Origin of the sequence: Hoylesella pleuritidis (assembly GCF_963541955.1) — a bacterium.
Classification (GTDB): Bacteria; Bacteroidota; Bacteroidia; order Bacteroidales; family Bacteroidaceae; genus Prevotella; species Prevotella pleuritidis.
In genome coordinates, this window is sequence record NZ_CAUTUT010000010.1 from 1 (window position 1) to 111,657 (window position 111,657).

A 111,657-nucleotide genomic window follows, 5' to 3' on the forward strand; every position below is an offset into this window, starting at 1 on the left:
AAGATCTTCTCTTTCCATTCGCAGATAAATGATAGAGTCGCTTTTCGGTTACTTTCTTATTCCGAACTGGCGTATCATATACACAATTCCTGAAACTGATTCTTGTTTTTGCTTTGATACGTTTACTCAAAAAATATCTCTATTCTACCAATGGAAAGGACGAAAAAAGCGTTGTCAATGTACAAGGACTCGACAACGCTTATAATTTTAATAACCAATGGTATTTTTTCTGCGGAAGGTGAGGGATTCAAACCCCCGATACCCGAAAGGGGTATACCGGATTTCGAGTCCAGCGCATTCGGTCACTCTGCCAACCTTCCTTGCGACTGCAAAAGTAACAAAAAACGACGATTCTACAAAATAAAAAGCCTAAATTATCTCCGAATAAATTCATTCAAAGGATAATTTCTGCAATTTATGACGAAGTTGTTCAGCTTCAGACTGTCTAATAGAAAGTGTTATCGTACACGTATTGTCGAAATTCTGACTGAGAATTTTGGGAGACATTTCTTTCACAATACGCATTACATCGTTCATCATCGGATAGGTAAAAGTATAAGTTATTATCTCTTCAATCTGTTGTCGAATTATTTCTGAATGGGCAATTGCGTCGGCAGCAGCTGTTCGATAAGCCATTATCAAGCCGCCTGTACCTAAATTAATACCCCCGTAATAGCGCACAACGACGATTAGGATGTTTGACAATTCGTTGCTGTTGATTTGTCCTAAGATGGGTTTTCCTGCTGTGCCCGACGGTTCGCCGTCGTCATTGGCACGAAACGATGTGCGATTGGCTCCTAACATATAGGCATAACACACGTGACGGGCATTATAATATTTTTTCCGATAATGGTCTAACAGCGATTTGATTTCTGTTACCGAATCTACATTATGTGCAAAGGCGAGAAATTTACTCCGCTTTTCGGAGTAAAATCCCTCGCCTATCTTACTTGATATGGTCTTAAATTCGTCAATCACGAAATGTGAGACTTCTCGTTGCGTTATGACAATTTATGAATAATTAATCCTGAACGTAATTTCGGTTCAAACCAAGTGGCTTTCGGTGGCATAATTTTTCCACTGTCGGCAATATCCATAATCTGTTTCATTGATACCGGATAGAGAGCTAAAGCCATCTTCATTTCACCGCTGTCAACACGTCGTTTCAGTTCTTCCAAGCCTCGGAGGCCACCTACAAAATCGATTCGCTTATCCGAACGTAGGTCTTTAATACCAAGTAGCTTATCCAAAATGAGACGTGAAGAGATGTCTACATCTAATATACCGATAGGATCGGCATCGTTGTAAGTTCCCTTTTTAGCTATGAGACTATACCATTTACCGTCCAAATACAAGGAGAATTCGTGTAACTGAGCAGGTCTGTATGGTTCTGTTCCTTTACATTCTACTTCAAAATCGTTATGCAAAGCATTCAGGAACTCCTCTGAAGTCATCCCATTCAGATCCTTGACCACACGGTTGTAATCGAGAATCGTCAACTGAGAAGCTTGGAAGCATACAGCCATAAAATAGTTATATTCTTCCTTACCTGTGTGGTGTGGATTCTGTTTTGCTTTCTCTGCACCGACAAGTGCAGCAGCAGCAGAGCGATGATGCCCGTCGGCAATGTACAGACTTGGCATCTTGGCAAACTCTTTTGTGATTGCTTCGATATCTGCTTGATCGCTGATTACCCAGAACTGATGACGGAATCCATCGATAGGAGCAACGAAATCGTATTCGGGATGGGTAGAAGCATAACGCATAATAAGCGTATTCAGCACGTCATTGTCAGGATATGCAAAGAAAACAGGCTCAATATTAGCATTGTTCACACGAACGTGCTTCATACGATCTTCTTCCTTATCACGACGCGTTAACTCGTGCTTTTTGATTACGCCATTGAGATAATCATCCACATAAGCACCTACGACGAGCCCATATTGAGTCTTGCTATTCATTGTCTGTGCATAAATATAATATTGTTCTTTATCGTCTTGCACAAGCCAACCTTTCTCTTGGAAAGCCTTGAAGTTCTCGGCAGCTTTCTCGTAAACACGAGGATCATACTCGGAAGTTCCCTGCTCGAAATCTATTTCAGGTTTAATAATATGATAGAGGCTCATCTCATTGTTACCGGCTTCAACTCGTGCCTCTTCTGATTCCAATACATCATAAGGACGAGATTCTACTTTTTCAACAAGGTTTTTAGGCGGGCGAACCCCTTTAAACGGTTTAATTGTTGCCATAATTTGATTTACTTAATTTACTTGGAACTTTGTACAGCCATCTTTGAAAAAGGCATTAATCTGTTTGGCAGCAGCAATACCAGCATTGTTATTGGCCTCAGCAGTCTGAGCTCCCATCTTCTTTGGGGTGCTGAAATAACGTCCTTCAAACTTGCAGAATTCTGCATCGGCATCGGGCTTGATATCCGTAACGAATTTCAAATCGTCGCGATCAGACAATAATTTGAGCAATTCCGGTTCGTTGATAACTTCTTTCCGTGCTGTGTTGATGAGGATTCCGCCTTTCTTCATCTGGTTAACCAGCGCATAGTTAATGCTGCCTTTGGTTTCAGGAGTTGCAGGAATATGGAGAGAAATCACGTCGCATGTCTTGAACAGTTCGACTTGATCAGCAACGGAATGTACTCCGGCTTCCTCGATCACATTTGCAGGACAGAACGCATCATAAGCATATACGTCCATACCGAAACCTTTTGCCACACGTGCCACATTGCGACCCACGTTACCGAAAGCAAGAATACCTAATTTCTTGCCCATCAATTCCGTACCCGATTTACCGTTGAAGAAATTACGGACAGCATAAACCAACAGGCCGAATACAAGTTCAGCAACAGCGTTGGAGTTCTGTCCCGGCGTGTTTTCTACAACAACGCCCTTGGTCTTTGCATAGGCAGTATCGATCGAGTCGTAACCGGCACCGGCACGAACAACGATTTTCAACTGCTTAGCTGCATCAAGTACGGCAGGCGTAACCTTATCGGACCGCACGATCATTGCATCGGCATCTTTTACGGCATCAAGCAATTGCTGAACGTCCGTATACTTTTCCAGGAGTACTAATTCGTGACCGGCACCCTCAATCTCTTTTCTGATTCCATTGACAGCGGTTGAAGCGAACGGCTTCTCCGTAGCTACTAATACTTTCATAGCAATCTTTTGTTTCTTGGGTTAATAATTTGTGAAAGAGATATGGCTCGGAACAACATCCTCCCCATATCTCATTACTATTTCAATTAGTGTGCAGCTTCAAATTCCTTCATTGCTTTCACCAATTCCCGAACGCCATCAACAGGCTGTGCGTTGTAGCAACTTGCACGGAAACCACCTACTGAACGGTGTCCCTTGATGCCGACCATACCGCGCTCTGTTGCAAATTCAAAGAACGGTTTTTCTAATTCTTTGTACTCATCGTTCATTACGAAACAGATATTCATCCGTGAACGGTCTTCTGCTTTCACTGTTCCACGGAAGAGTTTGTTGCGATCAATCTCTCCGTACAGCAATTCTGCACGTTCATTGGCAAGCTTATCCATTGCCTCAACACCGCCATTTCTCTTGATCCAGCGTAATGTTTCCAGAGCCGAATAGATAGGAACAACAGGTGGCGTATTAAACATCGATCCTTTTTCTACGTGTGTGCGATAATCCAACATCGTAGGAATCTCACGCGGAGCACGCCCTAATTTGTCATCCTTTACAATAATAAAGGTTACGCCGGCCATAGCCAAATTCTTTTGAGCACCACCATAAATACAATCGTATTTAGCCACATCGACTGGCCGACTGAAAATATCCGAAGACATATCGCCGATCAATGGCACACTCACTTCGGGATCTTTGCGCCATTCGGTACCATAGATGGTATTATTGGTCGTGATGTGTAGGTAGTCGACATCTGACGGAACGGTCCATCCTTTGGGGATGTAAGAGAAATTGGCATCAGCAGATGATGCAAGCTCTAATGCCTCACCAATACGCTTTGCCTCTTTCAGCGCCTTGTTAGCCCACGTACCTGTGTTGATGTACGCAGCCTTTTTAATTAAGAAATTACAAGGAACCTGATAGAATTGCAAGGATGCACCACCACCCAGGAAGATAACAGAGTAACCTTCGGGGATAGAAAGTAACTCCTTGAATAGGGCTACTGCCTCATCCAAAACAGGTTGGAAATCTTTTGCTCTGTGGCTGATCTCCATCAAAGAAAGTCCACTGCCGTTGAAGTCTAAAATTTGTTTGGCTGTGTTTTCAATTACTTCGCGCGGAAGAATTGATGGACCTGCATTGAAATTGTACTTTTTCATCTAATTGTTCTTTAAGTTAACGTGTGACAATATGTTTATCAATACTCTGCTGCGAAATTACACTTTAAATTTGATATACGCAAATATTTCAGCAAGATTTTAGCAAAATGATTTCTTATTTCCATAATTTATCTGAATAAAAAGGGAAAGTGATAAGATATTAAGGATTTGAATAAAAAAGGTAGATTAATATAATAAAAACAGATATCATATTTATTCAGAGAATCTACGATACAAAAAGGAATTTTGATTAACGGCTTTTTACTTTGCGTTTAATGGCTAATTTTAATGTGATTAACCGTTAAACGCGCGGTGATTGATTGCTAAATGCGCTCCGATTTATCGCTGGTGACAAGATGTATTTTTAATAAAATAAGTTACCAAACACTTGTGGAATCAAAAAAATAGGTGTAATTTTGCAACGGTAAAAAATTACGTCATAGATTGATTATGAAGAAATCACTTATTCTATTTGTCTCATTTGCATTTCTCTTGTTGATTTGCAGTTGTGCCGGCAGTAAAAAGGTTGCGTATCTCCAAAATGCAGATGTTGCCAGTCTGGCCGATTCCAAAGGTTTGTATGATGCACGGATTATGCCGAAAGATATGCTTACGATTACCGTGAGCACGATTACACCGGAAGCTGCAAAGCCTTTTAATCTTACTGTTGCCAACACATCTGAGTCGGGGGCAGCATCAAGTGGCTCGCAATCTTACCTGGTTGACAATGACGGTAATATCAATTTTCCTGTTGTGGGACATGTCCACGTAGTCGGATTGACGAAGAGTCAGTGTCAGGATTTGATTCGTGACAAGGTGAAACCTTATTTAGCCGAGACAGAAAATCCTGTGGTGACTGTACGAATGTCGAGTTATCGGGTTACGGTTACCGGAGAAGTGAACCGTCCAGGTGTCTTTCCTGTAACGACAGAAAAGATAAGTGTGCTTGAAGCTTTGGCCTCAGCAGGTGATCTGACGATATATGGCAAGCGTGATAATGTGATGTTAATCAGAGAGGATGTAACCGGTGAGAAAAGTATTCATCGGTTGAATCTCAATGATGCAAATCTTATCAATTCTCCTTATTATTATTTACAGCAAAATGATATTGTGTATGTTGAGCCGAATAAAGTGAAAGCCAGTGGATCAAGTATTGGTCCGTCGACAACACTATGGTTCTCGTTTCTGGGGATAGTAACCTCGGTAGCAGCATTAGTTGTCAATATTGTGAGAAAGTAATGATTTAAAAAGAATATGTAAAAATGAAAAAATGAAAGAAAGACCAAGCGGGATCGACATTTCATTTTTTCATTTTTTTATTTATAAACGTTCGTTATACACAGTTTGAAAATATCAGAAACAGGAGAATGATATGGAGCCTTTGAAACACGAATGCGGTGTGGCGATGGTGCGATTGCTGAAACCATTAGAGTTTTATAAGCAGAAATACGGCACGTGGAAGTATGGACTTAACAAGCTCTATCTGATGATGGAGAAGCAGCATAACCGTGGGCAGGAAGGTGCAGGATTAGCTTGTGTGAAGCTAGACGGCGTTCCTGGCAAGGAGTATATGTTTCGCGAGCGTGCCGAAGGAGCCAATGCCATTACCCAAATCTTTGCCAATGTTCATAAGAGTTATGGCGAGTGGCCGGCCGAACAGATTGAGGATGCCGAGTTTGCACGCTATGATCTACCTTTTGCCGGTAATCTCTATATGGGCCATCTGCGTTATTCTACTACGGGAAAGAGCGGCCCCAGCTATGTACATCCGTTTTTGCGTCGTAACAATTGGCGTGCAAAGAACCTGTGTTTGTGCGGCAATTTCAATATGACCAATATCGACGAGATATTCAATAAATTAACGCTGCAAGGCCAATCTCCCCGCAAATACAGTGACAGTTATATTATGCTGGAGTTGATGGGGCATCGATTAGACCGCGAAGTAGAGCGAAATTTCATCGCGGCGAAGACTGCTGGGTTTCAGAATGCAGATATTACGCGTTATATTGAAGATCACGTGGAGATGAGCAATGTGCTCAAAAACACCATGGCTGACTTCGATGGAGGGTATGTGGTGTGTGGAATCACGGGCAGCGGAGAATTTTTCTCAATGCGAGACCCGTGGGGCATTCGACCGGCTTTTTATTATATGAACGACGAAATCGTAGTTCTGGCCAGCGAACGCCCCGTTTTACAGACCACATTCGACCTTGAATGCGATGATATTCGCGAGTTGGAGCCGGGGCAAGCTCTATTTGTTCGGCGTAACGGAGCGTGTCATTTAGAGCAGGTTTTACCGCAACGGGGAGACGCAAAATGCTCTTTTGAGCGTATCTATTTCAGTCGGGGATCGGACCGCGATATCTATAAAGAGCGCAAAAAGTTGGGCGAACAGCTTACGGATGGCATCTTGCGAGCCGTAGATTACGATACAGAACATACCGTGTTTTCGTTTATTCCTAATACGGCCGAGGTGGCTTTCTATGGTATGTTGAATGGTTTCAAACGCTATGTCAATGATCAGAAGATTGCGAAAATAGAACATTTAGGGCATATTCCGACGCACGAGGAGTTGGAAAAAATTATCCACGAGTATGTGCGTAGTGAAAAGGTAGCGTGGAAAGACATTAAGTTGCGTACCTTTATCACCGAAGGTAACTCGCGAAACGACTTGGCTTCGCACGTCTATGACGTTACTTACGAAAGTATCGAACATCATCGAGACAATTTGGTGATTATCGACGACAGTATTGTTCGTGGTACAACGCTTAAAGAAAGCATTCTTCGCATTCTCGACAGGCTACATCCCAAGAAGATTGTCGTGGTGAGCAGTGCGCCGCAAATTCGTTATCCTGACTATTATGGCATAGATATGCCGCGGTTAGAAGAGTTTTGCGTGTTCCGCGCTACCATTGAATTGCTGAAAGACAGAGGAATGCACGACTTGGTAGACACCACTTATCGAAATTGCCAAGACGAACTAATGAAATCCAAAGAACAAATGCGCAACTGCGTGCGAGATATTTATGAGCCTTTCAGTGTTAAAGAAATCAACGAGAAAATTGTTGAAATGTTGCGTCCCGAAGATGTCAAGACGCCGGTAGAACTTGTTTATCAGTCGCTTGAAGGCTTACGGACAGCCCTTCCTCAGCACAAAGGTGACTGGTATTTTACGGGTAAATATCCTACGCCTGGCGGTACAAAGCTGTGCAATCAAGCTTTTATTAATTTTGTTGAGAACGTTTATCAGTATGAACAGAAATTCTAATCAAGAACAATGAAGAACGTAACGTTAGTCTTAGAAGACGGTACTCGCTTCTGCGGTAAATCATTCGGATACGATACCCCGATAGCAGGCGAAGTGGTTTTCAATACTGCAATGACCGGATATCCCGAGAGTTTGACCGATCCTTCGTATGCAGGACAATTGATGGTAATGACTTATCCGTTAGTGGGTAACTACGGCGTACCGCCGTTTTCAATCGAGCAGGACGGTATTCCGATCTTTATGGAGGGTGAAAAGATATATGCTTCTGCGCTAATCGTGTCAGATTACAGCGCGTGTTATTCGCATTGGAATGCCCAAGATTCGTTGGCCGGCTGGTTGAAACGTGAACACGTGCCCGGAATTACGGGTGTCGATACCCGCGAACTAACTAAGGTGCTACGTGAACACGGTGTGATGATGGGGCAAATTATCTTTGATGATGAACCCGATAATATTCCGACAGCCCACTATGAGGGTGTTAATTTTGTCGATCAAGTGAGTTGCAAGGAAGTAATGACATACCATACTGGAGCGGGAAAGAAAGTGGTGCTCGTAGATTGCGGTGTGAAAGCCAATATCATTCGCTGTTTAATCAATCGCGGTGTGGAAGTAATTCGGGTACCTTGGAATTATGATTATACTACGATAGACTTCGATGGACTTTTTCTCGGAAATGGTCCCGGCAATCCCGATATGTGTGAAGAGGCTGTAACGATTCTTCGGAAACAACTCGATAGCAGCCGAAAACCCATCTGCGGAATATGTATGGGCAATCAGTTATTGGCCAAAGCGGGCGGTGCTTCTATCTATAAGTTGAAGTATGGGCATCGTTCTCACAATCAGCCTGTGCGTATGGTGGGTACCGACAACTGCTATATCACCAGTCAAAATCACGGCTATGCCGTAGATGCGACAACCTTAGGACAAGATTGGGAAGAGCTCTTCGTCAATATGAATGACGGTTCTAACGAGGGCATTCGCCACAAAACCAATCCTTGGTTTACATCGCAGTTCCACCCGGAAGCCTGTTCAGGACCGGTGGATACAGAGTTTATGTTCGATAAGTTTATTGAAAGTTTAAAGTAAGATACGATGAAAGACGAGAATATTAAGAAGGTATTGCTGTTAGGATCGGGAGCTTTGAAGATTGGAGAAGCTGGCGAATTTGATTACTCCGGCTCTCAGGCTCTCAAAGCTTTGCGTGAAGAAGGCGTTTATACGGTGCTTATCAATCCGAACATTGCTACGGTTCAGACCTCAGAAGGTGTTGCAGATCAAATCTATTTCCTGCCTGTTCAGCCTTATTTCGTTGAACGAGTGATCGAGAAAGAGCGCCCCGACGGTATCTTGTTGGCCTTTGGCGGACAGACAGCTTTAAATTGTGGTGTAGAGCTTTATCGATCGGGTGTTCTTGAAAAATATAACGTTCGCGTGCTCGGAACACCAGTCCAAGCCATTATGGACACCGAAGACAGAGAACTGTTTGTAGAAAAACTCAATGAGATTGACGTCAAGACGATCAAAAGCGAAGCCTGCGAAACGATCAGTCAAGCTCGTGAAGCCGCCGCACGTTTGGGTTATCCTGTTATCATTCGGGCAGCTTATGCTTTGGGAGGGTTAGGCAGTGGTTTCTGCGATAACGAAGACGAGCTGAATAAATTGGCTGAAAAAGCTTTCTCGTTTTCTCCCCAAGTGCTTGTTGAGAAGAGTTTGAAGGGGTGGAAAGAGATAGAATACGAGGTGGTACGAGACAGGTACGATAATTGCATTACAGTGTGCAATATGGAGAATTTCGACCCATTGGGTATCCATACAGGTGAGAGTATCGTCGTCGCTCCATCCCAAACGCTTACCAACAGCGAGTATCACAAGTTGCGGGCATTGTCTATCAAGATTATTCGTCATATCGGAATCGTGGGCGAATGCAACGTACAGTATGCCTTTGATCCCGCAAGTGAGGATTACAGAGTTATCGAAGTGAATGCCCGTTTGAGTCGTTCGTCGGCCTTGGCATCCAAAGCAACGGGCTATCCATTGGCTTTTGTGGCTGCTAAATTAGGTATGGGATATGGGCTTTTCGAGTTGAAGAACTCGGTAACGAAGACAACAAGCGCTTTCTTCGAGCCAGCTTTAGACTATGTTGTGTGTAAGATTCCGCGCTGGGATTTGAGCAAATTCCGTGGCGTAGACAAAGAGTTGGGGTCTTCGATGAAGTCGGTGGGCGAAGTAATGGCTATCGGTCGCAACTTTGAAGAGGCTTTACAGAAAGGACTTCGTATGATCGGGCAGGGTATGCACGGCTTTGTGGAGAATAAAGAGCTGGAAATCGACGACATCGATGCAGCCCTTCGAGAGCCTACCGACAAACGAGTCTTTATCATATCGAAGGCTATGCATAAGGATTATAGCATCGATCAGATACACGAATTGACGAAAATTGACAAATGGTTTTTGCAGAAACTCAAACATATCATCGATATCGACGAAGCATTGAAGCGTTGTACGAGTATCAATGTGTTAGATAAAGATTTGCTGCAAACTGCAAAATGCTATGGATTTACGGATTTCCAGATTGCCCGTGCGGTGGGGTTAGAGCGCGAATTGCACAATATGCACCGTGCGGCATTGGTAGTTCGTAGTCTGCGAAAGCGTTATGGTATTGTGCCTGTGGTTAAACAGATCGACACTTTGGCTGCGGAATATCCGGCTCAGACCAACTATCTTTATGTCACTTACTCCGGAATAAAGAGCGATGTGGCGTTTGTGCAGGATAAGCGGAGCATTATCGTGCTCGGTTCTGGTGCCTATCGCATCGGCAGTTCGGTTGAGTTCGATTGGTGCGGCGTGCAGGCTTTGAACACGATTCGCAAGCAAGGATACCGCTCGATAATGATTAACTACAATCCGGAGACCGTTTCTACCGACTACGATATGTGTGATCGGCTTTACTTCGACGAGTTAACTTTCGAGCGAGTAATGGATATTATCGATCTTGAAAGCCCTCACGGCGTGATCGTTTCAACCGGAGGACAGATTCCGAACAATCTGGCGATGTGGTTGGATGCTGAAAATGTGCCTATATTAGGTACTTCAGCACGAGACATCGACAATGCAGAAGACCGTGCGAAGTTCTCTGCAATGCTCACCGAACACGGCATTAACCAACCCGAATGGCGTGCACTCACATCGATGAATGACATTAATGAGTTTGTCGATAGGGTAGGATTCCCTGTGCTTGTACGTCCTTCGTATGTCCTTTCGGGTGCAGCGATGAACGTATGTTCCAATAACGAGGAGCTGGAACGCTTTTTGAAGCTGGCCGCCAACGTGAGTGAAGACCATCCGGTCGTGGTGAGTAAGTTTATCGAACACGCCAAAGAGATAGAGATGGACGCCGTAGCGCGTAACGGAGAGATACTTGCTTACGCAATCTCCGAGCACATCGAGTTTGCCGGTGTACACTCGGGCGATGCCACGATACAATTTCCGCCGCAGAAGATTTATGTAGAAACGGTACGACGAATCAAGCGTGTGAGTCGGCAGATTGCCCGGGCACTGCATATCAACGGCCCTTTCAACATTCAGTATATGGCGTGTGAGAACGATATTTTAGTTATTGAATGCAACCTGCGTGCATCGCGTTCGTTCCCGTTTGTGAGCAAAGTTCTGAAGCTGAATCTTATTGATCTGGCTACGAAAGTAATGCTCGGCATTCCGGTTGAAAAGCCCAATAAGAATCTCTTTGATCTCGATTATGTCGGTATTAAGGCCAGCCAGTTCTCTTTCAACCGCTTGCAGAAAGCCGATCCGGTGCTGGGTGTGGATATGGCTTCTACCGGAGAAGTGGGCTGTCTGGGTGATGATACCGATCAGGCACTCATCAAGAGTATGCTTTCTGTGGGGTATCGGGTCCCTAAGAAAACCATTTTGTTGTCGACGGGTGGGGCCAAACAGAAAGCAGAAATGCTCAACGCAGCCCGTACTTTGATGTCTAATGGATACGAACTTTTCGCTACCGGCGGTACATCTCAGTTTCTTTCAGAGAATGATATACCAAATACGCGTGTTTACTGGCCATCGGAAGAAGGTTGCCAACCGCAGGCTTTGGACCTACTTCACGGCCATCAGATTGATATGGTAGTCAATATCCCGAAGAATCTCACTGTCCACGAGTTGACCAATGGATATAAGATTCGTCGTGCGGCGATAGATCTGAACGTTCCGTTGATTACCAATACCCGTTTGGCCTCGGCCTTTATCCACGCCTTTTGCACATTGAGTCTCGACGACGTAGACATCAAGTCGTGGGCGGAATATTGATTCCTGAATCAGGCTTGTCCTCTGTTTTCCTTTAAACGGGAAAAAGGAAGACTTCATTTCATTTGTGGGGAAGATACGATTGGAAATCGAAGCCTATTCTTCTTATATCTTATTGATAGTCAGATAGATATAGGTTTGATTACAACTAACGGTTAAACGCATTGCGTTTAACCGTTAGTTGTAATGTGTTCAGCCGTTAATTGCAGTGCGTTCAGATGTCTTTCGCAAAGCGTCTGAATATTCTCCGTTTATGGTCTGCCATTATTCCTTGTATAAATTACTTGTTTTGGCCTTTCGATGAATGATAAACGGATAGGAGATAAACAAAAAGACCGCCGGACTTAGTCCGACGGTCAATCTCTCATTTTTCAGTTCGAGCTGATTACATAGCAGCAGCAGAGTCAGCAGCAACTGAATCAACAGCCATAGAATCACTTGCCATAGAGTCAACAGCAACAGTGTCAGAGTCTGCGTTTGCAGCAGGAGCTGCTGTTTTGTTACCACAAGATGCGAAAGAGATCGCTGCAATAGCTACGAACATTAAAACTAATTTCTTCATTTCTTCTTTGCTTTTTAAATCTGTAAAACAATCGTTTGTTTATTAAAACACTGCAAAGGTAAGTATTTTTTCGATACGAAACTCATCTTTTAAGCGTTTTTTTTGTATCGCGTTGTAACTTTTTTCTAATTGGTTGATACACAGAACTATATGATAAGTAAATAATAGTTAAATCCTAATGTGCTTCAAAATTCGGAACTATTCGCCGTCGTTTTCCGAACAATTGTCGTACCTTTGCAAAGAGAATGAGTAGGTTTACGGGTGAACAAGTTGACAGATTAACGAGTGAATGGCCTTGTTTACTCGTTTACTGGTTCACTCGTAAACTCTATATATAATAAGGTATAACAGATGATTGATACTTCCGCCTTTCAGGGTAAGGTAGCGGCATACTTCACATTAGGGTGTAAACTCAACTTCTCAGAGACTTCGACGTTCGGTCAAATGCTTCAAGATATGGGCGTGCGAACGGCTCAGAAGGGTGAGCACGCCGATATTTGCCTGATCAATACGTGCTCGGTGACCGAGGTGGCTGACCATAAATGTAGACAAGCCATTCATCGGATGGTGCGCGAGAATCCGCATTCTTTTGTCGTGGTGACGGGTTGTTATGCCCAATTAGAGGCCGAAACGGTGAGTAAAATCGATGGTGTAGATCTCGTTTTAGGCAGTAATGAGAAGGCTAATCTCATTCAATTCCTCTCCGAAGCGTGGAGTAGGGGACGTGAAAAGCAGGCTTTGCACGAGTTTCATTCAGTGCGGACGAAAGATATCCGGGCATTTGCGCCTTCGTGTTCGCGTGGCAATCGTACCCGTTATTTCCTCAAGGTGCAAGACGGATGTAATTATTTCTGCACCTATTGCACCATTCCTTATGCTCGCGGATTCAGTCGAAATCCTTCTATTGCATCATTAGTGGCGCAGGCCGAACAAGCTGCCCGTGAGGGCGGAAAGGAAATTGTACTTACCGGAGTGAATATAGGCGACTTCGGAATTACTACCGGTGAGCGGTTTATCGACCTGGTTCGGGCGCTCGATCAGGTTGAAGGCATCCGGCGTTTTCGCATCAGTAGTCTTGAACCCGACCTTCTCGACGATGCGCTTATCGATTATTGCGCCCATAGCCGAGCGTTTATGCCACATTTCCATATACCTTTGCAGAGCGGCAGCGACGAGGTCTTGCGGTTGATGCACCGTCGGTATGACCGGGCATTGTTCGCTCATAAGATTGCGCTTATTAAGGAACGAATGCCCGATGCCTTTATAGGTGTAGATGTGATGGTGGGCAGTCGCGGCGAAAAGCCTGAATATTTTGAAGACTGTTATTCGTTCTTGGCGAGTTTAGATGTTACCCAATTGCATGTCTTTCCATACAGCGAGCGCCCCGGCACCAGTGCACTCTCTATCCCGTATGTGGTAAATGATAAAGACAAGAAGTTGCGCTCTAAACGCCTTTTGGCTCTGTCGGATGAGAAGATACAGGCTTTTTATGCTACACATATCGGTCAACAGGCCGAAGTTTTGTTTGAAAAGGCCGCCCGAGGAAAGGCGATGCACGGTTTTACTAAGAATTATATTCGTGTCGAATTGCCGCCATCAATGGCCCGGGAAGAGTATGACAATCAGCTGATCGACGTGACCTTAGGTGAGTTTAATCACGATCGGTCGGCTCTAAAAGCGATATTATGAAATTGGCCATCGTCATTTTGAATTGGAACGGGCGTGCAATGTTGGCCCAATATCTACCCACCGTGATGGAGTATTCACGTGGTGAGGCCACCGTTTACATTGCTGACAATGCCTCGACAGACGATTCTATGCAGCTAATTCGCAATAAATTTCCTGCGTGCAAACCCCTTTTGCTGGATCAAAATTATGGTTTTGCCGAGGGTTATAACCGTGCTTTAAAGCAGATAGAGGCTGATTATTACTTGCTGTTGAATAGTGATGTAGAGGTAACTCACCATTGGCTTACACCGCTGTTAGAGTTTATGGATGCGCATCCTGATGCTGCTGCGTGCCAGCCTAAGCTGTTGTCTGAACGGGATAAAGACCGTTTTGAGTATGCGGGAGCGGCTGGCGGCTATTTGGACAAATACGGTTATCCGTTCTGTCGGGGGCGAATCTTCGACACGGTAGAGGCCGACAATGGTCAATATGACTACAATACGGAGATTCTTTGGGCCTCAGGTGCTTGTCTTCTCATACGAAGTAAAGACTATTGGGAAGTCGGTGGTTTAGATGCTCGTTTTTTTGCGCACAACGAAGAGATTGATCTCTGTTGGCGATTAAGACTGATGGGGCGCAAGATTTATTGCGTTCCTGATAGTTATGTTTATCACGTAGGAGGGGGAACGTTGCCCAAAGGCAATCCGATAAAGACTTTTCTCAACTTCCGTAACAATCTGACGATGCTTTATAAGAATCTGCCTGAAAACGAACTGAGGACTGTTATGCGGATGAGATGGTTCTTAGACTATCTCGCTGCATTTCAAACGCTACTCTTAAATGGTAATATCGGCGACTTCAAGGCGATTTTCCGAGCACGCAAGGCGTTTAAGAAATGGCTGCCAGAATTTAAAGACGACCGTGCAGAAATCCAACGTCGGCGTATCATTGGGCGTGTAGTAGAGCGACGTCCGTATAGCATCCTCTGGCAGTATTATGTGCGGGGGCGCCGCCAATTCTGTGAGTTGATTTGACAGATTGTTTGAATCCCATTTCTCATTTGCATCTTTTTATGTTCCGATTAACCGTTAGTTACACGATGATTAACACTTACTTAGAAGATGATTAACGGTTAATTAAGAATTGAGTCTGTATTAATTGAATATCAGTAAGTTACATTAATAAGTGCTCTAAGGCCGGAATATGGATTCGGCCACGATAAAGCGTGAGCAAATTTTCGGCTTGCAGCGCATTCAAAACAATGGAAATATTCAGCCGACTATCATTCAACTCGTGAGCTAATTGTATCATTTTAATCGTGATACGCTTCTCGCCAGCCGGCCTGAGACTGTGCATTTCGAAGAATCGGATAAGCCTTCCGCGGAGATCGGATGGCTGTCGACGCCACGGCCGACGCTCTGCCCGTTGTAAATTCGTGGCTATCCGATTCATCAGATTCAATCGGAAGATGATGAATTGATCGATAAGTTTCGTTGTTTCAGCCTTGTCCAAAGCAATCAGACAGCAATCAGTCTTAGTCGTATAAGTATGTGTAAACCGTTGGGTGAGTCCAAACAAGCGCTCGGGTTGAATCAAATCGGGTGCTGAAAGCGTTTCCTCGAACGTATAACTGCGGTCATCGGCAATGGTTTCGACAGTCAATGCGCCGCTCATCAGGCAGTAAAGTTGATCGCAAATATCGCCATCCTTAACGAGTAAACGGCCTGCTGATAGTTTGTGAAACCCTATTTTGGTGTGCCCGACAACCAAAGTGAGATCATCGTGACTCATTCCTTGAAACAGCGGGAGCTGTAACAGTTTATCATATAGCTGTACATTGCCGTCCATCACGCCGTCTTTTACATTACGGTTTACTCAAAATCTTATCTTTCATAGAGGGTGAAAACCACACGGCATTATGTCCTCGGGCATCCGAATAGATGAAATACGCCATCAGTTCGGGATGTCGTTCCAATATCTTTCGTGCTCCGTCGAGTCCCGACACCATAAAAGACGTGGCATAAGCATCGGCCGTAGCACAGTCTTTGGCTATCACCGTAGCCGACAGAATATTGTGTTGCACAGGGTAACCAGTCTTCGGATCAATGGTGTGTGCATACTTTTTACCGCCCTTATAATAAAAGTTACGATAGTTCCCACTGGTTGCCATCGCTCTGTCTGTTATGTTCAAGACGGTCTGAAGCTCCTGATTTACGCTGAGAGAATCGTCTGTCGGCTTGGTCACTCCGATACGCCAAGGCAACCGTTTGTCGTTAATACCACTCGTAACAACCTCGCCTCCGATCTCAACCATAAAGTTATTGATTCCCCGACTGCGCAAAAAGCGGGCCACAACATCGCTTCCGTAGCCCTTAGCAATGGCACTGAAATCGAGCATAATACGTGGATCGGCTTTGCGAATATGGCCGTTTTGCAGACTTACTTTCTGATAACCCACTAACGACCGAATACTATCGACGACGTGCCGAGTAGGTTTTACGCCACTTTTAAAGCCGAATCCCCACACGTTTACAAGTGGAGCGACGGTAATGTCAAATGCTCCGCTGGTTTCTTTCGACACGTTTTCGGCCAATCGAAACACTTCCTCGAACATTGGGTCGACTGTAATGGCCTCGTTACGATTGATTCTCGAAATTGTCGATTGCTTATTGAACATAGACATCGAAGCGTCTACGCGATTGAGTTCGGCCACGATTTCGGCATTCAGATCTTTGTCATTCTGATAAGTTATGTTGTAAATCGTGCCGAAAATAAATCCCGTGTCGTGTTGGTACGGCATCGAACGCTGCTGCCGGATGATGAGAATGGTGCCGACAATCAGAGCTGCTAAGAAAGGGATTTGCCATAAAAGGCGTTTACGTTGTTTATTAAACATACTTTAAAAGGTGAAAAGTGAAAGAGTGGAAAGGTGAAAAGAATACGCGACTAAGTTATAATTCGACAATGATATTGAATGTTCCGCCTAATCGCGAGTTGCTACCTTTACCGAATCCGGGTACATACCAAGCATTACCGAACTGTCCTTCGCGATGAAATAGACGACGTTTGTAACGCACACTCCAACCCAATCGCACTGGCCCCCACAACTTGGCGTCGATTCCGGCCACTGCTTCTAACCAGTGATAAGAACAACTTACACCGTGCGCTTCAAACTCCACGTGTTCCCGCCAGACAGGATCTGTAATGCCGGGACTGTCTACATCATACTTGAATGACGTAAAGGCGTAACGGAATCCGGTATAAAACCGATAGATATCGTGCTTATTTTTCATCACATTGAAGTCTAAACCGGCACGCGCATAGGGTGCACGCGCTTTGTAAGCGAGCCGTGTTGCCACATCATTTGCATCGGCTTTGCCGTATCCGAGTTCAAAAACGGGGAAGTATTTATCTTTTAAATTCACGCGCAACGCAGCCTCGTACTGACCGTAATCACCAAAAGTGAGTTGTGCAACCCCCACTAAATCGGCCGAGACTGCAATGCCTCGAAACAGCGGAATGGTATCGGGCTGATGCGCAATGATCTTTCGTTGGCGTTGCGCCGACACTGAAACGCAGCACAAAAGCAGCAGACTAAGGACGCTTACCCTTGAAAAATATGAGGAAATGAGTGGTTGTCGCATCATAATTTACCGTTGAGTTGTTGAGCACTATCGAGTCGATCCGATGGCGAGTATATCTTACACCCTTGATAGTATGAAATATAGCAGGGTTACAGTCGACAGCTTCGAAGTGGGGATGGTCTTCTTTTCGTACCCTCACAGTGTCTCGATGAATCACGCGATTGGTATCTTTCATCTCGAAAAAGAACACATCTTCTTCCCTACGATAGCTCATCGGAAGCAAGAAACTGTCTTTTTTCACATCCTTGTTAATCAATATTGAGTCTTTACCCAAAGCTGTTGTCGTGTAAATTGTCAATGTATCAGCCAGTGTTTTGACGTTGCCCGCCAACTTATACTTGGTAAAAACACGACTGTTCAAAGGACAATCTATCGACGAACAGGCAGCCAACAACAGTGCCGAAGCAATGAAAACGATCAGTTTCCGCATCTGATTTCCTCCTCTATTTGATAGTCATTGCGACTCTGTGACGTACGACTGACGAGATCGCCGATGAATCCTGCAAGGAACAATTGCGTGCCGATCATCATCATTGTCAATGAGATGTAGAAATAAGGAGAATCTGTTACCAACCGCTGCGGTATGCCTTGGGACAGCGCCCACAACTTATCGGCACCGATGACAAGCGTTGCCAGCAGGCCGATGAGAAACATAATCGTACCCAAAAAGCCGAAAACATGCATCGGTTTTTTGCCGAAATTGCTGAGAAACCACAGTGTGATGAGATCTAAGTAACCGTTGAAAAAACGATTCAAACCGAACTTCGACTTGCCGTATTTACGTGCCTGATGGTGCACAATCTTCTCACCGATCTTGCAAAAGCCTGCATTCTTGGCCAAGTAAGGAATGTAACGGTGCATCTCGCCATACACTTCGATATTCTTCACCACATCCCGTCGATACGCTTTCAGTCCGCAATTGAAGTCGTGCAGATTGCGAATGCCGCTGATTCGGCGTGCTGTTGCGTTGAAGAGTTTCGTAGGAAGTGTCTTTGAAAGCGGGTCGTAGCGCTTCTCCTTATAACCCGATACGAGGTCGAATCCGTCTTCCTTAATCATCCGATAGAGCTCGGGTATCTCGTCGGGAGAGTCTTGTAGGTCGGCATCCATAGTGATAACGACATCGCCCTGTGCTTCTTTGAATCCGCAATAAAGAGCCGGACTCTTGCCATAATTACGCCGAAACTTAATGCCTTTCACGCAATCTTCCTTACGGCTAAGCGTTTCTATCACTTGCCAAGAGCGATCCGTAGACCCGTCATTGACGAAAATTACCTCGAAACTAAATCCTTTCGCCTGCATCACTCGCTCGATCCAAGCATACAGTTCGGGCAAAGATTCCTCCTCGTTATATAAGGGAATGACAACTGATATATCCATATTCTAATTGCTTTACTTGATTTTCGGGCTCCCGTAATGCGTCTTTCGCATACACACGGCAGCTATCGGCAGACTCAAAACAAGACCAATAAAGATGTTCTGCATCATAAACATAAAGGCGAGTTGTATCGGAGTGAGCGATCCGAACATTGCAATCGCATTCTGAATCTCTGTCTCCTGTAAGCCTTGCGCCTTGTAAATCGGTATCAGAATCTGTGCCGTTTCGTTCATCAGTTGTATCAATACACCGTGATCCAAAAACTTAAAATAAAGATATTGAACTACGGCAAAGAGCACCGCTGCATAGAAAAACGTGTACCAGGAATAAGCAAGCGCCCTGCGAAAAGAGATGATTCCATCAAGGGCATAATTGCGAAACTTGATTAATCGCCATCCGATGATAAAGGGCGTAGCGATGGCCAAGAGACTGCCATAGGGCGTCTGAGAACTCAAAAGGGTTAAAGCAAAACTCGCCGTCCACGTCAGAGCCACAATCGCTCCATCCTGTCGCGCGAAAGCTTTCAGCTGAATCAATGCTTGAGATATAGTCATATTCATTGGCAAAATTACGCAAATTATCTCACATATAACAATTGATAATTGATAATTAACAATTAATTTTTGCCGACAGAATTGCAGATAAAAGCACAAAAAGATAATTCTCAAAACACAATCAAAACTGGTTATATATACATCTGCAACAAACGGCTTTACGATTAACGGTTAAACGCACACCAAAAAGCCGTTAAACGGAACTCGATTAACGGTTAATCGTAAGACATTTAACCGTTAATTGAAAGACCTATCATATATAACTGATTTTCAGATATATACAAAATAACATTCTATTCTCTTTCAAATGAAAGAAAGACAAGAGTAAGACTATTTCCTATCTCAACTGTTTTTCTTATAGCTTTGCACCGCCCACACATTGATTGCGGCAGCAAATGCGATGAGAACGATGAGTTGCGGGATAATACTCGACAGACTGCCGCCCCGCACAAAGACCGTACGGATAGCATCGATGAAATAACGAAGCGGATTGACAAACGTGAGATGACGGGCCCAGTTGGGCATACTCGCAATGGGAGTAAACAATCCGCTGAGGAGCATCAGACACACCATCAAGAACCACATTACTAACATCGCCTGCTGCATAGCATCACTATAATTGGAAACTATCAGTCCTAAACCGCTGAAGACGAATGCCAACAGAATGATCAAAACGTAAACCGAGAAGACGCTTCCATTGGGAGTAATGTCATAAACACCCCAAGACAGAAGCAGACATACTGTTGCAACAAACAGCGCAATGAACCAATAAGGAATGAGTTTGGCTAAAATGAAAGTGCCTTTATGTACCGGGGTCACATTGATTTGCTCGATAGTACCCTTCTCTTTCTCACTAACTATGTTGAGTGCAGGGATAAATCCGCAAAACATGACAGTCAGAAGAGCTAACAAAGCAGGAATCATATAAACCTTATAATCCTTGTTCGGGTTGAAGATCGGCAATGTAGCAACAGGAGAAGGGGCCGTTGTTACAGTAGTCTCGGCCCGTTGTCGATAGACAATATTAGCCAAATAAGCCGATCCGATACTGCCTTTCGTTCCGTTGACAGCATTGGCGGCGATGAGTACTTGCGGCTGTCGACCGCTGACGAGATTGCGTTCATAATGCGGCGGGATAACCATTGCAATGTCAATATCGCTTTTTTCGATTCCGTGTAACGCCTCAGCATAAGTTCCATACACGCCTTTGAACTTGAAATAAGGCGACACCACGATTCGATTTGTCAACTGTGCAGACACCGTAGAATGATCATTATCGACGACACTAATGCCAATATTTTTCACTTCCAGTGTCGTAACCCATGGCACGACACACATAATAACAATGGGAAATATAACGATCAACCGCAGCAGGAACGGATTATGCCGTATTTGAATGAACTCTTTCCAGATGAGATATTTTAGTATCATTGCAGTCGAATTTTAAATTTTGCCAAAGCAACAGTCATTATCACCGCTGCCATTGACAATAAGACGAACAGTTCTTGACGGATAAACTCAAAACCAACACCCATTATCATCAGTTTGCGAATAGCCGAAATGTACCATCGGGCGGGCACAATAGCTGACAGATATTGCAGAATGGCAGGCATACTCTCGATAGGATAAATCATTCCTGACAACATCAGATTGGGCAAAAGCAATACCATTCCCGAGAGCAAGAGTGCTGCCAACTGCGTGTCGGCAATGATACTGATGAGCAATCCCAATGCCAACGCCAGCAATATATATAATAAGGAGAGGCCGAAAAGGGCCCACAGACTGCCTGTAAGAGGCACGGCGAGAACATATTTGGATATGACCAAAATACTGATCAGAATACCGATGGAGAGCAACATATAAGGAATAGCCTTGGCAATAATGATGACTATTGGGCGAACGGGCGATGCCAAGAGAACTTCCATCGTGCCTCGCTCTTTCTCACGAACGATACTTACCGAAGTCATCATTGCACAGATAAGAATCAGAAGCATACCCATTATACCGGGAACAAAATTATAAGCGCTCTTCATTTGCGGATTATAGAGCAGTCTGCTGTTGACAGGCGGCACTGTCTTGACCGCTGCTGGCGATGCGAGTGCCACCGAAATAATCTGCTGTGTATACACATTCTGCATCTCACCCGTGTTAGGATCGGTGTAATCGGTAATGAGTTGAATACCCGCCGTAGCATCATAGCGATGGTTTGCAAAGCCGGGCGTGAAAGCAACAGCCATATCTGCTTTGCGTGCAACGATGAGTCCGTGGGCCTCTTCGGGCGTACCCACACAGTGAGTCACAGTAAAATATTCCGACGCATTAAGTCGGTCGATGATCTGTTGAGTGCGATTGCCCATTGAAGAAGTCACGACCGCAAGGTTCACATTCCGCAAATCGGTGCGTATGGCGAAACCGAACAGCAACATCATTACCACCGGCATACCGAAGAGTATCAGCATTGTGCGCCGGTCGCGAGTGATATGGCGGGTCTCTTTGATGATAAACGAGAGTGTGGGAGACATCTTATGAGTTAGTGAGTTTTGTGAGTTGATGAGTTGGTGAGTTGATAAGTCTGTGAGTTTATAAGTTTTTAAATTGATGAGTGACTCATACGCGGGTTGCTTGTCGCGCTAATTTCGTGAACACTCCATCCATATCCGTACAGCCGTAAGCTTGTTTCAGGGCCGCAGGCGAATCCATTGCGCGGATCTTTCCATCGACCATTATCGAGATTCTATCGCAATATTCGGCCTCGTCCATATAGTGTGTGGTCACAAAAACGGTAATTCCGCGGGCGGCAGCAGCATAAATCAGCTCCCAGAAAGAGATGATACGATCGTCTTGTTTGAGACCTTCGCGCAGATCGTTGATGATTCCGTTGACACTCGCAGACAGTAAATGGGTGTTGAAAAGGAATATTTCGCGGTCATTATCCACCTGCTGTTGCTGTACAGACAACTTGCGCAGATTATTGCGGCGCGTGTAAAATGGCGTGATGTCCCAACTCAATGTGAGTCCCGCCGCAAAGAATTTGTCTTGCACCAAACTCATCATTCGGTTATGATAGGCCGCCAACCCGAAGGCGCTCAACTTCGGGCGGAGTTGCGTGTCGAGCACCTTGCGCTGTGCATCGATCATTCTTTGTCGGGCTACAAAGGCCGCCAACTCTGGCCGTTGTGTCGATATTGCATGCTGTTCTCTTATTTCCGATGGGTGTTTCAAAACAATTGTATCGGCCAACTCGCGACCAATGAATAACCCCAACATTGTGAGATAAGCACGGCGCGACGCTCGCAAACTCGTCGTCTGTTGCTCGGCTCGCACTTGTTCTACTGCTACCGCATCTATATCCGACTGATTGGCAATGCCTCCCCGCAACATTCCGTCCACCGTTTTGCGGCTCAATGCAAGATCGTTTTGCAGCAATTCGCTACGTTGGAGTTGTGCATCAAGCATCAGAATGCCGAAAAACAGCTCATTCACTCGGCTACGGATATCATACATCGTTACGTCTGTCGCTCTACTTTCAGCCTCAGTTTGCCGTCGCACCACACGTTTCGTGGCCGCTACTGTACCACCATCGTAAATTAATTGGTTCACTTGTACGTTGGCCATCAACAGATGATTCTTCATCTCTCTACCTGCAACTGCTTGCAACGCAATAGGCAATCGGAGCAGATCTGTGAACAAACCGGCTGTTGTCCCAACCTTTATTTGTGGCAGATATGCTTTCGATAGGTTGCTCACATCATAATTACGATGTAGCATAATCAGATTATATCGCTTGATGGCAGGATAATTGTCATGTGCCATTTGTTGACAGTCGGCTATTGAAAGTTGTGCAAATACTTTTATGGTCACCATTAACCCGAATACGATCGTTAATTTCCTTTTCATCGTCTTTCCTTTGAATAATCATTGCAAAAATAGCCCTTTTCATACGTACATTCGTTATCCATTCTACACGAATAATGTTCTTTTCGTAGTAAATACTTTCTTTTTTGTATCGAATCTTCTGTTCTCAGGGAACAATAAAATCTCGTTTATGTGTAAATTGAGAGCATAAAAGTGTAACTTTGTACACCAAACCCGTATAGAATAAATAGTACTGACGAACGGAAAGGAGTTGGAACAATGATTGACAAACAACCACAACGTATCTCGTTCTCGCTTTTCAGAGAACTCGTTGAAAAGAATATGCATGATCCTCACTTCACATCTTTCCTCGGACACGACTTCGCTATGGTGAAAAATATGGTTCGAGTATTGAAGAATATCTTTGAAACAGGGATTCCGATGCGGTTTGACGATATGCGTATTGGATATATCAAATCGGGCGAAACAGATGTCATTCTCAATCTTCAACCCTTTCATGTGACACAGGGAATGCTCGTATTTATCGGTAGTGACAGTATTATGCAGGTCGAACGATGCTCAGACGATCTCGATCTCGAAGGCTTTACTATCACAACTGAACTGCTCAACACTATTATGCGAGGGCAGATTCCATCACCGTTACTAATCAGAATGCAGGGCGAAATGTTTATACCGACAGTTGATGAGATAACAATGTATCGAAAAATCTTTTCTTTATTATGGGAAATCGTGCATCAGGCAGAAAGCAACAACGAAACGGTCAAAAACCTTATGGCTGCACTGATCCATTATTTCAGCACGCTATATGAAAAGTATACGGCTACGATAGAGAAACAACAAACACACGAACGCGAGCTGTTCGACAGTTTTATTCGATTGGTCAACCAATCAAATGGCCGTCAACGACATCTCGAATATTATGCCGATCGATTGCATCTCACTCCGCGTTACCTCGGAACACTGATCAAACAAGTGAGTGGAGTTGCTGCAAAAGAATGGATCAACCGTGCTACGGTGATGGAAGTAAAAGTTTTATTGCGCCACAGTACGCTGCAAATCTCGCAGATTGCCGATCTGTTAGATTTCCCGACAGATAGCTTTTTCTGCAAATATTTCAAACGACTCACAGGAATTACGCCCCGAGAATATCGGGAATTGAGAATTGAAAATCGAGAAATGAAAAATGGATAAAAACAAGATGATATATAAAAGCCCCTTTGAGTTCCTTCCTTCGGGGAAGAGGCGCGGAAGAATTTTGTTTATTATTCTGCCCATTCTCATTGCCGTTCTTTTCACACTCAATCTCATTGTGGGACCGATCCGGATTCCGCCGGCTGACGTCTGGACCGTTCTTACAGGCGAAAACGGGGTGAAAGAGAGTTGGCGATACATCATTCTGGAATCTCGGTTGCCGCAAGCCGTTACAGCAATTCTATGTGGGGCTGCCTTATCTGTAAGCGGATTGATGTTGCAAACAGCATTCCGTAATCCGTTAGCAGGCCCTTCTGTCTTCGGAATTACGAGCGGAGCAGGACTCGGTGTGGCAGTGGTAATGCTGCTATTGGGAGGTAATGTAAGTATTGGCGTGCTGAATTTGTCGGGATTTTTGGCTGTATTGGTCGCTGCATTTACAGGTGCGATGTTAGTAACAGGCATCATTTTTTTGTTTTCTTCACTTGTTCATAACGGAATAATGCTGCTGATCATCGGTCTAATGATCGGTTATCTGGCTTCCTCGGCAGTATCGTTGCTCAACTTTTTTGCTACTGAACAGGGTGTCAAGTCTTATATAATGTGGGGAATGGGAGACTTTGGTGGTGTGTCGATGACACAGCTTCCTATCTTTATTACCATCATCATAGTAGGACTTTTGGCTTCATTTACGATGATCAAACCACTTAACGCTTTGCTGCTTGGCGAACAATATGCTGAGAATCTGGGCATAAATACAATTCGTGTACGCAATTATTTGTTAGTAATTACAGGCTTGTTGACAGCCATAAGCACAGCTTTTTGCGGACCGATTGCTTTTATCGGCTTAGCCGTTCCACACATTGCCCGTCTCGTTTTGTCTACCGAGAATCACTATTCGCTATTGCCTGTCACAATACTCATCGGTTCTACTGTGGCATTGTTGTGTAATCTTCTCTGTTGTCTGCCCGCAGACGGAGGAATAATCCCACTGAATGCCGTAACGCCCCTCATCGGTTCTCCTGTTATTATTTATGTTATCGTGAAGCGTTCATAAGAAATATTACCTATATTCTATTGTGTAATAAGAGCAAAAAAATCCCAATTGCTATTGACAATCGGGATTTTTCTTTTCATATCGAAATATTACTAACACTTTATGACTGAATATTAGGCGCTTCAAGACCATAGCCTTTCTTTTTATCCAAAGCTTTAAGCGCAAAGCCAAGGAATAAAGCCATCACACCCAGAGAAGCAAATACGCACATCGGAATGGTGTAATTATACTGTAATGGATCGGTAATGCCAGGATTGGATGCACTCAACACCGAACCGATAATCATCGGAAAAGCATAGAGTCCGATGTTCTGAATCCAAAAGATCAGGGCATAAGCCGAACCAATAAGCTTCTCATCGATGAGCTTGGGCACCGATGGCCAAAGAGCCGCAGGCACAAGCGAGAACGAGATTCCGAGCACAATAACGGCTGTCAACGTGATAACGACACTCTGCGTGGCCGGCACAACGAAAGCAAATACGAGGTGGCAGGCAATCATCAGGATAGCGCCGAGAATGAGCATCGAAGCTCCCTTGCCTTTATGATCGAGATAGTTGCCGAGGAACGGCGTTACAGCGGCAGCACCAAGCGGGAAGACAAAGAACACCAGTCCGGCATCAGCAGCCGAGAAATGCAGGTTGCATTGCAACATATTGATGGCGTATTTCTGGAAAGGGAATATCGCCGAATAATACAATACACATAACAGGGCCACGAGCCAGAATACTTTCAATGAAAGGATTTTACCGATATCGCTTACTTTGAACGGATCATCTTTTTCTTCTTCAACACCTTGTGCATCGAGTTTCTTATCCATAAAACCGTAAACGATGAAGCAAATCAGACCGATACAGAGCAACATCAGCTCGAAAGCAACGGGACGCGACACGCTGATCGGTTTGATAGCGGCAAGCGCCGGAGATGCAACGACGACAACAGCAACACCGACACGGGCAATGGCCATCTCGATTCCCATAGCCAAAGCCATCTCTTTGCCTTTGAACCATTTCACAATACCGCGTGAAACAGTGATGCCTGCCATCTCTGCTCCACATCCGAAGATCATAAATCCGATAGCAGACAACTTGGCTGATGCCGGCATTCCGGCATAGAATGGGGTAACATTCCACCACGTTTGGGGCAAATTCAATGTGTTGGTAAAGAATGTTTCGAGGCTGCTTCCTACGAAGAAGTCGCTCACGGCATAGTAGTTAATTCCCGCACCAACAACCATTACCATTCCGGAAAGAACCGCAGTAAAGCGCACGCCCATCTTATCGAGAATGATTCCGGCGAAAATCAGGAAGAAGACAAACACATTGAGGAAAGGTTCGGAACCTGCATAATGACCGTAAGCAACAGGATCCCACCCACGTTGTGTCTGCAAGAATTCCTGTAACGGAGAAAGAATGTCTACGAAAATGTAGGCAAAGAACATCGCCGAAGCGAGTAAGATTAACGCGGTCCAACGCCATAGCTTTGAGTCGCTGAGTTTTGTTTGAAATGTTTCTACCATTTGAGTTTATTAGTTTTTAAGTTTATAAGTTTTTGAATCGGTTAGTTTTTTAATCTTTGAGCCACTGATCGAGCCAACCAAAGAATGTGCGTTGCCACAAGATTCCATTCTGCGGCTTCAACACCCAGTGGTTTTCATCCGGGAAAAGAAGCAGTTTTGCCGGAATCCCTCGCATCCGTGCAGCATTGAAAGCACCCATACCCTGGTTGGCATTGATGCGATAATCCTTCTCACCATGAATGCAAAGAATGGGTGTATCCCACTTATCCACAAACTTATGAGGGCTATTTTCGTATGTCTTCTTAGCGTTGACACTCATATCTTTATTCCAAAACGCATCATCGTATTCCCAATTGGAGAACCACACCTCTTCTGTATCGGTGTACATCGATTCGAGATTGAAAGCACCATCGTGGGCAATAAACGCCTTGAAACGTTTGTCGTGATGACCTGCCAAATAATAAACAGAGAAGCCACCAAAAGATGCTCCGACACAACCTAACCGTTCTTTATCCACAAACGGCAAATTATTGGTAGCATCATCGATAGCAGAAAGATAATCATTTATACACTGACCGGACCAATCTCCCGATATTTCTTCAAGCCATTCTGCGCCGAACCCCGGTAAACCGCGCCGATTCGGTGCAACGATAACATATCCGTTGGCTGCCATTATCTGGAAATTCCAGCGATAACTCCAAAACTGACTGACGGGACTTTGCGGTCCACCCTCACAAAAAAGCAAGGTAGGATATTTTTTATTGGCATCGAAATGAGGCGGCAAAATGATCCACACCAGTTCTTGTTTACCATCAGTAGTTTTGACCCAACGCTGTTCTACCTTGCCGATAGCTAACTGATCAAAAATATGTTTATTTTCATCTGTGATCTGCATAACGGTCGATTGCTTCTCCTTTTTAGTCGGTGTTACCAGGAAAAGGTCATCGGGATGCGAGATACTGTGTCGAGTCGTGAGCAAACGATTCGTATTTCCTAACATCTGAACACTTCCATAATCGTTCCATCCATCAGTCAACTGCTTTACCTGACCGTTCAAATTGGTTTGATAAACATTAATACAAGCGTGCCAAACACCGATGAAATAAAGCGTTTTAGCATCTGGGGCCCAGCAATAATCATCTACATTCGAGTCAAAACTTTCTGTTACATACTTCTTATTACCGTTGGCCAATGTGTAAATACACAGTCGATTGCGATCAGACTCATACCCATTGCGTGCCATACTTTGCCAAGCCACATACTTACCATCAGCAGAAAACCTGGGATTAACATCATAACCCACATTCATATCACTGCTCTGATGATTCACAGCCTGTGCTTTCATTGTTTTCGTTGCATTGATAGCAGGCTCCTTATAACCATCGGGCTTACAGAGATTCTTCGTCTCGCGCGTACCTATATTATATAGATAGATATCTGCATCGGTCGAGATAGCATATTGCAACCCCTCTTTTTTACGACTGGTATAGGCGATCATCTTCGAGTCCGGACTCCAAGCCAATTGCTCAGCACCGCCAAACGGGGCTACCGGACACTCATAAGGCTCACCGCCCAAGATATCAATTCCCTCACCGATACCATCGGTCGTAACATCGGCCAAATAAGGATGAGCAATAGACTGAACGTAATGGTCCCAGTGACGATAGTTCATATCCGTGATCAACATCCCCGTAGCTAATGGCAAATCATCAGGATTGGCTTTGATTGTTCCGGTATAAGGGATAGACTTTATCAGAATAACGTACTTCCCGTCGGGTGAAAACTTATAACCTTCGATCTCTGTTGCCGACTTAGTCAATTGTCTGCGATCGGTTCCATCGGGATTCATCGACCACAGTTGACCACCTGTCAGGAATGCGATACGCTTCCCGTTCTCCATCCAGGAGGCATCAGTCTCGCTTTTATCAGAAGTTGTCAGCAACTTCTGATTCTTACCGTTGGCATCGATTATATACAAAACCTGATGTCCTTTGTTCTGTTTTACGCTGTAATAACCCACCTGATAAACAATGCGTTTACCGTCGGGCGATGCTGCCGGATTGCTTACACGTCCCATTGCCCATAAGGCTTCAGGCGTCATCAGATCGCTTTTCAGCGTAATGTTGTTCTTACCGATCATTGTCTGTGCCTTCATTTGTGATATGCCCATCATCAATGCAGCTACCACCAGTACGATTGCTCTGTTCATAAGATTTATTTAGTTTTTCCGTTTTCGTTCCAAATCTTGACGCTTCCTCTGCAATTCCATCTGCTGTTCCTGCATTGCTTGAAGCCGTGCAGCCAATCCGCCGAGCTTTTTCGGATTATTTTTATTCTCCTGATAACGTGCTTCGAGAATGCCGAGCAATTTCCGGTCGTCCGTCGTCTTACGTAAAGCCCACATAATAGCTGCCGAGAAGAACAACGAGACAAAATAATAGAAGTTGAGTCCTGAACTGTAATCATTGAACATAAAGAAGAACATCACGGGCATTAAATACATCATCCACTGCATCATCTTCATTTGTTCGGCCTGCTGTCCCATCATCTGATCTCGCTGTTGCCGCATCGTCATCATCGAATAAAGCACGTTAGCCGCACAGAACAAGATACACGTAAGTGACAAGTGATCACCTATCAGCCAGATATTTTTATTCCATTCAATAATGGGATCATAAGTAGAGAGATCACTGATCCACAAAAAACTCTCTCCTCGGAGTTGAATGGCATTGGGTACGAAGTTGAACATTGCGATCCAAATCGGCATCTGGATAAGCATCGGCAGACAACCCGATAACGGACTTACACCGTATTTCGAGTACTCAGCCATCATCGCCTGCTGTTTCTGCATTTGGTCTTCAGGCTTGTTATATTGAGCTGTTGCCGCATCCAATTTAGGTTTCAGCACACGCATCTTGGCCGAACTCATATAGCTTTTTTTCACAAGCGGATAGGTGATTGCTTTGAGAAGCAGAGTAATCAGAATCAAAACAATCCCCATATTGATGTTCAAACCGGTGAGCCAGTCAAAGACATAGAGGGTAAACCAGCGATTAATGATACGGAAAAGCGGCCAACCTAAATAAACGAGTCGCTGCATCTCTAAATCCTTACCGAAGTGAGACTCTTTCTCAACTCGCTGTAACAGCCGGAAGTCATTAGGTCCGTAATAGAAATCAAATTCAGAAGGCCTCTTGCCGGAAGGGTCGAAAAGCGTCTTCATCTTAGCCCTGTATTGTTTCAAGTAACCCGAACCTTTTTCCAGGGGAATACTTGTCATCAGTGCATTCTGGCTGAAATCAGTTCTCGAAATCATTACAGCTGAGAAGAACTGATTTTTAAATGCCACCCAATCGATCTTTTCTTTGACTTCCTCATCTATCTTTTCAGAACTTTCGTTCAGATAATCCGTCCCGCCTTCTGTCTCGTGATAAGTGAGCGAAGCATACCGATTCTCAAACGTAAACCCCTTTTCCTGCTGGCGACATTTGTCTTGCCAATCCACATTTAACGTCGTATTGTCAGGCGAGAAGAGACCGGCCATACCTTGAACGGACATCTTTAAATGCAGCATATAGTCCTTGCCCAAGGTGTAAGCCAATATGATGCCCTTCCTGTCAGCAGTCTGTGCCGTGAAAACCACGGTCGAATCTGTAACGGACGAGGGCTGAAAATACAAGTCTTGGGTCGAGATATTAGCCTCTTTGGCCACGAATGTATAATTCAAACTTTGATCTTTGCTGTCAAAAAGCGTAACGTCTGGATTCCCGTTCTTGTCTTTGAATCCTTTAATAACAGCTTTTTCTACGGTCGCTCCCTTGGTATTCAGCGTCAGTTCGATCTTACTATTTTTCAGAACGACATTCGCTGCCTTGCCTTGCAGCGATGTATAAAACAGGGATGAAGTGTCTTTTGGCAACTGCTGTTCTGTTTTCGCCCGCTTCTCTACGGCTGCCTTCTGTCGTTGTTTTACTGCCTGTGCAATGGAATCCTGCTTGAAAGCTGCCGCTTGCTGTTCTGCCGAAGGTTTAGTCCACCAACTGAAACCGATCAATACCACAGCTATCAATACAAATCCAATGATATTATTCTTATCCATTTTACTTTTTCTTGTTTTCTATTGCTGTTTTAACGAAATCCACAAACAATGGATGGGGCTTCAAAACAGTACTCTGGTATTCCGGGTGAAACTGTGTCCCGACATACCATTTCAATCCGGGAATCTCTACAATCTCCACAAGATTGCTCTCGGGGTTACGACCCACACACTTCATTCCGGCTCTTTCATACTCTTGTTGAAATTCGTTATTGAACTCATAACGGTGACGATGGCGCTCCTGAATAATACTTTCCTTATACATATCGAACACGCGTGAACCTTGCTTCAAAATACACTCATAAGCACCCAAACGCATCGTACCGCCCATATTCGTTATGTTTTTCTGTTCTTCCATAATATCGATGACATTATGTTCGGTCGTCTCATCTATTTCACGACTGTTGGCATCATCATAGCCCAAGACGTTACGTGCAAACTCGACTACCATCATCTGCATACCCAAACAAATGCCGAATGTGGGAATATTGTGCGTACGAGTATAGTGGGCAGCAATGACTTTCCCTTCGATACCGCGCTGCCCGAACCCTGGACAGATCACAACACCGTCTAAACCCTCTAACTTTTCGGCCACATTTTCGCGCGTAATCTTCTCTGAATTGACAAAAACCAGCACCGTTTTATGGTCGTTATAAGTGCCCGCCTGTGAAAGACTCTCTCGGATACTCTTATAGGCATCCTGCAAGTCATATTTCCCCACGAGCCCGATACGCACTTCCTCAGTGGCTTTAGCTCTTCGTTCCAAGAAGTTTTTCCACGGACCGAGGCCTGGTTTTGCGCCAATGGGCTCGCCAATCTTCTTCAATATAGCCACATCAAGCCCTTGATTCTGCATATTGACGGGTACTTCATAGATACTGGGCAGGTCTTCGCTCTGAATAACACAATCGAAATCGACATTACAGAACGCTGCAACTTTCTTCAATATACCATCATTAAGATGCTTCTCCGTGCGCAACACCAAGATGTCCGGCTGTATTCCGATGCTTTGCAGCTCTTTCACACTGTGCTGGGTAGGCTTAGTTTTCAGCTCCTGAGCCGCTTTCAGATAAGGCACATACGTGAGATGCACACAGATAGCATCCTTACCCAGTTCCCATTTCAGCTGTCTGATGGCTTCTAAAAACGGTGTTGACTCAATGTCTCCTACCGTTCCGCCTATCTCGGTGATCACAAAATCATAATGATTCTTCTTTCCTAAGAGCTTAACATTACGTTTAATCTCATCCGTGATATGCGGAACTACCTGAATGGTTTTTCCTAAATAGTCGCCGCGTCGTTCTTTATCGATAACGGCTTTATAGATACGGCCTGTCGTAAGCGAGTTAGCTTTGGTGGTCTGGATGTCGGTAAAGCGCTCGTAATGCCCCAAGTCAAGGTCTGTTTCCATACCGTCAACGGTGACATAACATTCTCCGTGCTCATAAGGATTGAGTGTTCCCGGATCAATATTGATGTAAGGATCGAATTTCTGAATCGTAATGTTGTAGCCTCTTGCTTGCAAGAGTTTACCAATAGACGACGAAATGATTCCCTTTCCGAGTGAGGAGACCACGCCGCCAGTCACGAAAATGTACTTTGTTTCTGCCACGATGTCTATTATGTTATTTTGAGTTTCAATTCGAGCGGCATGCTATATTCCGTTGCATTGCCACTGATGGATTACAAGATGCAAAGATAATGAAATCTGAATGAATGACAAAGAAAACCATTTATTTTCCTAATTATATGACACAGAAAATTTACTAGCTGCACCACTCTTTACGAATCGGTCTGTAATTAACAGTTAATCGGCTTGTATTTAACGGTCAATCAGACAGCGTTTAACCGTTAATTAGCCTGTGTTTAACGGTTAATTGCAAGACGTTTAATGGCTTTTTGCAGCGGTCTTTGTTGTATGATGGCTGATCGTGAACTATAAATCGCTGATTAATAAATTTTTATTCCCAATCTTCTGAATGTTTTTCCTGATACATTTCTCTCTTGATTACGAAAAGATCGAGTTGTCGATATTTTCATATTTCAAATAAATGAAATGTTTAATTATACTTAACGGAATTGCATTAAATATTTAATTTTACGATTTTTATTTATCTTTTTTAGCTTATAGCTTGCCGTTTAAAGATATTTTTAGTATTTTTGCGCCAGCTAATGTATATTCGAGTTCAGTTGAAGAAAGTATATTACATATTGTCGGTAACGATGATTCTCTGTACGGCCTGTGGCTTTAAGCTTAAGCCTAATGAGTGGAACGATCATGATTCGCACATCGAAGTGCGTCGATATGATCGTTTAGAGAGTCGTTATCTCACGACGGGCGACTACTCAGCGTTGCAGGAAATGAATATGGAATACCCCATCGAGACTCGTACATTGATTGAAAAAGTATTGCAGTTAGGTAATGTCGATGATCCCGAAATTAGCGGTCAGTTTCTCAGATATTATCAAGACTCTACTTTGCAAGCGATTGTTGCGGATGTGCAAATGGAGTTTGCCAAGATGGATGATGTGAATGATGAACTGGATCACGCGTTCGGTAGATTGAAAGATTGGCTCCCGAAGATGAAGATTCCTATCTTTTATTCACAGATCGGAGCATTGGATCAGAGTATCATAGTGGGTAATGGAGTGATCGGGATATGCTTAGATAAGTATTTAGGAGCGCATTATCCCATTTACAAACGATATTATTCGCGGGGGCAACGGATGTCTATGGACAGGCGGTTTATTGTGGCCGACTGCTTGCTTTTTTATCTTCTGAGTCTTTATCCGATGCCCCATTATGATGCCCGGGCGCAAATTGAGAAAGATTTGCATATGGCTAAGGTGATGTGGGTGGTCAATAAGACATTGGGAAAACCGTTTTTCGAGACGCATTATGTTGCGATGGTGGATGCGTATATGAACGAACAGAAGAGCTGTGACGTTGAAGCACTGTTGCGATTGGATGATTATTCTGCAATGGCCAAGTAGAATATGGATCTTATAGGTGGTAATTCATTCCTTGAAAAGCACCGATTTTTTTCATCCGATTGACTAATCGGTTGGTAAATTCATAATTTTTCAATCCCCATTTAGGTGCGATCAATAGGTCGGCCGGCGACTGACTGACAAATCGTTCGAGTATTAAATCTTTGCGAAGACGGGCAATATAATCGATGATCAGTTGGATATATTCGTCTACATTATATATATGGAAAGGCTTGCGAGCGTATTCTCGTGCCAGCACTGTGCCCCGAATAATTTGCATTTGATGAATTTTCAGAATGTCGAGAGGTAACGACGAGATAATCGGTGCTTGTCGGATGCTCTCTGCGGCGTCCTCACCGGGAAGGCCTAAGATGATATGTCCGCCGACGAGGATGCCTCTTCGATGTGTCATCTCGATAGCTCTCTGCGTGCATTCAAAGGTGTGTCCGCGATTGATTCGGCGCAAAGTAGTATTGTTAGCAGTCTCGATCCCGTATTCGATGAGTACGAATGTGCGACGACTGAGTGTCTTCAAATAGTCGAGTAAAGCTTCGTTGATGCAGTCCGGACGTGTTCCGATGACGATTCCTACGACATTTTCTGTGCAGAGAGCCTCTTCATACATAGTTGCGAGTGATGAGACCGGAGCATAAGTGTTGGTGTAAGCCTGGAAATAAGCCAAGTATCGCATCTCGGGATACTTGCGTGCGAAAAATGCTTTACCTTCTTCTAACTGTTCGCTCACGGTTTTTCGTCGGTCACAATAGGTGGGATTGAACGTCCGGTTGTCGCAATACGTACAGCCGCCTGTGCCCGTTCGTCCGTCGCGATTAGGACAAGTGAAGCCTGCATCGATAGAGATCTTCTGCACTTTGAATGGAAATCGTGCTCTGATCCACGTCCCAAAATCGTTATAAAACTGATTCATCGTGATGTTTGAAACTGTGAGTCTTAATCTGCGTTAAACAGAATAATCTGCTGTTGATCTGTTTGCAAAAATACGTTTTTTTGTTTAACTTTGCGGCTAAAACTGTAAATAAATCTACGAATGAAGAAATTTATTACGTTATGTGCAGCATTGCTGCTGACCTATTCAAATGCTATGGCAGGAGAAAAACTTAATTTGAAAGCGATAACCGGTGGCCTTTTTTCGGCCGATTATATCAGTGGCATCAATCCGTTGAGCGGCGGCGAGTTGTATGCTCGTATCAGTTCGGACGGTAAACAGATTGTACAATACTCTTTTAAAACGGGTAAGCAGGTGGGCATATTGTTCGATGTGAGCAACACGATGGGTGAGAAAATTGATGCTTTTGAGGGTTATCAGCTGTCGCCCGATGGCAAGCGCATTCTCATTCAGACGCAGACACAATATATATATCGCCGTTCTTACAAGGCTGTTTTTTACATTTACACGATTGCCAGCCGTAAGTTGGAGAGGCTTTCAGACGGCGGACCGCAGCAGATTCCTATCTGGTCGCCCGACGGACGGCAGATAGCTTTCGTGCGCGACAATAATATTTATCTCGTCAAATTGCTTTATGACAATGCCGAAAGCCAAGTGACGAAAGACGGAATGTTTAATAAAGTGATCAACGGAGCGCCTGATTGGGTGTATGAAGAAGAGTTCGGCTTCAATAAGGCACTTACTTTCACGGCCGACGGCGAAATGATTTGCTGGATACGTTATGATGAGTCGAAAGTGAAGACTTATGCTTTGGAGATGTTCAAGGGGTTAAGTCCCGCCCGTAAACAATATTCTACATATCCCGGAGAATATGCCTATAAATACCCGAAAGCCGGTGAAGACAATTCAAAACCTTCGGTTTGGAGTTACGACATCAAGTCACACCAGACCCGACAGCTGCAAATTCCTGTCGATGCCGACGGTTATATAATGCGAATCAAGGCTACGGACGATCCAAAACGCGTGATTGTCTACACGATGAATCGGCATCAAGACGCACTTCATCTTTATGCCGTCAATCCACGAAGTACCGTGGCCCAGCTGTTGATTAAAGAAAGTGTACCTCGGTATGTCAAGGAAGAAGTCATCGAAGGTACTATCATTGGCAAGAATCATATCCTGCTTCCCAGCGACCGCGATGGCTATATGCATCTCTATCTCTATAATATGAACGGCCAAATGCTGCGTAAAATCGGTGGTGGAAATTATGATATCACACATATCTACGGGATGGACGAGAAATCGGGTGATGTCTATTACCAGGCTGCTGCACTTAATCCGCACGATCGGCAGGTGTTTGTGGCTCATAGAAATGGGAAATCGGAACGGCTGACCGACCGCGAGGGTGTGAACAATGCCATCTTTTCTACCGACTATCAGTATTTCATCAACATTTGGAGCGACTACAACACGCCTTATGTTTTTACGCTTTGCAACAACAAAGGGAAGACGCTTGAAACGCTGGTCGATAACCGACAGCTGCGGAATAAGTTGGCTTCGTATGACTTGGGTAAGCGGGAGACCTTCTCATTTACCACCTCCGAGGGCGTGAAATTAGACGGATGGATGGTAAAGCCCGTCGATTTCGATGCTGCGAAGAAATATCCTGTCATTCTTTATCAATACAGCGGTCCCGGCAGTCAGCAGGTAATGAATGCTTGGAATTCCGGTTCGATGGGCGGCGGTGGTAGCTTTGAACATTATTTGGCGCAACAAGGATTCATCGTTGTGTGCGTAGATGGCCGTGGAACAGGCGGTCGTGGTGCTGAATTTGAGAAATGCACGTACCTCAAATTAGGTGCTTTGGAGTCGCGAGATCAAGTTGAAACGGCTTTGTATATAGCCTCACAGCCTTACATCGACAAATCACGCATCGGACTTTGGGGATGGAGTTTCGGCGGTTTCAATACCCTGATGAGCATCAGTGAGGGGCGCGGTGTGTTCAAAGCAGGTGTTGCCGTGGCTCCGCCTACCGACTGGCGGTATTACGACTCCATCTATACCGAACGCTACATGCGTACACCCAAGGAGAATCCCGATGGTTATGGCGATAATCCCATTACGCGAGCTGGCAAGATGAATGCGGCTTTACTCATTTGCCACGGTACTGCCGACGACAATGTACATCCGCAAAACACGTTCGAATATGCTGAGGCATTGGTACAGGCAGATAAGGATTTCAGAGAGCTCTATTATACGAACCGTAATCACGGAATCCGCGGCGGCAATACTCGTAACCATTTGTTGCGGCAGATTGCGAATTTCTTTATTGAGCATTTGAAGTAAGATGAAGAAATGATTGCTCGTCGTTGATATTGAGAATTACGCCTTTCCGTATCCTGCTTTATGGTATCGAAACAATAAGGTTTGATTATTCCCCTTTGTAAAAAGCATCTAATCGCTAAACGATTAGATGCTTTTTGTATTGTGTTTAATGACTTCTCGGAACGCGAAAATCCGTTAATGTTAAATGTGATAGGACTTTTTGCAAAAATGGTATAGGATTTTACAAAAAGCTTAAGAGCTTTCTATGAAAAGCTTAAGGATTTTTCTTAAATAACTTAAGAGCTTTTAATTAAAAGAGATTAGGGTTTCAGTAGAAAATGTATAGGGTTTCAATGAAAAGGGTATAGAGTTTCGTAGCGACAGTTTAATATTGGGTTGTTTATCGGTTAAAGGGGTAGTGATTTCTTGATATAGATTAAGTAATTACAATTTTTACAGAAAATAAAAGTGAGAAATGTACGTAAAATTTGTCTGTTTAATAATAATTCATAACTTTGTATGTCAATAAATGTTTTAATAAGAAGTTTTATGGTTTAATTAAGTAGTATGTTTATGGGAAAAAGACTGACAATGGCGTTGGCTGGTTTGCTCTTATTTACAGGGCAAGTATTGGCTCAAAGCAAAGTGGCGGGCACAGTTCTGTCTGCCGAAGATAATGAACCTGTGGTCGGAGCATCTGTTCTCGTAACGGGAACAACCACCGGAACGGTGACTGATGCAGACGGACGGTTTACAATTACCTTGCCGACAGGAAAGACAAGGGTCACGATTCAGTATGTGGGAATGAAAAGTCAGGTGCTGACGGCAGTCGATGGGATGATAGTTTCGCTTCAAAGTGAGTCGAAAGAGATCGACGAAGTGGTAGTGACGGGCTATGGTGTTCAGCGCAAAGCATCGTTTACGGGGGCCGCTTCGCTGCTCAACGGCGACAAGATCGAGAAGAAGAGCGATGCCAATTTCGTTAAATCGCTCGAAGGCGCGGTGACGGGTGTACAGATGAACAACTCTTCGGGTGCGCCTGGAACGTGGGGCTCGGTCTACGTTCGGGGGCGAGGCTCGCTTAATTCAGGTACGCAGCCGCTTTATGTTATCGACGGGGTGCCAGTCAATTCGGATCAAGATGCGCTGAATAAGAATACGAATAATGCTTTGGATCCAATGGCTTCGATTAATCCGAACGATATTGAGAGCGTTACGGTGTTGAAAGATGCCGCTGCAACGGCTATCTATGGGGCGCGTGCAGGCAACGGTGTGATTGTAATCAAGACCAAGAGTGGCAGTCAGGGTAAGTTTAACGTGAATCTCGATGTCAAACAAGGTTTTGTGACAGTGGCCAATAACAATATGGAGTTTGCTGATGCCGAGCAGACCTTGCAGCTGTATGCCGCAGGTCGGGCTGCCCGCTATAAGGATAAGACTCAGCAGGAATATTATCAAGAATTGCTCAAAGAAAATGGCTTGAAAAGCGTTTCTAACTATAATTGGTTCGATGCCGTGACCCGCAAGGGATACTATCAGGACTATAATCTGAGTGTGAGCGGACAGACTGGTAACACGGGTTATTATGTCAGCGGCGGCTATATGAGCAGTGAAGGAGTCGTTATCGGTTCCGACTTTAAGCGTTATTCGGGGCGCGCCAATCTCAATAGCAAGTTCAAAATATTCACTTTCGGCGCCAATATTTCATACGCTTACGCCATCAAAAATGGGGCTTCTGAGTCCACAAGTGGCTCTTTGAGCAATCCGATTGCCGCAGCAATCACGCTGATGCAGCCATTTTATCCATTCTATGGTAAGAATGGAAACTATGCGAATATAAATAGATACAATCCGCTGGCGATAAACGATAAGGGGCTGGGAGATATTAACAAAATGGAGACTTACACCACAACACTGAGCCCTTTCTTGCAAATGGATTTCGGAAAGGGTATCTATTATAAAACCACTCTTGGTGTCAACGTTTATAATCTGCGGCAATACGAATATTGGAGCGCCGTTTATAATCCGCAAGGTATCGATTATAATGGTTTAGGACAGCAATATACTTCGCAGCGAAGCACCGTTACGTGGAACAATATTTTAGGTTGGAACCGCACGTTTAATCAGCTGCACAATATCAGCCTGATGCTGGGACAGGAGTTACAACGCAAGAGTTATCTCGTGGATTATATTCAGGGCGACAACTTCCCATTTGCCAGTGCGGGTAACAGAGATCTCTCGACGGTGGGCCACTGGGGCGACTCTCAACACCAAAAGGAAGATGCTCGCTTAGTGTCTTACTTCGGAGATGCGCACTACTCATATGCAGACCGTTATTATTTATCGGCTTCTTTCCGGCGCGACGGTAGTTCGGTATTCGGTTCCAAGCATCGTTTCGGCTCTTTTTGGAGTGTAGGAGGCAAGTGGCGTTTTACTGATGAAGACTGGCTGCAACTGAAAGACAATAAGGTGATCAATAACGGAACACTGCGCATTTCGTACGGAACTGTGGGTAATCAAGATATCGATTGGTATGCGTCGCGCGGTCTTTATACGGCCGGTTTCAACTATCACGGTCTGCCAGGAACACGTCCCACGAATCTCGAAAATCCCAACCTGACGTGGGAAGTATCGCGAAAGTTTGACGTAGGCTTTGATCTTGGTCTGTTGAACCGCCTCACACTGAGTTTCGATTACTATGATGAGAAGACTACCGACGCCCTCTTCGAAGTCCCGCTCTCGCGTACTTCGGGTTTGCAAACCACCTACCAGAACCTGGGCTCGATTCGCAACCAGGGCATCGAGACGGCTCTCAACGCCACTGTTATGCGAACGAACGAATTCAATTGGACGGCTTATGCCAACCTCACTTGGAATCGGAATCGCGTACTGAAACTGTCTACCGGCGATCCGATTGTGGGCGATTACACAATTATTAAGCCCGGCTATGCTTATCGAACTTTCTATATGAAAGAATATGCGGGTGTAGATAGAGCCACGGGTAAGCCTACTTGGTATCTTAATGAGTCGGGAGACGAAGTGACGACAGATTATAATGCCGCTGCCCGTCGCTATCTGGGGTCGCCCGATCCGAAGGTTTTCGGAGGTTTCGGAACTGCTGTCAACTGGAAAGGTATCGATGCTTCGATCGCTTTCAATTACCGACTCGGAGCCAAAGTCTTCGATACCGGTGCTCGGTTTACAGGTTGGGGAATGTCAGAATATACACCGCTGAAACGCGTGGCAACAGACTCGTGGACCGCTGATAATCCCAATGCGAAATATCCGCAATATATTACAGGCGATCCCAATAATGCTACCAGCTACTCGTCTCGCTTCTTGATGAACGGCAATTTCTTGCGATTGAGCAATATCTCGGTCGGTTACACGCTGCCGAAAGCGCTTACTCGCAAGGCAATGATGGAGAAAGTGCGCGTTTATCTGTCAGCAGATAACCTTTATACGTGGACGGCCGGCGATTTCGTGGGCTATAATCCGGAGACCTATGCCAGCGGAGTTATTGCCTGGCAATATCCTGCATCAACCACATTCGTAGGCGGTGTGCAGATTAGTTTCTAATCATTTAAACAACGAAAAGATGATACAGATAAAAAGATATTTATTCGCAGGTATTGCGACAGCTATGCTCGCAACGGGATTCAACGGTTGCACAGAGAGTTATTTGGATACAAATTCGCACGCGGGCGTACCTACCGACGACGCTTTATCTACTCCGGGACTGATCAAGTCGGCATTGACCGGAGTCTATAATAACCTGTTCCACTATCGGTTTGCAGGCAATTACGCGATCAGTATCGGTGATATTCCTACCGATGTAAGCTATTGGAACACGAAGACCGGCCATTGGGGTAAACTTTATCGATATTCTATTGACGACACAGAATCTTATTTAGACGATATTTGGGAGTATGGTTATCAGATTGTTGACAACTCAGCGCGCATCATTCAAGCTGCCAATGCACAGCTGCCTAAGGCTGACGAAAAAAATAAAGTGGTGCTGAACCAATATTTGGCCGAGGCTTATGCGTTGCGGGCTTATGCTAACTTGGTAATGGTGAACGTATTTGCGCATCAGGTGAAAGTCAACGGACAGGACTTCTCTGCACAGCTCGGGCTCGTCATCAGCGAGCTGCCCATCCCTGCAAAAACAAAAGTTAGCCGCTCTACGGTAGGGGAAACTTACACGCATATAGTGTCAGACTTAAAGAAAAGTTTGGCTGCTTTCAAGGCTGCCGATGGTGATCGCGAAGATAAATGCTATATCGGCATAGCCGCAACGACGGGGCTTTTGGCCCGCACTTACCTTTATTTGGAAGATTGGAGCAATGCCAGGACTTACGCACAACAGGCACTCGACAAAGCAGGAATTACTGCGCTCACTTATACTAAGGCCGATTATAAGTCGCTCTACAATGGAGGCGCATCGAATACAGAATCGATGTTCTATCTCGATATTAACGAAACGCAGAATTGGTCGTCGAATTCCTCGGGAACACTGTGGACTACTTACAATTTCAGTCCGAGTCCGAAGATTCGTAAGATGTATGCTTCGACCGACGTGCGAACGGCTGTTCAGACCTGGGCTGGCACTTCTACCGATGCCGCTCCTGTCTACGGAGGTGGTAAGTTTGCTGCTTTCAGAACTGGAAATCCTGCCAATGCCACCCATTATCTCGTTAATGCGCCCGAGATGTTCCTGATTCTGGCCGAAGCAAACATTAAACTTAGTAAGTTGAGCGATACTCAATCGGCTCTCTTAACCGTTGCGCGGCGTAACACTGCGATAACTTCTACGGCGCAACTGCCGCAAACGCTTACTGCGCTTTACAGTTTCTTGAAAGACGAGCGGGCACGCGAACTCTTCCAAGAGGGATTCCGTTTGTGGGATCTTCGTCGCTGGGGAGATAAGGCAAGTGTTGAAGCCTATGGTGCACCGGAAGTAAAATTCCGCGCTACGGGTTATGACATCTCCAATCTTGTCTATCCCATTCCGTCGTCAGAAATCAATGCCGGTTTTGGTGTTCAGCAGAATACGGACTGGCACAAGACACTTCCGGTTGTGCGATAAAGAATCGAAATTCTCATCGAAAACGGGGTGCAACGCTGTCAAAGGCTGTTGCACCTCGCTTCATTTTATTGTCGATAATTTTTCTGAGTTCTCTAAATTAGGCGGATGGGGGCTATGGACAGAGATCATTTAGGTTTAAACAAAAGCCTCAATCACATTAAATAAAATAACATTCCTTATCTCTACGGATGAATGTGTAGGGTGGGGCTTTTCTCGAAAAACTTTGAGCGATACTTTTATCTGTATATTGTTGATAATCAGTTATATATAGGTTCTCTTGCAATTAGAGGTTAATCACCTTGTGTTTAACCGTTAATCGCAGTGCGATTAACGGTTAATGGCATAGCGTTTAGATGCTTTTCGTAAATCGCCTGATATCTTATTGTTTATATCCTATTTATTTTCTTTGCGTAGTTCATCTGCAAAGCAAATTATGATTTATATTTATGCAAAAGAGCAGATGCCCCCCATTTTTAGGTATTTTGTCGGAAAAGCGTGCGTCGTCTTTTGTTTTCTCTCGGAAAAATAGTATCTTTGCGTCACTAAATGGCACGAAATCAAATTGCCGGTTGACAGATTATCAGAATATTTTATAGCATAAACAAAATGAGGTTAATTATTGAATCCAATTACGATTTGTTGTCTAAATGGGCCGCAAATTATGTTGTTGAACGTATTAATGCGGCTCAGCCCACGCGCGAGAAGCCGTTTGTGTTGGGGCTTCCGACGGGTTCTTCGCCCGAGGGGATGTATCGCGAGTTAGTGAAGGCTTATCAGGAAGGCCGTGTCTCGTTTGCAAACGTGATGACATTCAATATGGATGAGTATGTGGGGTTGCCCGAGTCGCATCCCGAGAGCTATCATTCGTTTATGGCGCGCAATCTTTTCGACCACATCGATTGTCCCAAAGAGAATATCCATATACTTAACGGAAATGCGCAAGATCTGATCGAAGAGTGTCGGCATTACGAACAGATGATTGACGAGGCAGGTGGAATCGATCTCTTCATTGGCGGTATCGGGCCCGACGGTCACATCGCTTTCAACGAGCCGGGGTCGTCGTTGCGATCGCGTACGCGTGTGAAATCACTTACGACCGACACGCGAATCGCCAACTCCCGCTTCTTTGATAACGATCCGGAGAAAGTTCCCGAGCATGCATTGACCGTCGGTGTAGGCACTGTGATGGATGCACGCGAGGTGCTGATCTTGGTCAATGGGCATCATAAAGCCCGCGCTTTGCAGGCCGCTGTGGAGGGAGGCATCACGCAAATGTGGACCATTAGTGCGCTGCAATTGCACGAACACGGTATCATCGTTTGCGATGAGGCAGCTACAGAAGAGCTAAAAGTGGGCACCTATAAATACTTTAAGGATATCGAGCGTCGGAATCTACTTTGATCTCTGAGCTCGAACAATCCTACAAATGACTAAAAACAAACGCTTATTATTATGAAACTGAATTTGAGTTCACAAATTGTTCTCAACAAGGTTCCGGTGGAGTTTTATCGTCCCCGGACTGCTGTTGAGCGCTCGGAAATTACTCGTTGCGAGAAGATTGCTACCGATATTTTTCCCACAATAGAAGAAGGTGCGAAGGAGATAGCTGATAATATCGAGCTGGAAATTACGTCCAAGCAACGCGAGGGGCGCTACTGTGTGCTGGCTCTGGGTACGGGGCTTTCGCTCACACCGGTCTATGCGGAACTCATCCGCAAGCATCGCGAAGAGAAACTGAGCTTTAAGAATGTTGTGGTTTTCAATGCTTACGAGTATTTTCCGCTGAATCCGGACAGTAAAAACAGCAGTCTCAATCAGCTCAAAGACCGTTTCCTCGCCCACGTAGACATCGATGCACAGAACGTTTTCTCGCCCGATGGCACGATCAGTCAGGATGCCGTGCAGGAGTATTGCAGGCTTTACGAGCAGCGTATCGCCACATTCGGCGGTATCGATGTTTGCTTGCTGGGTATTGGTCGCATCGGAAACATCGCGACGAATGAGCCTGGTTCGGGCATTGCTTCATCTTCCCGATTGATGTTGATCGATGCAACGTCGCGCCAGGAGATGACAATGAGTTTCGGAACACAGGAAATCGTGCCTCCGTGTTCTATCACAATGGGCGTGCAAACGATTCTTTCCGCCCGCAAAATCTTCCTCACTGCGTGGGGCGATGAGAAAGCAGATATCATTCAAAAGGCTGTGGAAGGTCCGCTGACCGATGCTATTCCGGCTTCATTCTTGCAGACACATAACAACGTGCGTGTAGTGATCGATCTTGCGGCGGCATCTAAACTCACTCGTATCATTCATCCGTGGCTCGTAACTTCGTGCGAATGGACGGATAAACTGGTGCGTTCGGCCTTGGTTTGGTTGTGTCAGCTCACTGGTAAACCTATCTTAAAGCTCACTAATAAGGATTATAATGAGAACGGTTTGAGTGAACTCCTGGCCTTGTATGGCTCTGCTTACAATGCCAATATCAAGATTTTCAATGATCTTCAACACACCATCACGGGCTGGCCGGGTGGCAAACCTAAGGCTGATGACACGTACCGACCTGAGCGGTCGAAACCGTTCCCTAAACGTGTGATTGTCTTTTCGCCACATCCCGATGACGATGTCATTTCAATGGGCGGTACATTGCGCCGATTGGTACAGCAAGGTCACGACGTGCACGTGGCTTACGAGACCTCGGGTAATATTGCTGTGGGAGACGAAGAGGTAACGCGTTTTATGCATTTCATCAACGGTTTCAATCAGATTTTCGATGAAAACAAAGACGAAGTGATTAAAAAGAAATATAAGGAAATCAAGAAATACCTTGCTGAAAAGAAAGAGGGCGACATTGATTCGGCCGATATTCGCACGATCAAAGGGCTGATTCGTCGTGGCGAAGCGCGTACGGCGTGCACTTTCAATCAGATTCCGCTCGACCATGTACATTTCCTTGATCTGCCGTTTTATGAATCGGGAAAGATCGAAAAACTTCCGATGACCGAGGCAGATGTCAAAATCGTGCGTGATTTGATTGCCAAAGTGAAACCGCATCAGATTTATGTGGCCGGCGATTTGGCCGATCCTCACGGCACACATCGCAAATGCACGGACGCCGTTTTTGCTGCCATCGATTTAGAAAAAGAAGCCAATGCCGCGTGGCTGAAAGATTGTCGCATTTGGATGTATCGCGGAGCGTGGGCCGAATGGGAAATAGAAAACATCGAAATGTGTGTTCCGATGAGTCCCGAAGAGTTGCGCGCGAAACGCAATTCGATTCTGAAGCATCAGAGCCAAATGGAGAGTGCGCCTTTCTTGGGTAATGATGAGCGTCTCTTCTGGCAGCGTTCCGAGGACCGAAACCGCGGTACTGCCAAGCTTTACGACGATCTCGGACTGGCTTGTTACGAGGCAATGGAGGCTTTCGTAGAATATAAACCGCTTTAAACCGGCGGTTGGTCAAACTTGATTCAGAGAGTTAAGGAGTTGTCGTTTCACCTCTTTCACGCTGCGGCTGTAAGGTATCTGTTGCGTGAAGAGCGATGAACAGCGGGCTGCTTAACTCCCTTTTTGTTTCATTCTTTCATTAATTCAGTAACTATGAGAAAGCGAACGGGATTATTGGTGGCATCGATTTTTTGCACGGTAATGTGTGGAATGGCCCGGCAAAGCGAGTTTACGAGGGGCATAGGAATTTATCCGGGGCGCCCCACAGAGGATTTTTCGCCCGTGATGAAGCCCGATCACACTTATCGAAACATTGCTCTTCATCGGGCCGCTTATGGTTCCTCATCTTACGATTATAATCTCACGGCCCAATGGCTTACCGATGGTGTGACCACCACGGCGGATCCGTCGTTTCTCGAAGTCAGCATACCCGCCGGTCCGTTAGCGCGTCGCGAGCGCGAGTGGGCTATCGATAGGGGCGAATGGACACGTAATATCTTGATGGGAGCCGATACCTATTTGCAATACGATTGGCATAATGCGCAACTCAAGGCTACACAACTCACGCTCACGACTCGTGTAGCTTATGATGAGAAAAAGGCTGACAGTGGTTATGAAATTACGTGCTTAGCTTCGCAAGACGGTGTGCACTGGACGAAGATAGGTGGTGTCAGTGGTCACGACTTGCCCGGAAAAGCTGCACGATATAAGGTTCATTCTGATCCAAATAAGGCTACTGATACCGAACTTCTGCCCTTGCGACTCATCGATTTGCGGTTGCCGCTCAAGCCGATGACATTTTCTCACCTCAAAGTTTGCTTCAAAATGAAAGGTGCCGCACATTGGACCGTGACCGAAGCCAATGCTCATCCGACATTTACGATCGATCCCCGCCAGGATGCTTGGATGAGTGCGGATGCCGGCGAGCAGTGGGTTTATGTGGATTTGGGTGTAAAAGCCGATTTCGATAAAGTGATTTTACACTGGATTCATAAAGCCGCCAAAGGACAGGTGCAGGTGTCCGATGATGCCGTTACGTGGCGAACGATTTCCCAACTCTCGTTAGGTAGCGGACAAAAAGAGATTGTTCGCTGTTCAGGCAGCGGTCGGTTTGTCCGTGTTTTGATGCAAGCGGCTGAGCCGGGGGCTAAGTGTTACGTGCTCAGTGAGTTGGAAGTGATGGGACGTGGCGGTTTGACGGCTGTCCCAAAAGCCGAAGCCGGGGTGTCGGGAGGTAAATATTATCTCAACGGAGGCGACTGGCGGCTACAGCGTTCATCGCAAGTGGCAGCGTCGGGCGAACAGATTTCCTTACTGAATTACGACACGCGCGGTTGGATTCAGGCCACGGTACCAGCTACGGTGCAGACTTCTTACGTGAACATCGGCGCTCTCCCGAATCCTAATTATGCCGATAATCTGCTGCAAATATCCGATGCTTATTTCAATACCGACTTCTGGTATCGCCGCGAATTTCGGTTCCCCGCACTGTCGAAAGGGCGCCGTGTGCTGCTCAACTTCGACGGAATCAACTGGAAAGCCGATGTTTTCCTGAATGGAAAACGTATCGATCGTATTGAAGGAGCATTCATTCGGGGCTGCACAGACATCACAAATGTTTTGCAGCCGGGTATTAACGTACTCGCCGTCAGGATTATTTGCAATGCCCATCCGGGATCGGTCAAGGAGAAAAACGCACTGAATACCGATTTCAACGGCGGTATTCTGGGGGCCGATAATCCAACTTTTCATGCTACGATAGGGTGGGATTGGATCTCAACTATACGTGGACGCGACATCGGAATATGGAATGACGTTTATCTGTCGACGTCGGGCACACTGAAATTAGCCGACCCGCTCGTCACCACTCACCTGTCTTTGCCAGACACCTTGGTCACGATGACGCCCGCGGTGTGCCTCACTAATAGTGAAGATCATGCCGTTTCGGCCACCGTTACGGGCCGGATCGGTCATTTGCATTTTACCAAAGATGTGACTGTTGCACCTTATTCGAGACAGGAAGTGACGTTTTCTCCTGACGAATTTGCACAGTTACGTGGGCAGCGAATGCGTCTTTGGTGGCCCAACGGCTACGGACAGCCTTATCGATATGATGCCGGTTTTGAAGTGAAAACGGCTGATGGTATTTCCGATTCGCTGCATTTCAAAGTCGGACTGCGCGAAGTAGCCTATCGAGATACCGCAACTCAACTCAAAATCTATGTCAACGGCCGTCGTATTGTGCCCTTGGGTGGCAACTGGGGGTTCAGCGAAAGCAATCTCAATTATCGTACTCGGGAGTATGATGCGGCCGTTCACTATCACAAAGAGATGCATTTCAATATGATTCGGAACTGGGTGGGACAGACTGGTGACGATGAATTTTATGATGCTTGCGACCGTTATGGAATCTTGGTTTGGCAAGATTTTTGGCTTGCCAATCCTTCTGACGGTCCCGATCCGGCTGATGAGCGGATGTTTCTTGCCAATGCACGCGATCTGATTCATCGTATTCGTCGCCATCCGAGCATTGTGATCTATTGCGGACGGAATGAGGGTTACCCTCCCGAAAGCCTCGACCAGGCTTTGCGAACCGATGTTGCTGCATTGCATCCTAACCTTCTTTATATATCAAGTTCGGCTGATGAAGGTGTCAGTGGGCACGGTCCTTACAACGCATTGGCGGCAAAAGAGTATTTTGAAAAGCAAACGGGGAAGCTCCACACAGAGCGAGGTATGCCGGCGGTGATGACTTTCGAGGGGCTTGTTCGTACTCTACGCTCCGATCAATTATGGCCACAGAATGCCGTTTGGGGCCAACACGACTACACGATGGGGGGTGCTCAGCGCGGCGAATCATTCAATTCGCTCATTGAGAGAGGGTTCGGTACGCCGAAAAATGCCCGCGATTTCACGACATTGGCACAATGGATTAATTATAATGGGTATCGGGCGATGTTCGAATCGACGAGTAAAGACCGACAGGGATTGCTTATTTGGATGAGCCATCCGTGCTGGCCGACGATGGTTTGGCAAACTTACGACTATTATCTTGAACCTACTGCTGCCTATTTTGGTGCTAAGAAAGCCTGCGAGCCGCTGCATATCCAATGGAATCCGCTTACGCGTCGGGTAGAGATTATCAGTCTTCGGGCTGACAGTTTAGCTGGATTTACAGTTTGTGCAACTATGTTCGACAAGCAGGGTAAGCGTTTGTGGTACGCAGAACGGGCGTTAACAATTGGTGAAAACACCACTGTGACAGATATTGCCATAGCTGATCCCAGCGCGGATACGGGTGTTTATTTCATCGATTTACAGTTGTTGGATGAGCGAAAACAATTGGTTTCAGAAAATTTTTACGTGGAATCTACTGTAACTGACAATTTTCAAGGTCTGAAATTGTTGCCGGTTGTTGGTTTGAACCAAACCATTCATACAATACGCAACGGTAACACGTGGACAGCTACACTGGTGCTTGCTAACAAGACTGCAACACCCGCGCTGATGATTCGCCTCAATCTATTGGGTGAAGACGGCTCACAGATTCTCCCCGTGATATATAGCGACAATTATTTTTCGCTGCTTCCCGGCCGCGAAAAGACGATAACCATTAGTTGGAGGGATGAAGACTCGCGGGGCATCAAGTCTCGTGTGGAGCTCAGTGGGTATAATGTGGAAAGAAATATTGTTTCTAATCTTTCTTTATAAATAATCTAAAAGAAAGAATCTTTACTTTCCCCATCTCTCTTTGGAGAAGATGGGGAGGTTTTATTTATACTAAGTAGATGAGGAATACAAATCTATTTGTTACAATGTGAAAAGGTATTTCGGTAAGGTTTTCAGTGGTTTGGTTCAAAGCAGAAAGAAGATGTAAGGTTTCATTATTGCCTAATGAGAGAGGAGTGGATATTCTTTTGATTTTATTCTCTTATTACATCTCTTTTTCGTATCTTTGCGCCTTGAAATCAGTAACGATATAATCATAATAGAAAGAAAATGGCTAAGAGATTTGCCGAATATAACGGTCTGGATCTGACCGTAGTTAATCGTGAGGTCCTGGACAAGTGGAAGCAGGACGATGTCTTCCATAAGTCGATCGATGAACGGGCGGGATGTCCACAATTCGTATTTTTCGAGGGCCCACCATCGGCTAACGGACATCCGGGAATCCACCACGTACTGGCACGTGCCATCAAAGATGCGTTCAATCGATATAAAACAATGAAAGGATTTCAGGTATATCGTAAAGCAGGTTGGGATACACATGGGCTGCCGGTGGAATTAGGCGTGGAGAAAGAACTCGGTATCACGAAGGCCGATATCGATAACCGTGAGTCGGAGAAGTATATCTCGGTGGCCGATTACAATAAAAAGTGCCGTGAAAACGTGATGATGTTTACAGCAGAGTGGCGTGAAATGACTGAGCGGATGGGCTACTTTGTAGACTTGGATCATCCTTATATCACTTACGATAATAAATATATCGAGACCTTATGGTGGCTGTTGAAACAGCTTTATACGAAAGGTTTATTATATAAAGGCTACACGATTCAGCCTTATTCGCCAGCAGCAGGAACGGGATTGAGTTCGCACGAGTTGAATCTACCCGGTTGTTATCGCGATGTGAAAGATACTACGGTGACGGCTTTGTTTAAGATTATTGATCCGCGGGAAGAGTGGACTCGGTGGGGAACACCGTATTTTATAGCCTGGACTACTACGCCGTGGACTTTGCCTTCGAACACTGCATTGTGCGTAGGACCGAATATCGAATATGTAGCTGTTGAAACGTATAATACTTACAATGATAAGCCAATTACGGTGATTATTGCCGAGAGCCGGCTCAACGCTTATCTAAAACCTGAAGGATGCGAACTGACACTGGACAATTATAAACACGGTGATAAAGTGGTGCCTTATCGCGTCATTGGAACTTATACTGGGGCAGAGCTTGTGGGCTTGAAGTATCAGCAGCTGATGCCTTGGGTAAAGCCTTCGGCTAAATTAGATGCTAACACGCCTGCATTTGTTCACAGCTATGCTGCTGCTCATCCGGAGAAGATTTTTACCGGCGAGAATGGTAAAGATCAATTTGTTGAGATGGCGGAGAAAGCTTTCCGCGTGATTCCTGGTGATTATGTCACCACTGGAGACGGTACGGGCATTGTGCACATTGCCCCTACATTCGGCGCCGATGATGCCAAGGTGGCTAAAGATTCCGAAATCCCGTCTCTGTTTCTGATTAACCGACGGGGTGAAACGCGCCCGATGGTAGATTTGCAGGGGAAATATTACGTGCAGAACGAGTTGGATGCACATTTTGTCGAAGCGTGTGTTGATGTTGAGACTTATGGTCATCACGCCGGCGACTATGTGAAAAACGCTTACGATCCACGATTCAATACCGACGGATATGACGAAGCTGCGGCTAATGAAGCTGAAGATCTTAATGTCGTGATCTGTATGGAGATGAAGCAGGCAGGTATTGCGTTCAGAATCGAGAAGCACGTACATAACTATCCTCATTGTTGGCGCACTGACAAACCTATTCTATATTATCCGCTCGATAGCTGGTTTATCAAGAGTTCGGCCAAGAAAGAGCGGATGGTTGAACTCAATAAAACCATCAACTGGCAACCGGAATCGACCGGTACAGGTCGTTTCGGCAACTGGCTCGAGAATCTAAACGATTGGAATCTCTCTCGTTCGCGTTTTTGGGGTACGCCACTTCCCATTTGGCGTGACGAAGATGGTAAGGAGGTTTGCATCGGTTCGCTCGAAGAGTTGTATGCTGAGATAGAGAAGAGTGTAGCAGCAGGTGTGATGATATCCAATCCGATGAAAGAGAAAGGATTTGTACCGGGTAACTTTGCACAAAAGAATTACGAACAAATAGACTTGCATCGTCCGTATGTAGATAAGATTGTGCTTGTGAGCGAGAGTGGTAAACCGATGTGTCGCGAGACCGATCTTATCGACGTTTGGTTTGACTCGGGAGCAATGCCCTATGCACAGGTGCATTATCCGTTCGAGAATCGCGATGCGATTGCTAGGCGACAGGCTTTTCCTGCCGACTTTATCAACGAAGGTGTTGATCAAACACGCGGCTGGTTTTTTACTCTGCACGCTATCGCCACGATGGTGTTCGACAGTGTGGCATTCAAGAACGTGATCTCTACGGGACTCGTGCTTGACGCGAAAGGAAACAAAATGAGCAAACACATAGGTAATGTGGTCAATCCCTTTGAGATGATTGACCGATACGGAGCCGATCCTGTGCGCTTCTATATGATGACCAATTCGGAGCCATGGGATAACCTCAAGTTTGATCCTAACGGTGTAGACGAGGTGCGTCGTAAGTTCTTTGGTACGCTCTACAATACCTATTCTTTCTTCGCACTCTATGCTAACGTTGATGGATTTGACCCAACCACGCCTCAAATCAAGGTGGAAAACCGCCCCGAGATTGACCGTTGGATTCTCTCCTCGCTTCATACATTAATAAAAGGTGTTGACCGCGAACTTCGGCAATACGATCCTACGCGTGCTGGTCGACTCATCGACGCTTTCGTCAATGACGATCTCAGCAACTGGTATGTACGGCTCAATCGAAAACGGTTCTGGGGGAAAGAGATGGACACCGACAAACTATCGGCTTATCAAACGCTCTACGTCTGCCTGACCACTGTAGCCAAGCTGCTGGCACCGTTCGCACCGTTCTATGCCGACCGACTCTGGGGAGACCTCAGCAATTCCACCTGTTCGGTACATCTAACACGATTTCCTGAGGCCGATGATACTGTCATCGATTCCGAACTTGAAGTACGGATGGAGCTGGCGCAAAAAATCACATCGATGACGCTCGCTTTGCGTCGCAAAGTTAATATCAAAGTTCGCCAGCCCTTGCAGCAGATTATGATTCCCGCCGTGGATGCAACCCAGAAAATGCATATTGAAGCTGTGAAAGAACTCATCAAGAACGAGGTAAACGTTAAGGAGTTACGTTTCGTTGAAGGAAGTAGTGTGCTGGTGAAGAAAGTGAAGTGTAATTTCCGAACGATGGGTAAGAAGTACGGTAGCTTAATGAAAGATATCGCCGCACAGATGAGTGCGCTTACTCAACTCCGTATTGCCGACTTGGAGCGTGACGGGAAAATCGAACTCAACATTGCTGGCCAATTTGTGAGTGTAGATATTACCGACGTAGAGATTATCAATGAAGACATCCCTGGCTGGTTAGTGGCTAATGAGAGCAATCTGACAGTAGCTCTTGAGGTAGAGCTTACCGAAGCGCTTCGCCGTGAGGGTATGGCCCGTGAACTGATCAATCGTATTCAGAATCTGCGTAAAGAGAGTGGTTTAGAAATCACTGACCGCATCCGCGTCACTCTCTCGCCCTATCCGCAGGTTGAGACTGCTGTGGCCGACTACGGCAAATACATCTGCACGCAAGTACTATCTGATACGATCGAATTAGCCGACAACGCAGGTGCAGAGATAGACTTTGATGAGTTTACGATCCGCATTGTAGTTGAGAAGATATGACGCGACAAATGAGCATGTGCCGTAGTAGATACAATTATCGAGATAATAAATAGAGAGTAAAACCATTAAATGACTTAAGAATTATGGTAGAAAAGAAAAGGTATAGTGATGAAGAACTGGAGGAATTCAGCAGCATCATTCACGAGAAACTGAAATTAGCTCGCCGCGATTATGAGTCGATGATGCGCACGTTGATGAACCAAGACAACAACGACGTTGACGATACATCGCCTACGTATAAAGTTTTGGAGGAGGGTAGCACCACGCAGAGTAAGGAAGAGCTGGTACAGTTGGCCAATCGGCAGCAGAAGTTTATCACGGGATTAGAAGCTGCGCTTGTGCGAATCAAGAATAAAACTTACGGTATTGACCGGATAACGGGTGAACTGATTCCGAAAGAGCGTTTACGCGCCGTGCCCCACGCTACACTGAGTGTGGAATCGAAAAATGCGCGCAAACGTTGATGTAGGCGGAAAGAGGAGAGGATGAGAAAGTATCGAGAATTTTTCACCGACGGACGCTTGTCTGTGCTCATTATCATAGCGATTCTGGTGATCGACCAATTGGTTAAGATTGTCGTCAAGACGAATATGTCGTTAGGCGAATCGATTCGCATAACTGATTGGTTTTACATCGATTTTGTTGAGAACAAAGGGATGGCTTTCGGTCTGACGTTTTTCAATAAGCTATTCTTAAGCGTGCTTAGGTTGTGTGCTATTAGTGTTATCGGCTGGTACATCTATCGACAGGTAAAGGCCGGTGCGCGTACCCGCTATGTGGTTCTGCTGTCGATGGTAGTGGCCGGCGCAGTGGGAAATGTGCTTGATTCGATGTTCTACGGACTTGTTTTCAGTGCGTCGTCGCCTTTCTCCGTGTCTCAGTGGGTACCTTTCGGTACGGGCTATGCAGGATTTCTGATGGGTAAGGTGGTGGATATGTTTTATTTTCCACTGATTGTTACCACGTGGCCCGATTGGGTTCCGTATTGGGGCGGTGAGGAGTTTGTATTTTTCAGTCCGGTGTTCAATTTCGCCGACTCGTGCGTAAGCGTGGGCTTTGTGGCTCTACTTATTTTTTGTAGGAAAGAGCTGGGGCAGATTTCGTTTCGCAAACTATGAAAAATCTCTCCGTACATATCGTTACGGCGGTTCTGTTGATCGGCTCATTTGTGCTGACAGTAGGTTGTAAACCTGGCGTTCCTAGCCGATACATTCAGCCAGACGATATGGAAGACATCCTTTACGATTATCATGTCGCCGACGGAATGGCAGCGCTGCAATCGGTCGATCAAGTCGTGTGCCAGCGTGCTTACCGATTGGCCGTGCTGAAAAAACACGGTGTAACGACGGCAGAGTTCGATTCGTCGTTGGTGTATTATATGCGCCATGCTGATCGGATGCACCAGATTTACGAGCATCTGGCTAAGCGAATGAGCGACGAGGCCGTGTCGCTGGGTGCGTCGGCCAGTGGAGCAGATAGTTATAACACGTTTTCGGCCACAGGAGATACAGCTAATATTTGGAAAGGTGAAACCTCGGCTGTTTTTGTTCCGAAGCCGCCGTTCAATCAAATGTCATTTTCCGTCAAAGCCGATTCGGCTTTTCATAGGGGCGATGTCATTCTGCTCCATTTCAGGGCACAGTTTATTTACCAAGATGGAACGCGCGACGGTATCGCCGTATTAGCTGTGAAGTTCGGTAACGACAGTACGGCTTCGCAAGTGTTGCACGTCACAGGCTCATCTTCTTATACATTACAGGTGCGTGACGACCGACATCTTGGCATCAAACAGGTGAGTGGTTTTTTGATGCTGAATAGGAGCTTGTCGCCTGAGCAATCCACAACTACCTTGCAGATAATGGCCATTAGTAGGCTTCGATTGATTCGGATTCACGAGCAAAAAGGTAAGAAAAAGAAGCAAGCTGCTGCCGACTCGACCAAGGTTGATTCTGTTTCTGCAGGCCAGGGAATTCCGACAAAATCGCAATCGGATGGAGAATCACGGTCGGTTCCGCAGATTCCGTCCACAGAATCATCGGGAAATGTGGGCGAAGCTCCACTTCTCCCCAAAGAGATTCATACTTGATGAGCGCAGCATTTCGGCGAGTCGGGGCGCACAGGGTGATCGATAAAGATCGGGTGTTACGACAAGCCGTAGTAGAAATCAGTCACGGGCACGTGGTGAATTATTATCCATTTGTGGATGAGTTGCCCGTAACAGAGTGGTTAGAAGGCACCATCCAGCTTTGTCGTGATACAAGAGGTGCATTGCGAGCTTATTGGTTTGAAGGGCCGATGTCTCTTGACAATAATGGAAAATTATTAGAATAATCGCATAAAGAGCACAATGATGAATATTGATGAACTTGAAAACCGTTTGATAGAACTGGCTTTTGCTGAAGACATCGGCGACGGCGACCATACCACGCTGTGTTGCATTCCCGAAGATGCCACCGGAAGTTCGCACCTTCTGATAAAAGAAGACGGAATCCTGGCAGGTGTAGAGGTGGCCAAGAATGTGTTTGCCGCTTTCGATCCGACGTTGAAAGTCGAGGTACGCATCCCAGACGGATCGCCCGTAAAGGTAGGCGACATCGCAATGGTGGTTACAGGTAAGACGCGTTCTTTGTTACAAACAGAACGTCTGATGCTGAATATTATGCAACGGATGAGCGGTATTGCCACAATGACTCGCCAGTATGTGGAACGGCTCAAAGGTACTCACACCCGCATTCTCGATACCCGTAAAACTACGCCAGGACTTCGGATGCTCGAAAAACAGGCCGTGAAGATTGGTGGTGGAACCAATCATCGTATCGGTCTTTTTGATATGATTCTTCTCAAAGATAATCATATCGACTTCGCGGGTGGCATAGAAAATGCTATCGACCGTTGCCATCGGTATCTGAAAGATAAGAAGCTCGACTTGAAAATAGAAATTGAAGTGCGTGATTTTGGCGAGCTTCAGCGTGTGCTCGACAAAGGAGGAGTCGATCGAGTGATGCTCGACAACTTTTCGGTTCCTGATACAAGAAAAGCCGTCAAACTCATTGCAGGGCGAGTAGAAACGGAGTCTTCGGGCGGTATTACTTTCGATACGATTCGCGATTATGCCGAGCAGGGGGTAGATTTTATTTCTGTCGGTGCACTCACTCATAGTGTCAAGGGTTTGGATATGAGTTTCAAGGCTTGTTAGCATTCGTTTTATCAAATATCAAAACGCAGTCTTTTGAATTGGTTGTTCAGTATATTTCTCGCGGCAAGTGTCGTTTTCGGTTCACCGGTCAACTATGAAATAGCTTTGGCCGGCAATTTCGGCGAACCTCGGCCTAACCATTTCCACGGCGGCACGGATATCAAAACGGGCGGCGTTGAGGGCAAAGCTATTTTCTCAATAGGTGATGGTTATGTCTCACACGTATCTGTGGGTATCGGCGGTTTCGGCAATGCGGTGTATATACATCATCCGGAGGGCTATACGAGTGTGTATTGTCATTTGAAGAAATTTGCTCCGCAAATTACCGCAATGGTGCGAAAGTGGCAGTATGCACATCGTTCTTATGTCGGCGATATGTTATTTGCCCCAACTGATTTGCCCGTAGCTCGGGGACAGTTGATTGCTGTCAGTGGTAATTCGGGTGCATCGCAGGCACCCCATTTACATCTTGAAGTACACGATACGCGTACGTGGGAGATGCGCGATCCACTCGATTTGATTGGCGGATCAGTCAAGGATAGCTTGGCGCCGATGGCTCATGGCTTTATGGCTTATCCCCAAATGGGAGAAGGCGTATTCTGTGGCGGAAGCTCCAAGCAGTCGTTTCCTTTTACGGCTCACAATTTGACGCGTAAGTTTACGGCGTGGGGAAAAGTGGGCTTTGGTATTTGGGCCAACGATTATATGGAAATAACGTATAATCGTTACGGTGTCAGGAAGACCGAACTTTTTGTAGACGGGCATCTTGTTTTCAGTAGCGATGTCGGTCGTGTGCCCGTAGAAGACAATATGATGGTCAATGCTTGGGGGGATTACGAGCATTTTCTGCGTTATAATGTATGGTATATGCGTTCTTTCATTCTGCCTGGTGTCACGCTTCCTTGTCTTTGGGCCGATGCCGGCCGCGGACTGATTGACTTCAATCAGGAACGCGATTATCACCTCACTTATTCTTTGACAGATTTCAAAGGTAATAACAGTCGATATACGTTCACGGTCACTGGTAAACGAGCAGTCATCCAGTCACGGCGCGAAATGCATCCGATGCGCACGCTCAGATGGGACAAAATGAATGTCGTTCAGCTTCCGGGGATGCAACTTGTGCTTCCTTCTACGTGTTTAGCTGACCATTGTGAGACACGACCTAAAATAAGATTCTGTCCAGGACAACTATCCGACACCTATCAACTGATGCCTGCATCGTTCCCACTATTTCATTATACTAAGATCAGTATACGTCTGAAACGGCCAGTAAAAGATCCTTCCAAGCTCTATATCGTCAGCCATTGGGGAACGGATCGGTATATGGGTGGAACCTATCAAAATGGATGGGTGACGGGACGTGCACGAGAGCTCGCTGCAACTTACGGTATTTCGTACGACGATATACCGCCAATCATCACGCCATTAACGGTTAATCGCTGGCCGATTAACCACATCGTGCGAATCGGCTTATGGGACAGGGGAAGCGGGGTGGCTTCTTATGAGGGATATATCGATGGAAAGTTTGTTCTTTTCGAGGAAGTACCCAAGAGTCCGTGGGTGTGTTGCGACCTTACCCAAACACCGATCAAACGTACCGGAGGGATGCATCGCCTGACGTTTATTGCAACAGATAATCGGGCAAACAAACGCATTTTTATGACACAAGTAAAGTATTAACCTAACCAATTAAGATATGAGTAAACGTTCAGTACACAATTCAAGAGTTCTGTTTTTGCTCGTTGCGGCAATGTTTTTATCCGTTAAAGCGAGCGCTTGTACCAATTTTATCGTGGGCAAAAAGGCCTCGAAAGACGGTTCTGTCATTTGCACCTACAATGCTGATGATTACGGAATGTTCATCGGTCTGTGCCATTTTCCTGCGGCTAAACACGCCAAGGGAGAGATGCGTAAGATCATCGATTGGGATACAAAGGTGTATCACGGCGAGATTCCCGAGGTTCCCGAAACGTATAATGTTATCGGAAACATCAACGAGTACCAAGTAACCATTGGTGAAACGACTTATGGCGGGCGCGAGGAAATGGTCGACACAACCGGTATTCTCGATTATGGTTCGCTCATCTATGTGGCTTTGCAACGCTCTAAAACAGCGCGCGAGGCCATTCGTGTGATGACTTCGCTCACAGAGAAATATGGTTATTGTAGTGGAGGCGAAACCTTTACTATCTGTGATCCGAATGAAGCTTGGATTATGGAAATGATGGGAAAAGGGCCTGGTTCGAAAGGAACGGTGTGGGTGGCTATGCGTATTCCCGACGATGCAATTTGCGGGCACGCTAACCAAAGCCGTATCGGCAAGTTTAATATGAAGGACAAAAACAATGTACTTTACTCAAAAGATGTGGTCTCCTATGCCCGTAAGATGGGATGGTTTATGGGGAAAGATGCTGACTTCTCGTGGAAAAATGTCTACGCAAAACCCACATTCAGCGGCCGACGTTTCTGTGATGCGCGTGTGTGGAGTTTCTTCCGACATTTTGATGCCGATTTTGATCGCTATCTTCCGTGGGCTTTAGGAAAAGATCCGAATGCAGAAGATATGCCACTTTGGATTGTTCCAAATCGTAAATTGAGTGTGCAAGATGTAGAAATGTGTATGCGCGATCATTACGAAGGAACTGCCTTAGCTACCGACAGCGCTGATGTCGGGAGCGGAATATGGCAGATGCCTTATCGCCCGACACCATTATCGTTCACGTACGAGGGTAAGAAATATTTTAATGAGCGTCCTACCAGCACGCAGCAGACCGGCTTTTCTTATGTCGCACAGATGCGCGCGTGGCTGCCGAGACAAATCGGAGGTGTGCTTTGGTTTGGAAACGACGATGGCAATATGATTGCTTATACACCTATCTATTGTGGCAACACCGTCCAACCCGAATGTTATAATACGCCGGGTGCAGATGCACTCACTTTCTCTGACAAGAATGCGTACTGGGTTTGCAATTGGGTGAGCAATATGGTTTATCCCCGTTATGTGCAGATGTTTCCCTCGTTGCGCGAGGTGCGTGATAGTCTTGAGCGCTCTTATTTTGCTCATCAACCTGCTGTAGAATCCCAGGCGCGCACGCTCTATGCTACCAACCCGACGTTGGCCGTTGAATATCTCAACGATTATAGCAATACGAAGGCACAAGAGATGCTTGCTCGCTGGAAACAGCTTGCCATCTATCTTATCGTGAAATACAACGATATGATTGTTAAGCCCGATCATAACGGTGTCTTCGAGCGTACTGCCACGGGAATAGGTGCCAAGGTTTCTCGTCCTGGTTATCCCAAAGCATTTGCTAAAAAACTCATCGGGGCGACTGGTGATAAGTTTGCTTGTCCATCAGAATAAGGTATATGTCTTAGAATCTGCACTGACATATAAAATAACCCGAATGTAAATTTAGCTTACATTCGGGTATTTTTTTATTGTTTATTATTTTAATGATATGCTAATTCTTCATCTGACTACGATCAAGGTATTGTTTTCGTCACAAAAATAAGCTTCTTGGGGAGTTTCACCCACTTGCGGTCGACAACGATTTTAATGGTGCTTCCCTCTTGTTGCGTGAATGTATAAGTACCGTCATCATTTTGGGTAAGCGTTGCGGTGAGATCTTCGCTACCGTAATCATTGATGATGGAAAGGTGTGCTGATGTGGGTTTGGTGAGTGAAATGTCTGTGATAAGCCATTTACGCGTATCTCTTTGAGCGCCTAAATAGCCGGGAAGTGAGCCGAAAATCTCTTGCTCGGGTACCTCTATGTCTTTTTCATAGAAGTCCATCTGGATATATACCTGGTATTCGGCATTATAAATTGTTCCTTGAAAAGGTTTATTTGTTTGGGCAGAAGCGAAAAACGGTAAGAAAGCGGACAATATAATGAAAAGAATATTCTTTGTATTCATAACTTATTGATTTATGTGGAGATAGAAAATATACACGATGCGATCGTTATTTGAAATATTACAAAGGTAATTGTTCTTGATAAGAAATCAAACTGTTTTAGGCTTTTATAGCGTTTAAAGTTGTGGATTTAGGATTTTTATATTATCTTTGCCCCATCTTATAAGTATTGTATGAGGAAGGATAAATTATTTCCCGACTATGTTTTTGAGTCGAGTTGGGAAGTATGCAATAAAGTGGGCGGCATCTACACTGTATTGTCTACGCGAGCAAGAACATTGCAACAAGTAATGAAGGATCGGTTGATCTTCGTGGGGCCAAACTGTTGGGGCAACGAGGCTTGTCCTTATTTCACGGAAGAACGCGGCTTATTTGGTTCGTGGCGCGAGGCGGCTTGTAAGGAAGGTCTATATATTAAGGTGGGCCGATGGGAGATTCCTGGCCGGCCGATAGCTATCCTGGTAGATTTTAATAGCTTCTATTCGCACAAAGACGAGATTTATACACAGATGTGGGAATGGTATGGCGTAGATAGTCTTCACGCTTATGGCGATTATGATGAAGCCTCGATGTTCTCTTATGCAGCGGCTCGAGTGGTGGAGAGTTTTTATTTTCATCACCTTAATTCGCGTCAGCAGGTAGTCTATCACGGCAATGAATGGATGACAGGATTAGGCCTGCTTTATATCAATCGTAAGTTACCGCAGATCGCAACAATATTTACAACCCACGCAACCAGCATCGGGCGGAGTATCGCCGGAAACAATAAGCCGCTTTATGAGTATCTTTCGGTTTATAACGGCGACCAAATGGCTGCCGAACTCAATATGCAAAGCAAACACTCGGTTGAGAAACAAACGGCTCACTATGTAGATTGCTTTACCACGGTGAGTGATATTACGGCTACAGAATGCCGCGAGTTGCTTGACAAACCTGTTGATTTTGTTTTGCCGAATGGTTTTGATAACGATTTTGTTCCGAAAGCATCTGCGTTTACCCGCAAGCGAAAGGCAGCCCGTGTACAATTGCTTCGTGTGGCTAATGCACTGATGGGAACCGATTTGCAGGATGATACGCTGATCGTGTCGACCAGTGGGCGTTATGAATATCGCAATAAAGGTCTCGATGTTTTCATCGAAGCGATGAATCGGTTACGTTCAGATGAGCGACTGAATCGGCACGTGTTGGCTTTCATTGAAGTTCCTGGCTGGGTGGGAGAAGCTCGCCACGACTTGAAAGAAAGGCTTCGGTCAGGTAAGGGAACGGTCACACCGTTACCCGATCCGACTCTTACACATTGGCTCCGCGATATGAATAATGACAAGGTAATGGGAGCTTTGAAATACTTCGGTATACATAATGTGCAGGAAGATCGTGTGAAAGTGATTTTCGTTCCGTGTTATCTCACGGGCAATGACGGTATTATCGATCTACCTTATTATGATGTCGTGTTGGGCAACGACTTGTGTATTTATCCCTCGTATTACGAACCTTGGGGGTATACTCCGTTAGAATCGATTGCTTTCAAAGTGCCGTGTATCACGACTGACTTATCCGGGTTCGGTCTTTGGGTTAATGAAGTGAAAGGCGGAAAGAGTATGATTGACGACGGTGTAGCAGTGGTTCATCGGACAGATTATAATTACTCGGAAGTGGCCGACGCAATTAAAGATGTGGTGATAGCCTATGCCGCTGGCGATGAAGCGAGTATCAAACAGGCTCGTTCTAATGCAGACCGATTGTCAAAGAGAGCGCTTTGGAGTGCTTTCATCAAGTATTATAAAGATGCTTACGACTGTGCCTTGCGGAAAGCAGATGCAAGAAAGAAAACAATGATAATAAAATAGTAAATATAGATTTTATGAAGATTAAAGCAGATTATGCGAATGCTCCTCAGTGGAAAGAACTGACCATTAAGTCAAGATTGCCGGAGCAGTTGAAATGTTTAGACGAGTTAGCCCATAATATGTGGTGGGCGTGGAATTATGAAGCCTGCAATTTATGGAAGAGTTTGGACGAAGAGCTTTATGAACAAGTGGGGTACAATCCCGTGATGCTGCTCGAACGACTGAGCTATGAGCGCAAAGAAACCATCGTCAAGAATAAGACGATTATGAAAAAGGTGAAGGACGTCTATGCAATGTTCCGTACTTATATGGACGTGAAGCCTAACTACAAGCGCCCATCTGTGGCTTACTTCTGTATGGAGTACGGGCTCAATCAGGTATTGAAGATTTATTCCGGAGGCTTGGGAATGCTTGCCGGCGACTATTTGAAAGAGGCTTCAGACAGCAATGTGGATATGTGTGCCGTGGGATTTCTTTATAGATATGGCTATTTCAAGCAGTCGTTGAGTATAGACGGACAGCAGATTGCCAACTATGAAGCGCAGAATTTCAATTCGCTTCCCATTGAGCGTCAGCTTGATGAGAATGGAAATCCGATTGTAATTGATGTTCCTTATATGAACTATCAAGTGCACGCGTATGTCTGGCGGGTGAATGTGGGCCGCATTAAACTCTATCTTCTCGATACGGATAACGAAATGAACTCCGAATTCGACAAGCCAATCACCCACTCGCTTTATGGTGGCGACTGGGAGAATCGGCTCAAGCAAGAAATCCTGTTGGGTATCGGTGGTATCCTTATGTTGAAGAAACTCGGCATACAGAAGCAAATTTATCATTGCAACGAAGGTCACGCTGCGCTCTGTAACTTGCAACGGCTCTGCGATTATGTAGACGACGGACTCACCTTCAATCAAGCAATGGAACTTGTACGCGCCTCTTCACTCTACACCGTTCATACGCCGGTGCCTGCCGGTCATGACTATTTCGATGAGGCACTTTTCGGCAAATATATGGGTGGCTATTCCGAGAAGCTCGGCATCTCGTGGGATGAATTCATTGGGATGGGCCGCGAGAATCCCGACGATCATAACGAGAAGTTCTGTCTCTCCACCTTCGCCTGCAACACGTGTCAGGAAGTTAACGGAGTAAGCAAGCTCCACGGATGGGTCAGCCAGAAGATGTTCGCCCCCATCTGGAAAGGATATTATCCCGAAGAAAACCACGTGGGTTATGTTACCAACGGTGTACACCTACCAACCTGGACCGCTACCGAGTGGCGCAAACTCTACGCCCAATACTTCGATACTTCGTTTATGAGCGACCAAAGTAATGAAACGATTTGGCACGCTATTTACAATGTGCCCGACAACGAGATCTGGGATACGCGTATGGCGTTGAAAAAGAAGCTCGTAAACTATATCCGCGAGAAATTCACACAAACGTGGTTGAAGAATCAAGGCGATCCCTCGCGTGTGGTTTCGCTGCTCGAACGCATCAATCCCAATGCGCTGATGATAGGCTTCTGTCGTCGTTTCGCCACTTATAAGCGCGCCCATCTACTTTTTACCGATCTCGAACGTCTTTCGCGCATCGTCAACAACCCCGAGCGTCCTGTATTGTTCTTCTTCTCGGGCAAGGCGCATCCTGCCGATGGAGCCGGTCAAGGACTTATTCAGAAGATATTCGAGATCAGTCAGCGGCCCGAATTCCTCGGTAAGATAATCTTCCTTGAAGATTATGATATGCAGTTGGCACGCCGTCTTGTGTCGGGTGTCGATATTTGGATGAATACCCCCACGCGTCCGCTCGAAGCATCGGGAACATCGGGTGAGAAGGCTGAGATGAATGGTGTTGTCAATCTCTCGGTTCTCGATGGATGGTGGGTAGAAGGCTATCGCAAAGATGCTGGCTGGGCACTTCCGCAAGAGCGAACATACTCTAATCAAGGCTATCAAGACCAGCTTGATGCGGCTACCATTTATGGATTGCTCGAAAACGACATCATCCCGCTCTATTACGGTAAGAATAAGAAAGGTTACAGCGAGGGGTGGATCAAAGTTATCAAGAACTCCATCGCCACCATCGCGCCCCATTACACGATGAAGCGACAACTCGATGACTATTACGACAAGTTCTATATTAAGGAAGCGAAACGTTTTGCCAAGCTCACGGCCGATGATAACCGGCTGGCTAAGGACATTGCTTTGTGGAAAGAAACTGTGGCCGAGCGTTGGGATGCCATCCACGTGGTATCGAAAGAAGACTGCTGCCTGGCCGAAGGCGGCGAAACAGGTGTGACATACACGATTAAATATGTGATAGACGAGCAAGGATTGAATGATGCCATCGGGCTCGAACTCATTGTCCTGAAAAACGATCAGAGTGGTGACGATCACGAGTTGTACACCGCTTGTCCGTTCCGCAAGGTGGCACAAGATGGTAATCTCTATACTTTCGAGGCCGACATTGAACCCGACGATGCCGGTGCATTCAAGTATTGTGTGCGAATGTTCCCGAAAAATGAGGCGTTACCCCATCGTCAAGATTTCTGTTATGTGAAGTGGCTCGACTAATCCTTTTGTATTTTTTATTATAACAAGCGCGTGTGTCTGAATATCAGTTTTGGCACACGCACTTCTGTTTTTTATTTGGATAGGTTAGGAGAGTATTGGTGAAAGGGAATACTATAAATAACGCGAGTTTGGGATAAGCATTTTCTTATACGATACATCGTCCGTCTTACCCCACGAGTGGGGAAAGTTCCGTCTGAGCCTGTCTGTTACGTTTCTTCCTCATTCACAGAATATAAGTTTATTCCGAACTCGTGTCAGAAATATTTAGTTGGGAAGATTAAGGAGAAAGATCAGGGAGTAACAAAAAAATAGAAATCGTTTGATTTTTACAGCCTTTTTCCGTACATTTGCAGCAGTAAAACTAAGAATGAAGATGAAATCATCGCTAAGATACTTATTTGTTATAGTAGCTTTTTTATTGGAATGCGTTACTTTTGCACAGAGCACAAAGTGGCGGGATATATATAAGGTGAAGAAAAAAGATACGATTTTCAGTATAGCTAAGCAGTATGGACTTACAGTTCCTGAACTGATGGATGCAAATCCTGATATGAAAAAAGCTGGCTATGAACTGAAAAAAGATGATTATGTCTTCATTCCCTATGTTGAGGCGAATGTAAAGCCGAAAACGACAGGGAAATCAGTCGTGCGTACAGATATCCGTACACGAGCTATCAGAGTTGGTGTGATGTTACCTCTGCACAATGCGGATGGTGATGGGCGCCGGATGGTGGAATATTATCGTGGTGTATTGATGGCGTGTGATAGTTTGAAACGTAAAGGAATTTCGACGGATGTATATGCTTGGAATGTAGCTGTAGATACGGATATCCGTACGATTTTGATGGATAAGAAAACAAAAGATTGTGATTTAATCTTTGGTCCGCTTTATACTTCTCAAGTGCAGTCTCTGAGTACTTTTTGTAAGACGAATGGAATTAAATTAGTGATCCCTTTTTCTATTTCGGGTGATATCGTGGCGCATAATCCGCAAGTTTTTCAAGTGTACCAGTCAACTGATATGCTCAATACAATGGCGATCAATGCATTTTTATCTCGCTTTTCAAAACATCATCCCGTTTTTATTGACTGTAACGATCCGGAAAGTTCGAAAGGAACTTTTACCTCAGGATTGCGTAATCAATTGGATCGACGAGGTGTGAAATATAGTATTACGAATTTACGATCGAGCGAGGAAAACTTTTCTAAGGCTTTTAGTCGTGTGCAGCCGAATGTTGTAATCTTGAATACGGCTCGTTCGCCTGAATTAAATGTTGCTATTGCCAAGATTAACGGACTTACAGTGAATGTGCCGGGCGTGGTAGTATCGTTATTCGGATATACAGAATGGCTGATGTATACGAAATATAATCTCAATAATTTCTTTAAGTTCGACACCTATATTCCCACAACTTTCTATTATAATCCATTATCGGCAGCTACACGTAATTTGGAAAACAGTTATCGTCGTTGGTTTGGCACGGAGATGTTGTATGCCTTGCCGCATTTCGCTATTATAGGATATGATCAAGCACAGTTCTTTTTGCAGGGACTTCACCGATACGGCACTGCATTTAATGGATTGAAAGGCGAGAACGTATATCGAGCACTTCAATCGCCGATGAATTTCAAGCGAGTGGGAACAGCGGGCGGAATGCAGAATAGCCATTTTATGTTGATTCATTATACATATAATCATACGATCGAGTCAATAACCTATTAAAATGCGTAAATTTATCCTCTTTTTAGGTCTTATCTGTACTTTCAATGCGGTTGCACAAGTTGGGCAACATCGCAATGATTTCTCCATTGGATTTAATGGCGGATATGTGTTGAGCTCGGTATCATTCAGTCCGTCTGTTCCACAAAAAATGCATGGGGGTGTTACAGGTGGTTTATCGCTGCGATATGTATGTGAGAAATATTTCAATACAGTATGCTCCATTTATGCAGAAGTGAATTATGCGTCTCTTGGGTGGAGAGATAAGATCCAGGATGTAAATAATGCTCCTGTAATCAATGAAATTACAGGAGAAGCTGAAGCTTACAGTCGTACGATTAACTATATTCAAGTGCCGATAATGGCCCATTTAGCTTGGGGAAAAGAGTCTCGTGGAGTACAATTCTTTATCAATCTCGGTCCGCAGTTCGGGATTTATCTGAACGAATCTACGAAAATGAATTTCGATTTTGAGAAGCGTAATCGAACAGCTCGTTCGAGTTCGATTGTTGCCCAAGACACGATGACCGTTGAGAAAAAGTTCGATTATGGAATTGCTGCGGGCATCGGATTGGAATACACTGTGCCCCGTATTGGACATTTCTTAGTGGAAGGACGATATTATTATGGGCTTGGAAATATTTATGGGGACAGTAAGCGCGACTATTTCGGCCGTTCTAACTTCGGTAATATTATTTTGAAAATGACTTATCTTTTTGACATAACTAAAACCAAAAAATAATAACTATGTTTGAAAATCAACCTAAGGGCCTGTTTGCATTGGCGTTAGCCAACACAGGCGAGCGTTTCGGGTATTACACAATGATCGCAATCTTCGTCTTATTCTTGAAAGCGAATTTTGGGTTCTCACCTGCTGTTGCCGGTAACATTTATGCCGTATTTCTATCGTTGGTCTATTTTCTTCCGTTTGTCGGCGGTATATTAGCTGATAAATTTGGCTACGGTAAGATGGTTACTGGGGGTATCATTGTGATGTTTGTCGGTTACTTGATGTTAGCTTTACCATTAGGAGCAAATACGGTTGCTATTATTGCAATGGGGGCTGCGCTTCTGATGATCTCAGTGGGAACCGGATTATTTAAAGGCAATCTGCAAGTAATGGTAGGCAACCTTTACGATTCGCCAGAATATGCCGGTAAGCGTGATTCCGCCTTTTCCATTTTCTATATGGCTATTAACATCGGTGCATTATTTGCTCCTAGTACAGCTGTCGGTATAATGAATTATGTCCAGCATCATTTTGGTGTGAGTGTAAATGATTCTTATCATTTTGCATTTGGAATTGCTTGTATCTCGCTGATTGTCTCTATTTTGATTTATTATACTTGTCGTCGTACTTTTAAACACGTCGAAGGTTCTGTGGCTCAAATTGCTAAGGCTGATACGAATGTAGCCGAGCTGAGTCCCAAAGAGACTAAGGAACGTATTACGGCTCTTGTATTGGTCTTTGCCGTAGTCATATTCTTTTGGATGGCATTTCATCAGAATGGGCTCACATTGACGCTCTTTGCAGATGAGTTTGTGGCTAAGAGTGCAACAGGTTTCGATAGTATGTTCTTTGATGTAATCAACCTTGTTTTGACTGTATTTATAGTGTATGGACTTTTCTCGGCATTCCAATCTAAGACTTCGCGTGCTAAGCTGATATCTTCGTTGGTAGTTATCCTGGCTGTTTGCGGATTGATTTACAAATATATGACACTCCCTGAGACAACGGATCTTGCTGCTCCGATTTTCCAACAGTTCAATCCGTTTTTTGTTGTAGCTTTAACACCGGTTTCAATGGCTATTTTCAGTTGGTTGGGTAGGACCGGTAAGGAACCCTCTGCACCACGCAAGATTGCTTACGGAATGATGGTGGCAGCAATGGGATTCGTCATTATGACAATCGGTTCTATCGGATTGCCTTCACCCACGGGACAGGCTGCGGCTACGGCAGTTGGAACAGCGACATTCGTTTCGCCAAACTGGCTTATCTCTACTTACTTAGTACTCACTTTCGGTGAATTATTGCTATCTCCGATGGGTATTAGTTTTGTTAGCAAGGTTGCTCCTCCGAAATATAAAGGAATGATGATGGGAGGGTGGTTTGTTGCTACGGCTATCGGTAATTATCTTACCAGTATTCCAGCGTTGTTATGGGGCGATGCGTCGCTTTATATTGTTTGGGGATTACTTATCGGTCTTTGTTTCCTCGCTGCTATCTTTATGTTCATTATAATGAAGCGTTTAGAAAAAGTTTGCTGATTTGATTTAATCGACACAAAAAGTTGATATACTAATACACCCGAGTGTGAAAAGTAGCACACTCGGGCGTTTTTTATTACTTTCTGATGTAAGGAGAGATGGATATAATACGAGGCAACTAATAAATCTTAATGGGATGAGATTTTCAGCTGTTTTATGGCAATGTTCGTAAAATATTGGCTACTTTTGCGTATTAAGTGATGGCCATTTATAATACTATTCAGATGAATCTGAGGATATTCATCGTGATGACGATGTGTTTTGTTGCGATTTCGGCTTGCACACTTTCCGATAAAGAAAGAGTGGATAAGGTGAATGAGGAGGCGTATGCCTGCCATTATCGTAGTTTGGAGGCGACGGAGAAGAATGCCTTTTTGGCCTTATCATTGGCGACAAATTATGGGGCGGGTAAGGCCGAAGCGTATAACAATTTGGCGTTTGTGAGCATTGTTCGAATGGACTTCCCGAAAGCATACAAACAATTGGACCAAATAGAGTCGGTGACCGACAATCAAGTGGAGCTTCTTATTGCTGATATACAATATATGCGATTGTGTCAACGACAATCTAAGAACAAAGAATTTTATGATTATCGTGAAAGTGCGATACGTCGTATGCGCCGTATCAAGGAAGAAGAAAGTACTTTGACTGAACATCAGCGAACTCGATTGATTTATGCTAGAAGTGAATATCAGATTGTTGTGTCTACGTATTTTTATTATGTAGGACTCAAAGATCTTTCTATTAATGCGATGGAAGTCATTAACCCGAATGGGGAGATGAAAAGGGATACGGCTCAGTTATTGAACTACTGGTATAATATGGGGACAGGTAGTATGTTTCCCAAAGGGACCCAAGAGCAGGTCGACCAGACAGAATATGAATATTTGTTCAAGTGTTATCAGGTAGCCGATCAGAACGATTATCCCTTTTGGAAAGCACAGGCTTTACAGGCCATCAGTGAGCATTTGCAGTTGTCGGAGACACAACAGAGATTAATACGTGATAATCAGGCTAGTATTAATCACATCAATATCGACCATATGCCGGATACGCTGTTGGCCGGAAACTTAGCCCAGAGAGCTGTAAATCTTTTTATGAAATTCGGCGATGTTTACCAAACAGCAGGCGCGTATCGTACACTGGCCGAATGTTATTGGGGTATTAAAGACTATCATTCGGCATTGATTTGTCTGAAAGATGCACTTACCAAAAATCCGAAAATATATCGGGCCCCTGATCTTGTGGCTTCTCTTCGGGAACAACTTTGTTTGGTTTATTCTGCAATCAACCAAAAATCTAACAGTGATTATAACCGAAATCTATATTTGGATTTGCAGGAGCAGACCCGTCAAGACCGCCAATTGGAGGCACGTGCGGGCCAATTGAATCGTTCTTCCGATCAGCTCAATCTGATGATAATGGCTGTATTAGTAATGATTATAGCCGTGTGTGTGTTGTTGGTGGTTTTTGACAGAATGCGGAAGCGCAATGTTCAGAAGAACCCTATTGATGCTCTGCTCGAACCACTGCGCGAATGGAAATATAAGAATGAACTGACGGCTCGGTTGAATAAAGAACGATATGAAGTTATCAACGAAGAAATACGGTTAGGAAAGATACACGTACAAAGCAATAAGAAACGAAACTTGGAACAAAGGGCAAGAGTCTCGCTCGTGACGAGTATCACGCCATTTATCGATCGGATGATCAACGAAGTATATCAACTCTCCGTGAAAGACGAGTCGGAAAGAAGGCGAGCGGAGCGTTACGAATATATTGCTGAACTGACGGATAAGATCAACGATTATAATGATGTGTTGACACAATGGATTCAGATGCGACAGGGAGAGCTCAATCTGCATATCGAGAGTTTTACACTGCAATCTTTATTCGATATTGTGCAGAAAGGACGGATGGGATTTCAGCTGAAAGGTATAGAGCTCGCAGTCGAACCGACGACAGCTGTGGTGAAAGCTGATAAAGTGTTAACGCTTTTTATGATCAATACCATTGCTGACAATGCCCGCAAATTTACTCCCATAGGTGGTACGGTCAGGATCTATGCTAATGAAAGAGAAGATAGTGTAGAAATCTGTATTGAGGATAACGGTCAGGGAATGAGTGACAGACAGCAAGCTAATATCTTCAATCACAAGAGTATCATAGATGAAAAGGGAGCGGCTGACGGTCTCAATGCAAAAGGTACAGACAATCAACCGTCGCATGGGTTCGGACTGATGAACTGTAAAGGAATTATTGACAAATATCACAAGATCAGCAGTATCTTTTCCGTTTGTAAGATATCGGTTGATAGTAAGGTCGGCAAAGGAAGTTGCTTTTCCTTCTGTTTACCGAGAGGAATTATCAGATTTGTGTTGGCGTTGATAATGATTGGATGTTCTATGCCTATGACCTCTTATGCCCGATTCGGTAAAAAGAAAGTCAACGTTGCCGAGAATATGCGCCGCTCGATATCCGATTCCTACGAACTCAAACAGGCTGCACGTTATGCTGACAGTGCTTACTTCTGCAATATCAACGGAACCTATGCCCGGACATTTGTTTTTGCAGACAGCAGTCTATGTTATCTGAATAAGTATTATATCAAGCAGTATCCGAAAGGTAAAGATTTGATGGTGCCCTATTGTTCCAAATCCACTTTGCCCGCAGAGCTGAAATGGTTTCGTGACAGTCTGCATACCCGCTATGATATTATTCTCGACATTCGCAATGAGTGCGCCGTAGCTGCATTGGCTTTGCACAAGTGGGATGTGTATAGATATAATAATAAAGTGTATACACAACTGTTCCGTGAGACGTCGGCTGATAACAATCTTGCCAATTATGTGCGAGTAATGCAACGGTCGGAGAATAGCAAGACCGTGGCCATAATAATCCTTGTGTTGCTTTTGTGTACGATCTTTCCTGCTTATTATTTCCTTTATTACCGGCACCAACTTTATTATCGTTTCTGTGTCGACCGAATTTACAAAATCAATGAGATCCTGCTCAGCGAAGACACACCGCAAGATAAACTGTTAAAGATAGACAAGACGTGGAATGACAAGAATTTATCGGAAACAGTTAAGCAACCTGCTTTAGTGTCTATCGTCAAAGAGATAGAAAAAGCGTTGAAACAGGAGATACAGGTGCAGAAGATACAAGACCAACACATTGAATCGGCCGAAGATGAACTGCACCGTACTGACTTGGAGAACGATAATCTGTACATCTGTAATAACGTGTTGGATAATTGTCTGAGTACTTTAAAGCACGAGACGATGTATTATCCCTCGCGTATCCGTCAGTTGGTAGACAGTCAGGGACAAGATATCCAAACCCTCCGAGAAGTCGTTGAGTATTACAAAGACTTGTATTCCGTTTTAAGTGCGCAGGCCTCGCGCCAGCTTTCATTGGTCAGCCGGCAATGCCAGTCGGTGGAACTTCCTTCGATTTGTGCCTATCCCCTTCTCGGCGATAGAGATATGATAGAATACCTTTTCGATATTTTGAAAAAGCAAAACAAGGGGAAGCCGTTCTCTATTTCCGGTAAGACGAAAGGCGATATCTATGTGGTTATCAGTGTGAATATGACCGAACTCAGACTTACCGATGAGCAATGTAATCGGCTGTTTACGCCGTTGACTGTTAGCATACAATTCTTGCTCTGCCGACAAATTGTGCGCGACATCGGCGAGCAGACCAATGCGCGTGGTTGCGGAATGACGGCTACACGATCTGAGAGCGGGAGCACCGTTATAGATGTCACATTGGCACGAGCACGACAACGTACAAATATATAAAAAACAAGAAAACTCGAAAGAAACTTAAAAGACAAGATATGGATAACTTCAAAGTAATTATCGTAGAAGATGTACCCTTAGAATTGAAGGGGACAGAGGGTATTTTTCGCAACGAAATACCAGAGGCAACTATCATTGGAACCGCCGAAAGCGAGATAACCTATTGGAAACAGATCAAACAACAATTACCCGATCTTGTGCTGTTAGACTTAGGATTGGGAGGTTCTACCACCGTTGGCGTAGAAATCTGCCGTCAAACCAAAGAGACTTATCCCGAGGTAAAAGTCTTGATTTTCACCGGAGAGATTCTCAATGAGAAGTTATGGGTGGATGTTTTAGACGCAGGATGCGACGGAATCATCCTTAAAAGCGGAGAGCTTCTCACGCGTAGTGATGTAGCCAGTGTGATGAGCGGTAAACGGATGGTGTTTAACGAACCGATTCTTAAAAAGATTGTAGAGCGTTTCAAATACAGTGTCTGTAACCGACTGATGCGGCAAGAAGCGCTTATCAATTATGAAATCGACGAATACGATGAACGTTTCTTGCGCCATTTGGCTTTGGGGTACACGAAAGAGCAGATTACGAACCTTCGGAAGATGCCTTTCGGGGTGAAGAGTCTTGAAAAGCGGCAGAATGAGCTGGTACAAAGGCTCTTCCCAGGCGGAAACGGAGGTGTAGGTGTCAATGCTACTCGATTGGCCGTGCGCGCCTTAGAACTTCGCATCCTCGATATAGACAACTTACTCCCCGACGATGATTGATCGCAGATGAACAAAAACAAAATATTCCCGGTATTGGCCCTCATTCTCGGAATTGCGGAGATCGTACTGATTCTGTCATCGTGGCTTGCTACGGCAGCAGAACCCGAGCTCACGATACGTTCACTGTTGAGCAGTGAGGGGGTACGATGGTTCTTTTCACATTTCACGGAAAGTTTGGCTTCGCCCTTTCTGGTATGGCTCTTGCTGTCGAGCATCGCCTACGGTGTCTTGCGGCATAGCGGATTGCTCAAAGCTGTCCGGTCGCCTCACGGACTCGACTATCCTAAACGCTTTGCCTTGCGAATCGTGATATTTGAATTGGTCTTGTTCACCAGTACCATTCTGGCGTTGACAATTGCTCCGCACGCTGTGCTGTTGAGCATTACGGGCGAATTGTTCCCGAGCAGTTTCTCGAATAGCATCGTTCCCCTCATCTGCTTCATCGTGTGCGTGTGTTCTGCCAGTTACGGAGTAATGAGTGGAAGCCTCCGCTCGTTGCAAGCCTTATTTTATAGTCTTACCATTGGCGTAACCTATACGAAGTCTCTGTGGTTTCTTTATATCTTGGCCGTCCAGCTGTACAATTCTGTTATTTTTGTATTCAGGCTTTGAACATCCTCTAAGGGGAGACTGATGAATGATTAGGGATGAACGTTTATTTGTTCATCCCTAATCGTTTACCATTATAGAAACTTCTTGACGTGAGTTCGAGATAAGCATTTTCTTATACGAAACATCATACGTTACCCCAATTCGAGATAAGAAAGTTGTTTTTCTGTCGGCGGAATAAACTTTTCCGTTTTTCGATTCTCAATCTGCGGAAACCGGTCGAAAAATACTTTTTTTCTCTGTTTCCACTTGGAATTGTTCATAAATCTTTGTTTTTCTTCTAATTCCATCGGAAACAGCAAATAAATTTAAATATATTTACACTTTCTAAATGGAAAGAAGAAATTTATTTTTGTTTATTTGCACTTCCCAATGGAAAGAGAGAATATATCTTATTTATTAACGCTTCCTTGTCGTCTTGAGAAGATTTCTTTTTCTTTATTTTCGATGAATTGAGCCGCTTTCTCACAAAAAGCTCTTCTCTTTCCATTTGCAGATAAATGATAGAGTCGCTTTTCGGTTACTTTTTTATCCCGAATTGGCATATGCATTTTACCCCACGAGTGATGTAAAAGTGCTGTCTTACCTGTTTGTTATGTCCTTTCTTCACTCACAGAATACAAGTGTATTTGAAAGGATGAACAAATAAACGTTCATCCCTAATCAGTCATCTCTAATCCCTCATTAATCCAAGCATAGATAGATGAATGATGGTGCCGGGTGACAGGTATACGACCAATGCCCCATACGTATACGACTGTACGGGTACTGGTCGTATACTTGTCAACGATGCTGTGGAACGCAAACTTTTACCAATACAACAACAAATATATGGAGAATTTTAATTAATTTTGCAACCGTAATTCGTTAACGGGATCTGAAAAGGTCCACAATGTAAATCATTTTTTGAGAAAAGTTATGCAAAAACGATTGTTTTCTTTGGCCGTATTATTGATATGTTTGGTTGTGACGGCAATGGGGCAGGTCACGACATCCGGCATCAGCGGCAAGGTCGTGTCGGGCGGCGAACCCGCAGTGGGGGCTACCATTACGGCTACGCATCAGCCTTCGGGCACAGTGTATCGGGCCATCACGAATGTAGATGGGCGTTACACCATTCAAGGTATGCGTGTGGGCGGTCCGTATAGGGTAGAACTCTCTTATATCGGGCATAAGACCAAAACATTCACTGAGGTGATGTTGCGCTTGGGTGAGACGCAGAATCTGTCGTGCAAGATGGAGGAAGACGCGCACGAGTTGCAAGAATTTGTGGTAACGGGCAAACGTGGATTGAACGCGACGAAGACCGGGGCTGCGCAAAGTATTGACGCCGCGGCCATCAACAGGATACCCAGCACGACGCACAGTATTGCCGATGTGGCGCGACTGAATCCGCAAATCAGTACGACCAACAACGGGGCAATGTCGTTCGCAGGTATGAACAACCGTTATAACTCTTTTCAAATCGACGGAGCGATGAACAATGATGTATTCGGACTGACAAGCAATGGGTCAAACGGCGGACAGGCTGGTACGCAACCGATCTCGATGGAGACGATCGATCAGATTCAGATCAATGTGGCTCCGTTCGATGTTAGGCAGAGCGGATTCACAGGTGGTGCCATCAATGCCATTACCAAATCGGGAACCAACCGACTGCACGGTAGCGCTTATTATTATGGCTACAACGAGAATCTCATTGGTAAGCATTATCGGATGGTAGATGGAAAATATAGTTCGGCATACAATGATCAGAGCGAATATCAGATGGGGTTCACGATTGGCGGTCCGATTATCAAAAATAAGCTTTTCTTCTTTGCCAATTATGAGAAAGCGAACCAAGAATATCCCAATAATTTCGGCATCGGGTCGGCGGGCTCGTTAGTAGATGCGGCAGAGGCGAAGAAGATTCTCGATTTTGTGAGACAAAAGGCAAAGGAACAAGGCATCGAATATACGGGGGCGTATTCTAACCCCACGAACTATACGAAATCGGATAAGGCGGGACTGAAATTAGACTGGAATATCAACGATTTCAATAAATTTACGGTACGTTGGAGCCTGGTTTCGGCCAAGAAGTTAAATTCAACGGGTGGGCAGAAATCGATCAATGCCGATACGTACAGTTATCCTTTCTCGTCGAAAACTCACACATTCATTGTCGAGTTACAGAGTAGGTTGTCGCCTACGTTGAGCAACGAGGCCCGCGCCTCTTATGTTAGGGTGCGCGACCAGCGTAAACCAGGACAGCCATTCCCGATGATTTCGGTATCGAATGTGGGACCAAATAACGGCGTTGTAAATCTGGGGAACGAACGCTCGTCGATGGCTAACCGCTTGGATCAGGATATTTATACCGTTGAGGATAATCTTACGTGGTATCACGGCAATCATACGTTTATATTCGGTACGCATAACGAGTTTTACAGATTTACCAATCTGTTTATCCAAGACAAATACGGCTCTTATTTCTTCAATACGCCTAATGATTTGTATAACGGTAAAATCTATCGCTATCGCTATGGCGTGGCTAATGTCGATGTGACAGGCGACCCTAATTGGGCACCGAGATTCGGAGCTGGGCAGTTGGGTTTCTATGCACAAGACAAATGGGATGTGACAGATAACTTCCAACTCACTTACGGTCTGCGGATGGATATTCCGTTGCTTTTCGACAAACCCGTGGCCAATAAGCCGTTCAACGATTATGCGAGGACTAAGGGCTGGGATGTACGCACAGATCAGGGCTTGTCGAGTGCTCCTATGTGGAGCCCGCGTGTGGGATTCCGTTGGGACATCAATAACGATCGCCGGTTTATTCTGCGTGGCGGCGTCGGACTCTTCACGGGTAGGATTCCGTTTGTGTGGTTGAGCAATAACTTCACCGGTACCGGTATCCAGCTCTCTACTTACGATACGCGCAGTACGTCTAAACTTAACCTCATTTATGATCCTAACGGACAAAAAGCCAATGCCGAAAAGCTGAAGGCTTCAGGTAACCAGACTTTAAATGTTTTCGATAAGAAGTTTAGGTTCTCGCAGACATTGCGCCTCAACTTAGGGTTCGATTTCAATGTTCTCGGTATCAACTGGACTGCCGAAGGAATCTTTTCTAAAACACTCAACGACATTTATTACAAGAATCTGGCGTATGAACCCACGGGGCAGACGCTGGGGCAGGTAGATCCTTCGTTGTCGTTCGATAACCGGCCGATGTTTAAACGGGTTACCACAGGTCAGCCTTATAGCTATGTCTATGCACTGTATAATACCAACAAAGGTTACACCATTAATCTCTCGCTGAAAGCCGAGAAGCATTTCGATTTCGGACTCGATCTGAGTGCGAGTTATACTTGGACCAAGTCGATGACGATAAATAACGGTTCGTCGTCTGTGGCGCAGAGCAATTGGAACTACAATTACACCTACCGCAATTCCAATGACCCCGAGTTAGGCAACAGTGCATTTAATATCCCTCATATTCTCAAAGCCGCAGCTTTCTATAACATCAGCTATGGTCCGCGCAAGATGTTTACTACGACCATAGGACTCATTTATCAGGCACAGAGCGGCTCACCTTATTCTCTTTATTATTATGGCGATCTCAACGGCGATAGTTCCAATGGAAACGACTTGATGTATATCCCGACCGACGAGCAGATTAATAAAATGAAGTTCTCGCCCGGTAAGAAACGTACCGCCGAGCAGTGTCGCGAAAATTTCAGGCAATGGATTGCTAACGATCCTTATATGAGTAAGCATCGCGGCGAATATTATAAGCGTTATGCCGACAATCTGCCGTTTGAGAATCATTTCGATCTCCACGTAGCCGAGAAGATTAAGATTGGAGCGGGCAAGAACGTGCACGCTTTGGAAATCTCGATGGATATTATGAACATCGGTAACTTGCTGAACAAACGCTGGGGACACACCTTCGGTAATAATTTTGGCAATTACTATTCGCCAGTTGGTTATAACAACGGCGAGTTCCAGTTCGACCACGACGCCGACTATTCTACGTTTACCTACAACGACTTCTATTCGCGTTGGCGCGGACAAATCGGTGTGAAATATACATTCTAAGCCCAATGATCATCGATTTCAATCAAATAGAGGAAGTTCGCATCGACGGCTTTAAAGGCGGTCGGGGCGAACTTCTCACCCGTAATTTTGTCGATGCTTGCAACAAGATTATGTATAGCATACTGAAACCCGGCGCTTCGTCGGGCTTTCATACACACGTGTGTAACTCAGAGATTATCTACATTGTCAGCGGTATTGCAACATTCCATTATGATGATCACGTAGAGACAGCCACAGCGGGGCAAGTGCATTACTGTCCGATGGGGCACAGCCATTATATGGAGAACGATACGACTGAAAACCTTGTCTATTTTGCTGTCGTACCCGAACATCATTAGAAAAAGTAAGAGAAGTTTTAGCACCAATAACAAGCCCGGACTTATATAAGTTCGGGCTTGTTATATCTGTCTCTGTCGCGTCGGAAAATAAAAACTGCTATTGACTTGGATTTGTCAATGGCGGTGTCTATGTTATTTGTCAAATAAATGCAACTGTTAGGCCTGCCATTACGATGCTGACCATCGACATTAGTTTGATGAGAATATTCAGACTTGGACCGCTCGTGTCTTTAAATGGATCACCGACCGTGTCGCCGACGATAGTTGCCTTGTGACACTCGCTTCCTTTTCCTCCGAAATTACCTTCTTCCACCATCTTCTTGGCGTTGTCCCAGGCTCCTCCTGCATTGGCCATAAAAATGGCTAAGGTAAAGCCTGCGGCAAGTCCGCCGACAAGGAGTCCTAAGACTCCGGCAACACCTAAAACAATGCCTATCACAATAGGAATGAGAATGGCTAAGAACGACGGGAAGATCATTTCGCGTTGGGCACTGCGTGTGGAAATTTCTACACAGCGGCTGTAATCAGGTGTGGCTTTTCTTTCGAGGATCCCTGTGATTTCGCGGAACTGGCGCCGCACTTCTTCAACCATAGACCCCGCCGCACGTCCCACGGCTCCCATCGTCAGTCCACAAAACAGGAATGCAGCCATTGCGCCGATAAAAACTCCGATAAGTACCTTGGGATTGATCAGATTGACTTGGAAAAACTCCATAAACTCAGGCATAGAAGCTGTTTCGGGCTGGAATATCTGTCCCATAGCATTGACGAATTGATGACCTGAAGCTGTGGCACGGATCATTGCGATTTTGATTTCTTCAACATATGAAGCCAATAAAGCCAATGCCGTCAATGCTGCCGACCCAATTGCAAATCCTTTTCCTGTTGCTGCGGTAGTATTGCCAAGTGCATCAAGAGCGTCGGTTCTTTTTCTGACGTCTTCTCCTAATTCACTCATCTCGGCATTTCCTCCTGCATTGTCGGCAATCGGTCCGTAGGCATCTGTTGCCAAGGTGATACCTAATGTTGAAAGCATACCGACAGCTGCTATACCGATACCGTAAAGTCCCATACTGATGGAATGGGCGTTCATCGATAAGTCGAATCGGTTGGCGCAAAGGTAGCTGAGCATAATGGCTACAGAAATTGTAAGAACCGGAACGCACGTGCTGATCATACTTGTTCCTATACCTTTAATAATTACTGTTGCAGAACCTGTCTGCGATGCTTCGGCAATCTTCTGCGTCGGTTTATAACTCTGTGATGTGTAATATTCGGTTGCCTGACCGATGATGACACCGGCAATCAGACCGCTGATCACAGAGAAAGATACGCCAAGCCAGTTCTCAATATCAAGGAGATATAATATAATAAAGGTTGCGATAGCGATGAAGCAAGCACTTATGTTGGTGCCGACTCCTAAGGAGTGAAGCAGTTCTTTCATTGTTGCACCTTCTTTCGTGCGAACCAAGAAGATTCCGATCAGCGAAAGAAAGATTCCGACAGCCGCAATAATCATCGGAGCAATGACGGCACGCAATTGCATATCACTGTTGAGTGTGAAAGCCGTGGCGCCCAATGCAGCCGTCGAGAGAATACTTCCGCAATAACTTTCATATAAGTCTGCCCCCATTCCGGCAACATCACCTACATTGTCACCCACATTGTCAGCGATGGTGGCAGGATTTCGAGGATCGTCTTCGGGAATATTGGCTTCTACTTTACCTACAAGGTCGGCACCGACATCTGCAGCTTTCGTATATATTCCGCCACCGACTCGGGCAAACAGAGCTTGTGTGGAAGCACCCATACCGAAAGTAAGCATCGTTGTCGTTATCGTGATCAAGGCTGCATTTTCTCCGTGATATACTAAATTGAGTGCAATAAACCAGCCGGCGATGTCCAATAAACCTAATCCCACGACGACCAGTCCCATAACAGCGCCGCTTCGGAAAGCAATTGTCAGCCCCTTATCCAAACTTTCACGTGCGGCATTTGCTGTCCGTCCGGATGCATAGGTCGCGGTTTTCATTCCAAAGAATCCTGCCAGTCCGCTAAAAAAACCACCGGTCAGGAAAGCGAATGGTACCCACGGATTCTGTACTTTCAGTACATAGGCCATAAATGCAAATATCAACGCCAATACGATAAAGACAATCAGCACGACTCGATATTGCTGTTTCAGGTAAGCCATCGCGCCCTTGCGCACATACTCGGCAATCTCTCGCATACGGGGAGTACCCTCATCCGCTTTCATCATTTTACTGAAAAAATAGTATGCCACACATAAGGCAACTATTGAGGCTACGGGAACGAGCCAAAAAACAAAAGGAATACCGTTCATAGTTATAGTTTTTTAGTTTCTAAGTTTTTAGTCTTTAAGTTTTGGATTTCTAAGTTTTTGCTAATAGTCAGCATCCAGTTCCTTACAATTTTACTACCTACTCCTTTACTATTTAACTTAACGTAAGTTCGATGAATTTATCAATGTATGGGCCATTGTGTTTCAAAAACATCAGCGTCGACGGTATCGGAGTAGCAATATTTGCCGCTGTTTCGTTGCGTTGTTTATCGTAACCCGGTTACTACGTTTGTCGTAACTCCGTTGCTGTGATTGCCGTAACTCTGTTGCGGCTTTGACAGTTGTTTAGAAGAGAGTTTGCATCGAACTCACGTTAAAATCTGAAGCTCACTTGTATATCTAAGAGGCTATAATTGCTTTTGTTACGACTCCGGTCGTTGACAAAAGCATACTCGCCGCTGATTTCAACATTCTTACCGAACTCGTAATCCATTCCAATTTCATAAAAAGTTTTAGCTTTCGACCAGTCGCCCGTGGGACGATACCAATCATAGCGTGCCTTGACGTGCCATTGTTTCTTGCTAATCGGTATGATGACCAAGGCATAATAGCCATCAGCCTTGTCGCCGTTGGTCGAGAGCGAACAGTCTTTGGCCTCTGCACCGTCAGTTTTTGTCAGTGCTGTTTTGAAAGCACTGCCCGTGCTATGAATATATTCTGTGCGGAAAGCATAGTCTGATTCTGTCTTATATTCGGCACTGATTGCATATCTATGCTGACTCAGACTGCGTATGCCACTCTTTGGTGTACTCGTTTGCTTATCTGTCCAAGTTCCTTTGCGAGCATAAGAACCCTCTAAGCCGAAGACGCCGAGCCGCATTCCTTTGACGGGCATTGCCCAGATTCCGCCGACAATGGTCTTGCGTTGATCCACATCTTTCACGTTGATACCTTGTCCATTGAACACGCCTACCTGATAATGCAGTAGATTCCGTCCACTACTGTTCTTCAAGAAATCACCTTGTAATTGCACACCGATATCGCGTCCGTTAGATGGGTGTTCACCCGACCGATCAGAGAACCCCGCTAACTTTGATACATTCTGGCTGTAACTCATAAATCCTTGATCCAGTGGATGCATTGGATTCTCGAATGTGAACGGCAACTTAAACTGACCGACTTTCACCCGAAAAGTTCCGTATCTTTGCCATTCTGCAAACAGGTCTACCAGTCTTGGTGAACTCCCCAAAGTGGATGTATTGCCATTGAACTGGATTTGTGCTTTCCAATAAAAGTCATTCAATATTCGCCCGTCGAGTGCTACGCGCGCCAGTCGTAGGTTGAACGAGTTAGTTTTGGCGCCATCGGCACCTATGTATTGATATTGTACGATGCCATAGCCCGACAGTTTCACGTTGTTCACCCACGCCGTTGTTGGCTGTGCGCTTATCGGGAGAGTCATCAAGGTCAATAGTGCCAAGACTGTTTTCTTTTTCATACGGTATTTTGTCTATGTGTTAGTTAGTATTTCGTCTGCAAACATACACAAAAATATTGAAAGAGAATCGAATCCGATCACTTTTTTCTCTTTACTCCCTTTACCGATGCTCTAAAAGTACTACATTCTCCACGTGAGGAGTATGGGGGAACATATCAACGGGTTGAACTTCCGTTATATGATAGGCGACATCGAGAAGGGCAAGATCGCGTGCTTGTGTTGCGGGGTTACAACTCACATAGACGATGCGGTCGGGGGCAGCCGTGAGGATAGTTTCGACAACGTCTGGGTGCATTCCGGCACGTGGCGGATCGGTGATAATCACGTCAGGCCGACCGTTGGTTGCGATAAAATTGGCGGTGAGAATATCTTTCATATCACCTGCATAAAAGCGCGTATTGGGAATATTGTTGATTTCACTGTTCACTTTGGCGTCAAGAATTGCTTCAGGAACATATTCTATTCCGATTACTTGGTGAGCGCCACGAGCGATGAAATTAGCGATGGTTCCAGTGCCGGTGTAGAGATCATAGACTGTTTCGCGTCCTGTGAGATGGGCAAACTCGCGGACTACGGCGTAAAGATGAAAGGCTTGTTCGGTATTGGTTTGATAGAAACTCTTAGGGCCCACTTTGAACCGGAGACCTTCCATCGTTTCAAAGATATGGTCGTTACCTTGAAAAACGTGTATAGGTAGGTCGTTGAATGTATCGTTGCATTTCTGATTGTCTACGTAGAGGAGCGATGATATTTGTGGAAAAGTATTGGCTAGCGACTGTAAGAGTTTTTTTGAACGTACCTCGTCGTCGGGGTATTCATAATGAAATTGAACAAGAACCATCCACTCGCCCGTATTGCTGTTGCGTATCACGATGTCGCGGAGCAGGCCTTTCTGCTCGCGCAGGTTGAAAAATGATATTTCGTTTGTCAGTGCAAAGTCACGGATGTGATTGCGAATTTGATTATGCAAGTCATCCATTAGCCAACATTTCTCGATGGGCAGAATTTTATCGAATGCACCTGTAATATGAAATCCGATGGCGTTCATATTATCAAAAGCCGTACCCGAAGCCACTTGGGCACGTGTGAGCCAACGCTTATTAGAGCAGCCGAATTCTAACTTGTTGCGATATTCTTTCACTTTTACCGAACCCATTATCGGCCGAAACTCGGGGAGTTCTACCTTTCCAATGCGTGTCAGTTGGTCGTAAACTTGCTTTTGCTTGGCCTTTAATTGTTCGTTGTAGGGCAGGTGTTGCCATTTGCATCCGCCACAGATGCCGAAATGCCCGCACATCGGTGTCTGACGGATGTTGCTCTGCTTGATGAAACGCACTATTTCGGCCTCGCAGTAGTGGTGCTTCTTGCGTCGCACTTGTAAGTCGACAACGTCTCCGGGAGCAGCAAACGGTACAAAGACTACCATCTCATCAACGCGAGCGAGCGCCTTGCCTTCGGCGGCGACATCCGTAATCGTAATATTTTCGAGGAGGGGTAGGGGCTTCTTCTTTCTTGTCATAATGCTTAAATTTGCGTGCAAAGGTAATCATTTCCGAAAAAATATCCATACCTTTGCACTCCTGAAAACAGATGAATGGAATGAAGATTAAGTATTTATTGGTTTTATGTTTTATACTTGTCGGTCTCTCTGCCAGTGCACAGTTGCGGATGCCGAAGATAGCCTTACCCGACTTTGTCAAACGTTATGCCGACTCACTCGCAGTGGCAGGACATCGTTTAGACAGTCAGTCATTTAAAGGGTATCCTTCAAATCGGGCTGCTTTGTTGTTTATGCCGGCAACGTTTTATCATTCTCCCGCAGCCCGATTCCTGCGTTTTACCGCTGCTGACGAGCTACAGAGTACTTATGATGAGACGATAGACAGGACCTTGATGAATATCTATCTCAATCGGCCCGACCTCATTACAATTGATGAAACGACACTCGCTCAGATAGGTCCGGCTATTATGCCCAAATCAACAACACTTAAGCCCGCGACGGATATTATCGATAAGGTGGCTCCAACACCTGCCGAGCCGATTATCTCACCGGCGGACATTGTAGTGAAGAAGCCCGATTTTTGGACTTTCAACGGTGATTATTATCTGCAATTCCTACAAAACTACGTCTCTAACAATTGGTATAAAGGCGGCGAAAGCAATTATTCGATGGTAGGTAGCGTGACCTTTCAGGCCAACTATAACAATAAGCAGAAAGTGAAATGGGATAATAAATTAGAATTAAAGTTAGGTTATCAGACTACGCGTGGTGACACTATTCATCGTTACAAGTCATCAGAAGATCTTATCAGGTATACTGGCAAACTTGGGCTTCAGGCCAGTAAGAAATGGTATTACACTTTGCAGTTGATTGCGAGCACACAGTTCACACATGGATTCAAGAATAACGACTCGCGGATTTACTCGGATTTTATGTCGCCTTTTAATCTGAATATGTCGCTCGGTATGGATTATAATGTAGATTGGTTTAAAAACAGACTGAAAGGCACGGTGCATATTGCCCCTTTGGCTGGCAACTTCCGCTATGTTCGGATTCTTGATTTATCTCCGCGTTATGGTCTCGATAGCGGTAAGCATACACTGGTAGATTACGGTTCCGAATTCACCGTAGATCTGAATTGGAAACTTTCTGAGATGATCAAATGGCGAATGCGACTCTACGGATATACTACCTATCGGCGAGCTGAGTTAGAGTGGGAAAACACCATTGCGTTTCAGTTCAATAAATACATCAGTACCAATCTTTTCATTTATCCCCGTTTTGACGACGGAACGGAGCGAGACGGACATCACGGCTATTGGCAACTCAAAGAATACGCATCGATAGGTTTTGCATATTCGTTTTAGTTTCAGCAGACTTCAGACTGAGATTCTACATCTTTTGTTGATTTGATAGATAAAAGAATGACGAATTGCTTGAATAATATAAGTAATTCGTCATTTTGCATTTATCATTTGTCATTCGTTTTCATCTTAAAATAACGCGAGTTCAGGATAAACATTTTCTTAGACGGAATATCGTCTGTCTTACCCCACGAGTGATATTCAAATGTACCTCACGAGTGGGGTACAGAGATACCCCACTCGTGAGGTAAGAAGTTACTTTCTGAGCCTGTCTATTACGCTCTTCCTCACTCGCAGAATGCAAGTTTATCCCGAACTCGTGTTAAAATAGAAATTAGTCCAGACTGGCAAGTAATTATACAGAGAATTTAAGTGGTTGCTCAAAAATGTATTATAGATTGAAAGAATTATAGTAGATTGTATAATGATACAGCTATACACCTAATGTAATTTTTATTTCGGTAGTCTTATAGGCTCATTTGTTTCAAATGAGAAGTATAGGACTTGACGGGAAGAAGTCCTATGGGGCTCGTTGATAGGTATAGGACTTCTCACAACTTTTATGGTGTGTTTTTTGATATATGGTTTAAGAGGGGAGGATTTCGATGAAAACAGGAAAAAACAAGATGATGGATGATCAGAATTCAAAGATCATTCGAGCGTTGATACGACGCCCTGTCAAATAGTTGGGTACGGCATACTGTCGGTCGGTTACATCAGTAATCCAATAATAGCTATTGACGTTGCTGATACCAAACAGATTGAGGCAGTCTGCGCCCAACCAGATATTCTTGAAAAGGAATGGTTGTGTCCGATTCTCATTATTCAGCAAGCGGTAACTCATTCCAATGTCGACTCGTTTATATGCCGGTGCACGGAAAGAATTGTTTTCCAACTCTTTGTGCGGTGCCGAAAAGGGTAGGCCGTCGGCATAAGCCAGTTTCAGAGACATCTTCCAGCGCGTGGTGCCTGGGAAGAAATCGGTGAAGTACAGGTTGATGGAAAAGCGCTGATCGGTGGGTAGAGGGATGCTCCGTCCGTTGAGCTTCATCTTCGTATTCATTACAGAGAGTGCCAACCAAGAGTCGGTTCCTGGAACAAATTCACCGAAAAGTTTCAGATCTAATCCTGCGGCGTGACCACTGCCGAGGTTATCGCCATAGTAAACTACCTTTAAATTGTTGATGTTGTACGGCACGAGATTGCCCAAAAGTTTGTAATAAGTTTCGGCGGTAAATTTAAACAGACGATTGCCTAAGTTGAATCGGTAGTCGCAACCGGCAATGAGATGAATGGAACGCTGGCTTTTGATTTTGTTATTTAGCCTTGCATAAGTGATGCCGTTGACCGTAGAGGTATCTCGTAGTTCCTTGAAAAAAGGTGCTTGATAATATATGCCTGTGGCCAGTCGCAAGGTAATGTTGTGGTTAAAGGCTGGAATGATACCAAGAGAAAGGCGCGGACTGACTATTGTTTCCTTATTGAAATTCCAATGACAGAGCCGGATGCCATAGTTAAGGGTAAAAAGCGTATGTTCATTCGGACTTGAAAAGCGGTAGGTATCTTGCAAATATGCTTCGATGCGGTTTGCATTGAGTGTATTTTTGATACGCAAAGAGTAAATCATACGTAAATCTTTTCCTGTATGAGGGATGTTATATCCGCTCGAATCCCGCATTTCATATTCTATCGAGTTTTCACGGACGCGCTCGCGTTTAAATGTCAACGCTCCTTCGGTTTTGTGTTTTTCCCACTTGTGATTGAATATTAATTTGATGCTCCCGACATTGGCTTTCAGATTATTTCGAGCATGTTCGAAATACGTTCCTACACCAAGGTTCTTACTACTTTCGGTTTGTGTGAGCCAGTATTGTCCTTGGATGTCATAGGTTTCCTGCTCTTTGGTGTAGAAAGCAGATGTCAGAAGCGATACGAATGTTCGGTCACTGAGTTGCCGTTTGATGGATAGCGAACCGAAATAAGTGCGGAAAAGGTCTTTCTCCTGTCCGTCGAAATACACGCGGAATGATTTAATGTCTTTCATCGTACCGAATGCCGTTTCTCTGTCTTGTGGTTGGAAATCGTAATGATTATCTGAGATGTTGCCGATGAAATCTATCTGCCATTGTTTATTTGGCTGGTAGCTTAGATAGGTTTGATAATCGAAGAAACGCGGTTTATACTCACCTCTCGTTTGGAGAGAGCCTAACAGGTACTTATTAGTCTTGTATCTGATGCTATTGCTCCAGGATAATTTCTTATTACTGATTCCGATATAAGTACTGGCTCCGAGTAAACCGGCAGAGAGGGAGGCCTCGAATGGCTTAGGACGTTTATAGGTAATGTCGAGCACTGAGGACATTCGGTCGCCGTATTTTGCCTCAAAACCTCCTGTGGAGAAACCGATTTTTTCTACCATATCGGGATTGATAATCGATAGACCTTCTTGTTGCCCGCTGCGAACGAGAAATGGGCGGTAAACTTCTATGTTATTAATATATACACTGTTCTCATCGAATGAACCGCCCCGTACGTTATACTGAGCCGATAATTCATTATGGGTCGATACGCCTGCTTGTGATTGGATAAGTTCTTCAACGGTATTCCCTGATGCGGAAGGAATCTTTCCTAAATCCGAGGTGCTGATGCTTTGAGTCTGTCCTGTTTGTCTCTTTATTTCTTTTATCGTAACTTCATCTAATGTGTTATCACTCTCACGGAGTACAATCTGTAATGTCTGTTTTCCCCTTGGATGAAAAAGGACTCTCGTTCGTGTCTTATAACCAATCATTGAGAACTTAATCAGCACCGAGTCGGCAGACTGCAACTGCAATGTGAAAGTCCCTTTGAGCGATGTCAAGGTTAATTTTCCTTGTTTAGGTACCGATACACTGGCTAATTTGAGAGGAGTCATCCGCTCATCAGTAACTCGTCCTTGTAATGTGAATGGCTGGGCGCTGATTTCTAATGCGAAAATCAGCCATAATATAGCGATATAGAATAATCTCGTTTGCATATATACGAAGAAACGAAAATGCTTCGTTATTATTGTATATGGGAAAATTCGTATTGGCAATTGATAGTTTCAAAGGTTGCCTTTCATCTGCTGAGGTTGAGTTGGCAGCTGAAAAGGGAATCAGGGCGGTAGATGAAAAGGCAGAGATTGTCAGCATCTCGGTCTCTGACGGGGGTGAAGGGATGCTGGAAGCGTTCAATGCAGCATTGGGTGGCAGCGTGAGACGAGTGTCTTGTCACGATCCTATGATGCGCCCGATAATGGCAGAATATGGCATTATTGTGCAAGCTGGTGGATACAAAACTGCGATTATAGAGGTTGCACAAGTCATCGGCCTGTCTTTGGTCAGCCCACAAGAGCGGAATGTCTTGATTGCAACGAGTTATGGGGTAGGGGAGCTTATCTATGACGCAATGCAACAGGAATGTACTCACTTTATTATTGGTTTAGGTGGAAGTGCTACGAGTGATTGTGGAATAGGTATGTTGAGGGCCTTGATCAATAGATTTCACGGAAAAGATTTTAATGGTATCAAAGAGCATTTTAGGAATCTTCATATTACGCTTGCGTGCGATGTACAGAACCCTTTATATGGAGAAAAAGGAGCAGCTTATGTTTTTGGTCCGCAAAAGGGAGCTGATGAACAGCAGGTGCAGTTGTTGGATAGGCAAGCACGAACCTTTGCGGAAATGTCAGCTAAATATTTCGGCTACGACTGTTCAATGCAGATAGGGGCAGGAGCAGCGGGTGGATTGGGGTATGCCTTGATGCAGTATTTGGATGGAAAAGTGTTATCAGGTGTGGAGTTAATGCTTAATCAGGTGGCGTTCGATGAACTTTTAGACAACGTTTCATATGTTATCACAGGAGAGGGGAAAGCCGATAGGCAGACGTTGATGGGTAAGTTGCCTTTCGGAATTTTGTCGAGAGCCAAACGCAGGCAAATTCGCACAATTCTTATTGCCGGCCAAGTCTCTGATCAAGAACAGTTGCTTGCAGCAGGATTTGATGCAGTCTTATGCATCAATCCGGTGAATTTGGATATAAAACAAGCAATGAATCCAGTAACAGCAGCAACCAATGTTAAGAAGACGTTGACTAAATGGCTGCGTGAAGTTCAGTCTCTGTAAAGCCATGAGAGTATTCGATTCACCCATGGAATAGAAAATCTGAACCATCGATATTTAGAAACAGGCTTGCCCCCGAAACCTAAAATAAAGTCCCGATATCTATTTCGCTTAAACGGAAGACCTACATCGAGAAAGAAAATATGGGCATAATTGTGTTCATAAGCATACTTGATGGCTTGCCAAACAGTCATTAGATTAGGGTGTAAATGCGGATATCTTTTATCTTTCGATGCCAAATGCCATAGATAAGCATTTCCCTCAGTATATACACAAGAACACCCACCAATTACCTTATTATTATGTAGGGTAACGAAAACCTTACCGTTGTCGCTGGAGTCGATCTCGCTGATGAGAGGTCTAGGCGGTAAGAATCGTCTTACTTTCAGCTTATAGTATTTATTCAGCAAGTTATAAAACTGGTGAATCTCAGCTTCTGTTTTTGCTGCTCGTGTAATTACGCTTTCTTGATAGATATGCTTGATACGTTTTCTGATTTTCTTTGTGAGTCTCTCTTCGGGCGGCATACTGTGCAGGGAGTTATGAATTTCCTGCCAAGGAATGGGGAAATAGCCGTTCTTTTTAAAGAAACGGTAGCCGAACATCTTTTTATCCATACCGCTGAATTCGACAAACAGGCAGAGTTTGCGTTTGAATTTCCGGGTAATTGCTCTGAGAAGGAGCCCGAACAGCTCTTCTTTCAACTCATCATCTGCATATTCTCCCTCTCCGTAGATGCGTCCTTGTGTAAAGAAGTAGGGTGGAAGCAATGCTCCTCTACGTCTCACGATGGCCAGAATATGGCCTAAGACGTGTCCGTCTTTATGCACGGCTAATGCCATATAAGGCGTATGTGCAGGTGTCCGTTCAAGAATCTTGAATAATTCTATACTGTGAAAGAAGTTATTGCACGTAAACTCGGGCAATTCTTCTGACTTGGAAATGATTCTGACGGAGACTGAATTCATAGCGCAAAAATACATAAATATTTTCTAAAAAAGTGATATGCGGAGCTGTCTTTTATAATAAATTCTTATCTTTGTCATAGACTTTAAACAATGGTTAAACAACGGTTATGAGGATAGTTTTAATCGGAGCGGGTAATTTAGCCACACAATTAGGGTTGGCATTGGCGACTGCCGGACACGATATCGTGCAGGTTTTTAGTCGCACAATGGCATCAGCAATGGAGTTATCTAGTCTTGTGAGGGCATCACCGATTATTGATATTCATCATATTGTGGCAGATGCCGACTTGTATATTGTGGCTATTAAAGATTCTATATTAACTGAAATGATTCTGCATTTATGTCAAGGTAGAGAGGAGGGAGTCTTTGTCCATACAGCAGGAAGTATCCCAATAGATGTTTTTCAAGGAGTGGCTCGACACTATGGTGTACTCTATCCGATGCAGACATTCTCTAAGTATAAGCGTGTGAATTTCAGAGAGATACCTTGCTTTGTTGAAGGTAATGATGAATTTGCGGTCAATCGTTTGAATGCGGTATGTGCGAGTATATCCGATCGTGTGACTTATCTTGTGTCTGCCGACCGCCGATATTTGCATTTGTCGGCAGTCTTTGCTTGCAATTTTGTTAATCATTGCTATGACATAGCATCTGAAATCCTATTAAAACATAATCTCCCTTTCGATACATTGCTTCCTTTGATTGACGAGACAGCCTGTAAGGTGCATACGCTTGCGCCACGTGAAGCCCAAACAGGGCCTGCTGTGAGATATGACACCAATGTCATTCAAGCTCAGGCAATGTTGTTAAAAGATAATCCACAAGTGAAGGATTTGTATGAAAGATTGAGTAGAAATATCCACCGAAATGCGATAAATAAATGATCAATTATGATTTAACAAAAATCAAAGCTATTATTTTTGATATTGATGGTGTGTTGTCGACCGAGACCATTCAAATGGATTCAAATGGCGAACCCTTACGGACGATTAATATCAAGGATGGTTATGCGATTCAATTAGCCCAGAAAGTAGGACTGAGAATAGTTATTCTTACTGGCGGTTATTCGGAATCTATCCGATTGAGATATGAAAAATTGGGTGTGGAAAATATCTATATGAGGTGTCTTGTGAAGATAAAGGTTTATGATGAGTTTCTATCCGAATATGGTTTGAATGATGATGAGGTCATCTATGTGGGTGATGATATTCCCGATTATGAAATAATGAAGAGATGTGGATGCCCTTGCTGTCCGGCCGATGCGTGTGCTGATATCAAGAAGATCAGTCGGTATATCAGTACGAAAAGCGGAGGCTATGGATGTGGACGCGACATTGTTGAACAGGTATTGCGGGCACAGAAGAAATGGTTAAGTTGTGAAAAAGCATTCGGTTGGTAACTAATTGATTATGAAAAGGTATAAAATAATTCTTTCCAGTAATTCTCCGAGGAGGAAAGAGTTGCTCTCCGGATTGGATTTGGACTTTGAGGTACGTGTAATCTCAGGTATAGATGAATCTTATCCGACGAATTTGGCATCCGAAAATGTGCCGGAATATATAGCAAAAAAGAAAGCTGCAGCGTATAATATTGCTGAAAATGAGTTGGTGATAACGGCTGATACTATTGTTGTTGTAGATAATATAATCTTGGGTAAGCCCCAAAATGATGCTGAAGCATGTCAGATGCTTAGAATGTTGAGTGGTCGGTCACATAAAGTTATCACAGGTGTTTGCCTGACTACGGTATCGCGACAGCGTTGTTTTTCCGTGGAATCCGAAGTAACTTTCAAAAATTTGACTGACGGAGAGATTGATTATTATATTTCAAAATATCATCCTTTGGACAAGGCTGGTGCCTATGGAATACAAGAATGGATTGGATATATTGGCGTAACAGCTTTAAATGGCAGTTATTTTAATGTAATGGGATTACCTGTTCAGCGAATTTATGAAGAACTTGTGAGTGGATTTATGAATTCATAAATCCATTTTTTAATTCAAAGGCACGCTTTTAAAATTTGTCTCTATGGATTAAGAGTATTAATTCGGTATATAAAAAAGAAAAAAAATCTTTGTTATTCTCTTGAATTAGTGTATCTTTGCAATTAAAATAACCGTAATCCCATCATTATGTTAGTGAAAGAAGAGAATATCAATGAGGAGAGAAAGAGCCTTAGTTTTGTGGAGCAGTTGGTTGAGGAAGACTTAACCAAAGGCAAAAATGGCGGCAGAATACAGACGAGGTTCCCGCCAGAACCTAATGGTTATCTTCACATAGGGCATGCAAAGGCTATCTGTATGGATTTCGGCGTGGCTGAAAAATACCACGGCGTGTGTAATCTTCGCTTCGATGACACCAATCCCAGCAAAGAGAATACAGAGTATGTAGAAAATATTCTCAATGACATTGAGTGGTTAGGATTCAAATGGGGCAATATTTATTATGCTTCCGATTATTTTGGGAAGTTGTGGGACTTTGCCATTTGGATGATTAAGCGAGGACTGGCTTACGTTGACGAGCAGAGTTCTGAACAGATTGCAGCACAGAAGGGTACGCCTACCGAGCCAGGCCAAGGCAGTCCATATCGCAACCGACCGATTGAAGAGAATCTTAAACTGTTTCTGCAAATGAATACACCTGAGGCTATCGAGGGGAGTATGGTGCTGCGTGCTAAGCTTGATATGGCTAATCCCAATATGCATTTTCGCGATCCGATTATGTACAGGATCATTCAGATTCCGCACCATCGTACGGGATTGGCGTGGCATACTTACCCGATGTATGATTTTGCCCACGGGCAGAGCGATTATTTTGAAGGAGTTACCCACTCGATTTGTACGTTGGAGTTTGTGCCTCATCGGCCGCTCTATGACAAGTTTGTCGATTTCTTGAAGGAGATGAATGGCGAGATGGAATATCTCGATGATTTCCGTCCACGGCAGATAGAATTCAATCGTCTCAATCTCACTTATACTGTGATGAGTAAGCGTAAACTTCATTCGTTGGTTGATGAAGGACTGGTTGCAGGCTGGGATGATCCTCGTATGCCGACCATTTGTGGTATGCGTCGTCGCGGGTATAGTCCAGAGAGCATCAGAATGTTTATTAATTCCATCGGTTATACCAAGTTCGAGGCGCTCAATGATATGGCTTTGCTTGAGGCTTCTGTACGTGAAGACTTGAATAAGCGGGCTTGTCGTGTATCAGCTGTGCTGAATCCGGTGAAGCTTGTTGTCACGAATTATCCCGAGGGGAAGACTGAAGAGATGGAAGCGATCAATAACCCCGAGAATCCGGAAGATGGTAATCACACTATCACGTTCTCGCGGGAGCTATGGATTGAACGTGAAGACTTTATGGAAGATGCTCCTAAGAAATTCTTCCGAATGACTCCGGGCAAAGAGGTTAGACTGAAAAATGCTTATATAGTCAAATGCACGGGATGCACGAAAGATTCTGATGGTACAATCACTGAGATTCAGGCGGAATATGACGCGACCAGTAAGAGCGGTGATATAGGAGCCAATCGTAAGGTAAAAGGTACACTTCATTGGGTATCAGTAGAGCATTGTCGCAAGGCTGAGGTACGTGTTTATGATCGACTGTTCTGTGTTGAAAATCCATCGGCTGATGAACGAGATTTTCGTGAGTTATTGAATCCCCAATCGCTTCATATTTATGACAACTGCTTTGTCGAAACTTATGTTGCTGATAAGCGTCCGGGTGAGTATTTACAATTCCAACGTATTGGTTATTTTATGGCTGATCCTGATTCTACTTCGGAGAAACTTGTATTCAATAAAACGGTCGGATTGAAAGATACGTGGGCAAAACAAAGTAAGGGATAACTCTTAATGACAAACGACGAATATTTCAAAAGCCAGGAGTTTAAAGATATTCTCCACGTGTATGAGAAAGGAAAACAGGAAGGGGTTTCTATCTATCTGGATCCGAATGATTTGGCCGATATTGCAGAATATTATCATTTGCAAGGCCAGATAGATAAATCCGTTGCACTCATCGATGAGGCTATCAATCTGTTTCCCGGTTCTTCTGCTCCTTTGATATTTCGTGCCAGAATCGAACTGTTGGTCAATAACGATCCTTTCAAAGCAGAGGAGTTTGCTGAGCAGGTAGAAGATAAAACGGATTTAGAATATCATTATCTCAAAACAGAGATTATGCTTGTGCGCCATCAAGATCGAGAAGCGGACAGATTTTTACTGGATTGCTTAGGTACAATTGACGAAAGCGACCGTGAAGACTTCTATATTGATGTGGCAACACTGTTTGCCGATTACGATTTGATAGATAAAGCTCACGAATGGTTAATGCGATCGCAGCTCCAAGATTCGGATAATTATCAGGAGTTGACGGGGCGTATTGCACTAGCGAAGGGTGATTATATGCAAAGTCAGCATATCTTCAATGATCTTGTTGAGAAAAATCCTTATTCTGGTTCATATTGGAATCATTTGGCATCATCACAATATATGTCCAATGAAATTAGGGAGTCGATTACGAGTAGCGAGTTTTCTATTGCAATCAATCCCAATGATGACGAGGCTATTTTGAATAAAGCAAATGGACTTTTTGCATTGGGCAATTATGAGGAAGCACTCCTTTATTATAAAAGGTTGACTGATATGTGTCCCAAAGAGGAGACTGGTGAGATGTTTCAAGGCATTACGTTTATCAAGTTGAATCGTCTGAAAGAAGCTGTCGAACATCTGAAACAGGCTGAGGAAATAGCAGGGAGAGATAGCGAAACATTGCCCGACATTTATCAGACATTAGCTTATACATTTTCGTCTCTTGGCGAATCGCAGCAGGCAATGGCCTATATTAAGAAAGCTGAGCAAGCGCTGGGGGCTAACTTAAATGAGTTGTCCGTGCTTCGGGGGCATTTACTAATGGGACAAGGAGAAGTGGAGAGAGCTCGAGAGTCCTATCAGAAGGCGATTTATGACTCAGATTTTGATCCTGATATTATCCTCCGTGCAGCTATCTCCATTTATGAAAATAATTATATCGAACTGGCATATGGTTTTCTCCATACGCTCCTCGGCATAGGGGAAACAGGTCGAACCGATGGTTATTCATATTTGGCTGCTTGCTGTAAAGAACTAGGTAAGGATAATGAATATAAGAAAGCCTTGAAGAAGGCTTGTGAACGTAATCCTGTTGAAGTAAGAGCCGTGCTTGGCGAAAATATTCCCTCAACATTGGATCCAAGCGAATATTATCATTATTTAATTGAGCATACAGACAAACAATGAATTGGTTATCTATACTACTTGGAAACCTGAATTATACGACAGTATTCTTTTTGATGATGTTAGAGAGTACCGTGATTCCGGTTCCGTCAGAGTTGGTCGTTTCTCCTGCTGCCTATCACGCAGCTGGTGGACATCTTAATATATTCCTGGTAATTCTTTTTGCCACACTTGGAGCCGATGTTGGTGCCAGCATCAATTATATTGCAGCCTATTATCTTGGTCGTCCCATCATTTATCGGTTTGCTAACAGCAAGTTCGGTAAGCTTTGCATGCTCAATCAAGAAAAGGTAGAAAAGAGTGAGAAGTTTTTTGATCGTCACGGTATTGTAGCTACAATTACAGGTCGTTTAATCCCCGGCATTCGTCATCTCATCTCCATTCCTGCCGGACTTGCAAAGATGCACTACGGTACTTTTCTGCTTTATACAACTATCGGTGCAGGGCTTTGGAATTGTATCCTTGCTGTTTTAGGCTGGTATCTATATTCTGCTGTTCCTGAGGATCAACTTAATGATAAGATTATGGAGTACGGCGAATACATCAAGTTTGCCATAATGGTCGTGATTGCATTGGCACTTTTCTACTTTATGGGTAAATATTTGTTTTGGCGTAGGCGTCAAATTAAGGGATAATTTTTAGTCTTGTTTCCACTCTTATTCTTAATATATAAAAAGGCTCCGCTATATTATATAGCGGAGTCTTAATTATTTCAGAAAGTAGAGAGGGATTAAGCCTCCTCACTCCAATCTTCTTTTGTCTTGCGAACATAGCTCTTATATCGGAGTTTTGCCATCTGTTCGGCAGCGGCGAAAAGCTCATCGGCCTCATTGGGATAAGCTTTCTGTACGGATAGATAGCGTACCTCACCGAGGAGGAAGTCTCGGAATTTCGTCCAGTCCGGTTCTTTTGAGTCGAGTGAAAATGGATTCTTACCTTCGTCTGCAAGCTGGGGATTGTATCTCCACAGGTGCCAGTACCCGCAATCAACGGCACGCCCTTCCTCGGCTTGGCTTTTCCCCATACCTCCTTTGATTTTTAAACCGTGGTTGATACAGGGTGCATAGGCGATGATGAGTGAAGGACCGGGGTATGCTTCTGCTTCGCGGATAGCTTTCAGGGTTTGTGCCTGATCAGCTCCCATTGCGATCTGAGCTACATAAACGTAGCCGTAGGTTGTTGCCATCAAGCCAAGATCTTTTTTACGGATACGCTTGCCTTGTGCAGCAAACTGTGCGATAGCGCCGAGCGGAGTTGACTTGGAACTCTGACCGCCGGTGTTAGAATAAACCTCGGTATCGAGCACAAGAATATTGACATCTTCGCCTGATGCGATGACGTGATCCAGACCACCATAGCCGATATCATAGGAGGCACCGTCGCCACCGATAATCCACTGCGAACGCTTGATAAGATAGTGATCCAGAGTTTTAAGTTCCTTGCAGATCTCACATCCGTGATCGGCACCTGCAGCGATTAGTGGCTTCAATTTGGCCGCTGCTGTTTTTGAAGCGTCAGCATCATCCTTGCCGTCAAGCCATTCTTGTGCAGTTGTTTTGAAATCGACTGGCGTATCATTTCTTTCTAAGAGTTGTTTGAGGAGTACGGAGATACGCTCTTTCATCTTTTTATTACCAAGCGCCATACCCATACCAAACTCACAAAAGTCTTCAAACAAAGAGTTATCAAAAGCCGGACCTTGACCGGCCTCGTTGGTAGTATAAGGTGTGGAAGGAATAGATGCAGAATAAATCGAAGAACAACCTGTAGCATTAGAAATCATTTCGCGGTCGCCGAAGAGTTGTGAAATGAGCTTCACATAAGGTGTCTCACCACAACCAGCACAAGCTCCTGAGAATTCGAAAAGAGGCTGAGCAAACTGTGAATTCTTGACATTGCTCTTGATATCGATGAGATGCTGTTTGCTCTTGACATCTTTGGCAAGGTAATTCCAGTTTGCGATTTGCTTTTCATCGTGGGTGAATGGAACCATCGCGAGTGCCTTACCGTTTTTATTTCCAGGGCAGATATCAGCACAGTTTCCACAACCCACGCAGTCGAGTACGCTCACCTGAATGCGGAAGTGCATTCCAGCCATCGGTTTAGGAACTTTCATTTCGAGCGTCTTATCATCGAAGTTCTTGAGTTCCTCGTTATCGAGTACGAATGGACGGATACAAGCGTGAGGACAAACATACGCACATTTGTTGCACTGGATACAATTCTCGGATGTCCATTCGGGATTGAATGCTTCGACACCACGCTTTTCAAATGCGGCAGAACCGTTTTTCATCGTGCCGTCGACCATATCATATTTAACAAAGTCTGACACTTTCAGTAGATCGCCCGACTGCGCATTAATGGGGCGAACGATCTCTTTGATATAAGCAGGAATGTGTGTGTCAGGATCAGCTTGTTCGTCATTCAAGTCAACCCAAGCTGGATCTACGGTCAGTTGTTTGTATTCACCACCACGATCAACGGCTGCATAGTTCTTGTCAACTACATCCTGGCCTTTATTTCCGTAAGACTTAACGATAAACTTTTTCATCTGATCAACGGCTAATTCAACAGGAATTACCTTTGTGATACGGAAGAATGCACTTTGAAGGATGGTATTCGTACGATTACCCAACCCGATTTCTTGTGCTATTTTTGTGGCATTGATGTAATAAACAGTGATGTTGTTCTTAGCAAAATAGCGCTTGATACGGTTAGGAATGAACTTTACGAGTTCATCACCCTCGAAAATGGTGTTGAGTAAGAAAGTCCCATTTTTCTGTAAACCTCGAATAACATCATACATATTCAAGTAAGCCTGCACATGACAAGCTACGAAGTTAGGTGTGTTTACCTGATATGTAGAATGAATCAGCGTGTCACCGAAACGTAGGTGGGAGCAAGTGAAGCCGCCCGATTTCTTAGAATCGTAAGAGAAATATGCCTGACAATATTTGTCAGTATTATCGCCGATAATCTTCACAGAGTTTTTATTGGCACCGACAGTTCCGTCTGCACCCAAACCATAGAACTTGGCTTCGAATGTACCTTCACCTCCCATCGGAATCTCTTCAACTTGAGGCAGTGAAGTAAATGTAACATCGTCTACAATACCTACGGTAAAATGGTCCTTAGGTTCGGATAATTCCAAGTTGTTGAAGACGGCAATGATATGTGCTGGTGTTGTGTCTGAAGACCCGAGACCATAACGACCGCCGACGATTAGAGGTTTGTTCTCGACGTCGTAGAAAGCACTCTTCACATCAAGATAAAGCGGTTCGCCTTCTGCACCAGGCTCTTTCGTGCGGTCGAGTACAGCAATACGTTTCACTGATTTTGGTACGGCAGCCAGCAAATGTTTTACAGAGAATGGGCGATAGAGATGTACGGAAATCATTCCCACCTTTTTGCCTTGCTTGTTGAGGTAATCGATTACCTCGCGAGCAGCCTCTGAAGCTGATCCCATCAAAATGATGATATGTTCTGCGTCTTGTGCACCATAATAAGAAAAAAGGTGGTACTCGCGCCCTGTAATCTTGGAAATCTTTCCTAAATAATCCTCAACTATCTCGGGAATATTAGCATAATACTGGTTGCAAGCTTCACGATGAGTGAAGAATGTTTCGGGATTCTCTGCCGTACCGCGTGTAACTGGACGTTCGGGAGAGAGTGCTCGGTCGCGGAAACGTTTAATATCTTCGGGATCGACGAGCTTAGCTATTTCTTCCTGATCGATCATTTCGATTTTGTGGTATTCGTGAGATGTGCGGAAACCGTCGAAGAAATTAACAAAGGGAATACTCGTTTTGAGTGTTGCTAAATGAGGAACAGCTGTGAGGTCCATCACTTCCTGCACAGAACCTGAGCAGAACATTGCAAAACCGGTTTGTCTACAAGCCATTACATCAGAGTGATCGCCAAAGATGCAGAGGGCGTGTGAGGCGATAGCGCGAGCCGATACGTCGAATACACACGGTAGCATTTCGCCCGCAATCTTGTACATATTGGGAATCATCAAGAGCAAACCCTGTGATGCCGTGAAAGTGGTTGTCAATGCACCTGCTTGCAACGAACCGTGCATCGCACCGGCAGCACCACCCTCAGATTGCATTTCCTGAACCGTGACCGTTTGTCCGAAGAGATTCTTCCGACCTTTGGCGGCCCAAGTGTCAACATGTTCCGCCATCGGAGACGACGGTGTGATGGGGTAAATCGCAGCTACCTCTGAGAACATATAGCTCACGTGAGCAGCGGCCTCGTTACCATCACAAGTGATAAACTTTTTTTCTTTAGCCATTGTCTTATTGATAAATGTTAATTAAATGTTTTGTATATTTGTTCTATTAATAAAGAAAACCTAACAACCATAGGGGTATTTGGTTATCTTTTCCTATTTCAGTATTATATCGTGCATAAATCGTTCCAGGATTGAACCGAATCTTATTACTGCCTGAGGCATTGCATATCCTGAATTTCTTGTCGCCGTCTATGACGTAATGTTGTTCTTTTCCGCCTTGATTTACGAGATGATCTTTCCACAAAGCGTTGACAAAAAAAGTCTCCATCAATTCCTGATTATCGATCTGAATGGGATAAATCGCATACATCAGGTTAGGATTGTGCATCATTACTTTGCCTGGTTTCTTGGGAAAATCCTGTCCCATAGGATAAATGATATTGATGAGACGCGCATCCGACAGATATTTGATATAATTCATCACCGTAGCCCGACTTGTCTCAATGCTTTGTGCCAGCTGACTTATATTCGGTGTTTTCAGCCCATTCACGGCTAAAAGATAGAACAGTTTCTTGATTTTCGTCAGATATTTCAGCTCAATTTGTTTGATGAACAGGATATCCACCTCTATCATCATATTCATTGTTTTGAGCAGATTTTCGGAAAAATTCCGATGTTCTAAGAAGAAAGGATAAAACCCGTGGTGAATATATTCTTGAAAGAACTTTAATGGCCGCACTTTCGGGAGAATTTGTTTCGTGATTTGCTCGTGATTCTGTAAGATATCGTCTAATGTGAATGAAGGAAACTGATGTCCTGTTTGAAGATTAAGATATTCGCGAAATGAAAATCCTGTGAGATTATAACTCTTGACAATACTGTTAAGTTCAGGATTCTCCTCTTTTAATCGCATTACGCTTGAACCTGTAAAAATGATTTTCAGTTCAGGAAATTGATCGTAACATTTGCGAAGTTCTCTGCTCCAATCCGGTTGCTTGAACACTTGGTCTATCAATAGAACTCGGCCTCCGTGTTTGACGAAACCTCTGGCAAAATCTGCAATGCCGCGTCCTTGAAAATAGAAGTTATTCATATTCACATAAAGGCATTGGCGGTCACTAGCCTCGAACTGTTCCTTAGCATATTGTAAGATAAAAGTGGTCTTTCCCACGCCACGTGTACCTTTAATGCCGATCAGCCGGTCCTCCCAGTTGATTTCGTTCATCAGCTTTCGCTTGACTGGTGCATTTGTATGCTCAATCAAGTAAGTGTGTGTGCGAAAGAAAGCATCCTCCATATCTTGTTTATCCTTCATTTTAACACCTGCAAAGATACTACAAATTTTGAAATTTGCAAAGTGTGGATTACAAAAACTTCACGATTTATATTTTTTTGCACAACGAAATCTGTGTTTTTAATAAGGCATAAAGATCGATTTGAATTTCTCAAATCGATAGTTTATTTTCCGACCAAAGAAAATAGAGTTTTAAATTAAATATGAATGATAAAAATGAAAGATGAAAGTTTAATTGTACTGAACAAATAAACAGTCATCTTTCATCCTTTATTATTAATCTTTTCATCAAATCAAGTACTGTGAAGAGATGCTTTCGTTGTTGACCACACGACGGATGGTCTCGGCAAACATATCGGCTACGGATAATTGTTTAACCTTGGCTGAGCGGTGAGAATAAGGGATGGAATCGGTGAAAACGATTTCTTCGAGAGCCGAATCTTGTACACGTTCGGAAGCAGGACCGCTCATTACGCAATGAGATGCGCAGGCACGTACGCTTTTAGCACCAGCTTGTTTCATTATATCGGCTGCCTTGGTAATAGTTCCGGCCGTGTCGACCATATCGTCTACAATGACCACATTCTTGTCTTTCACGTCGCCGATGATTTGCATACTCTCTACCTCATTGGCGCGAGCACGTGTCTTATTGCACAGCACGAGTGGACAACCGAGGTATTTGGCATAAGTATTGGCACGTTTAGAGCCACCGACGTCAGGCGATGCAATGACAAGGTTGTCGAGATGGAGGCTTTGGAGATAAGGTAGAGTGACTCCTGAAGCATAAAGATGATCTACGGGTACATTGAAAAAACCTTGAATTTGATCTGCGTGGAGGTCCATTGTAATAAGTCGGTCGATGCCGGCTACGCCCAGCAGGTCGGCTACGAGTTTGGCACCGATACTCACACGAGGTTTGTCTTTTCGGTCTTGGCGAGCCCATCCGAAGTAAGGGATGACGGCGATGACATTGCGTGCCGAGGCTCTTTTGGCGGCATCAATCATTAATAGTAGTTCCATCAGATTGTCCGAATTGGGAAATGTGCTCTGAACAAGGAACACATCGCGGCCGCGGATGGACTCTTCGTAACAGACGGCAAACTCTCCGTCTGAGAATCTTGTTACCAAAAGATTTCCTAACGGGCAACCTAAACTGGTGCAGATCTTTTCTGCAAGGTATCTCGTTTTCGTTCCCGAGAATACCAAAAAGGAGTCTTTCTCACTCATCTTATTTTGTGTTTATATTTTGATGTATATCTTGTTTGGGTTTATCCTACGGTCCGACGCAGGCGAACAAATTCATTGATGACGGCCTTAAAATCAGTCTCGTTGTGAATATCGAATCGATTCCACAGATCACCGCTGATGACCACGCCGCCGAATCCGAGTTCGCGAGCCGTACGAATGGCGTCGATATCCATTCCGCCGAGTGCATAGACTTTACGGTCGATGAGTCCTTGCGAGGCCGCTTCTTCAAGTTGACTCATTGTGAAAGTAGATTGTTCATCAGAATTCGATTTGCTGTTAAAGATGTTTCGCAAGAAAACATAGTCTGCTTTCTTTTTCATCTCTTTCAATCTTGCCGTATTTGTGCAAGTACGCCCGATGTGTCCATGATAACCCTTGGGTGTTTCTGTATTCATATCATTGATGTGTATGCCGGCGAGTCCGAATTCATTTTTCAAGTAATAATGCTCGTGTACGGTGATCTTGCGATGATAATCATCGGGCAGGAGCGTTAGCAAGCGCTCAGAATACAGTGGGGATGAGTCGGGTTTAGATAGGTGTAAGATATCCATACCCTCATCGAAGAGTGCAGTAAGAATTTTGTCTTCTTCCACAAAGAATGTGGATTTGGTCATTATGACAAGCTTCATTATCCGTAATCGTTTACGATTGCAAAAGTAGGAAAATTCCATTAAATTTGCAATTTATCAGAGACAAAATGTTAACTTTGCGTGAAAATATTCTCAGCAACATTTAAATAGTATATATGAAAATTGATATACGTACTTTCAAAGAGATTAATATACCTATTTATATTATAGAAGAAGTACGCCTTCGGAACAATCTCGAATTGATCAGAAGTGTGGCTTGTGCAGCTGATGTAGAAATCATCTTGGCATTCAAAGCCTTTGCACTCTGGAAAATTTTTCCTATTTTCCGCGAGTATATCAATGCTACGACTGCAAGTTCGCTCAATGAAGCTCTTTTGGCTTATTATGAATTCGGGGGTAGGGCGCATACTTATTCGCCCGCTTATACGGATGATGATATCGAAGAGATTGCTCGTTGCTCGAGTCATCTCACATTCAACTCGTTGTCGCAATGGGATCGTTATCACGCGATAGCTAGAGAAAATAATCCCGGTATCAGTCTGGGATTGCGTGTGAATCCCGAATATTCTGAGGTAGAAACGATGCTTTATAATCCCTGTGCACCCGGGACGCGATTCGGCGTGCGTGCTGGTGACTTATCTGATATGCTGCCAGCCGATATCGAAGGTTTTCATTGCCATTGCCATTGCGAGAGTGGAGCAGATGTTTTTGCTCGTACCTTGTTGCATATTGAGGAGAAGTTCGGACAGTGGTTACCTCGTTTGAAGTGGATCAACTTCGGTGGTGGTCATTTGATGACACGAAAGGATTATGACGTTCAATTGCTGATTGATCTTCTGAAAGGTTTTCGTTCTCGTTATCCGAATCTCAACGTGATTTTAGAACCGGGTAGTGCGTTCGCTTGGCAGACAGGTCCGTTAGTATCGCAGGTGGTGGATGTGGTCGAAGATGAAAGTATTCGGACGGCTGTTCTGAATGTAAGTTTCACCTGCCATATGCCCGACTGTTTGGAAATGCCGTATATGCCTGTAGTTCGAGGGGCTCGAATTGTTGAGGGAGCAAGGACTGACAAGCAGTCTCTGAATACTTATCGGTTAGGGGGAAATAGCTGTTTGGCTGGTGATTTTATGGGCTCCTGGCAATTCGACCATCCGTTGCAAATCGGTGAAAACATTATTTTTGAAGATATGATGCATTATACTACGGTCAAAACCTGTATGTTTAATGGCATCCGGCATCCGTCTATCGGAATTGTGCACACAGACGGCGAACTTGAAATCTTGCGTGAATACGGTTATGAAGATTATAAGCTGCGGATGGACTGATAAACTTTGGTCTGATGAAAAGATGCTTATTGCCTTGCGTTTAACGGTTTTTCGCAGCTTGAAAAGCTGTTAATGATCGTGCAAAAAGCCATATGACTGCCAACCCTTATATATAAAGGGGATTTGAAAGGTTTTTAAAGTCGATTGAAATAATTGATAAAACAATGTGGAGAACTTGATAAATCGTTGTCTTCACGGAAAAAAATCACGGAAAAATTTGCAGTGTCGGAAAAAAGCATTACCTTTGCAACCGCATTTAGAGAGATGCTCCTATAATATATAGGATTATAATGCGGAAATAGCTCAGTTGGTAGAGCACGACCTTGCCAAGGTCGGGGTCGCGGGTCCGAGTCCCGTTTTCCGCTCCACATTCTGAATAAATACCAAATGGGGAAACCTCAAATGCCCAGGTGGCGGAATTGGTAGACGCGCACGTTTCAGGTGCGTGTGTTTAACAACGTGCAGGTTCGAGTCCTGTTCTGGGCACCATTTATTCAGATGTCAAACTTTGTCGGAGAGGTGGCGGAATTGGTAGACGCGCTACTTTGAGGGGGTAGTGACAATTGTGTCGTGGGAGTTCGAGTCTCCTCCTCTTCACAAAGAACGAATGGATACATCGTAAGCGGAAATAGCTCAGTTGGTAGAGCACGACCTTGCCAAGGTCGGGGTCGCGGGTCCGAGTCCCGTTTTCCGCTCTTTTTTAGAGAAACATAAGCATCCGATGAATTTATATTTAAGATATTTCGACAGAGAAACATTAGTATATAATGTGGATGAGGCATTGGCCTTTTTAAGTTCGATACCCGATATTGGGATGAATACTGAATTAGCAGCAGATATTAGAGAATACGCTGAAAGTGATGTGCTATATCCTAAAAGATACAAAGTTCGACCGCGGGTATATTTCATTATTATTAAGACTTCGGCCGAGACGATGATCGATTTTAAACAGAAAAAGGCTTTACGGCCTGTCATCCCAACAGTAGCAGGGCCGGAGCGGCGTGATTTGGCTTCATCGGCAATGACGCGTCTGACAGAGGAACATCCCGGATGGTATGAGTGTTCACTTGATTTCAAACGTGTAGTTATGGTTCCGACGACAGGAAAGCATGAATATCGCGATACACATTTTGTGGCACGTTGCAAGGCTGTTTCGGGACAAGACGGTTACAATCGTATCGTCAATCATTTGCGCGAGCGGGTAGATAGTCGTAGTCAATTCCCCTCGGCAAAGGGTAAGAATTTCCATTTTAAGTATTTAGGAATGTGGAAGTAATCCTTTCACGACATAAAATATCTGTCTAATTAGGTTCCCAAAACAATGAACAAGGTAATGCTTATAGGTAATGTCGGCAAAGATCCGGATGTGAGATATTATGAGAATGACCAAGCTATGGCTCAGTTCCCACTGGCAACGACCGAACGTGGATATACTTTGCAGAATGGAACTCAGGTACCTGAACGTACGGATTGGCATAATATTATTACGTGGAAAGGCCTGGCGAAGATCGCAGAAAAATATGTTCATAAAGGCGACAAACTTTATATCGAGGGACGGATACGTTATAGAAGCTATGATGATCAGAAAGGACAACGTCGCTATGTTACTGAGATTTTAGCTGAGAATATGGAATTACTCTCTCCAAAATCTGCTCCTCAGGATACGGAAAAGCTCGCTTCTGCCACTTCAACACAGACACAAGATGATAAAGGCGGGCTTCCTTTTTAGTCACGTTGATCATTAGTTAACAGGAAGAAAACAATTGGATACCTCTTTTCTTACCGAGTCTCTGTCGGATGTTTACCTACAAGCGCCGACTATTGGTGCACTAATTGCAGTTTTTTTGGCAGCAATCCTACTTTTAGTCTCGGGATTTGCCAGTGGTTCTGAGATTGCTTTTTTTAATCTTTCACCGACAGACCTTGCCGAACTTGATGAAAGTAAGACACTGCGTGATAACGAAATACAGATGCTTCGCGATGATTCTGAGCGCACATTAGCTACTATTCTCATCACGAATAATTTTGTTAATGTAACGATTATTATGCTGTGCAATTATGTGTTTGCTACTGTTGTACATTTCGGCGAACGCGCTTATTGGTTGCAATTCCTGTGCATTACTGTTTTATTGACCTTTCTCCTCTTGTTGTTTGGCGAAATAATGCCTAAGGTTTACAGTCGACAGAATAGCTTGGTCTTCTGCCGTCGCACGGTAAACGGTATCCTTTTTCTTCGTAAATTATTCTGGCCGTTAGAGACAATACTGCTTCGGAGTGGTATATTAGCTGAGAAGGTGGTGCAGAAAGAGAACCACGTGCTAAGCGTCGACGACCTGGAGCAGGCGCTGGAGCTTACGGATAAAAACGACATCAAAGCCGAACAGAAGATGTTACAAGGTATTATCCGATTCGGAGATGAAACAGCCAAAGAGGTAATGACTAGTCGTCAAGATGTGATTGACCTCGATATCAAAAGTAATTTCACGGATGTCTTGCGCTGCATTGTAGAAAACAATTACAGTCGTATTCCTGTTTATCAGGATAATACGGATAATATCCGTGGCGTGCTCTATATTAAAGATGTCTTGCCCCATCTCTCTAAGACTGCTAATTTCCGTTGGCAGAGCCTAATCCGGCCGCCTTATTTTGTGCCGGAAACCAAGAAAATCGATGACCTTTTGCGTGAATTTCAGGAAAACAAAGTGCATATTGCTATTGTCGTAGACGAGTTTGGCGGGACAAGTGGCATTGTGACGCTTGAAGATATTTTGGAAGAGATTGTGGGAGAAATCAATGATGAGTATGATGATGAGGAGAAAACTTATTCCAAACTCAATTATAACACGTATATTTTCGAGGGAAAAACGTTGCTGAGTGACTTCTGTAAGATACTGAACATCAATGATGATGAGTTTTCAGAGGTAGAAGGCGACGCTGATACTGTAGCCGGATTGCTTCTCGAACTCAAAGGCGAGTTCCCCTCAATGCACGAAAAACTTGAATATCGCAATTACACTTTCGAGGTGATGGGCATTGAAGAGCGACGCATCAGTCGTGTTAAAGTTGTCATTCATAGCGTCTGATAGCAGCAATGCCGTTGATCAAGATAGAAACCGTTGCACCCGATGTCCGACTCGGTTTATGGAAGATCGAGGAGACGATTGAACTTTTTTTTGCAGCAAATCCCCACTTACAGGATCTCTGTTCCAGGTTATCCGATTATCAATCAGCATCTCGACGACTTGAAATCTTAGCTACTTATAGCTTACTTTTTGCTATGACGAACAATAGCCGATTATCGATTACTCATTATCCCAATGGAAAACCACACGTGGAGGGCTATCACGTCAGTATCAGTCACACCCGAGGATATGCTGTTTTACTTATCTCTACAAATAAAGAGGTGGCCGTTGATATTGAATATTATAGTAATCGAGTGAGTCGTATTGTGCATAAATTCATCCGCCAAGATGAAATTTCTTCTTCCGTCGATATCCAGTTAATCAATTGGAGTGCCAAAGAAACCGTCTATAAACTTTTTTCTGTTGAAGCCTTGCAATATTTTGAGATGCGGCTTTGCCCTTTTATACCCCGAGAACAAGGCTTAGTAAAGGTAGAGAATCTCAGGACCCGCACGATGATTCCTGTTCATTACCACCTTACTCCCTCCTTTGTTTTAACCTATGCCATACTAAATTGATGATAGTATTCTCAATTTGAAGCGGATAGTATTTATTTTTATTTATTCGTTCGATCGTTTATTCGATGTGTTCGATAGTTACTCCATCAAGTTGAGAGATGATGTCGAGGATGCGGTCTTCATATTGATTGCGCTTTACTCGCATTTCCATATTCACCAAATAAACACAACCCGTGGACGAACACTGCTCTTTCATATCGTAAGAGTCGATATCAGAACCTTCTTTTCTCAGCGACTTGATAATTTGGCGAATACTTTCGCGGTCGGGAGAGGTAAAAGTAATGGCGATATTTCGTGATCCGAAACGGTTCAAGATGAAATATATGGTTTCCAAACAGAGTAGCACCAGTATTGTAGCTGTGATTGAAATAATATACATCCCAGCACCACAGGCCAGACCGATAGCTGATGTTACCCATAGGCCTGCTGCCGTTGTGAGCCCTCTAACCACGTGTTTCTGAAAGATAATGGTTCCTGCACCAATGAATCCGATACCCGAAACTACTTGTGCTGCGATACGCGAGGGATCAAGCGAAACGCCGGGGTAGCGCAGTATTTCAGCAAAACCGTATTGCGAAACGACCATAAAGAGAGCGCTGCCAAGAGCTACGAGAAAGTGGGTCCGGAATCCGGCTTCCTTGGCTCGATATTCTCTTTCGAGTCCAATAATACCGCCTAATAGTGCTGCAATGAAGATGTGGAGGATTAATGCTGTGTTCATCGTTGTGTCATTCTTGTGAAAAATATTTCCAGAGTGGGGCTACCATCATTGCTTGGAGAAATTCGCCGCGCTGTAACATTTCGCGAACTTCGGTCTTAGTATAAGTGTAGACTTCGATGTCTTCTGTACGATCGAGATGCTGTCGGCTTGTTTTCTCTACACCTCGGGCAAGAAAACAGTGGCAAAGATTGGTCTGTGAGCCGGGATTGGGAGCAATCGTCATCAATTCTGTCCATTCTCCTCCTGTGTAGCCGGTCTCTTCATAGAGCTCTCTTTGAGCTGCTTGGATAGGTGTCTCGCCCGATTCGATGACGCCAGCGCATATCTCGAAATTCACTGATTGATGCCCGTGGCGGTATTGTCGTTCAATGAGTATTTGCCCGTCGACTGTTTCGGCGATGACGTTGATCCAATCGGGATATTCCAAAACATAATATTCTTCACAGACAGTATCGTTGGGCAGTCGCACGGCATCGCGTCGGGCCGTGAGCCACGGACGCTGAATGAGGTACTCACTGCTGATGATTTCCCATTTTAATTCTCTCTGTTTCATAATCATTTTGTTTTAAACGAATAGTTGCGTGATGGCTTATTTCCCACCCTGTGCTATCTTGAATAAGGTGCCTGTGGGGCAGATGAAACGACAGTAAGGGCGTGGCACGAAGACGGAAAGCATTGTAACGATACCTGCCAAAATCAAAACCACAACCGAAGCGGAGCGGAAGATAAAGGCCGTAAATATCTCGTAGTTCATCCATTGGAACAGAACGCCAGCCAGCATCAGTACCATCAGAATTGACCAAAATAGTTGTCGAAGGTTACCCAACAGTTTGACTGTCTGTGAACTCATCTTCCATTTCTTTTTCCGTGCTTTTCCGGCTAAGTCTTGTAGGGCTCCGCAAGGGCAGATGTTATTGCAGTAGTAGTTTTTTTTGCCAAAAAGCGGGTAGATGAAAGCCGTAATGAGCATTACGATGGGCACGAGAGCCGTCCACGGATCGATGCCTGCTGACATATAATTTACGATAAGCGAATAGGAGATGAACGTGCCGCACCACAGTCCCAAGATCGTAATATTAAGAAGCATCTGTACGGTTCGGTAGCGTTTGTTCTTCCAAAAGAGCGGTAAAATGGCGCCGGCCAGTACCACGATAAGTCCGATGAGCGATTTGGCTGACCAGTCTATACGTTCCCAAAATGACGGTTCGGAGGCATTTTTCTGTGCATATTGCAGTCCGCATTGCATATTTTTGATGATGCCGCGTGATGAAAATGTGGCACCGCTGATGCCATCTATTTTCATTGCTAATGCCTCGTCGGATGTCTTTCCGTTCCAGCGGGTGAGTAGTTGGGACGCTTCTGCAAAGAAATCGGGTGTCTCCGAGTTTTTCAATGCCTTGACTTTGATTATTCGATCTTCTTTTAAATAGATTTCCAAAGGAACTCGACCGCCATATCCTTTAATATCTTTGCCTAATTCGGTCGTGTTAATGACGATGGTGCCATCAGGTTCTGTACGCATTGTGTCAACTTGGGTCGTCTTACTGTTGATTGTCGCTTGGGTTGTTAAATCGTGTCCTAAGACCTTATGATCACGGTTGATGGCCACGGCGATAATTACCATTATGCAGGTGATAAGACAAAACACCTGTTTAATTTTTTCATTCTTCATTCTTAACTTTGTAATATCTTGTTACGCAGGGAGTTGCGAATAGCTTTCCGATTTGTGGCTTTTCATCTTGTAAAAAGCCGTTAATCGTGGGCCGAAAAGCCGTTAGTTGCCCGCTGAAAAGCCGTTAATCGCAACACTGTTTGTTACAGTACGTTTGACTGTATACTGTTGCAAAATTAGCTATAAATATTCAATAATAGGACCTTTCTCCTGCAAAATGATGATTTTTTTGTATTTTTGTCAAACTGAATTTAGGCTAATAATATAATGATGTGAATGAAGACGGAATTTGAAAAAATGCGAAATGGAGAGATGTATTATTTCTCCGATCGGGAAGTTTATGGCAGTTTAGTGCGTGCTAAGGAACTTTGTTGTCAATTGCAGATGATGACGATAAAAAATGCTGATTATCGTTCGGTAATAGAAGAGCTGATTCCTGATATTCCGAAATCTACGATTGTGTGCCCACCATTCTATTGCGATCACGGTAATGGAATTATTTTGGGAGAAAGAACATTTTTAAATTTTGGTTGTACTATATTGGATGAGGCATTCGTACGGATAGGGGCCAATGTAAAAGTCGGACCTAATTGCCAGTTCTATACGCCGCAACACCCTATTGATTATATCGAACGTCGTGAACCGAAAGAGGTTGCTTATCCGATTGTTGTTGGTGATGACACGTGGTTGGGAGGCGGAGTCGTGATTTGCCCGGGTGTTACTATTGGTAACCGTTGTATCGTTGCTGCAGGTTCGGTGGTCGTTCGTGATATACCGGATGATTGTCTTGCCGCAGGAAACCCGGCTGTAGTGAAGAAAGATTTGAGAACTATATATAATAAGGTTAATATTGAATAGATATCTATTTCGTTTTGTAATGATTTTAGAATTTTTTCTTTTTATATTATGATTTTTCTTTATAATC

Annotated in this window: 80 protein-coding genes and 5 tRNA genes; 51 read left to right on the forward strand and 34 right to left on the reverse strand. The window is 44.5% G+C overall.

Annotated features, from left to right (window positions below):
• Positions 1-232: 232 nt before the first annotated feature.
• From RWY97_RS05515 to serC, 5 genes are all read right to left on the reverse strand, one after another.
• A tRNA-Ser gene (locus tag RWY97_RS05515) sits at positions 233-320 on the reverse strand.
• Between the two features lie 70 nt (positions 321-390).
• Positions 391-978, reverse strand: coding sequence for an IMPACT family protein (locus tag RWY97_RS05520; RefSeq protein ID WP_314077542.1), 588 nt, complete (start codon positions 976-978; stop codon positions 391-393).
• A gap of 23 nt (positions 979-1,001) precedes the next feature.
• Positions 1,002-2,249 (reverse strand): DUF1015 domain-containing protein, encoded by a 1,248-nt coding sequence (locus RWY97_RS05525; protein ID WP_315566004.1) that lies wholly within the window; start codon positions 2,247-2,249, stop codon positions 1,002-1,004.
• A 12-nt stretch (positions 2,250-2,261) separates the two neighbouring features.
• A complete protein-coding gene (locus RWY97_RS05530) occupies positions 2,262-3,176 on the reverse strand; it encodes an NAD(P)-dependent oxidoreductase (protein ID WP_315566005.1) in 915 nt (304 codons plus the stop codon).
• Between the two features lie 86 nt (positions 3,177-3,262).
• Entirely contained in the window at positions 3,263-4,330 is a 1,068-nt protein-coding gene (serC, locus tag RWY97_RS05535) for a 3-phosphoserine/phosphohydroxythreonine transaminase (protein ID WP_315566007.1), read from the reverse strand.
• 450 nt (positions 4,331-4,780) lie between these two features.
• Here serC and RWY97_RS05540 point away from each other — a divergent pair, with 450 nt between their 5' ends.
• From RWY97_RS05540 to carB, 4 genes are all read left to right on the forward strand, one after another.
• Complete coding sequence (locus RWY97_RS05540; protein WP_315566009.1) at positions 4,781-5,569, forward strand: polysaccharide biosynthesis/export family protein; 789 nt, start codon at positions 4,781-4,783, stop codon at positions 5,567-5,569.
• Between the two features lie 133 nt (positions 5,570-5,702).
• Positions 5,703-7,598: an amidophosphoribosyltransferase gene (locus tag RWY97_RS05545; RefSeq protein ID WP_315566011.1), complete on the forward strand. Its 1,896-nt coding sequence runs from the start codon at positions 5,703-5,705 to the stop codon at positions 7,596-7,598.
• 9 nt (positions 7,599-7,607) lie between these two features.
• Positions 7,608-8,684 carry a glutamine-hydrolyzing carbamoyl-phosphate synthase small subunit gene (carA, locus tag RWY97_RS05550; RefSeq protein WP_315566012.1) on the forward strand — a complete coding sequence of 359 codons (1,077 nt, stop codon included), beginning with the start codon at positions 7,608-7,610 and terminating at the stop codon, positions 8,682-8,684.
• A 6-nt stretch (positions 8,685-8,690) separates the two neighbouring features.
• On the forward strand, positions 8,691-11,918 hold the full coding sequence (gene carB / locus RWY97_RS05555; RefSeq protein ID WP_315566014.1) for a carbamoyl-phosphate synthase (glutamine-hydrolyzing) large subunit: 3,228 nt from the start codon (positions 8,691-8,693) through the stop codon (positions 11,916-11,918).
• Between the two features lie 382 nt (positions 11,919-12,300).
• On the opposite strand, the gene RWY97_RS05560 is transcribed toward carB, so the two are convergent.
• Positions 12,301-12,477 (reverse strand): PG1828 family lipoprotein, encoded by a 177-nt coding sequence (locus tag RWY97_RS05560; protein ID WP_196800776.1) that lies wholly within the window; start codon positions 12,475-12,477, stop codon positions 12,301-12,303.
• A gap of 351 nt (positions 12,478-12,828) precedes the next feature.
• On the opposite strand from RWY97_RS05560, the gene mtaB reads away from it, so the two are divergent.
• Entirely contained in the window at positions 12,829-14,166 is a 1,338-nt protein-coding gene (gene mtaB, locus RWY97_RS05565) for a tRNA (N(6)-L-threonylcarbamoyladenosine(37)-C(2))-methylthiotransferase MtaB (RefSeq protein ID WP_315566016.1), read from the forward strand.
• Positions 14,163-15,179 carry a glycosyltransferase family 2 protein gene (locus RWY97_RS05570; protein WP_315566018.1) on the forward strand — a complete coding sequence of 339 codons (1,017 nt, stop codon included), beginning with the start codon at positions 14,163-14,165 and terminating at the stop codon, positions 15,177-15,179. The genes mtaB and RWY97_RS05570 overlap by 4 nt, the downstream gene beginning before the upstream one ends.
• Positions 15,180-15,318: 139 nt before the next feature.
• On the opposite strand, the gene RWY97_RS05575 is transcribed toward RWY97_RS05570, so the two are convergent.
• The 9 genes from RWY97_RS05575 to RWY97_RS05615 form a co-directional block, all read right to left on the reverse strand.
• Positions 15,319-15,993 carry a Crp/Fnr family transcriptional regulator gene (locus RWY97_RS05575; RefSeq protein WP_021583087.1) on the reverse strand — a complete coding sequence of 225 codons (675 nt, stop codon included), beginning with the start codon at positions 15,991-15,993 and terminating at the stop codon, positions 15,319-15,321.
• Between the two features lie 16 nt (positions 15,994-16,009).
• Positions 16,010-17,041 carry an FAD:protein FMN transferase gene (locus tag RWY97_RS05580; protein ID WP_315566021.1) on the reverse strand — a complete coding sequence of 344 codons (1,032 nt, stop codon included), beginning with the start codon at positions 17,039-17,041 and terminating at the stop codon, positions 16,010-16,012.
• A 55-nt stretch (positions 17,042-17,096) separates the two neighbouring features.
• Positions 17,097-17,792, reverse strand: coding sequence for a DUF6048 family protein (locus tag RWY97_RS05585; protein WP_315566023.1), 696 nt, complete (start codon positions 17,790-17,792; stop codon positions 17,097-17,099).
• A complete protein-coding gene (locus RWY97_RS05590) occupies positions 17,740-18,219 on the reverse strand; it encodes a DUF6452 family protein (RefSeq protein ID WP_273176962.1) in 480 nt (159 codons plus the stop codon). Before RWY97_RS05590 ends, RWY97_RS05585 begins: the two co-directional genes overlap by 53 nt.
• Positions 18,207-19,169: a glycosyltransferase family 2 protein gene (locus tag RWY97_RS05595; protein ID WP_021583009.1), complete on the reverse strand. Its 963-nt coding sequence runs from the start codon at positions 19,167-19,169 to the stop codon at positions 18,207-18,209. The genes RWY97_RS05590 and RWY97_RS05595 overlap by 13 nt, the downstream gene beginning before the upstream one ends.
• A 12-nt stretch (positions 19,170-19,181) precedes the next feature.
• Positions 19,182-19,727 (reverse strand): DUF4199 domain-containing protein, encoded by a 546-nt coding sequence (locus RWY97_RS05600; RefSeq protein WP_021583145.1) that lies wholly within the window; start codon positions 19,725-19,727, stop codon positions 19,182-19,184.
• A 336-nt stretch (positions 19,728-20,063) separates the two neighbouring features.
• Positions 20,064-21,152, reverse strand: a complete 1,089-nt coding sequence (locus RWY97_RS05605) for an ABC transporter permease (RefSeq protein WP_315566025.1) — start codon at positions 21,150-21,152, stop codon at positions 20,064-20,066.
• The gene (locus tag RWY97_RS05610) at positions 21,149-22,243 is read right to left on the reverse strand and encodes an ABC transporter permease (protein ID WP_315566026.1); all 1,095 of its coding nucleotides are present in this window, start codon (positions 22,241-22,243) and stop codon (positions 21,149-21,151) included. Before RWY97_RS05610 ends, RWY97_RS05605 begins: the two co-directional genes overlap by 4 nt.
• Positions 22,244-22,328: 85 nt before the next feature.
• The gene (locus RWY97_RS05615) at positions 22,329-23,618 is read right to left on the reverse strand and encodes a TolC family protein (protein ID WP_315566028.1); all 1,290 of its coding nucleotides are present in this window, start codon (positions 23,616-23,618) and stop codon (positions 22,329-22,331) included.
• A gap of 237 nt (positions 23,619-23,855) precedes the next feature.
• Here RWY97_RS05615 and RWY97_RS05620 point away from each other — a divergent pair, with 237 nt between their 5' ends.
• Both RWY97_RS05620 and RWY97_RS05625 read left to right on the forward strand, forming a co-directional pair.
• The gene (locus RWY97_RS05620) at positions 23,856-24,788 is read left to right on the forward strand and encodes a helix-turn-helix domain-containing protein (RefSeq protein ID WP_315566030.1); all 933 of its coding nucleotides are present in this window, start codon (positions 23,856-23,858) and stop codon (positions 24,786-24,788) included.
• Between the two features lie 7 nt (positions 24,789-24,795).
• Positions 24,796-25,845, forward strand: coding sequence for an iron chelate uptake ABC transporter family permease subunit (locus RWY97_RS05625; RefSeq protein ID WP_315566031.1), 1,050 nt, complete (start codon positions 24,796-24,798; stop codon positions 25,843-25,845).
• Positions 25,846-25,945: 100 nt separating this feature from the next.
• Here RWY97_RS05625 and RWY97_RS05630 read toward each other — a convergent pair whose 3' ends face one another.
• The 4 genes from RWY97_RS05630 to RWY97_RS05645 are packed head-to-tail and all read right to left on the reverse strand — an operon-like array spanning position 25,946 to position 33,069.
• Positions 25,946-27,361 (reverse strand): MFS transporter, encoded by a 1,416-nt coding sequence (locus RWY97_RS05630; protein ID WP_315566032.1) that lies wholly within the window; start codon positions 27,359-27,361, stop codon positions 25,946-25,948.
• A 49-nt stretch (positions 27,362-27,410) separates the two neighbouring features.
• Entirely contained in the window at positions 27,411-29,570 is a 2,160-nt protein-coding gene (gene dpp5 / locus RWY97_RS05635) for a dipeptidyl-peptidase Dpp5 (RefSeq protein ID WP_315566033.1), read from the reverse strand.
• Between the two features lie 9 nt (positions 29,571-29,579).
• Positions 29,580-31,460 carry a membrane protein insertase YidC gene (yidC, locus tag RWY97_RS05640; RefSeq protein ID WP_315566034.1) on the reverse strand — a complete coding sequence of 627 codons (1,881 nt, stop codon included), beginning with the start codon at positions 31,458-31,460 and terminating at the stop codon, positions 29,580-29,582.
• Between the two features lies 1 nt (position 31,461).
• On the reverse strand, positions 31,462-33,069 hold the full coding sequence (locus RWY97_RS05645) for a CTP synthase (RefSeq protein ID WP_021583030.1): 1,608 nt from the start codon (positions 33,067-33,069) through the stop codon (positions 31,462-31,464).
• Positions 33,070-33,647: 578 nt separating this feature from the next.
• Between RWY97_RS05645 and RWY97_RS05650 the strand changes: the two genes are divergently transcribed.
• The gene (locus tag RWY97_RS05650) at positions 33,648-34,451 is read left to right on the forward strand and encodes a gliding motility protein GldB-related protein (RefSeq protein WP_462675852.1); all 804 of its coding nucleotides are present in this window, start codon (positions 33,648-33,650) and stop codon (positions 34,449-34,451) included.
• A gap of 10 nt (positions 34,452-34,461) precedes the next feature.
• On the opposite strand, the gene mnmL is transcribed toward RWY97_RS05650, so the two are convergent.
• A complete protein-coding gene (mnmL, locus tag RWY97_RS05655; RefSeq protein WP_273176988.1) occupies positions 34,462-35,376 on the reverse strand; it encodes a tRNA modification radical SAM protein MnmL/YtqA in 915 nt (304 codons plus the stop codon).
• Between the two features lie 120 nt (positions 35,377-35,496).
• On the opposite strand from mnmL, the gene RWY97_RS05660 reads away from it, so the two are divergent.
• From RWY97_RS05660 to RWY97_RS05725, 14 genes are all read left to right on the forward strand, one after another.
• Positions 35,497-37,701 carry a S9 family peptidase gene (locus RWY97_RS05660; RefSeq protein WP_315566037.1) on the forward strand — a complete coding sequence of 735 codons (2,205 nt, stop codon included), beginning with the start codon at positions 35,497-35,499 and terminating at the stop codon, positions 37,699-37,701.
• 552 nt (positions 37,702-38,253) lie between these two features.
• Positions 38,254-41,259 carry a SusC/RagA family TonB-linked outer membrane protein gene (locus RWY97_RS05665; protein ID WP_315566039.1) on the forward strand — a complete coding sequence of 1,002 codons (3,006 nt, stop codon included), beginning with the start codon at positions 38,254-38,256 and terminating at the stop codon, positions 41,257-41,259.
• A gap of 19 nt (positions 41,260-41,278) precedes the next feature.
• Positions 41,279-42,769: a RagB/SusD family nutrient uptake outer membrane protein gene (locus tag RWY97_RS05670; protein WP_315566041.1), complete on the forward strand. Its 1,491-nt coding sequence runs from the start codon at positions 41,279-41,281 to the stop codon at positions 42,767-42,769.
• Between the two features lie 606 nt (positions 42,770-43,375).
• Entirely contained in the window at positions 43,376-44,170 is a 795-nt protein-coding gene (gene nagB, locus RWY97_RS05675) for a glucosamine-6-phosphate deaminase (protein ID WP_315566043.1), read from the forward strand.
• 51 nt (positions 44,171-44,221) lie between these two features.
• Entirely contained in the window at positions 44,222-46,213 is a 1,992-nt protein-coding gene (locus tag RWY97_RS05680; protein WP_021583089.1) for a glucosamine-6-phosphate deaminase, read from the forward strand.
• 153 nt (positions 46,214-46,366) lie between these two features.
• Positions 46,367-49,924, forward strand: coding sequence for a glycosyl hydrolase 2 galactose-binding domain-containing protein (locus tag RWY97_RS05685; RefSeq protein WP_315566044.1), 3,558 nt, complete (start codon positions 46,367-46,369; stop codon positions 49,922-49,924).
• A gap of 288 nt (positions 49,925-50,212) precedes the next feature.
• Positions 50,213-53,761 carry an isoleucine--tRNA ligase gene (gene ileS, locus RWY97_RS05690; protein ID WP_315566046.1) on the forward strand — a complete coding sequence of 1,183 codons (3,549 nt, stop codon included), beginning with the start codon at positions 50,213-50,215 and terminating at the stop codon, positions 53,759-53,761.
• Between the two features lie 83 nt (positions 53,762-53,844).
• Positions 53,845-54,225: a TraR/DksA family transcriptional regulator gene (locus RWY97_RS05695; RefSeq protein ID WP_021583014.1), complete on the forward strand. Its 381-nt coding sequence runs from the start codon at positions 53,845-53,847 to the stop codon at positions 54,223-54,225.
• Positions 54,226-54,246: 21 nt separating this feature from the next.
• Positions 54,247-54,879 (forward strand): lipoprotein signal peptidase, encoded by a 633-nt coding sequence (locus RWY97_RS05700; RefSeq protein ID WP_315566048.1) that lies wholly within the window; start codon positions 54,247-54,249, stop codon positions 54,877-54,879.
• Positions 54,876-55,847 carry a DUF4296 domain-containing protein gene (locus tag RWY97_RS05705; RefSeq protein WP_315566050.1) on the forward strand — a complete coding sequence of 324 codons (972 nt, stop codon included), beginning with the start codon at positions 54,876-54,878 and terminating at the stop codon, positions 55,845-55,847. The genes RWY97_RS05700 and RWY97_RS05705 overlap by 4 nt, the downstream gene beginning before the upstream one ends.
• Positions 55,847-56,092, forward strand: coding sequence for a hypothetical protein (locus RWY97_RS05710; RefSeq protein WP_315566052.1), 246 nt, complete (start codon positions 55,847-55,849; stop codon positions 56,090-56,092). Before RWY97_RS05705 ends, RWY97_RS05710 begins: the two co-directional genes overlap by 1 nt.
• Before the next feature lie 16 nt (positions 56,093-56,108).
• Positions 56,109-56,957 (forward strand): carboxylating nicotinate-nucleotide diphosphorylase, encoded by an 849-nt coding sequence (gene nadC / locus RWY97_RS05715; RefSeq protein ID WP_273176267.1) that lies wholly within the window; start codon positions 56,109-56,111, stop codon positions 56,955-56,957.
• A 33-nt stretch (positions 56,958-56,990) separates the two neighbouring features.
• Positions 56,991-58,640: a M23 family metallopeptidase gene (locus RWY97_RS05720; RefSeq protein ID WP_273176268.1), complete on the forward strand. Its 1,650-nt coding sequence runs from the start codon at positions 56,991-56,993 to the stop codon at positions 58,638-58,640.
• Between the two features lie 70 nt (positions 58,641-58,710).
• Positions 58,711-60,324 (forward strand): dipeptidase, encoded by a 1,614-nt coding sequence (locus RWY97_RS05725; RefSeq protein ID WP_315566086.1) that lies wholly within the window; start codon positions 58,711-58,713, stop codon positions 60,322-60,324.
• A gap of 122 nt (positions 60,325-60,446) precedes the next feature.
• On the opposite strand, the gene RWY97_RS05730 is transcribed toward RWY97_RS05725, so the two are convergent.
• Complete coding sequence (locus RWY97_RS05730; RefSeq protein ID WP_314077475.1) at positions 60,447-60,881, reverse strand: hypothetical protein; 435 nt, start codon at positions 60,879-60,881, stop codon at positions 60,447-60,449.
• 171 nt (positions 60,882-61,052) lie between these two features.
• Here RWY97_RS05730 and RWY97_RS05735 point away from each other — a divergent pair, with 171 nt between their 5' ends.
• The 8 genes from RWY97_RS05735 (at position 61,053) to RWY97_RS05770 (ending at position 74,472) form a co-directional block, all read left to right on the forward strand.
• Positions 61,053-62,726, forward strand: a complete 1,674-nt coding sequence (locus tag RWY97_RS05735) for a glycosyltransferase (protein WP_315566054.1) — start codon at positions 61,053-61,055, stop codon at positions 62,724-62,726.
• Between the two features lie 14 nt (positions 62,727-62,740).
• A complete protein-coding gene (gene glgP, locus RWY97_RS05740; protein ID WP_315566055.1) occupies positions 62,741-65,302 on the forward strand; it encodes an alpha-glucan family phosphorylase in 2,562 nt (853 codons plus the stop codon).
• A gap of 373 nt (positions 65,303-65,675) precedes the next feature.
• Positions 65,676-67,025, forward strand: a complete 1,350-nt coding sequence (locus RWY97_RS05745) for a PBP1 and LysM peptidoglycan-binding domain-containing protein (protein ID WP_315566087.1) — start codon at positions 65,676-65,678, stop codon at positions 67,023-67,025.
• 1 nt (position 67,026) lies between these two features.
• Positions 67,027-67,764 (forward strand): porin family protein, encoded by a 738-nt coding sequence (locus RWY97_RS05750; protein ID WP_315566056.1) that lies wholly within the window; start codon positions 67,027-67,029, stop codon positions 67,762-67,764.
• Between the two features lie 5 nt (positions 67,765-67,769).
• Positions 67,770-69,290, forward strand: a complete 1,521-nt coding sequence (locus RWY97_RS05755) for a peptide MFS transporter (RefSeq protein WP_315566057.1) — start codon at positions 67,770-67,772, stop codon at positions 69,288-69,290.
• Between the two features lie 224 nt (positions 69,291-69,514).
• Positions 69,515-73,096 carry a sensor histidine kinase gene (locus RWY97_RS05760; RefSeq protein WP_315566059.1) on the forward strand — a complete coding sequence of 1,194 codons (3,582 nt, stop codon included), beginning with the start codon at positions 69,515-69,517 and terminating at the stop codon, positions 73,094-73,096.
• A 38-nt stretch (positions 73,097-73,134) separates the two neighbouring features.
• Positions 73,135-73,860, forward strand: a complete 726-nt coding sequence (locus RWY97_RS05765) for a DUF5932 domain-containing protein (RefSeq protein ID WP_021582982.1) — start codon at positions 73,135-73,137, stop codon at positions 73,858-73,860.
• A gap of 6 nt (positions 73,861-73,866) precedes the next feature.
• The gene (locus RWY97_RS05770; RefSeq protein WP_021582996.1) at positions 73,867-74,472 is read left to right on the forward strand and encodes an AbgT family transporter; all 606 of its coding nucleotides are present in this window, start codon (positions 73,867-73,869) and stop codon (positions 74,470-74,472) included.
• Positions 74,473-74,603: 131 nt separating this feature from the next.
• On the opposite strand, the gene RWY97_RS05775 is transcribed toward RWY97_RS05770, so the two are convergent.
• Positions 74,604-74,732, reverse strand: a complete 129-nt coding sequence (locus tag RWY97_RS05775; RefSeq protein ID WP_315566063.1) for a hypothetical protein — start codon at positions 74,730-74,732, stop codon at positions 74,604-74,606.
• A 655-nt stretch (positions 74,733-75,387) separates the two neighbouring features.
• On the opposite strand from RWY97_RS05775, the gene RWY97_RS05780 reads away from it, so the two are divergent.
• Both RWY97_RS05780 and RWY97_RS05785 read left to right on the forward strand, forming a co-directional pair.
• On the forward strand, positions 75,388-78,552 hold the full coding sequence (locus RWY97_RS05780) for a TonB-dependent receptor (RefSeq protein WP_315566065.1): 3,165 nt from the start codon (positions 75,388-75,390) through the stop codon (positions 78,550-78,552).
• Positions 78,553-78,557: 5 nt separating this feature from the next.
• A complete protein-coding gene (locus RWY97_RS05785; protein WP_021583098.1) occupies positions 78,558-78,890 on the forward strand; it encodes a cupin domain-containing protein in 333 nt (110 codons plus the stop codon).
• A 139-nt stretch (positions 78,891-79,029) separates the two neighbouring features.
• Here the strand turns inward: RWY97_RS05785 and RWY97_RS05790 are convergent, their stop codons facing one another.
• The 3 genes from RWY97_RS05790 to rlmD form a co-directional block, all read right to left on the reverse strand.
• On the reverse strand, positions 79,030-81,234 hold the full coding sequence (locus tag RWY97_RS05790; RefSeq protein WP_315566066.1) for a sodium-translocating pyrophosphatase: 2,205 nt from the start codon (positions 81,232-81,234) through the stop codon (positions 79,030-79,032).
• A 331-nt stretch (positions 81,235-81,565) separates the two neighbouring features.
• Positions 81,566-82,690: a porin gene (locus RWY97_RS05795; RefSeq protein ID WP_315566067.1), complete on the reverse strand. Its 1,125-nt coding sequence runs from the start codon at positions 82,688-82,690 to the stop codon at positions 81,566-81,568.
• Between the two features lie 100 nt (positions 82,691-82,790).
• A complete protein-coding gene (rlmD, locus tag RWY97_RS05800; protein WP_315566068.1) occupies positions 82,791-84,209 on the reverse strand; it encodes a 23S rRNA (uracil(1939)-C(5))-methyltransferase RlmD in 1,419 nt (472 codons plus the stop codon).
• Between the two features lie 71 nt (positions 84,210-84,280).
• Here rlmD and RWY97_RS05805 point away from each other — a divergent pair, with 71 nt between their 5' ends.
• Entirely contained in the window at positions 84,281-85,558 is a 1,278-nt protein-coding gene (locus tag RWY97_RS05805) for a DUF3078 domain-containing protein (RefSeq protein ID WP_462675851.1), read from the forward strand.
• A gap of 634 nt (positions 85,559-86,192) precedes the next feature.
• Here the strand turns inward: RWY97_RS05805 and RWY97_RS05810 are convergent.
• Positions 86,193-88,571, reverse strand: coding sequence for a TonB-dependent receptor (locus RWY97_RS05810; RefSeq protein WP_315566069.1), 2,379 nt, complete (start codon positions 88,569-88,571; stop codon positions 86,193-86,195).
• 38 nt (positions 88,572-88,609) lie between these two features.
• On the opposite strand from RWY97_RS05810, the gene RWY97_RS05815 reads away from it, so the two are divergent.
• The gene (locus tag RWY97_RS05815) at positions 88,610-89,701 is read left to right on the forward strand and encodes a glycerate kinase family protein (RefSeq protein ID WP_315566070.1); all 1,092 of its coding nucleotides are present in this window, start codon (positions 88,610-88,612) and stop codon (positions 89,699-89,701) included.
• Here RWY97_RS05815 and RWY97_RS05820 read toward each other — a convergent pair.
• Positions 89,689-90,666 carry a GNAT family N-acetyltransferase gene (locus tag RWY97_RS05820; RefSeq protein WP_315566071.1) on the reverse strand — a complete coding sequence of 326 codons (978 nt, stop codon included), beginning with the start codon at positions 90,664-90,666 and terminating at the stop codon, positions 89,689-89,691. The genes RWY97_RS05815 and RWY97_RS05820 overlap by 13 nt on opposite strands.
• A 107-nt stretch (positions 90,667-90,773) precedes the next feature.
• On the opposite strand from RWY97_RS05820, the gene RWY97_RS05825 reads away from it, so the two are divergent.
• The 6 genes from RWY97_RS05825 (at position 90,774) to RWY97_RS05850 (ending at position 96,580) form a co-directional block, all read left to right on the forward strand.
• The gene (locus RWY97_RS05825) at positions 90,774-91,550 is read left to right on the forward strand and encodes a Rossmann-like and DUF2520 domain-containing protein (RefSeq protein ID WP_315566072.1); all 777 of its coding nucleotides are present in this window, start codon (positions 90,774-90,776) and stop codon (positions 91,548-91,550) included.
• Complete coding sequence (locus RWY97_RS05830) at positions 91,547-92,065, forward strand: KdsC family phosphatase (protein ID WP_273176303.1); 519 nt, start codon at positions 91,547-91,549, stop codon at positions 92,063-92,065. The genes RWY97_RS05825 and RWY97_RS05830 overlap by 4 nt, the downstream gene beginning before the upstream one ends.
• A 10-nt stretch (positions 92,066-92,075) precedes the next feature.
• Entirely contained in the window at positions 92,076-92,651 is a 576-nt protein-coding gene (locus RWY97_RS05835; RefSeq protein ID WP_315566074.1) for a Maf-like protein, read from the forward strand.
• Between the two features lie 147 nt (positions 92,652-92,798).
• A complete protein-coding gene (locus tag RWY97_RS05840; RefSeq protein ID WP_315566076.1) occupies positions 92,799-94,517 on the forward strand; it encodes a glutamine--tRNA ligase/YqeY domain fusion protein in 1,719 nt (572 codons plus the stop codon).
• Between the two features lie 6 nt (positions 94,518-94,523).
• The gene (locus RWY97_RS05845; protein ID WP_315566077.1) at positions 94,524-95,948 is read left to right on the forward strand and encodes a tetratricopeptide repeat protein; all 1,425 of its coding nucleotides are present in this window, start codon (positions 94,524-94,526) and stop codon (positions 95,946-95,948) included.
• On the forward strand, positions 95,945-96,580 hold the full coding sequence (locus RWY97_RS05850; RefSeq protein WP_315566078.1) for a DedA family protein: 636 nt from the start codon (positions 95,945-95,947) through the stop codon (positions 96,578-96,580). Before RWY97_RS05845 ends, RWY97_RS05850 begins: the two co-directional genes overlap by 4 nt.
• A 95-nt stretch (positions 96,581-96,675) precedes the next feature.
• Here RWY97_RS05850 and nifJ read toward each other — a convergent pair whose 3' ends face one another.
• The 4 genes from nifJ to RWY97_RS05870 form a co-directional block, all read right to left on the reverse strand.
• Positions 96,676-100,242, reverse strand: a complete 3,567-nt coding sequence (gene nifJ / locus RWY97_RS05855) for a pyruvate:ferredoxin (flavodoxin) oxidoreductase (RefSeq protein ID WP_315566079.1) — start codon at positions 100,240-100,242, stop codon at positions 96,676-96,678.
• 46 nt (positions 100,243-100,288) lie between these two features.
• Positions 100,289-101,479 carry an ATP-binding protein gene (locus RWY97_RS05860; protein WP_021583114.1) on the reverse strand — a complete coding sequence of 397 codons (1,191 nt, stop codon included), beginning with the start codon at positions 101,477-101,479 and terminating at the stop codon, positions 100,289-100,291.
• A gap of 285 nt (positions 101,480-101,764) precedes the next feature.
• Positions 101,765-102,703, reverse strand: a complete 939-nt coding sequence (locus tag RWY97_RS05865; protein ID WP_021583042.1) for a ribose-phosphate pyrophosphokinase — start codon at positions 102,701-102,703, stop codon at positions 101,765-101,767.
• A gap of 41 nt (positions 102,704-102,744) precedes the next feature.
• Positions 102,745-103,353, reverse strand: a complete 609-nt coding sequence (locus RWY97_RS05870) for a thiamine phosphate synthase (RefSeq protein ID WP_021583112.1) — start codon at positions 103,351-103,353, stop codon at positions 102,745-102,747.
• A gap of 116 nt (positions 103,354-103,469) precedes the next feature.
• On the opposite strand from RWY97_RS05870, the gene nspC reads away from it, so the two are divergent.
• The 9 genes from nspC (at position 103,470) to RWY97_RS05915 (ending at position 108,339) form a co-directional block, all read left to right on the forward strand.
• Positions 103,470-104,639 (forward strand): carboxynorspermidine decarboxylase, encoded by a 1,170-nt coding sequence (nspC, locus tag RWY97_RS05875; RefSeq protein WP_315566080.1) that lies wholly within the window; start codon positions 103,470-103,472, stop codon positions 104,637-104,639.
• A gap of 292 nt (positions 104,640-104,931) precedes the next feature.
• Positions 104,932-105,007: transfer RNA gene (locus RWY97_RS05880), tRNA-Gly, on the forward strand.
• Positions 105,008-105,043: 36 nt separating this feature from the next.
• A tRNA-Leu gene (locus tag RWY97_RS05885) sits at positions 105,044-105,128 on the forward strand.
• 24 nt (positions 105,129-105,152) lie between these two features.
• Positions 105,153-105,236 (forward strand) — tRNA-Leu (locus tag RWY97_RS05890).
• 25 nt (positions 105,237-105,261) lie between these two features.
• Positions 105,262-105,334: transfer RNA gene (locus RWY97_RS05895), tRNA-Gly, on the forward strand.
• A gap of 26 nt (positions 105,335-105,360) precedes the next feature.
• Positions 105,361-105,915 carry a hypothetical protein gene (locus tag RWY97_RS05900; RefSeq protein ID WP_021583136.1) on the forward strand — a complete coding sequence of 185 codons (555 nt, stop codon included), beginning with the start codon at positions 105,361-105,363 and terminating at the stop codon, positions 105,913-105,915.
• 45 nt (positions 105,916-105,960) lie between these two features.
• On the forward strand, positions 105,961-106,368 hold the full coding sequence (locus RWY97_RS05905; RefSeq protein WP_021583040.1) for a single-stranded DNA-binding protein: 408 nt from the start codon (positions 105,961-105,963) through the stop codon (positions 106,366-106,368).
• 34 nt (positions 106,369-106,402) lie between these two features.
• Entirely contained in the window at positions 106,403-107,722 is a 1,320-nt protein-coding gene (gene gldE, locus RWY97_RS05910) for a gliding motility-associated protein GldE (protein ID WP_273178270.1), read from the forward strand.
• A gap of 8 nt (positions 107,723-107,730) precedes the next feature.
• The gene (locus RWY97_RS05915; RefSeq protein WP_315566081.1) at positions 107,731-108,339 is read left to right on the forward strand and encodes a 4'-phosphopantetheinyl transferase superfamily protein; all 609 of its coding nucleotides are present in this window, start codon (positions 107,731-107,733) and stop codon (positions 108,337-108,339) included.
• A gap of 58 nt (positions 108,340-108,397) precedes the next feature.
• On the opposite strand, the gene RWY97_RS05920 is transcribed toward RWY97_RS05915, so the two are convergent.
• Genes RWY97_RS05920 through RWY97_RS05930 form a run of 3 tightly spaced genes read right to left on the reverse strand, consistent with a single transcriptional unit; the run spans position 108,398 to position 110,732 of the window.
• A complete protein-coding gene (locus RWY97_RS05920) occupies positions 108,398-109,060 on the reverse strand; it encodes an MgtC/SapB family protein (RefSeq protein WP_315566082.1) in 663 nt (220 codons plus the stop codon).
• 7 nt (positions 109,061-109,067) lie between these two features.
• Positions 109,068-109,613 carry an NUDIX hydrolase gene (locus RWY97_RS05925; protein ID WP_315566083.1) on the reverse strand — a complete coding sequence of 182 codons (546 nt, stop codon included), beginning with the start codon at positions 109,611-109,613 and terminating at the stop codon, positions 109,068-109,070.
• A 36-nt stretch (positions 109,614-109,649) separates the two neighbouring features.
• Entirely contained in the window at positions 109,650-110,732 is a 1,083-nt protein-coding gene (locus tag RWY97_RS05930; protein ID WP_315566084.1) for a 4Fe-4S binding protein, read from the reverse strand.
• Between the two features lie 276 nt (positions 110,733-111,008).
• Here RWY97_RS05930 and RWY97_RS05935 point away from each other — a divergent pair, with 276 nt between their 5' ends.
• A complete protein-coding gene (locus RWY97_RS05935; RefSeq protein WP_315566085.1) occupies positions 111,009-111,590 on the forward strand; it encodes a sugar O-acetyltransferase in 582 nt (193 codons plus the stop codon).
• Positions 111,591-111,657 lie beyond the last annotated feature (67 nt).

Bases quoted from the DNA above. Each gene is read 5' to 3' on its own strand.
- RWY97_RS05525 (WP_315566004.1), bottom strand. From the start codon at position 2,249: ATGGCAACAATTAAACCGTTTAAAGGGGTTCGCCCGCCTAAAAACCTT.
- RWY97_RS05530 (WP_315566005.1), bottom strand. From the start codon at position 3,176: ATGAAAGTATTAGTAGCTACGGAGAAGCCGTTCGCTTCAACCGCTGTC.
- serC (WP_315566007.1), bottom strand. From the start codon at position 4,330: ATGAAAAAGTACAATTTCAATGCAGGTCCATCAATTCTTCCGCGCGAA.
- RWY97_RS05540 (WP_315566009.1), top strand. From the start codon at position 4,781: ATGAAGAAATCACTTATTCTATTTGTCTCATTTGCATTTCTCTTGTTG.
- RWY97_RS05545 (WP_315566011.1), top strand. From the start codon at position 5,703: ATGGAGCCTTTGAAACACGAATGCGGTGTGGCGATGGTGCGATTGCTG.
- carA (WP_315566012.1), top strand. From the start codon at position 7,608: ATGAAGAACGTAACGTTAGTCTTAGAAGACGGTACTCGCTTCTGCGGT.
- carB (WP_315566014.1), top strand. From the start codon at position 8,691: ATGAAAGACGAGAATATTAAGAAGGTATTGCTGTTAGGATCGGGAGCT.
- RWY97_RS05560 (WP_196800776.1), bottom strand. From the start codon at position 12,477: ATGAAGAAATTAGTTTTAATGTTCGTAGCTATTGCAGCGATCTCTTTC.
- mtaB (WP_315566016.1), top strand. From the start codon at position 12,829: ATGATTGATACTTCCGCCTTTCAGGGTAAGGTAGCGGCATACTTCACA.
- RWY97_RS05570 (WP_315566018.1), top strand. From the start codon at position 14,163: ATGAAATTGGCCATCGTCATTTTGAATTGGAACGGGCGTGCAATGTTG.
- RWY97_RS05575 (WP_021583087.1), bottom strand. From the start codon at position 15,993: ATGGACGGCAATGTACAGCTATATGATAAACTGTTACAGCTCCCGCTG.
- RWY97_RS05580 (WP_315566021.1), bottom strand. From the start codon at position 17,041: ATGTTTAATAAACAACGTAAACGCCTTTTATGGCAAATCCCTTTCTTA.
- RWY97_RS05585 (WP_315566023.1), bottom strand. From the start codon at position 17,792: ATGATGCGACAACCACTCATTTCCTCATATTTTTCAAGGGTAAGCGTC.
- RWY97_RS05590 (WP_273176962.1), bottom strand. From the start codon at position 18,219: ATGCGGAAACTGATCGTTTTCATTGCTTCGGCACTGTTGTTGGCTGCC.
- RWY97_RS05595 (WP_021583009.1), bottom strand. From the start codon at position 19,169: ATGGATATATCAGTTGTCATTCCCTTATATAACGAGGAGGAATCTTTG.
- RWY97_RS05600 (WP_021583145.1), bottom strand. From the start codon at position 19,727: ATGAATATGACTATATCTCAAGCATTGATTCAGCTGAAAGCTTTCGCG.
- RWY97_RS05605 (WP_315566025.1), bottom strand. From the start codon at position 21,152: ATGATACTAAAATATCTCATCTGGAAAGAGTTCATTCAAATACGGCAT.
- RWY97_RS05610 (WP_315566026.1), bottom strand. From the start codon at position 22,243: ATGTCTCCCACACTCTCGTTTATCATCAAAGAGACCCGCCATATCACT.
- RWY97_RS05615 (WP_315566028.1), bottom strand. From the start codon at position 23,618: ATGAAAAGGAAATTAACGATCGTATTCGGGTTAATGGTGACCATAAAA.
- RWY97_RS05620 (WP_315566030.1), top strand. From the start codon at position 23,856: ATGATTGACAAACAACCACAACGTATCTCGTTCTCGCTTTTCAGAGAA.
- RWY97_RS05625 (WP_315566031.1), top strand. From the start codon at position 24,796: ATGATATATAAAAGCCCCTTTGAGTTCCTTCCTTCGGGGAAGAGGCGC.
- RWY97_RS05630 (WP_315566032.1), bottom strand. From the start codon at position 27,361: ATGGTAGAAACATTTCAAACAAAACTCAGCGACTCAAAGCTATGGCGT.
- dpp5 (WP_315566033.1), bottom strand. From the start codon at position 29,570: ATGAACAGAGCAATCGTACTGGTGGTAGCTGCATTGATGATGGGCATA.
- yidC (WP_315566034.1), bottom strand. From the start codon at position 31,460: ATGGATAAGAATAATATCATTGGATTTGTATTGATAGCTGTGGTATTG.
- mnmL (WP_273176988.1), bottom strand. From the start codon at position 35,376: ATGAATCAGTTTTATAACGATTTTGGGACGTGGATCAGAGCACGATTT.
- RWY97_RS05660 (WP_315566037.1), top strand. From the start codon at position 35,497: ATGAAGAAATTTATTACGTTATGTGCAGCATTGCTGCTGACCTATTCA.
- RWY97_RS05665 (WP_315566039.1), top strand. From the start codon at position 38,254: ATGGGAAAAAGACTGACAATGGCGTTGGCTGGTTTGCTCTTATTTACA.
- RWY97_RS05670 (WP_315566041.1), top strand. From the start codon at position 41,279: ATGATACAGATAAAAAGATATTTATTCGCAGGTATTGCGACAGCTATG.
- nagB (WP_315566043.1), top strand. From the start codon at position 43,376: ATGAGGTTAATTATTGAATCCAATTACGATTTGTTGTCTAAATGGGCC.
- RWY97_RS05680 (WP_021583089.1), top strand. From the start codon at position 44,222: ATGAAACTGAATTTGAGTTCACAAATTGTTCTCAACAAGGTTCCGGTG.
- RWY97_RS05685 (WP_315566044.1), top strand. From the start codon at position 46,367: ATGAGAAAGCGAACGGGATTATTGGTGGCATCGATTTTTTGCACGGTA.
- ileS (WP_315566046.1), top strand. From the start codon at position 50,213: ATGGCTAAGAGATTTGCCGAATATAACGGTCTGGATCTGACCGTAGTT.
- RWY97_RS05695 (WP_021583014.1), top strand. From the start codon at position 53,845: ATGGTAGAAAAGAAAAGGTATAGTGATGAAGAACTGGAGGAATTCAGC.
- RWY97_RS05700 (WP_315566048.1), top strand. From the start codon at position 54,247: ATGAGAAAGTATCGAGAATTTTTCACCGACGGACGCTTGTCTGTGCTC.
- RWY97_RS05705 (WP_315566050.1), top strand. From the start codon at position 54,876: ATGAAAAATCTCTCCGTACATATCGTTACGGCGGTTCTGTTGATCGGC.
- RWY97_RS05710 (WP_315566052.1), top strand. From the start codon at position 55,847: ATGAGCGCAGCATTTCGGCGAGTCGGGGCGCACAGGGTGATCGATAAA.
- nadC (WP_273176267.1), top strand. From the start codon at position 56,109: ATGATGAATATTGATGAACTTGAAAACCGTTTGATAGAACTGGCTTTT.
- RWY97_RS05725 (WP_315566086.1), top strand. From the start codon at position 58,711: ATGTTTTTATCCGTTAAAGCGAGCGCTTGTACCAATTTTATCGTGGGC.
- RWY97_RS05730 (WP_314077475.1), bottom strand. From the start codon at position 60,881: ATGAATACAAAGAATATTCTTTTCATTATATTGTCCGCTTTCTTACCG.
- RWY97_RS05735 (WP_315566054.1), top strand. From the start codon at position 61,053: ATGAGGAAGGATAAATTATTTCCCGACTATGTTTTTGAGTCGAGTTGG.
- glgP (WP_315566055.1), top strand. From the start codon at position 62,741: ATGAAGATTAAAGCAGATTATGCGAATGCTCCTCAGTGGAAAGAACTG.
- RWY97_RS05745 (WP_315566087.1), top strand. From the start codon at position 65,676: ATGAAATCATCGCTAAGATACTTATTTGTTATAGTAGCTTTTTTATTG.
- RWY97_RS05750 (WP_315566056.1), top strand. From the start codon at position 67,027: ATGCGTAAATTTATCCTCTTTTTAGGTCTTATCTGTACTTTCAATGCG.
- RWY97_RS05755 (WP_315566057.1), top strand. From the start codon at position 67,770: ATGTTTGAAAATCAACCTAAGGGCCTGTTTGCATTGGCGTTAGCCAAC.
- RWY97_RS05760 (WP_315566059.1), top strand. From the start codon at position 69,515: ATGAATCTGAGGATATTCATCGTGATGACGATGTGTTTTGTTGCGATT.
- RWY97_RS05765 (WP_021582982.1), top strand. From the start codon at position 73,135: ATGGATAACTTCAAAGTAATTATCGTAGAAGATGTACCCTTAGAATTG.
- RWY97_RS05770 (WP_021582996.1), top strand. From the start codon at position 73,867: ATGAACAAAAACAAAATATTCCCGGTATTGGCCCTCATTCTCGGAATT.
- RWY97_RS05775 (WP_315566063.1), bottom strand. From the start codon at position 74,732: ATGAACAATTCCAAGTGGAAACAGAGAAAAAAAGTATTTTTCGACCGG.
- RWY97_RS05780 (WP_315566065.1), top strand. From the start codon at position 75,388: ATGCAAAAACGATTGTTTTCTTTGGCCGTATTATTGATATGTTTGGTT.
- RWY97_RS05785 (WP_021583098.1), top strand. From the start codon at position 78,558: ATGATCATCGATTTCAATCAAATAGAGGAAGTTCGCATCGACGGCTTT.
- RWY97_RS05790 (WP_315566066.1), bottom strand. From the start codon at position 81,234: ATGAACGGTATTCCTTTTGTTTTTTGGCTCGTTCCCGTAGCCTCAATA.
- RWY97_RS05795 (WP_315566067.1), bottom strand. From the start codon at position 82,690: ATGAAAAAGAAAACAGTCTTGGCACTATTGACCTTGATGACTCTCCCG.
- rlmD (WP_315566068.1), bottom strand. From the start codon at position 84,209: ATGACAAGAAAGAAGAAGCCCCTACCCCTCCTCGAAAATATTACGATT.
- RWY97_RS05805 (WP_462675851.1), top strand. From the start codon at position 84,281: ATGAATGGAATGAAGATTAAGTATTTATTGGTTTTATGTTTTATACTT.
- RWY97_RS05810 (WP_315566069.1), bottom strand. From the start codon at position 88,571: ATGCAAACGAGATTATTCTATATCGCTATATTATGGCTGATTTTCGCA.
- RWY97_RS05815 (WP_315566070.1), top strand. From the start codon at position 88,610: ATGGGAAAATTCGTATTGGCAATTGATAGTTTCAAAGGTTGCCTTTCA.
- RWY97_RS05820 (WP_315566071.1), bottom strand. From the start codon at position 90,666: ATGAATTCAGTCTCCGTCAGAATCATTTCCAAGTCAGAAGAATTGCCC.
- RWY97_RS05825 (WP_315566072.1), top strand. From the start codon at position 90,774: ATGAGGATAGTTTTAATCGGAGCGGGTAATTTAGCCACACAATTAGGG.
- RWY97_RS05830 (WP_273176303.1), top strand. From the start codon at position 91,547: ATGATCAATTATGATTTAACAAAAATCAAAGCTATTATTTTTGATATT.
- RWY97_RS05835 (WP_315566074.1), top strand. From the start codon at position 92,076: ATGAAAAGGTATAAAATAATTCTTTCCAGTAATTCTCCGAGGAGGAAA.
- RWY97_RS05840 (WP_315566076.1), top strand. From the start codon at position 92,799: ATGTTAGTGAAAGAAGAGAATATCAATGAGGAGAGAAAGAGCCTTAGT.
- RWY97_RS05845 (WP_315566077.1), top strand. From the start codon at position 94,524: ATGACAAACGACGAATATTTCAAAAGCCAGGAGTTTAAAGATATTCTC.
- RWY97_RS05850 (WP_315566078.1), top strand. From the start codon at position 95,945: ATGAATTGGTTATCTATACTACTTGGAAACCTGAATTATACGACAGTA.
- nifJ (WP_315566079.1), bottom strand. From the start codon at position 100,242: ATGGCTAAAGAAAAAAAGTTTATCACTTGTGATGGTAACGAGGCCGCT.
- RWY97_RS05860 (WP_021583114.1), bottom strand. From the start codon at position 101,479: ATGGAGGATGCTTTCTTTCGCACACACACTTACTTGATTGAGCATACA.
- RWY97_RS05865 (WP_021583042.1), bottom strand. From the start codon at position 102,703: ATGAGTGAGAAAGACTCCTTTTTGGTATTCTCGGGAACGAAAACGAGA.
- RWY97_RS05870 (WP_021583112.1), bottom strand. From the start codon at position 103,353: ATGAAGCTTGTCATAATGACCAAATCCACATTCTTTGTGGAAGAAGAC.
- nspC (WP_315566080.1), top strand. From the start codon at position 103,470: ATGAAAATTGATATACGTACTTTCAAAGAGATTAATATACCTATTTAT.
- RWY97_RS05900 (WP_021583136.1), top strand. From the start codon at position 105,361: ATGAATTTATATTTAAGATATTTCGACAGAGAAACATTAGTATATAAT.
- RWY97_RS05905 (WP_021583040.1), top strand. From the start codon at position 105,961: ATGAACAAGGTAATGCTTATAGGTAATGTCGGCAAAGATCCGGATGTG.
- RWY97_RS05915 (WP_315566081.1), top strand. From the start codon at position 107,731: ATGCCGTTGATCAAGATAGAAACCGTTGCACCCGATGTCCGACTCGGT.
- RWY97_RS05920 (WP_315566082.1), bottom strand. From the start codon at position 109,060: ATGAACACAGCATTAATCCTCCACATCTTCATTGCAGCACTATTAGGC.
- RWY97_RS05925 (WP_315566083.1), bottom strand. From the start codon at position 109,613: ATGAAACAGAGAGAATTAAAATGGGAAATCATCAGCAGTGAGTACCTC.
- RWY97_RS05930 (WP_315566084.1), bottom strand. From the start codon at position 110,732: ATGAAGAATGAAAAAATTAAACAGGTGTTTTGTCTTATCACCTGCATA.
- RWY97_RS05935 (WP_315566085.1), top strand. From the start codon at position 111,009: ATGAAGACGGAATTTGAAAAAATGCGAAATGGAGAGATGTATTATTTC.